Below are 115,343 nucleotides of genomic sequence, written 5' to 3' on the forward strand. Positions count from 1 at the left end.
CGCTGGTGTTCCAGAAAGTTTTATTCATGCCTTTACAGATGGTCGCGATGTTGACCCAAATTCAGGTAAAGATTTTATTAAATCGATTGAAGATTTCACTAAAAACTACAAAACTAAACTCTCTAGTATTATAGGAAGATATTATGCGATGGATCGTGACAAGCGTTGGGAACGCGTTGCTAAAGCCTATAATTTAATTGTTAATGCTAAAGCTGAAGTCAGCACTACAAACCCAGTTGAAGCCATTGAACAAAGTTATAATAGTAGCATCACAGACGAATTCATTGAACCTATAAAAATCGACTTAAAAGATTCTACCAATAACGGCCAAATTCAAAAAGGTGATGTCGTTATTTTTTTTAATTTTAGAACTGATCGCGGCCGACAATTAACGCAAGCACTAAGTCAAGAAGATTTTAAAGACGTTGGGATGTCTCATTTACCTTTGTATTTTGTGACCATGACACAATACGACGATACCTTTGAAAACATTAATGTGGTCTATAAAAAAGAACATCTAAAAGCAACTTTAGGTGAAGTCTTGGAGTATACTGGTAAATCTCAAATTCGCGCTGCTGAAACCGAAAAATATCCACATGTTACCTTTTTCTTTTCTGGCGGCCGCGAAACACCATTCAGAGATGAAAAACGCATTATGGTGAACTCACCAAAAGTAGCCACATATGATTTAAAACCTGAAATGAGCGCATTTGAATTACGGGATAAATTAGTGCCTGAAATTGAAAATGAAACAGCTGATTTTATGTGCATTAATTTTGCCAACCCAGATATGGTAGGCCACACAGGCGATTTTAATGCGGCTGTAAAAGCTTGCGAAACAGTTGATACTTGTTTACAAACATTGATTGATGCTGCAGAAAAAAACAACTATAGTGTAATTGTGATTGCCGATCACGGTAACAGCGAAACCATGAAAAATGAAGATGGTTCACCAAATACAGCTCATACAATTAATCCTGTGCCATTTATTTTGGTTGATAAAGACATAAAATCTGTTAAAGATGGTATTTTAGGTGATATTGCACCGACAATACTCGATTTAATGGGCATCAAACAACCAGATTTAATGACACAAAAATCCTTAATCTCATGAAAAATATCATCAAAATTTTACTCGTACTAATTGTTTCGGTAACTTCAACTGTAAACGAATTACAAGCCCAAAATTATGAAATCATGTTAGGCGAATTCAGTTTAGAAGAATTAAAAGCAACAAAAAATTCGACTTGGTTTCTAAAAGAATATAAAGCCTACAACCCAAATAATCGTATTTTAAATCAAATTACTTCACTCGAAAATCTAGAAGATTTAAACATTGAAATTTATTTAGGCACTTGGTGTCCAGATAGCCGACGTGAACTACCTAGATTAGTTAAAATTTTAGATTTAATCAATTTTGACAAAGATCAGTTAACAATGATTGGCGTTACAAGAAGTAAAAAAGTACCTGAAATTACTAAAGAAAAAGCCAAGCAACTAAATATCATAAATGTTCCAACCATCATAGTTTACAAAGATGGTAAAGAATTGAACCGTTTTGTTGAGTTTGCAGTAGAAACACTTGAAAAAGATTTGTTTAAAATTATGGCCGAACGTGACTACAAACACAGCTACGACTTTTAATAACTAACTATGATTTCACAAAAAAAGCCAATTATTGCCGTAGATTTTGACGGTACTATTGTAGAAAATAAATATCCTGGCATTGGTGAACCGATGCTGTTTGCATTTGAAACACTAAAAAAATTACAAGAAACAGGTCACATTTTAATATTATGGACCTACCGAAGCGGCAAAAGCCTTGAGGAAGCGGTCAACTTTTGTAAAGAAAATGGCATCGAGTTTTATGCTATTAACAGAAGTTATCCAGAAGAAGAATTTTCTGAAGAAATTAGTCGCAAAATACAAGCTGATATTTTTATTGATGATCGAAATATTGGCGGATTTTATGGTTGGGGAAATGTATATCGCGAATTAATCGGTGAAGATGATACATTTAAAAATAAACCAACAAAAAAGTCGAAAAAAGGACTGTTTAACAAACTTTTTAAATAACAATTAATGATTATCCCTAAATCTGAAGAAGAAATTGAGTTAATGCGTGAAAGTGCCCTTGTTGTTTCTAAAACATTAGGCATGATTGCCAAAGAAGTAAAACCAGGTGTTACCACGTTAGAACTTGACAAAAAAGCAGAAGAATTTATAAGAGATCATGGTGCAATCCCTGGATTTTTGGGTTTATATGATTTTCCAAATACACTTTGCATGAGTCCAAATGCCCAAGTTGTGCATGGTATTCCTAACAATAAAGCTTTAGAAGAAGGTGATATCATTTCTATAGATTGTGGCGCCATTAAAAATAATTTTTATGGAGACCATGCTTACACTTTTGAAGTTGGAGAGGTTAGCAAAGAAGTAAAACAACTTCTTGAGGTAACAAAAGCATCCTTATACAAAGGGATTGAGCAATTTAAACAAGGTAACCGTATTGGTGACGTCGGTTTTGCTATTCAAAAACATGCTGAAAAACATGGCTATGGTGTTGTTCGAGAACTCGTAGGTCATGGTATAGGTAAAACAATGCATGAAGATCCGGAAATGCCAAACTACGGCAAGCGTGGTCGTGGAAAACGTTTTGTTGAAGGTATGACGGTTGCCATAGAACCAATGATTAATTTAGGCACCAAACGTGTAAAACAACTCCCTGATGGTTGGACCATTTTAACAGCCGACATGAAACCAAGTGCCCACTTTGAACATGATGTGGCTTTAGTTAATGGAGAACCAAAATTATTATCAACTTTTGATTACATATATGAAGCTTTAGGGATTACTTCAAATGAAGAAAACCAATTTAAATTCTAATTTTCATATAATTAATAAAATATTTTTACTACTCCTTATAACACTTCACTATCAACATTTTAATTCATAATCTAAGGGCTGAATCGCTAGTTAACAAATGTTAACATTTATGTTTAATTTTTAACGCGGTCTTTTAAACAAAATAAGATTCTATTCTATATTTTTGGTTTTGTTAAACTTCATTATGGGAAATATAAAACAAAACTTCAGTATCAAGGATTTAGAATCTTTAAGTGGAATAAAAGCACACACCATCAGAATGTGGGAAAAACGTTATGGTGTACTGAAACCAAAACGAACTGACTCTAACATTAGAACTTATGATGTAAGTGGCCTACAAAAAATCTTAAACATCACATTTTTGAATGAAAACGGTTATAAAATTTCTCGGATTTCAAAAATGACAGATGATGAGATTAATAATTTAGTTAAAAACATTACCACTAGTAAAAGTAATATGAATCGTGCTTTAAAATCATTTAAAGTAGCGATGATGAATTTTGACCAAGCTTTATTCTTAAAAACTTACGATAATTTGCTTGAATCAAAAACTTTTGGAGAAATCTATAATGATGTTTTTATACCGTTGTTGCAAGAAATAGGATTTTTATGGCAGGCAGAGACGATTACTCCAGCGCATGAACAGTTTATTTCAACTTTAATTAAGCAAAAACTATTTATCAATATTGAGAAACTTCAATTTGAAGAACCTTCGAAAACCGATAAAGTTTTTGTTCTATTTTTACCTGAAGAAGAAATTCATGACATTGGACTATTTTACACCAATTATGAACTGCTTTTGCACGGTTATAAAGTTATATTTCTCGGTCAAAGTCTTCCGATGGATGATTTAACTTATTTATCTCAGCTTTTTGATAAAACTGTTTTTGTAAGTTATTTAACAGTGAAGCCAGAAAATATTGAAGATTATATAACTACTTTTAACAAAAAAGTTATTGCGGAAAGCAATGCCGAATACTGGTTGTTAGGAAGAAAATCAATTGAATTAATAGAAAGTAATTTCGAATTACCTCAACAAATTAAAAGTTTTAAAACCTTAAACGACCTAACATTAAATTTATAATATGAGTAAAAAAATTTCAATCATAGGTTCTGGTTTTTCATCGCTTTCAGCTGCTTGCTATTTAGCTAAAGCTGGATTTGAGGTAGAAATCTTCGAAAAAAATGATAACATTGGCGGTCGCGCAAGACAATTCAAAGCTGAAGGCTTTACCTTTGATATGGGTCCGTCTTGGTACTGGATGCCAGATGTGTTTGAACGCTTTTTCGCTGATTTTAATAAAAAACCTTCAGATTATTATTCACTTGACAAACTCGATCCAGGTTATCAGGTTGTGTTTGGAGAAGACGAGCATATCAAAATAGGTGATAATCTAGAAAAGATTTATAAAGTTTTTGACGAAGAGGAAAAGCATGGCGCTAGTAAATTAATGAAATTTATAAGTAATGCTCAAGAAAATTATGACATTGCCATTAAGGATTTAGTCTACAAGCCTGGTGTTTCAGCATTAGAATTAGTAACACCAAAAACTATAAAAAAACTTGGCGCCTTTTTTAGTACAGTAGATAAAGATGTTGAAAAAGCTTTTAAAAGTGATAAACTGAAACAAGTTTTAAAATTTCCTGTTTTGTTTCTAGGCGCGAAACCAAGTGAAACGCCTTCATTCTATAATTTTATGAATTATGCAGATTTTGGTTTAGGGACTTGGCATCCTAAAGGCGGTTTTTTTGAAGTAATCAAGGCAATGAAAAACCTAGCAGAATCACTTGGTGTAAAAGTTAATACTAGTTCTAATATTACTAAGATTGGCGTTAATGGTAACAGTGTTTCGCATTTAGAAGTTGATGGAGCACCAATTAATTGCGATATTGTTTTATCAGGTGCAGACTATCATCATACCGAAACATTATTAGAGCAAAAACACAGACAGTATTCTGAAGAATATTGGGATAAAAAAGTATTTGCGCCTTCCTCTTTATTATTTTATATTGGTTTTGATAAAAAAATTAAAAATGTAGAACATCACAATCTATATTTTGATGTAGATTTTAATCAACATGCCCATAGCATTTACACAAAACCTAAGTGGCCTAAAGAACCATTATTCTATGCCAATTTTACGTCTAAAACCGACCCAAACACAGCCCCAGATGGTTGTGAAAACGGTTTCTTCTTGGTCCCAATCGCACCTGGCTTAGAAGATACGGAAAGTTTAAGAAAGCAATACTTTGATATTGTCATGTCAAGGTTTGAAAAGTTAACCAAACAAAATGTTAGAGACCATATCATCTTCAAAAGAACATATTGTGTAGATGATTTTAAAGAAGACTATAATTCTTACAAAGGTAATGCTTATGGTATGGCAAACACTTTATTACAAACAGCCTTCTTAAGACCAAAACTAAAAAGCAAAAAAGTAAATAATCTTTATTTTACTGGGCAATTAACTGTTCCTGGACCAGGCGTACCACCAGCATTAATCTCAGGTAAGTTGGTTGCACAACTTATTGAAAAAAATTTATAAGCTATGAAATCAATTTTTGACAATGTTGCCAGAGATTGTAGTAAGATTGTTACCAAATCTTACAGCACCTCATTTTCTTCAGCAACAAAACTACTAGCACCATCAATTAGGCAAGATATTTATAACATATATGGCTTTGTTAGATTTGCAGATGAGATAGTTGACACTTTCCATGATTACGACAAGCAGAAATTATTTGATAAATTTAAGGCTGAAATGTATGAAGCGATTGAATACAAAATAAGTTTAAACCCAATTCTAAATGCATTTCAAGAGACTGTTCATAAATATAATATTCCGGCTGAACTTTATGAAGCATTTATGGATAGCATGGAAAAAGATTTATTTAAAAGTGAATATTTAACCAAAGAAGAGTACGAAGCCTACATTTATGGCTCTGCTGATGTTGTTGGATTAATGTGTTTAAAAGTCTTTGTGAAAGGTAATCAAGATGAATATGAAGCTTTAAAGCATGATGCAATGAAATTAGGATCTGCTTTTCAAAAAGTCAACTTTTTAAGAGATTTAAAGGCTGACTGCGAAGAGCTTGAGCGTTCTTATTTTCCAAATGCTAACCTAAATTGCTTAGATGAAGCCACAAAAAACGATATTATTAACGAGATTGAAGCTGATTTTAAAGCTGGTTTACGCGGAATTATTAAGTTGCCTGTTGAAGCAAAATTAGGTGTATACACTGCGTACATATATTATTTAAAACTCCTTCAGAAGTTAAAAAATACACCTTCATTAGAAATCAAAAAGAAAAGAATCCGAGTACCAGATTATCAAAAAGCAAGCCTGCTTGCCCAATCTTATTTATCTTGTAGACTAAATTTAATATAATGAATATAGTATTATGGCTAATTATCTTTTTAGCTACCTTCAGCGCGATGGAATTTATGGCGTGGTTTACCCACAAATATGTCATGCACGGATTTTTATGGTCATTACATAAAGACCATCACAAAAAAGATCATAATTCTTGGTGGGAGCGCAACGATTTGTTTTTTGTATTTTACGCCGCTGTGAGTATGTATTTTTTTATGAGTGATATCAGTTTTGGCATTGCTATTGGCGCAGGAATTGCAGCTTATGGTTTAGCCTATTTTTTAGTGCACGATATATTTATTCATCAACGTTTTAAGTTATTCAGAAAAGCTGATGGTTGGTATGCAAAAGCAATAAGACGCGCTCATAAAATGCATCATAAACACTTAGGTAAAGAACATGGTGAATGTTTTGGGATGCTTTTACCGCCTATAAAATATTTTAAGAAATACTTATCTTAATGGCAAAACAAGCTATTGTAGTTGGTGCTGGAATTGCTGGTTTAGCGTCTGCATTGCGTCTAAGGCATCAAAACTATGAAGTTACTATTATAGAACAAAATAATTACACTGGCGGAAAGTTGCATGCCATTAATCGGGGTGATTATCGGTTTGACTTAGGACCATCTTTATTTACGCTTCCTTATTTGGTAGATGAATTATTTGAGTTATTTAATAAAAAACCAAACAGTTACTTCAACTATCATCGCAAAAAAAATATTTGTAATTACTTTTGGGAAGATGGCCAAAGTTTTTCGGCAAGTGCAAACTTAGATGAATTTATTTCAGATGCTAGCCAAACATTCAACGAACCTATTGAAAACATAAAAACATATCTTAACAAAACTGAAAAAAAGTATCAATTAACTTCTAATCTATTTTTAGAAAAATCACTTCATAGATTTAAAACCTATTTATCTCTAGATACGCTAAGAGCCATTAAAGATATCGGGGTTTTAGACTTAAACACAAGTCTAAATAATGTAAATGAGAAAGGATTTGAAAACCCAAAACTAACCCAGTTATTTAATCGTTATGCCACCTATAATGGGTCGTCACCTTATAAAACACCTGGTATAATGAGTATGATTCCTTATTTAGAAATGTATCAAGGCACATTTCTTCCAGAAAACGGCATGCATGATATTTCGCAAAGTTTAACTAAACTAGCCAGAGACGTTGGAATTAAAATTCAGCTTAACACAAAAGTTAACTCTATTAAAACATTTAAAAATAAAGCTAGGGCTGTAGTCACTGATTCATCTGAAATTGAAGCTGACATTGTAGTCTGTAACATGGATGTTTTTACAGCTTATCAATCGTTTTTAAAAGATTTAAAACCACCAGAAAAAACATTACATCAAGAACGCTCAAGTTCGGCATTAATTTTTTACTGGGGAATTACTAAAGCATTTCCTGAATTAGATTTACATAATATTTTATTTTCAGAAAACTACAAAACCGAGTTTGATCATATTTTTAATAAAAAATACTTTTATAAAGACCCAACTGTTTACATTAATATCACATCAAAAGAAGTTAAAACAGATGCGCCTAAAGGACATGAAAACTGGTTTGTAATGGTTAATGCCCCAACTAATGAAAATCAAAACTGGAAAGAACAGACCACATACATCAGAGAAAAAATAATTAATAAAATTAACCGTATCTTAAATACAAGGGTTGAAAATTACATTGCTACTGAGCATGTGTTAACACCGGTTGAAATTGAAAAAGAGACTTCATCTTTTAAAGGTTCGCTTTACGGTACTTCAAGCAATAATAAATTTGCAGCTTTTTTAAGACATCCTAACTTTTCATCACAACTAAACAACTTGTACTTTTGTGGTGGAAGCGTTCATCCTGGTGGAGGAATTCCGCTGTGCTTACTTTCAGGTAAAATAGTTTCAGACCTTATTGATCATGACCATAGCAAATAAACATCACACGATAGCCATTAGTTTACTTTGGTTATTTCATATCTCTGGAATTATTGGTATTTCATTAGGTTACGAGTCATGGTTTATGCCAAAAACAAGCATTAACTTATTAGTGGTGCTTGGTATCGTGATTTTAGCTTATAACTTACTAAGTAAAAAAAGTTTAGCCTTATTTATTCTCATATCAATACTAGGCTTTTTTGCCGAAGTCTTAGGCGTTAATTATGGATGGTTTTTTGGCAATTATAAATATGGCGAAAATTTAGGCGTTAAGCTATTAGGCGTACCTCTGTTGATAGGGATAAACTGGGGAATTTTAAGTTTAGTTACAGCTAAATTAGCAACGGAAATTTCACCTAAATTATCGCTATTTTTTCAAGCTTTTATTGGTGCAGCGTTAATGCTTATCTTAGACTTTTTTATGGAAGCTTCAGCACCAAAATTTGATTTTTGGAGATTCGAGAATTCTATGGTCCCACTAAGTAATTACATCGCATGGTTTGCTTTTGCTTATATCTTCAACCTAATACTTCTGTACTTTAAAATACTCGGAAACTTTAAAATCGCCTTACATATTTATATCGCACAACTCATCTTTTTCATCTACTTCTATGTCTACTTTTAAATATATCATAGTCGGCGCAGGAGCAGCAGGATTACATCTCACTTTAGCAATGTTGAGAAAAAACTTATTAGATGATGATAAACTATTAATCATCGAACCGAGTTTAAAAAAAGAAAATGATAAAACTTGGTGCTTTTGGGAAGAAGAACAAGGAAACTGGAATAAAATACTCACAAAATCATGGAATAAAGGAAACGTAACCGCTAAAAATGAAGCAATTGATTTTAACTTAAATCAGTATCGCTATAAAATGTTAAATTCACTTGATTTTTATGAATTTGCCAAATCTAAAATTGAGCTTGAACCAAACATACATTGGCTAAAAGATGAAGTTGAAAAACTAGACGAGTTGGCAGACGGCCAAGTTGAAGTCACTACAAAAACATCTACATTTCGCTCTCAATTGGTATTTGATAGTCGAATAACGCGTGATTTTTTTAAGCCAAACAAATATTATAACATCAATCAACATTTCAAAGGCTGGTTTATAGAGACAGATCAACCGTTTTTTAATCCTGATCGCTTCACGATGATGGATTTTAGCGTTAAAGACGGTCAATCTACAAGTTTTACTTATGTTTTACCCATTTCAACTACAAAAGCATTAATTGAATTTACTTATTTTACGCCACATCGTGTAAGTGATCATATTTATGACCAATTTTTAAATAATTATCTTAAACTAAAAAAAATACCAAAACATAAAATCCTAAGTGTTGAACAAGGCAACATACCAATGACTAATTTTCCATTTGACCAATATTCAACAACTTCAATCATTAAAATTGGTACAGCTGGTGGTTGGGTGAAGGCTTCAACTGGATATGCTTTTAAAAATTGCGAACGTCAAGCTGAACACATCGTAAGGCAACTTTTAAATGGACAAAAGCTAACGACAAATTTTCCCACTAAATACAATCACTATGATAAGTTATTTTTAGATGTTTTAAGCAATCAAAATAGCTTTGGAGAAACGCTTTTCTATAAAATGTATAAGCACAACAAAATTGAGACAATTTTTAGATTCCTTGACGAAAAATCAACCTTTATTGAAGATTTATCTATAGTATCTAATTTAACTTCAACACCGTTTATTAAAGCATTTGGCAAGCATATTTTATCGGGATTTAAGGTGAGGTAACTTCCTTTACATTAAGCACCTTAAACCGCGCAAATAACTCTTCATTATACCACTTGATTTGACGCGTCTTTTTTATCACTTTTACATGCGCTTTGCTTTGATAAGCAAATTTATTTAATCCCTCAAGTGATTTCCACAGACTAAAAGTAGCCATTTCAAAAAAAGGCACTTCACCGTATCCTTTAGTATATATCAAGTCACTTGCGTCTTCTAAAGGTTTTTGTGAACTCGGTACTGCTTTCCAGAATTTAAAAAGTTTTGATAGCTTTATACTAGCGCGTGTAATCACAGCGATTTTAGAAGCTGATGGTATATTTGAAACTTCAGAAGATTTAAAGCGAAACGGATTTTTATTATTCCATGAACCTCTTGATTGTATAGGCTGCATTTCTATAATTGTATGCTTTTGGGAATGTTGGCAATAACGTTTATAAATCTGAGACTCTTCAAAAAAGTTTTTAGCAGCTTTTTCAGATTCCCATGTTTGTAATATGGCATAAGTTGTCCAGTCAGGAAAGGGATTAAAATTAGATTTTCCACTTCCAAATAATTTATAGAAATCTTGCCCTTGAACTTTAGAGAGTGGTTTGTGCGCAAATTGCATCATAAAAAAAGCCCATAATTTAGATTGAAAAGAATTAAACTTAAACTCGGTTAAAGTCACAAATTGTTGCATTATTCTTTAATTAATCGATTTAGGGTATTATGAACACTCTCTGAATTCCAATCTGCGGCACCAACTTTATACATTATAACATCAGCTTGTTTACTTATAACATAAGTTGTTGGCAGACTTGAACTACGCAACTTTTCAGGTGGCACTGATAAGCTATAATAAACAGGTAAATTATAATTATTATTGTTTAAAAAGCTTTTAACTTTTGCTTTATCATCAGAAGTAACAAAATAAAAATCAACGCTTCCTTTATATCTATTATACAAGTCTTGTAGACTTTGCATTTCGGCAATACATGGACCGCACCAAGTTGCCCAGTAGTTTAAAAAAACCACCTTGCCCCTAGAATTTGAAAAATTAATTTGCTTGCTATCTCTTTGTAACGACCAATCATAACTTGTTATTTCCAGTTGTTCATCCTGACTTAATTCAGATGGGCTAAATGCAATGAGTTTATTAAGCGCCACTTGAATTGGCAATCGTGTTTGAGGAATTATTAATAAAATAAGTATAATCACAAAAAGAACATTGCTCCATTGACGCTTTAGCCATGATTGTTTTTTTGGGTTTTCTGGTGAATTCATTAGGCTAAAATAAAACAAAAAACCACCTCAAAAGGTGGTTTTTCAGTTAAAAATAAGCTAACTAATTAAGACTTATTTTGCTTTTTAATCATATTTAAAGCAGAGCCTAGTCTAAACCAATTAATCTGGGTTTCGTTATAGGTATGGTTTGTTTTAATGGTATCTTTTGATCCATCTTTATGAACCAACTCTATTGTTAATGGTTTATCTTCTGCAAACTGATCAAGATCTAAAAAGTTAAATGTATCATCCTCTTGAATTAAATCGTAATCGTTTTCATTTGCAAAAGTTAAGCCTAACATACCTTGTTTTTTAAGGTTAGTTTCATGAATACGAGCAAAAGACTTAACAATAACCACGCGAACACCTAAATGTCTTGGCTCCATCGCAGCGTGTTCTCTAGAAGAGCCTTCACCGTAATTATGATCACCAACAACAACAGTAGGAATACCTTCAGCTTTATACTGGCGCTGTGTTTTAGGCACAGCATCATATTTTCCTGTTATCTGGCTTTTTACAAAGTTTGTTTTCATATTGAATGCATTTACAGCACCAATCAAACAGTTATCAGAGATATTATCTAAATGGCCTCTATATTTTAACCAAGGTCCAGCCATAGAAATGTGGTCTGTAGTACATTTACCATGAGCTTTAATTAATAATTTTGCGCCTGTAATGTTTTTTCCATCCCAAGGTTCAAAAGGTGTTAAAAGTTGAATTCTACTAGACTCTGGATCTACTTTAACCTCAACACTACTTCCGTCTTCTTTAGGAGCTAAATAACCGTTATCCTCAACATCAAAGCCAAGTTCTGGTAACTCAATACCTTTTGGTGGGTCTAGTTTAACCTCTTCTCCATCTTCATTAACTAAAGTATCATTCATTGGGTCAAAGTCTAAACGACCTGAAATAGCTATAGCCGCGACCATTTCTGGTGAACCAACAAATGCATGTGTATTAGGATTACCATCTGCACGTTTTGAGAAGTTTCGGTTAAACGAGTGAACGATGGTATTTTTCTCGTCACCTTTCATGTCGCTTCTATCCCATTGGCCAATACATGGCCCACAAGCATTCGTAAAAATAGTTGCACCCAAATCTTCAAAAACTTGTAACAAACCGTCACGATCTGCTGTAAATCGTATTTGTTCAGAGCCAGGATTAATTCCGAAATCAGACTTTGGTTTTAGTTTTTTATCAACAGCTTGCTTAGCGATTGACGCTGCTCTTGTTAAATCTTCGTAGGAAGAATTAGTACAAGAACCTATTAAACCCCAATCTACTTTTATTGGCCAATCATTCTCTTTTGCCTTTTTACCAAGTTCTCCGACTGGTGTTGCCAAATCTGGTGTAAAAGGACCATTTAAGTGAGGTCTTAGAGTACTGAGGTCAATTTCAATCACTTGATCGAAATATTGCTCAGGATTTGCATAAACTTCATCATCACCTGTTAAATGTTCTCTTATTTTGTTAGCTTCATCTGCAATTTCATTTCGATCTGTCGCTCTTAAAAAGCGCTCCATAGAATCATCATAGCCAAATGTTGAAGTGGTAGCACCTATTTCAGCTCCCATGTTACAAATAGTGCCTTTTCCTGTACATGATAAATTTTTAGCACCTTCACCAAAATATTCAACGATACAGCCAGTACCACCTTTTACAGTAAGTATTTCAGCTACTTTTAATATAACATCTTTTGCTGCTGTCCAGCCTTGTGGTTGACCTGTTAACTTAACGCCTATTAATTTAGGAAACTTTAATTCCCATGGCATACCAGCCATTACATCAACAGCATCGGCACCACCAACACCAATAGCTACCATACCTAAGCCACCAGCGTTAACGGTATGAGAGTCGGTACCAATCATCATACCTCCTGGAAATGCATAGTTTTCAAGAACAACTTGGTGAATAATTCCTGCGCCTGGCTTCCAAAATCCGATACCATATTTCGTAGAAACAGATTCTAAGAAATCGAATACTTCTTTACTAGTATCATTAGCGCGAGCTAAGTCTTTGTTAGCACCTTGCTTAGCCTGTATTAAGTGGTCACAGTGAACTGTTGTTGGTACTGCTACTTTATCTTTACCAGCTTGCATAAATTGAAGCAAAGCCATTTGAGCTGTTGCATCTTGACATGCAATACGGTCTGGAGAAAACTCTACATAATCTTTTCCTCTTTTAAAGTTTTTGTTTGGTTCTCCATCCCATAAATGAGAATATAAAATTTTCTCTGCAAGCGTCAATGGCTTTCCTACTGTTTCACGCGCTTTGTCTACACGATCTGCCATTTGACTATAAACTTGCTTTATCATATCAATATCAAAAGCCATAAATATAGTTTTAAGTTATTGTACAAAAATAAGAAAAGTCCTATAACTTTAAAAATCAATAAAGAAAAGGAATATAAGTCGCATATTATTTAATAAAAGACTAGTTTTAATACTTTTTTTTACGAAAAAAACTATTTCTAGAAGAAAAAATTCAATTTCTCATAAAATTACAATACGAATTAAATGAAATTATAAGGGTTGTCTCTCAATTTATAATCAGTTTAGATAAGCTGAAAATATTAGACTAATTCTTTCAGAATTTTATTGATATCAACACCTTCAGCAACAGCCTTGTAATTTCTAACAACACGATGCCTTAAAATGCTTTCGGTAACCGCTTGAATATCTTCAATATCAGGTGAATATTTTCCTTTAGTTGCGGCGTGTGTTTTCGCTGCTAAAATTAAGTTTTGTGAAGCACGAGGTCCAGCGCCCCATTCAATATATTTTTTAACAATCTCAGCAGCACTAGTCTCTAAGGGTCTTGTTTTAGAAACAAGTTTAACAGCATATTCAATAACATTATCGGCTACGGGCATACTTCTAATCACTTGTTGAACTGCCGAGATTTCTTCTGAATTAAATATAGATTTAAGTTGCGGTATAAAATTATTAGTCGTTGATTTAACAACGTCAACTTCTTCTTGAAAACTTGGATAAGACAAGTTTATAGCAAACATAAAGCGGTCTAATTGAGCTTCTGGTAGAGGATAAGTCCCTTCTTGTTCTATTGGATTTTGGGTTGCTAAGACAAAATAAGGTTTTGGAAGTTTGTAGGTATGTCCAGCAACAGTAACCGATTTTTCTTGCATAGCTTCTAATAGAGCTGACTGGGTCTTCGGTGGTGTTCTATTAATTTCATCAGCCAGAACAATGTTAGCAAAAACTGGACCTCTAAGGAATTTAAATTGCCGACTTTCATCTAAAATTTCAGCGCCTAAAATATCACTAGGCATTAAATCTGGCGTAAACTGTACACGCTTAAAATCTAAGCCTAAGCATGTTGCTATGGTGTTAACCATAAGTGTTTTACCTAAACCTGGAACACCTATTAACAAAGCATGGCCGCCAGAAAAAACTGAGATTAATATTTCAGATACAACGGCATCTTGACCTATAATTACACCTCCAATTTCTGTTTTTAGCTGATTGTACTTTTCTACAAAATTATCAATGACTTTAGTTTCAGACATAGTTTAGTTATTTAGCCAATCTTCAGCAAAATCGCATGATTTATAAGCGCCATTTAACTTAATATAAGTTTCTGCTGCTTTTTCTTTCTTCCATTGATCTATAGCCTTAGTTTGTTTTTGGCGAAGTGCGAGTTCCCTAATCTTGGTATAATCTTTAGCAAAATCGGCTACATGTTCTTCAGTCTTGTTAGTTACAGTGATAATTTTGAAAAATACTTCACTAGTTCTAGGTTTTGAATCAGTTAAAACACGTGAAACTTCACCTTCTTTGAGGTTGACGACTTGATCGTAAATACTTGGGTCTATTTTAGACAATTCAAACTTTGTATCGCCTGTTGCGCTGTTTATAAGTTGACCACCACTTTCTCTGGTTTCTTTTTCATCTGAGGCTTCACGTGCTGCAGCGGCAAAACTAACTTCACCGTCAATAATTTTTTGTCTTATACTTTTTATTTCTTCTTTAGCCTTTTCTACAGCTTCTTTTGTGACCTCTGGGTATAATAAAATATGACGCACGTCGACTTGTTGGCCTCGAATTTTATCGACTGTTAAAATATGATAGCCAAATTCTGTTTTAAATGGTCTACTTACTTCTCCTTCGCGCAAACTAAATGCTGCTTCTTTAAATTCTTTAACGTATGGATCTTCACGAGATAAGGTAATTTTACCACCTTTACGGCGAGAGCCTAGGTCTTCAGAATATAAAATTGCTTTAGTGGCAAAACTTGCACCGTTAAGGACTTCGTCTCTGTAAGCATTAAGTTTATCTATAACTGCTTGCTCTTCTTCTTCTCCTACTTTAGGTTCTATAACTATTTGAGCAATTTCTACTTCATTACCAATTAATGGTCTTTCGTCTTCAGGGATACTTTCAAAGAAAGTTCTGGTTTCTTCAGGTGTAATTTCAACACCATCTACAATAGAACCTTGCATTTCGTCAGCGAGCATTTTCTCACGATTAATTCGCTGTAACTCGGCTCGCATCTCTTCTTCAGTATCATAATTATAAAAATCTAAAAGCTTTTGCATGCTGCCAGTTCTTTGAACCAATGCGCCCATTTGTTGCTCGGTATAGGCAGAGACTCTACCTATGTTAAATGGTAAACTATCTTGAATGGCATGATGTGCTAATAATTTATTTTCCATTAAACGCTCAGCCAAGTCACAATAATCTATGTTTTCTTCATAACCTTGAGATTTAGCATCTTGAAAGAGTTTTTTAATATCGCTTTCTAAGATTAAAAAATCACCAACAACACCAGCAACACCATCTATTTTCATGCGGTCGATAGCATTAGATTTTACTGAATCTATTTTTTCTTTTTGGTTGACTTTATTTAATAAGTTATCACTTTCATCAACAGTTACTTGAGAAAATATAAATGGTGAAATTAATAGAAGTGAACTTAAATAAAGCGTTTTAAAATTATTCATATATTTTGAATTCGTTATTTTGTATCGCATCATTTTTTAATTCTTGTTGAATTTGTTGTGAGACCTGAAGCTTTTTTTTATTGAGTAAAATTTGACGTATGGTCGGTTTTATATAGCTCAATGGTGCTTGGTCATTTCTTGATAATTTGTTTTTAAGATAAATAAGCACAAACGTATCTTTTATATTTTTTTCTACAAAACCTTTTCTATTAAATAATTCTAAATCAAAGTTTTCAATGTAAGGTTTTAATTCTTTTTCAATATCAATGCTTCTTACCCAAGTAGAATCATTTAAATATAAACTTTTAAATTCTAATGATTGGTTAGCAAGCTGCCTCTTATCAGATTCATCAAAACGAATAAATGCTTTTTTTATTGTTTTAAATCCTTGAATATCTTGTTTTAAGACGATGTATCGTATTTGAAGAAGTGACTCATTAAGCTTAAAATTCAACTTGTTCTGCTCATAGTAATTGGCAATTTCTATACTATCTATTTGTGCTTTAGCTTGTTTTTCTACAACGGCATTTAAATAAGCTTTCTTAAGTAATTCATCACGATAATCTTTGGCTAGACTATCAAAATAAGATTGTTGGGTTTTAGGTAAGTTTAATTTTGCGCGATCTATGAGGATTTTATCGGTAGCCCATTTTTCGATAAAAGATTGGGCAAAAATAGCACTGTCGTTTTTTGTGATTTGACTTGGTAATGCTGCGACTAGGTCACTTTTATAAAGTTGATGTGTATTTACACTCGCCAAAACTTCAGATTCTTCCTGAACGCTAAATAGTTGACAAGAACCTAAGCTTAAAATTATTAGGCCAAAAATTAATTTATTTATCTTCAAGACTTTCCTCAATTTTATTTAATGTGCTAGTATTTATGCTTATTTTGTAATGATTTCTTAGTTCGCTTAACCACTGTTCTTCTTTAAGCTTTTGCAGTTGGCTGATTACTTTCCCTCGAACTTCTTTAAAAGGTAACTGTCTAGAGGGCGATTTACTCAAGATATCTATAAATAAATAGGTGTTGTTATGCTTTTTAATTTTTGTTACACCATTTCTATTGAGAAAAACTTTCGGTAATTTAGTAGATTCTTTCGTAAATGTATCAGTTTCTATCAAAACATTGTCTTGCTTTGTTTTGAATATTGAATCTTTAGATTGATTTTTAAAATTGATGTAAGCATTTCTTACATCTTTTAAAACGGACTTATTGGTGGCAGAAAATAATTTAGCTTGTATTGAAGCTTTCGAAAAAAATTCTTTTTTGTGAGATTCGTAATAGGCCTTTTGTGATACAGAATCTTTGCTAATGGGCTTCCAAATTTTTTGCTCCATAACTTCAAATAACAAAATTCCTTCTTTAAAGGTCTTTATAGATTTAGCAAATTCTGGATTAATATTTACCAAGTTGTTTCGGTGAAATTTAATTAGTTTGTCATAAAGATAATCTTCCTTTGAAGCGGTAATTACTTCAATTGGCGAACTTTGATTTGTGTAGGTGCGTTGATTGAGTTCTAAATATTTAAAATAATCTTTATAGGAGTAACTTTTATCTTGAATTTTTAAAAATTCAGATTTTAGCAATTTTTTATTTGAGACACTATCAACTCTAAATTTATTATTTTCAATTAAGCCTGAAATTTCATCTGAAACATGCATGAAGTGGTTTCTTGAAAACTTAGGCTTGTAACGTTGTTTTAAATTCGCTGCTATTTTTTTATTAATTAATTTTGCACGAGAAGATGTTTTTACTTGCCGTCTTACGTCTTCTTTTTGCGCTTCATAAGGTTCTAAAGGCTTTTGATCTAAAAACTTAATAATGTGCCAACCAAATTTTGTCTTTATCGGTTTTGATATGTCACCAACTTTTGTTAAAGCAAAAGCGGTGTTTTCAAAATTATCATCATTTAAGCCGCCTACAGCAAAATAAGGCAACTCACCTCCTATTTTAGCCGTATTTTTATCTGCTGAATATTGCTTGGCTAAATCTGCAAAATCTTCAGTTTTAGTGAGTTTATAAATTTCATTAATACGTTGTTCTGCATTAAAAGTCGAGTCATTTGGCTTAGGTGTTACCATAATATGTGCCACTTTAATTTTACCTCTTGACTCACGTTCACCAGTTTTTTGAATAATATGATAACCAAATCGTGTTTTCACTGGTTCAGAAACCTCATTTACCTTTAATTGATAAGTAGCAGACTCAAAAGGATAAACCATTTTAAAGGCGTTAAACCATCCCATATCACCACCGTTTTGTTGTGCCGAAGGATCTGCTGAATATTTTTTTGCTAAACTTGAAAAATCAGCACCTTTTTTAACTTCATCTGCAATCGATAGTGCTTTATTATAAGCTTTTAATGTATCTTTAGCTTGTTTACCTTCAATTTTTATTAAAATATGTCTAGCTCTAACTTCAGTCTTTATTCGATTAAAAGTTTCTTTGAGCATTGCTTCAGTCACATCACCATTTGCAATATAATTATCGGCTAATTGCTTATAATATCGCTTATACTCTTTTAAAAAACTTTGGCTTGTATCAATACCTAAGTCTTCTGCAGCGCTTAGTTTAAGTTGATAATCAATGTACAAATCAAGATAGTGATTAACGCCTCTTTGACCTTCATCTACAACAATGTCAAGGTTTTTCTTGTAATTTTCTACAAAATCTGCTGCAGTAAACGCCTTACCTTCAATAGTAAACAAAACATCATCAGCCTGATAGCTTTGCGCAAACCCTAATTGTGTTACAAGTAAAAAAACAATTAATCTAATAGCAAATTTCATTTTCATTTTTTTTTAAACTGAACAAAAATAGTAATTTAAAAACCTCAGACAATGTTTAAATAATGATAAAAAAGTATAATTTATAAATCCTAAATTACAGGCTTCTTACTTTTGAATATGAAATATATTGAAGAAATTACAATAAATAGAACTTTAGATAAGGTTATAGAAGTATTTAAAGATGAAGGCCAACTGAAACACTGGCAAAGAGGACTTTTAAAATCACGCTCAATTCATGGTGAAGCTGGTGAGGTTGGTAGTGTAAGAAAATTAAAAATCGACTTAGACCTCAGCACCATTACTATGCGAGAAGAAATAATCCACAAGAACCTACCGCATGAATGGTTTGCTGAATATCGAAGTGCTGGGCTAATTAGCATTCAAAAAAATTATTTCTCAGAAGTTGAAGGTTCTACGGTATGGAGATCTGATAGCAAATTTAAATTTTCTGGATACATGAAAATGATTAGTAAGCTTTTACCCTCGATTTTTAAAGAACGTTCTAAAATAGTCATGAAAGATTTTAAGGACTACATAGAAAACGGTAATTCTGCATCGCTTAAATAAGGCTTTGTTAAAGTAATAAAATATAGCGTAATTTGCAGTAAATTTAAAAATGATGAAAAAATTATTTACCATTATGATTTGTCTTGTAAGTTTCTCAGCGCTACAAGCACAAACAAAAGTCGGCACAATTAATAATGAGTATATTTTATCTCAGATGCCAGAAATAAAACAAGTTGAAAAAGATTTAACCGCTTATGGTGAAGAATTAGATGCTAGCATTAAGCAGAAATATGACGACTATCGTGAAATGTTAGAAAAATATAACAATGAGCGAGAATCTTTAACCAAAATTATTCGGCTTGCACGAGAGAAAAAAATACGCACCGCTGAAGCCGACTTACAAAAACTACAAGAGAACTCAAGTAAGCTACTTCAAATCAAACAAGATGAATTGCTAAGACCGCTATATCAAAAAATAGCAGTTGCATTAGAAGCCATTGTTAAAGAAGAAGGTTTTACACAAGTTTTTAATGAAAACCAAAGTTTAATTTACATTAGCCCTGAATACGACTTAACCATCAAGGTCATGAAAAGAATTGGACTTGAAATTAGTGAAGAAGACCAACAAGCAATAGGAAACTAAAATTAATAGTTTTAAACTATAAAAAAGCCATCAAAATTTAATTTTGATGGCTTTTTAAGTTTAAGAATACATTTATTTATCTGCTATAATTTGGTGCTTCCTTAGTAATTGAAACACTATGCGGATGACTTTCCATTACACCAGAACTTGTAATTTGTACAAACTGAGCACTGTCTTTAAGAGTTTGAATATCTTTAGCACCACAATATCCCATACCAGCTCTCAAACCTCCGATAAATTGCACCATGCTTTCAACCAATTCACCTTTATAAGGCACACGACCTACAATACCTTCAGGTACTAATTTCTTGATATCAGCTTCGACATCTTGGAAATATCGATCTTTCGAGCCTTTGTCCATTGCCTCTATTGAACCCATTCCACGGTAGGATTTAAACTTCCTACCTTCATAAATAATGGTTTCTCCAGGAGACTCTTTAGTTCCTGCCAACAATGAACCTAACATGACACAATCAGCACCACCAGCAATAGCTTTAGGAATATCACCTGTATAACGAATACCACCATCAGCGATAACAGGTATGCCTGTACCTTTAATAGCTTCTGAAACTTCCATTACAGCTGAAAGCTGCGGAGAACCAACACCAGCAACAATTCTAGTTGTACAAATTGAACCAGGACCAACGCCTACTTTCACTGCATCAGCACCAGCATCAACTAAATATTTTGCAGCATCTGCGGTAGCTATATTTCCTACTACAACGTCTAGTTCTGAGAATTTGCTTTTTATACGTTTTAAAACTTCAACAACACCTTTTGTATGTCCATGAGCTGTATCAATAACAACCGCATCCACTCCAGCATTAACCAACGCAGAAGCTCTTTCAACTATATCATTAGTAACACCCAAAGCAGCAGCAACACGTAATCTACCAAAGGCATCTTTATTAGCAGATGGCTTTTGAGTTAATTTTGTTATATCTCTAAACGTGATTAATCCAACTAATTCATTATCATCATCAACCACCGGAAGTTTTTCTATTTTATGTTCTTGTAAAACCACTTCAGCTTCTTTTAGTGAAGTTCCTTCACTAACCGTTACTAAATTGTCCGTGGTCATCACTTCCTTTATTGGCCTGTCGTTTTTTTGTTCGAAACGCAAATCACGATTTGTAACAATTCCTATTAATTTTTTAGAATCATCAACTATAGGAATACCACCAATGCTGTGTTCTCTCATGCTATCATTAGCATCTTTAACAGTAGCTGTTAATGGCAAGGTAACTGGGTCGATAATCATACCACTTTCAGCACGCTTTACACGTCTAACTTTAAGCGCTTGAGCTTCAATTGTCATGTTTTTATGTAAGACGCCAATTCCACCTTCTCTTGCAATTGCAATAGCCATTCTAGACTCTGTAACTGTATCCATAGCGGCTGAGACTATGGGAACATTGAGGCTTATATTTTTGGTGAATTTACTTTGAATACTCACTGTTCTTGGTAGAACATCTGAATAGGCAGGAACTAATAGAACATCGTCGTAAGTAAGTCCAAGTCCTTTTACTTTTGAATTAGTCATTGCAATTAGATTTAATTGCATGCAAATATAGACTTTTTATTTTGGGCTGAGTTAGAGCTGATTATAATTTAATGATAAATTAAAAGCCGTTTCAATTGAAACGGCTTTTGTGCTATTAAGCGAAATAATAATTACATATTTCGTCTGTATTGGCCACCAACTTCAAATAAAGCCTCTGTAATTTGACCTAAAGAGCAATATTTGGTTGCTTCCATTAATTCTTCAAATATGTTACGATTATTAATAGCTGCATCTTGGATTTTAGCTAAACTTTCAGCCGCTTTATCTTCATAAGCTTCATGCAATTTGTTTAAGGTATTAATTTGAAATTCTTTTTCATCTTCTGTTGCACGAATGACTTCCCTTGGTTTTACAGTTGGTGAACCTTTAGAACTTAAAAACGTATTTACGCCAATAATCGGAAATTCTCCTGTGTGTTTCAAGGTTTCGTAGTGTAAACTTTCTTCTTGAATTTTACTGCGTTGGTACATAGTTTCCATAGCACCTAAAACGCCGCCACGTTCGGTTAAACGATCAAATTCAGTTAACACGGCTTCTTCAACCAAGTCGGTTAATTCTTCAATAATAAACGCACCTTGAATTGGATTTTCATTCTTCGCTAAACCTAATTCTTTATTGATAATTAACTGAATGGCCATAGCACGTCTTACGGATTCTTCCGTAGGTGTGGTAATAGCTTCATCGTAAGCATTGGTATGTAACGAATTACAATTATCGTAAATAGCATACAAAGCTTGAAGCGTAGTTCGAATATCATTAAAATCGATTTCTTGCGCATGTAAGGAACGCCCTGAAGTTTGAATATGATATTTAAGCATTTGCGCACGTGGGTTTGCACCATATTTGTCACGCATGGCTTTTGCCCAAATTCGTCTTGCAACTCGACCAATCACCGCGTATTCCGGATCAATTCCGTTAGAGAAAAAGAAACTTAAGTTAGGACCAAATTTGTTGATGTCCATTCCACGACTTAAATAATATTCTACGTAAGTAAAGCCATTAGAAAGTGTTAAAGCTAACTGCGTAATTGGATTCGCGCCAGCTTCCGCAATGTGATATCCTGAAATAGATACTGAATAGAAATTTCTAACTTTATTTTCAATAAAATATTCTTGCACATCGCCCATTAATCGCAAAGCGAATTCAGTTGAAAAAATACAGGTATTTTGGGCTTGGTCTTCTTTTAAAATATCAGCTTGAACGGTTCCACGAACTACCGCTATGGTTTCTGCTTTTATTTTTTGATAAACTTCAGTTGGTAAAACTTGGTCACCTGTAACACCTAACAACATCAACCCTAAACCATTGTTTCCTTCGGGTAAATCGCCATTGTATTTAGGTCGTTCTAAGCCATTTTCTTTATAAATCTGTTTGATTTTTGCTTCTACTTCTTTTTCCAGTCCGTTTTCAGTAATATATTTTTCACATTGCTGATCAATCGCTGCATTCATAAAAAAACCAAGTAACATTGGTGCTGGTCCGTTGATGGTCATACTTACTGAAGTCATGTGGTGCGCCAAATCAAAACCAGAATATAATTTTTTAGCATCATCTAAACAACAAATAGAAACACCTGCATTACCTATTTTTCCGTAAATATCAGGTCGGTGATCAGGATCATTTCCGTATAAAGTAACTGAATCAAAGGCAGTAGATAAACGTTTTGCAGGTAAACCTTGACTTACATAATGAAATCTTCGGTTGGTACGTTCGGGTCCACCTTCTCCCGCAAACATACGAGTTGGGTCTTCGCCAGTTCGTTTAAATGGGTACAAACCTGCAGTGTAAGGAAATTCTCCAGGCACATTTTCTTGCAACAACCATTTTAATAAATCGCCCCAAGCTTGATACTTTGGTAAGGCAATTTTAGGAATTTGTTGGTGTGAAAGCGATTCGGTATGCGTTTCAATCTTAATTTCCTTATCGCGCACTTTAAAACTATAAATCGGATCTTTATAACGTTTAACTGTGGTATCCCAAGCTAAGATTTTCTCCCAATTATAAGGATCTAAATCCATTTTTACGCGATCGAATTCTTTTTTGAGTAAACCGACTAATTGCTCATTTTCAGCAGAAGTACTGTTTTGTAAGGATTCTTCATCTATTCCATTTTGATCTAAACTTAGACTTGTTCCTGTAGAAGTTTCAAGGGTTTTAAAGATGCCATATAACTTTTGAGCAACTTCAACTTGAGCTTTGGCTTTATGATCGTAAGCGCGGTTATTTTCAGAAATTTCAGACAAATAGCGTGTTCTCGCAGGTGGAATCACAAAAATCTTTTCAGACATTTCATCTGTAATTTCATAGGTACTATTTAAACCCGCTGAAGTTTTTTCTGCCACCAAATCCATAATTTGCTTATAAAGCACATTCATTCCTGGATCGTTAAATTGAGAGGCAATGGTTCCGTAAACAGGTAGAGAGTCGAGTTTAGCATCCCATAATTGATGGTTGCGTTGGTATTGTTTTTTCACATCGCGAAGCGCATCTTTTGCACCACGCTTATCAAACTTATTAATCGCCACCAAATTGGCAAAGTCGAGCATGTCAATTTTTTCTAATTGTGTGGCTGCTCCAAATTCGGGTGTCATTACATATAATGAAACATCAGAATGGTCTAAGATTTCTGTATCACTTTGGCCAATTCCTGAAGTTTCTAAAATAATTAAATCGTAATTGGCCGCTTTTAAAACTTCAACGGCTTCTTGTACATATTTGGAGAGTGCTAAATTAGATTGTCTTGTCGCTAAGGAACGCATGTAAACTCGCGACGAATTAATAGCATTCATACGGATACGGTCGCCCAGTAAAGCTCCACCTGTTTTTCGTTTTGATGGATCTACTGAAATTATTCCTATTTGTTTATCCTCAAAATCAACTAAAAAACGACGCACCAATTCGTCTACTAAAGAAGATTTTCCTGAGCCACCTGTTCCTGTAATTCCTAGTACTGGAACTTCATTATTACTCGATTTTTGTATCGGTTCAAAAACACCTTTAAACTCATCGTGTCTATTTTCAGCTAAAGAAATTAAGCGCGCAATGGTGTTTACATTTTTATTTTTAAGGTTTTCGGCTGTTTTTTCTGCTTCAACTAATTTTGGTGTAGGAAAATCGGATCTTTCAACCAAATCGTTAATCATACCTTGTAATCCCATCTCACGACCATCGTCAGGCGAGTAAATTCTAGTGATGCCATAATTCATTAAATCTTCAATTTCTTCCGTAAGGATAACACCACCACCGCCGCCAAAAATCTTGATGTGGCTAGCTCCTTTTTCTTGAAGTAAATCGTACATATATTTAAAATACTCATTATGACCACCTTGGTAAGAAGTCATCGCAATGGCGTTAACATCTTCTTGAATGGCTGTGTTGACGACTTCTTCTACGCTTCTATCGTGTCCTAAATGAATGACTTCTACTCCTGTAGATTGTATAATTCTTCGCATGACATTGATGGCGGCATCATGGCCATCAAATAAAGATGCTGCGGTTACAATACGAATTTGATGCTTTGGGAGATATGGTTTTTGTTGTTCCATTATAACTTTGAAGTATTATTAATTTTTGTGCCGTAAATTTAAGAAAACTGAATTTAATCTTTCGAAAATTAACGACCGATTAAGGATTTTTTCATTTAAGCATGCTTATCAAAAATTATCTACATTTGTAGACTAAACTTATGTTATGAAAAAAATTCAATTATTTATTTGTTTAACCTTGTGTACGTTTACAACTTTTGCACAATTTGACCGGTTAAAAGATGTTATTTCAGGAGATGAATCGCTTAATTTCACAGAGCAACAAGCTGTTGAAGCCATTAAAAAGACACTCGAAAACGGTGTTAGAAAAGAAGTTAAAAAACTTACTGTCGAAAACGGATTTTTGAATAACGAACTGGTAAAAATTGGCTTTCCTGAAAACATAAAAAATGTTGAACGAAAATTACGCGCTGTTGGTTTAGACAATTTAGTTGATAAAGCCGTTGTATCACTCAACCGCACCGCTGAAGAAGCTACTAAGAAGGCTATTCCGATTTTCACCGATGCTATTACAAACATAAAAGTTGAAGATGGTATAAATATCATTAAAGGCAATGATAATGCTGCAACTAGCTATTTAAAGCAAAACACCTATCAACAACTTTATAACGAAATGTCTCCTATAGTTAGTGAGAAATTTAATCAAGTTAAAGCTGATGTAATTTGGTCTCAATTAACGAGTAAATATAACCGCCTACCGTTTACGAAAGATATCAATCCTGATTTAATAGATTATGTTACTACAGAAGCACTTAAAGGTGTCTTTAAAGCTATTGCAAAAGAAGAACTAGACATTAGAAATGAGCTTAACGCAAGAACTTCAGATATTTTAAGGACAGTATTTGGCGGCTAATTAGTTAAACCGTTTATAAAATTAATTGTTTTTAAATTAAATTCTTGAGGCTGTTCAACATTAACAACATGTCCACATTTTTTTACAACAATAAGTTGAGCCATTTGATGATGTTGAACTAACTTTTCAATTGATGGTAAAAACAAATGGTCTTGTTCTCCCATGATATATAGTGAAGGAATATGAATGTCTTTTTGACGAAACAATCGAAGTAGTGGTTTAATTTCAGAAGTTAATTTAAACCACTTAATAAATTCTTTTTGATAGAGTTTTTTAGCCTCTCTAACGAATAAATTTCTACTAGCTTTATGGTTTTTACGCGGCATAATAACGAAGGCAAATAATTTATAAAGCATCATATAAGGCACGACTGACTTAAAAATTACGCCCATTCGCATTAAAAAACGAGATCTCACATTCATTTTCATTACCGCACCACCCATAATCATACTTTGAACACGTTTAGGATGTTTTTCAGCTAGATTACGAATTAAAATGGTCCCTAAGGAAATACCAACAAAATGTGAACTTTTAATCTGACAATGGTTTAAAACCTCAACAATATCTTGTGTAATAACATCAAAGGTATAATCGGTTTTAAGACTATCTTTTAGGCTTGGCTTAGAACGACCGTGACCGCGCAAGTCTAATAATAGTATATTAAAGTGAGATTTAAAAATTCTTAATTGTTTAAACCATATTGAAGAACTACCGCCAGCACCATGGACAAAAGTAACCCATTGTTTAGAAGATTTGTGGCGATAAATGGTATGATGTAACACTAAGTAAAATTTTCAGTAAATATAGACCAAAAGTAAATTTACTAATCATATTTAAAAGAAATTTATAGTTTACAATGCCTTCCTTAACTTTAATAAATAGTCAAAAGCCGCTATCAGTCGGCTACCATACCAACTAAAATATTCGCCGTCTACAATTTTTATTTGCTCAGATTTTACAGGAATTTCTGAAAAATGCTGTTCTTTAAATGGAAATGGTTCAGATGAAAGTAACACATAATCTAGCTGAGGCATATCAGATAAATCAACTTCAGGATATCGAGAAAAATCACGATAAACATTATTCATCTTACATAGCTGAAGCATATAATTTATAAAATTTGAATGTCCTACAACCATCCAAGGTTCACGCCATATAAAATAAGCCACATCTACTGAAGACAAATGGCTAGCTTCTGTTTTAAAATCATTAAACTTTGACTGAAGTAGCTCTAAAAAAGCATTAGCTTTAGTTGGAATTTTAAAAATAAGGCTTAAGTCTTCAACTAAAACAATTAAATCTTCTATTGTAGAAATATCCGATACGTAAACCCTATAGTTTTGCTCAAGTTCGCTTACAATCTCAGGTGTGTTCTCTTCTTTATTTGCTAAAATAAAATCAGGCTGTAATTGTTCAATTTTATGGTGCTTAACAGACTTTGTTCCGCCAATAATTTGCGCTTGATGACGAATATGCTTAGGGTGAACACAAAACTTTGTTACACCAACCAATTTATCCTCCAGACCTAATTCAACTAAAAGTTCTGTTAGGCTAGGAACAAGACATACAATTGTTTGAGGTGTTTTGCTAATTGATAAAGACCGATTAAGTTGATCTGATAATTTCATTTTATAAAATTAAAAAAGCCTGATTGAAAAATCAATCAGACTTTAAATAAGTTACGAAAATTTATGATTAGAAATTTATTTTACTTGATCTACAACAGCTTTAAAAGCTTCTGGATTATTAACAGCTAAATCGGCTAAAACTTTACGGTTTAGTTCGATATTATGCTTTTTAACTTTTCCCATAAATTGAGAGTATGACATACCGTGAATTCTTGCAGCGGCATTAATTCTCACAATCCAAAGTGATCTAAAATTTCTTTTCTTTTGTTTGCGGTCTCTATAAGCATATAACATTGCTTTTTCGACTGCATTTTTAGCAACTGTCCAAACGTTTTTACGTCTTCCGTAATAACCTTTAGCTTGCTTCATGATTTTTTTTCGTCTTGCTCTAGACGCTACTGAGTTTGTTGATCTTGGCATAATTTAATGTTTTTTTGTAGTAGGCAGATTTAAAATCGTTTTGAGGCCGTACTCCATGGATTAATTAATAATTAATAAACCTATAAAAACAATTACTTTAATCGTAATTGTGTTTTTATACTGTCTACATCAGATTTGTGCACTAAAGCACTGTGCGTTAATTTTAATTTACGCTTTTTAGACTTTTTAGTCAAAATGTGACTTTTGAATGCATGCTTACGTTTTATTTTACCTGTTCCAGTAAGTTTGAAACGTTTTTTTGCACTCGACTTCGTTTTCATTTTAGGCATTGTATCCTGTTTTATATAAATTTAATCGTAACTTACTTTTTCTTTGCAGAAGGTGCTAGCATCATAATCATTCGCTTTCCTTCTAGCTTTGGCATTTGTTCTACTTTAGCAATTTCTTCTAAATCAGTTGCTAAACGTAATAATAAAATTTCGCCTTTATCTTTAAACACAATCGAGCGTCCTTTAAAGAAAACGTAAGCTTTTAACTTAGCGCCATCTTTTATAAACTTCTCGGCGTTTTTCTTTTTAAATTCATAATCATGATCATCGGTATTAGGACCAAACCTAATTTCTTTAACCACAACTTTTGATGCCTTTTGTTTTAAAGCCTTTTCACGCTTTTTTTGTTCGTACAAAAACTTTTTGTAGTCCATCACCTTACAAACAGGCGGATCAGCTTTCGGAGAAATTTCAACTAAATCAACGCCTAATTCTTCAGCTTTAGCTAGTGCGGTTTTGAGATCATAAATATCTACGTCTACGTTATCACCAACTAACCTAACTTTAGGTGCTTTGATATGATTATTAATTCTGTGAGGATTTTCTGTTTTTCTCCTCGGTGAACCTTTTGATTTTTTTCTTCTTAATGCTATGGCTTAAAATTTTTTAATGTTAAACTTCAAATGTTTTTAAATCTCTATTAATTTCAGTGTTGATAATTTGTGCAAATTCTTCAACTGTCATCTGCCCTAAATCCTCACCACCGTGTTTTCTTACAGCAATTTTATCAACTTCAATTTCTTTTTCGCCGATAATGATCATATATGGTATTTTATCCATTTCAGCATCACGGATTTTTTTACCCATGGTTTCACTTCTATGATCAACTGCGGCGCGAATTTCGTTATTTTTAAGTAAACTTAAAACTTTTTTAGAATAATTTTCATATTTCTCACTGATTGATAGTACAATAGCTTGTTTTGGCATTAACCAAAGTGGGAAATTACCTGCGGTATGTTCTAACAAAATAGCGATAAAACGTTCCATACTACCAAATGGCGCTCTATGAATCATCACAGGTCGGTGCATCTCGTTATCACTTCCTTTATATTCTAGCTCAAAACGCTCTGGTAAATTATAGTCAACTTGAATTGTACCAAGCTGCCATTGTCTTCCTAAAGCATCTTTAACCATAAAGTCAAGTTTTGGCCCATAAAATGCGGCTTCACCTGTTTCTACAACGTAGTTTAAGCCTTTTTCTTTGGCTGCGTTTAAGATGGCATTTTCAGCTTTTTGCCAGTTTTCTTCACTACCGATATATTTTTCTTGATTTTCTGGATCACGTAATGAAACTTGAGCTGTAAAGTTTTCAAACCCTAAAGATCCAAAAACATATAAAACTAAATCAATCACTTTTTTAAACTCAGCATCTAATTGGTCTGGTGTACAAAAAATATGTGCATCATCTTGTGTAAAACCACGAACACGTGTTAAACCATGCAATTCTCCACTTTGCTCATAACGGTAAACAGTCCCAAATTCTGCAAAACGTTTTGGTAAATCTCTGTAACTCCAAGATTCTGCATTATATATTTCGCAGTGATGCGGGCAATTCATCGGTTTTAAGAGATACTCTTCACCTTCATTTGGCGTCTTGATGGGCTGAAAACTATCTTCACCATATTTAGCGTAATGTCCAGAGGTTACATATAATTCTTTTTGCCCGATGTGCGGAGAAACCACAGCTTCATAGCCAGCTTCTTCCTGGGCTTTTTTCATGAAATTTTCTAAACGTTCCCGTAATGCAGCGCCTTTTGGCAACCATAAAGGTAATCCTTGACCTACTTTTTGCGAAAAAGTAAATAAGCCTAATTCTTTTCCAAGTTTTCTATGGTCGCGCTTTTTAGCTTCCTCTAGAAGTTTTAAATATTCTTTTAATTCTTTTTGCTTTGGAAATGAAATACCATAAATACGCGTTAATTGCTCATTATTTTCATCGCCTCGCCAGTAGGCACCAGCGACGCTCATTAATTTCACCGCTTTTATAAATCCGGTGTTAGGTATGTGACCGCCACGACATAAATCTGTAAACGAGTCATGATCGCAAAAGGTAATATCGCCATCGTTTAAATTTTGAATAAGTTCTACTTTAAACTTATTGTCTTCATTTTTATAAAACTCTAAAGCTTCATCTTTTGAGACTTCTCTCATCTTAAAATCATGCTTGCCTCGGGCAATTTCAAGCATGCGTTTTTCTATCTTCGGAAAATCGTTTTCTGAAATTTTATGATCGCCTAAATCAACATCATAATAAAATCCGTTTTCTATTGAAGGTCCTATGGTTAGCTTTACGCCCGGATATAGCTCTTGAATAGCTTGTGCCATCACATGTGATGTTGAATGCCAAAAAGCCTGTTTACCTTCATCATTTTTAAACGTGAATAATACTAAACTACCATCGGTGGTTAGCGGCGTTGTGGTCTCTACAGTTTCGTTATTAAACTTTGCTGATATAACTTGCCTTGCTAAACCTTCGCTGATGCTTTGCGCTACTTGAAAAGGCGTTGTTCCTTTTTCAAATGACTTCACGCTAGCATCTGGTAATGTAATATTAATCATGAATATAAATTTTTGGCAAAGATACTGAGTAAAATCTTGTTGACAAGTTTTTTAATAAGTGGTTTACTTTAAGTCTTAATTAGTTAATTTGTTTGGCTTGTTCAGGGCGATTAAAAACGGGATGACTTGTCGAAATAAACTTTAGGTTTCTAATATTTGCCTTACCAATTGGCGCACCATAAATACCTTTTTCTGAAGACCAATTATAAAACTTCCACTGGCTCGCAAACGGCACTTTATCTAAGCTAAAATAACTATTGTACACAATAGCATGTGGTGTTTCTTCCGCTTTTTGAATATTTTTATTGTGGGTGACTATATAGGCGGCTGCTTTTAACAAGTGTGTTTTGGGGTTTGCGTAAATCACATACCAATCATCTGGGGCATCACCTGTTTGGGGCTCAAAACTGAGTTTAGCCGAATTATAAGTTTTATCCTGAAGGCTTTTTACACCTAAATTTTGCCACTGCGTTCCTTCATCATCAAGTTTAAATGGCATAGCAAAAAAATAAGACCAAGTTAACACATCAAATCGTGCCGATGTATAATTAGTTGAAGATGGAAATTGATAAAACTGACCTTGATCATAATAGACTGAAACACCTTCTGAAGTTTCTAAAACTACTTTTGAAGAATTTGTAGTCATACTAATTTTAGCATCAAGGTGCTTTTCCTGACCCCATTGAAGTTTTAGATTAAACTGAATAGCTTCATGATTTTTGAAGGCGTCAACATTATGGCTGTGCTGAATGTTATTCACCAACTGTTGAACTTTAGATGCTGGTTTTGGCTCAGTAGCTTCTACATTTTCTGATGCTTTCTGAGGTTCTTTTTTTGATGTGCTGTTACAAGCTAGGCAGACTACAATTAATAACCCAAAGAGTTGAATATTTTTCACGCTCGATATTTTTAATACTGTTTCTTTTTAGTAAAAATAAAAAAGCTGTTTAACAATGACTTGCCAAACAGCTTTTTTTCAATTTTAAAGGCGATAATTACTTAATAGTCTCAAAACTTCGGTTCACGAAATTGGTTAAATCTTCTCCTTTTAATAAGCCTTGAGCAAGTTTGGCTAAATCTAAAGCTTGTTTGATTTTAGACTGCTTATCTTCATCTTTTTCGATACCTAAAATTTCTGAAGCCAACGGATGATTGGCATTAACAACCAAGTTATGCATTTCTGGCATGTTGCCCATACCAAACATGCCGCCGCCACCGGTTTGCTGCATTTCTTTCATACGTCGCATAAATTCTGGTTGCGTAATCATAACTGGCGCCGAATTTGAATCTAAAGCTTCAACCTGAACGGTATATTTTTCTTTTGGTGCAACAGCTTCATAACTTTCTTTGAGTTTTTCTTTTTCTTCATCTGAAAGTTTAGAAACTTGCTCATCTTCCTTTTTAATTAAATTATCTACATGGTCGCTATCAACACGCACAAAACTGACTTTTTGTTCTTTTGAACTTTCAATTTTTTGAATTAAGTGTGATACAATTGGTGAATCGAGCAATAAAACTTCATAACCTTTATCCTGCGCAGCTTTGATGTTACTGTGTTGTTCTTCTTTATTTGAAGCATATAGAATAACTAACTTATCATCTTTATCTGTTTGATTGTCTTTGATTTTAGCCTCTAACTCTTCGTAAGTGTAAAATTTATTATCAACAGATGGATATAAGGCAAATTTTTGTGCTTTGTCATAAAATTTGTCCTCGGTCAGCATTCCATATTCAATTACGACTTTAATATCGTTCCATTTCTTTTCAAAATCTTCACGATCATTATTGAAAAGCGATTTTAATTTATCGGCGACTTTACGCGTGATGTAACTAGATATTTTCTTAACAGCACCATCGGCTTGTAAGTAAGAACGTGAAACATTTAATGGGATATCTGGCGAATCGATCACACCGCGCAACATGGTTAAAAATTCAGGAACTATGCCTTCTACATTGTCAGTTACAAAGACTTGATTTTGGTAAAGTTGAATTTTATCTTTTTGCACCGACATATCGTTAGTTAACTTAGGGAAATACAATATTCCAGTTAAGTTAAATGGATAATCAACATTAAGGTGGATATGAAATAACGGCTCTTCGAACTGCATTGGATAGAGTTCGCGGTAGAAATTTTTATAATCCTCTTCTTCTAAATCGGTTGGTTGCTTTGTCCAAGCTGGGTCAGGATTATTGATAATGTCATCTACTGTAACCGTTTTAGGTTTTTCGTCTTCTCCCGACGCTTCGGGAGCATCTTCAGCTTTTGGAAGCTCTTTTTCTTTGGTGCCAAATTTAATAGGCACTGGCATAAATTTATTGTATTTTGTAAGTAGCTCACGTATTTTAGATTCTTCTAAAAATTCTTCTTCATCTTCATTTATATGTAAAACAATTTCGGTACCGCGATCTTTCCTATTGTGTTCTTCAAGGCTAAACTCGGTTGTCCCTTCGCAAGTCCAATGAGCTGCAGGTTCATCTTTCCATGATTTGGTAAAGATTTCAACTTTTTTAGCCACCATAAACGCTGAATAGAAACCTAAACCAAAATGTCCGATAATACCGGTTTCTTTAGCTTCAGAATCTTTATATTTTTCAAGGAATTCTTCAGCGCCAGAGAAAGCCACTTCATTAATGTACTTTTTCACTTCATCTTGTGTCATCCCAACACCTTGGTCAATAATATGTAGTGTTTTATTGTCTTTATTGACTTTAACTTCAATTTGCGGGTTGCCAATTTCGATCTTAGCCTCGCCAATTCTGGCTAAATGCTTTAGTTTTAATGTGGCATCAGTTGCGTTTGAAATTAATTCACGTAAGAAGATTTCGTGATCGCTGTATAAAAATTTCTTAATCAGTGGAAAAATATTTTCGACTGAAACGTTAATATTACCTTTTGACATAATTGTTAATTTTAAATCAACTATGGCAAAGTAAATACCAAGATAGAATATATGACAACTTGACACCAGAAAGTGACAATCAGATTTAACAAAAGATTTTGTTTAAAGTTAACGTAAAAAAATTAAACACGTTTTATCTTTGTAAAAAGCTAAAATTATGGCCACAAAGACATCATCTAAGACAAAAAAGAAATTATCTAAACACGATTTACTAAGTTTTTATATGGATCATGTTATAGAGCATGAAACGCATCCTAAGTCGGTTTATAAGTTTGCTAAGAATAATAATTTTAAAGAGCAAGATTTTTATCAATTTTACGGAAGCATTAAAGCATTACGTCAGGACATCTGGACGCAATTTTATTTAAATGCTTCACAACTCCTCGATAATAATGAAGAAGTTGATGCATACAGCAGCCGTGAAAAAATGCTTACTTTCTTTTACACTTTATTTGAAATTTTTACGGCCAATAGGAGCTACATTTTATATGTTTTAGAAGAACATAATGATCAATTAAAAAATTTAGAGCAACTCAAAGAATTAAGAAAACACATTAAAGGTTTTGCTTCTGAACTAATTGAAGATGATAATGATGAAAAGCAAAATAAAATACTTCAGAAAAATACTAAGTTATATTCTGAAGGTGCTTGGATTCAATTTTTATTCTTATTGAAATTCTGGAAGGATGACAACTCTGCTAATTTTGAAAAAACAGATGTTGCTATAGAAAAATCTGTTAATACCATATTTGATGTATTTGATAATACACCGCTTGACAAGGTATTTGATTTTGGTAAATTTATATATAAAGAAGTTGTAAAATCTTAGATGAAAACATTAGACAAAATACCAACAAGTAAGTTAAGTAGAACTTCAAAGCTAGTTTCTACCGGTGCAAAAATTGGTAAAAACTACCTTAAATATTACAGCAAAAAGACATTCAATCCTGCAACTACACGTGAAGAACTTGATCAAAGTAATGCAAGTGATATTTACGACAGTTTAAAAAGCTTAAAAGGTAGTGCGCTTAAGGTAGCACAAATGCTATCAATGGAAAAAAGCCTACTGCCAGACGCTTATGTTGAAAAATTTAGCTTGTCACAATTTAGCGTTCCGCCACTATCAGCACCATTAGTTAGAAAAACATTTAAAAAATATTTGGACCAATATCCCGAAGAAATTTTTGATGAATTCACCAAAGATTCGGTTAATGCAGCCAGTATTGGGCAAGTTCACAAAGCAACTAAAGATGGTCGTGAATTAGCTGTTAAAATACAGTATCCTGGTGTGGCTGACAGTATAGGTTCAGATTTAGCAATGGTAAAACCTATTGCCATGCGGATGTTTAACATTAAAGGGAAGGATTCTGATAAATATTTCAAAGAAATTGAAGATAAACTTCTTGAAGAAACTGACTATATTTTAGAAGTTGAACAAAGTCAACGAATTTCTGAAGCTTGCAATGCTATTCCTCATCTTAAATTTCCACAATACTATCCGGAGCTTTCAAGTGAGCGCATCATCACAATGGATTGGATGCACGGACAACATTTAAGTGAATTTACAAAAACTGATTTTACACAAGAACAAGGTAACAAAATTGGCCAAGCCTTGTGGAACTTCTACATGTTTCAAATTCATCACCTTAAAGAAGTTCACGCAGATCCTCATCCTGGAAACTTTTTAATCAATAAAGACTATGATTTAATTGCTATAGATTTTGGTTGTATAAAAGTAATTCCAAACCAGTTTTACACACCGTATTTTGAACTTGCTGTTCCTGAAAATATTAATGATCCTGAATTTTTTAAAACTAAATTAAGAGAACTCGAAATATTACGCGATGATGATCAACCAAATGAAGTCGCTTACTTCTCAAAATTATTTCATGAAATGTTGAGTTTATTTACAAAACCATTCCATAGTGAAGAATTTGATTTTGGTGATGATGATTTTTGGCAACAAGTTTCAAATTTAAGCGAAAAATATTCTAGTGACAAAGAATTGAGAAAAATGAATGGTAATCGTGGTAGTAAACATTTCTTATACATCAATAGAACGTTCTTCGGTCTTTATAATTTACTAAATGACTTAAAAGCCAAAGTCTCTATAAATGATTACAAAAAATACATATAAAAGTTTTATTGGTTAGGTTGGTTGGGAAAACGCCCTTAAATTTATCGCAATTTGGGCGTTTTCTTTTTGTTTTATTAATAATAAAAAGTTTTCATTTTACGTATATTGCAATAAAAAAGCGATACAAATGTATAATTCAACGATAAAAGGACTCGGTAAATACTTACCTGAACAAGTTGTTACTAATGAGGATTTATCTAAAATCATGGACACTAGTGATGAATGGATTCAGGAAAGAACAGGAATTAAAGAGCGACGCCACATCAAGAAAAACGCAGGTGACTCTACTGCAACAATGGGCGCCAAAGCAGCTAAAATTGCAATAGAACGTGCTGGAATTGATAAAAGTGACATTGATTTAATTATTTTTGCCACCTTAAGCCCGGATTATTATTTTCCAGGTTGTGGTGTTCAAGTACAAGATATTTTAGAAATAGAAACCTGTCCTGCCTTAGATATTAGAAACCAATGCAGTGGATTTATTTACGGGATTTCGGTGGCTGACCAGTTTATTAAAACAGGCATGTATAAAAATATTTTATTGATTGGAAGTGAAAATCATAGTGGTGGTTTAGATTTTACAACACGAGGAAGAAATGTTTCGGTAATATTTGGAGATGGTGCTGGTGCTGCAATAATTAGCAGAAGTGAAAGTAAAGGTAAAATTTTATCGACACACTTACATTCAGAAGGTAAGTTTGCTAAAGAACTTTCCCTGATTGGTCCATCAACCGAATATTGGGTTCCACAAATTATTAAAGAAAACCCTCAAGAAAACATTCCTTATTATCCCTACATGAATGGTCAATTGGTTTTTAAAAACGCGGTAGTTCGATTTGCTGAAGTTATAAACGAAGGACTTCAAGCGAATAACTTAAAAGCTTCAGATATCGATATGTTTATTCCACATCAAGCTAATTTAAGAATTTCTCAATTTATTCAGAAAAAATTCAAATTGAATGATGACCAGGTTTACAATAATATTCAGAAATATGGCAATACCACTGCCGCTTCTATACCTATTGCTTTAACTGAAGCATGGGAAAATGGAAAAATTAATTCTGGAGATTTAGTTGTTTTAGCAGCTTTTGGAAGCGGCTTTACTTGGGGAAGTGCTTTAATTCGTTGGGTTTAAAATAAAAAAAGGGATGATAAAAACCATCCCTTTAATCAAAAACAACAAAAACAAAACATTATTGGGGATCTTGAACAATAGGCTCTCTAATTGATTCAAGTACTTCAACAACCTCATTAATTATTTCTGTGTCAGTTACACCATTTAAGGCAGCTGCTTGACCTACATAGCCAACAAATTTATCATAGTCTGCATTATCAGCTTTAGCGCCCATTCTAGGATTTTGTTCTGGATCATGTGCTGCTACCATGTTTAAACCGTTGTAAGTATTCGTATCTCCACCACCTGTATTGGCTGAGAAAAAATCGGTTAGATTATCGCTTAAAACTGCAACGTTTGTATTATTACCAGCAGATACTTCAGCTAAAATAGGCGCAAAATAAGTTCCTAAATTACCTTCTTCTTCAGCTATGACATCAGATACAATTAAAACAATAGTAGAATCAACAACTGAGCGATAACTTAGTCTTCCTTGCTCTATCATTTTATTAGGATCATTTGGATCGGTTACCATGGTAGTTCCTCCTAGTTTATCGTAAAGCGTTTGCTCTGTTACGGTATTGTTAGCATCGTCGTCATCGCTACAAGCAGTAAACATGCCTGCAACAGCTAGTAAGGTTAATAAACTTTTTTTGTAGTTAGCCATAATCAAAATATTTAGGATTAATATTAATTAAAAATTCGTTGGACGCCTTTAGAAAAGTGATAAGCAAAGCTATCTTGATTGACAGGGCAAACTTTTTTCTGTGCAAGACTATCAGGTAATTTATATAGTTTAGGATTGAGTTTAGTGTTTACGTCTATGTGGGAAGCTACATCTTGCGATTCTAAATACCGATTATCATGAAAAAAAACTAGAACGCCTGTTTCTTTATTAATTCTCCAAGACTTAACTGCTGAAAGAGATTTTAATTGCGATTTTATTTGATTTTCTTCATTTCTGTCTAATGAAGTCTCAAAATCTATTCGACTAATTTGAAGTGTAGGATTATCTATTGATTCTGGAGTAACGTTTAAGATATGAATTATCAGAACAAAAACCATAATAAAAAGGCTAGCAAAAAGCCCAATCAGAGTGCGCTTTAATAACTTTCGTATATTCATAAGTTGTGATTTTTTTCTTAACTAATTATATATACGAGTATAATTGCTAGGCGGTTTATTTTTTTTTATAATAAACCTATAAAGAAATAAAAAAAGGAGTTAAAATAATATTTAACTCCTTGATATTTAGATATATTAAATTTATGAAGGCTAATTCAAATAAATTAATAAACTTATTTATTAAACGCAAGAAACATTCCTTTGTTACAAGTATTAACAGAGTTTAACATCGGCTAAAACAATTCTTAAATAAATTTGACAGAATGGAAACAAAACACACAACATTAATTATCGGCGCTACAACTAATCCCAATCGATATGCTTATTTAGCATTAGAAAGTTTAGTAAAGCGTAATTACCCTGTTGTTGGTGTAGGCTTAAAAGAAGCAGAAATTAACGGCGTAAAAATTCATAAAGACAAAAAAGTATTTTCAGATATTGATACCGTTACACTCTATTTAAGTGCTAAAAATCAAATTGGTTTTTACGATTATTTACTTCAACTTAACCCAAGACGAGTCATTTTTAATCCTGGCACGCAAAATCCTGAACTAGAAAATTTACTAGCTAAAAATGATATTAAAGTAGTGCACGCTTGTACCTTAGTCATGCTTAAAACTGGCCAATACAAGTCCTAAAAAACTCAACAGTCCATTAACGATTAGTACAAAAAAACCGAGTTCAAAACTGAAATAATAGCTTAAAAACAAACTAATCATGTAAGTTAAAATAGGTGATAAAATAGCAATATATGGTATATATAAATCTCTTGCTTTCATTCGAGTAAACAATCCGAAGCTATATAAGCCAAGTAATGGACCATAAGTGTAACCTGCAAATTCAAATAGTGAATTAATGATGCTTGTATCAGTGATAGCATATTTATAAATCATCATTATACCAATTAAAATGACAGCAACCAAAACATGAACACGCTTTCGTATTACAACTTGCTGTTTCATTGTAAAACGCTTCTGAATTTGTAATAAATCTACACTTATTGAAGTGGTTAATGATGTTAATGCAGAATCTGCACTTGAATAAGCCGCTGCAATTAAACCAACTACAAAAAATAAAGCTAGCGCAAAACCAAGTTCTCCTGAGGTAGCAATCTCAGGAAAAAGTTCATCACCAACCGCTGTAATTCCATTAATTTTCGCGTAACTAAATAGTAATAAACCTAAAAAGAGAAATAAAAAATTAACAATAGTGAGAACTATTGTAAACCAAAATACATTTTTTTGAGCATCCTTTAAATTCCGACAAGTTAAATTCTTTTGCATCATATCTTGATCTAAACCTGTCATGACAATAGCAATAAACACGCCCGAAACAAACTGTTTAATAAAATAATTACTGCTATAGATATCATCAAAATAAAATATTTTGAAATTTGGCTGTGCATCTAAATAAGCTAAGATATTTGTATGGTCAAGGTCAAGTGAGTCACCTAGCATTACAATAGCTAAAACTAAAGCTAATAACATAAAAAAAGTTTGCAAGGTATCTGTCCAAACTATTGTTTTAATTCCACTTTTGAAAGTGTACAACCAAATTAAAATAATAGTCAAACTAACCGTTATATAATAAGGTACACCAAGTGCATCAAAAACAATAAGTTGCAAAACATTTGCTACTAAAAATAATCTAAAACTCGCGCCGACTAAGCGTGATAGTACGAAAAAACTAGCGCCAGTAACGTAGGCATTCCTTCCAAAACGCTGTTCTAAATAAGTATAAATTGAGGTTAGATTTAGCTTATAATACAATGGTAACAAAACCAAACTTATAACGGCATAACCAATCGTGTAACCTAAAACGACTTGAAAATAACCAAAACCAGAATTTTCTACTGTACCAGGAATAGAAATAAAAGTAATACCACTTAAAGACGCGCCAATCATTCCAAAAGCAACCAAATACCAAGGCGACTGCCGATTAGCTACAAAAAAATCAGAATTAGAGTTTACCAATGACGTGCGACTTGTCAAATAAGAAATAACCACTAAAACACCAAAATAAACGGCAATAATAGCCAAAACAAAACTAGGTTGCATAAGCTGAGTTTAGTTGGCTAAATTAAGAAATATCTAAGATTAAAAAATTAACTTTACCAATTGAAGCAAAATTAAAAAGTAAAGATGGAGTTTTCTTCTAAATTATTACAAAATGCCGTCGATGAAGTCAGTTTTTTACCTGGGATTGGTAAACGTACTGCATTACGACTTGTACTACATTTACTTAATCAAGACCAAGAGGTCACGACCGATTTAGCTAAAGCCCTAATCGATGTAAAAACCAAAATCAAACGTTGTAAAAACTGCTCAAATATTTCAGACCAAGACATTTGCGAAATCTGTTCTAACCCTAAACGAGACCAATCTATTATTTGTGTTGTTGAAGATATTAGAGATGTTATGGCCATTGAAAATACGGAGCAATACCGCGGAGTATATCACATCTTAAATGGTAAAATTAATCCGATTGAAGGTATTGGACCTAACGATTTAAACATTTCTCCTTTGGTTGAAAAAGTACAACAAGGTAAAGTCAACGAACTTATTTTTGCCTTAAGCAGTACAATGGAAGGCGACACGACTAACTTTTACATTTATAAACAAATTGAAGAAAATAAAATTAAAACTTCTACAATAGCAAGAGGAATTTCGGTTGGTGATGAGCTCGAGTTTGCAGATGAAGTAACCCTTGGAAGAAGTATAACTAACCGTATTCCGTTTGAAAATTCTCTTAAAAATTAACTGTGAAGCTAAGTATAGTCATATTAAACTATAAAGTTCCCTATTATCTTTTACTATGCCTTGATAGTGTTTATGAAGCTATAAAAGAGATCAAAGCTGAAGTTATTGTAATAGATAATAACTCACAAGACCATAGCTTAACTTTAGCAAAGCAACATTTCCCAGAAACCATATGTATTGCTAATTCTAAAAATTTAGGTTTTTCAAAAGCTTACAATCAAGCGGTAAAAAATACCAAAGGAAAATATTTATGCATCCTTAACCCAGATACAGTTGTAACTGAAAATTGTTTTAAAGAGTTAATTCACTTCAAAGAAAACACTCCAAATATTGGTGCTATTGGTACCCGACTAATTGACGGAAAGGGAAAATTTCTTCCAGAATCTAAACGTCAAGTCCCAACACCAATAGTAGCTTTAAGTAAGCTTCTAGGTTTAAAGTCAAATTATTATGATACTTCTTTTAAACCTAACCAAAACGGTGTAACCTCAATTTTAGTTGGCGCATTTATGTTCTTAGAAAAAGAACATTATCAAGCTATTAAGGGTTTTGACGAACGTTATTTTATGTACGGTGAGGATATTGATTTTAGCTATCAATTACTTCAAAAAGGACTCAAGAATTATTACTACGGAAAATTAAGCTCAATTCATTTTAAGGGCGAAAGCACTCAGAAAAACAAAACTTATTACAAACGCTTTTATGGGGCTATGCTATTGTTTTATAAGAAATATTATTCTAATCCGGTTATAAATTTAAGTTTAATATTAGCGCTAAAACTGTTAATTAGCATAGCACCAAGGCAACCGAAAGCTCAAAAATTAAGCTCAAAAAAACAAAAAGCACTCATCATAACTAAGCAAGTTTCAGAATTTAATTCACTTAAAAAAAGTTTTGAAAATATTACATTTAGTGACACAATCGCCATAAATAAAGACTTATTAACTGAGTATAAAACAATTATATTTGATGCAAGTGCACTAAGCTATCAATCAATTATAGAAAAAATATTATCTTGGCAAGACTATAATTTAAATTATAGAATCAAGCCAAAACAAGGTGAATTTTGTGTGGGAAGTGACTCTAATGAGTCTCAAGGCGAGGTTTTACATTTAGATTTGTAACAAAATTTAAACCATAAATGGCGTTTTTTTAGTAAATTCGCAATTTTATATTCAAAAAATAGAATTACATTAAAAATATGGCAAAGATAGAACTCAAACTTCCTAAAATGGGTGAAAGCGTTGCAGAAGCAACCATCACTAACTGGTTGAAAGAAATTGGCGATAGCATTGAAGCTGATGAAGCCGTTTTAGAAATTGCAACTGATAAAGTTGACTCTGAAGTACCTAGTGAAGTTGATGGTGTATTAGTTGAAAAACGCTTTGAAGTTGATGATGTTGTTGAAGTTGGACAAACGATTGCAATTATAGATGTTGAAGGTGAAGGTGACAACGACATAAGCGAAGAAACTTCAAATGAAACTGAAATAAGCTCAGAAAATTCTGAAGCTGCTGAACTTGAAAATGAAATGTCTCAAGTTAAATCTTCAGTTAGCAATTCTTCAACTAGTTTTTCTGATGCATCTCGTTTTTATTCTCCTTTAGTAAAAAACATTGCTAAAGAAGAAAGCATTTCTCTAGAAGAACTTGAACAAATTGAAGGTTCAGGCTTAGAAGGTCGCGTCACTAAAGAAGATATGCTAGCTTATGTAAAAAACAAAGATCAAGCACCTCAGAAAACCAAACAAACGACCACAAAAACTACAGCTTCAAAAACATTACCTAAAGCTGAAACACCTGTTAACATTAACGCTGAGGATGAGGTTATTGAGATGTCACGAATGGGCAAATTAATTGCTAGTCACATGGTAGCCAGTAAGCAAACTTCGGCACACGTTCAGTCTTTTATTGAAGTTGATGTGACCAATATTTGGAATTGGAGAAATAAACATAAACAAGCATTTCAAGAACGTGAAGGTGAAAAACTAACCTTTACTCCTATTTTTATGGAAGCAGTTGCTAAAGCAATTAAAGACTTCCCAATGATTAACATTTCTGTACATGGGGATCAGATTGTTAAGAAAAAGCATATCAATTTAGGAATGGCTGCAGCTTTGCCAAATGGTGATTTAATTGTACCCGTAATTAAGGATGCAGATCAATTGAACTTATTAGGCATGGCTAAACAAGTTAATGATCTAGCAAACCGAGCGAGAATTGGCAAACTAAAACCAGATGAAACACAAGGGGGAACCTATACAGTTACTAATGTTGGAACATTTGGAAGCGTTTTAGGTACACCTATTATTAATCAACCACAGGTTGGAATTTTAGCCTTAGGCGCTATCAGAAAAGTTCCTGCTGTTATTGAAACACCAGAAGGTGATTTTATTGGTATTAGACACAAAATGTTTTTATCACACAGTTATGATCATAGAGTTGTTAATGGTGCGTTAGGCGGACAATTTGTACAAAGAGTTGCTCAGTATTTAGAATCTTTTGATACTAATAGAACCGTTTAAAACCAAACAATAATAAATTAAAAAACCCAAGCTGAATTATTCAACTTGGGTTTTTTAATACGCTAATTGTTAGATGCGCTGATGTTTAATCTACTTCAGGAGAAAAAGTCTCATCTAAATAATCAGGTGTCCCATTGCCATTACTGTCAGGGAAACTAGGTTCTCCTGTTTGTTCATCAATAATAATTTCATTTATAGTTAAAACACCATCATTATCATCGTCGTTATCGAGATAATTAGGTGCGGTATCTCCATCGGTATCATCATTATTTAAGCGTCTATCATTGTTTACATCTTCCATCCAACTAGGAATACCGTCACGATCATGATCTGATTCATTAGAACGGTAAAGTTGAAATGAAAAAATTATCGGATTATAGGCTCCTATACCAGAAGTAATTGGCGGTGATGCGAAATAGCCTAAACCTGACGGAATAAAAACAGCTCCAATACCAAAATCATCATTAAAAGTAATAGTTCCATCTAAGTTTTCATCTAAGCCAGTAGAGCCTCTAAATTCAGGTAAGACTTCATAAAACCCTCTAACGACTTGTGTTAAATCAAACCAAACTGCATTTGGAGAAACATCAAAAACTTCACCTTCAAGTGTAAATCCTTCATAAGTAACTAGAGTTGAATCTGCAAATTTTGGCTGGCGTTCTGATGGTGCACCTTCACGAAATTTTAGATAATAGAGTTCGTACTCAATATCATTATTGACAACTGTTTTAGAGTCTAGCAAATCAGAATCTAGTATCGGTGTTTCGTTAATATTTTCACCGGCTATAGTATCAAATACAATTCGTTGGTAATTATCATTACTAGGGTTTGTTTCAAATCTATAAAAATGGGTGGCTAAAAAATCTTCAATTTGAGTGGCATTTTCATCGCGAACTTCGGCTTCATCACGAAGTTCGAGTGTGTTTCCTCCATCGTCATCATCATCACAGCTGATACCAAAAAACAGAACACTTAATAATAATAAAAAACTAATTCTTTTCATTAACTTTACTTTTGAGTGCAAGATACAATTTTCTTGTATTTTTGTTCAAATTGAACTCTAAATCGTCATTAATATTATGCGCATTGATAAATATTTATGGTCTATCAGATACTTCAAAACAAGAAGCATTGCAACAAAGGCTTGCAGAAAAGGTCATGTTCGTATTAATAACGATGTTGTTAAACCTTCAAGAGAGGTATATCCTTCAGATCATATTCAAGTTCGTAAAAATCAAATTAATTATCAAATAGAGGTTATTGACTTACCTAAATCACGTGTTGGTGCTAAACTTGTTAGCATTTATTGTGTAGATAAAACCCCTAAGGAAGATTTAAATAAACTAGAATTGCTGAAACATACGCAAGACTACTATAGAAAGAAAGGCACGGGAAGACCAACCAAAAAAGACCGGCGTGAAATTGATGATTGGTTAGACCCTGAAAAAGAAGACAAGTATGAAAACTAATACCAAAATGATTTTAAATCATCAGGACATCGTAAGTAAAATTAAAAGAATTGCTTATCAGGTGATTGAAAGACACTATGAAGTTAATGAATTGTTGATTGCGGGAATAGAATCTAAAGGATATCATTTAGCTAAACTTTTATCCGAAATCATCAAAGAGGCTCAGCCAACTAAACAAATTAACCTTATTCAAATAAATATTAACAAAAAACAACCTATCAATAGTGTGTCTATAAATTCAGATTTAGATCAATTAGAACTTAAAGACGTAATTGTTGTTGATGATGTTTTAAATTCAGGAAAAACCTTAATTTACGCTGTCAATCATTTTTTAAAATATGATATTAATAGTATAAGCACAGCAGTTTTAGTAGATCGGAATCACAAAAAATATCCAATAAAAGCCGATTTCAAAGGCCTATCACTATCTACGTCGATGAATAATCACGTAGAGGTGAATTTAAGTCAAAAAGAAAATTATTTTACGACATTAAGTTAATGATTTCATTAGATATATCATTAGGCGTTTTAGCATCAACTTTTACCTTATGTTTTGCTTTAGCATAAATATGATGTCTTTCAAATAAATGTTTTCTTATAAAATCTTCTAAATCATTTTTAGTGGCTAGATGAGATATTATTGGACGGTCTGCAGACTCTACAATTAATCTATCAACAAGTAGTCCTAGAGTAGCTTCTAAATAAACGCTTAAAATTTCGTTAGGCTCAAAACAAATACTAGAATTATTATAATATAATGGTGTACCACCTCCTAGACTGAGGACAAATTCTTTATTTGACTTTAAAAAATTTGATAAAACTTCATGTTCTAATTTTCTAAAATAAATTTCACCTTTAGCTTCAAAAATTTGCTTTACAGAACTAGATTCATGAATTGTTATAAGCTGGTCTAAATCAAAAAAAGGAATTTTTATTTTCTCTGAAACAAGTTTACCAATAGTAGTTTTACCAACTCCCATATAACCGCAAATTACAATCCTCTTCATACAATCAACTTTTTTGAAAATTACTACAAATTTAAAGGAAATAGCCTTGATAAAATAAATTAAGATATTATATTTGCACCCGCATTAAAAAAGTTCATTTTTTTCAGATCTGGTAGCTCAGTTGGTAGAGCATCTCCCTTTTAAGGAGAGGGTCCTGGGTTCGAGCCCCAGCCAGATCACTAAAATAAAATAAAGATCTGGTAGCTCAGTTGGTAGAGCATCTCCCTTTTAAGGAGAGGGTCCTGGGTTCGAGCCCCAGCCAGATCACTTCTATTTACGCCCAGGTGCTGGAACTGGTAGACAGGCATGGTTGAGGGCCATGTGTCCTTTAGGGCGTGCGGGTTCGACTCCCGCTCTGGGCACTTTTACTCAAGCCTAGATGAAAAAAATATTTAAGCATATCCTAAATACTGTACCTAGGCCTTTATTAATCAAAATAAGTAAAATTATAAAACCATTAATACCATTATTTTATTATGGTAATAAATATGAAGATCCTATTGATGGAAAAACTTTTAGGAGCTTTTTACCATACGGTTATAACAAAATAAGAGACAATGTCTTGTCCCCTTCAACATTATCACTAGAAAGGCACCGGCTTCTATGGCTATACCTTAAAAATGAAACTGATTTACTTACTAGAAAACAGTCACTCCTACATTTTGCACCAGAACAAGCGTTCTACAAAAAATTTAAAAAGCTGAACCATTTAGAATATGTCACTACAGACTTAGAGTCTCCACTTGCGGATGTTAAAGCAGATATATGCAATTTACCGTTTGACAATAATTCATTTGATTTTATATTGTGCAATCACGTACTTGAACACATTAATAATGATACTAAGGCAATGCAAGAACTCTTTAGAGTTTTAAAATCAGGTGGTACTGCAATACTTCAAATACCGATAGATGAAAAAAAAGTAAAAACTTACTCTGATGATACTATAACAGATAAAAAAAGGAGAGATGAGATCTTTGGGCAATATGACCACGTTAGAATATACGGTCAGGATTATTATGATAAACTAAAAAGCATTGGATTTGAAGTAGAAGCTGTTAGATACGCAAAAAAATTAGGCCAAAATCAAATCGATCGATTTAGAATTAATAAAAACGAAGCAATTCCAGTTTGCAAAAAACCTATTTAAGTTTAGAGCTTTACTTCAATCAAACCTGAATAATTAATAATATAATCATCTTGAGAGGTTATCGGCAAATCATAGTCAACTGAATTAGCTAGACCAACGCCAGCATAGAAGGTTCTAGCTTTAAATTTTAGAGCATGATTTCTTATTTTATTCACTAAATCTTCATCATAGATGACAGGGTTATTAGGGTAAGTAACAGCTCTTACAATAATAAAAAATAATTTAGACGATTTAATAGCTACAAATTGCGGGTTTTTACCGAGCTTACTGTTTACACCAAGAAATTCATAACCCTGTTTTTCAAGATCTTTACCTACAGTATTCATCGCAAGGTTATGAAGTTGTTGTTTACTAAGAATTGACATAAGAAAAAACCCGAGCTATAACTCGGGTCTATAAAAATTTAAATGTGTTATTAACCTCCGAAATCGTCAAATCGAATATTCTCATCTGGAATTCCAAAATCTTCTCCCATTTTTTGAACCGCTTGATTCATTAATGGTGGCCCACAGAAGTATAATTCTATTTCTTCAGGCTCTTCGTGGTGATTTAAATAATTATCAATCACACATTGGTGAATAAAGCCTACAAATCCATCACCTTCTTCATCGTTAATATCTTTCTTTTCTTTCCAATTGTCTTCTTCCATTGGCTCAGATAAAGCCATATAAAATTTGAAGTTTGGGAAATCTTTCTCTAATGCTTTGAAGTGATCGATATAAAAAAGCTCACGTTTAGAACGCCCGCCGTACCAATAAGTGACCTTTCGGCCAGTTTTAAGAGTTCTAAATAAGTGATATAAGTGAGAACGCATAGGTGCCATTCCTGCACCACCACCAACGTATAGCATTTCAGATTCGCTTTCGTTGATAAAAAATTCTCCATAAGGGCCAGAAATAACACACTTATCTCCTTCTTTAAGATTGAAAATGTAGGATGAAGCTACACCAGGATTAACGTCCATCCATGCATTCTTACTACGATCCCACGGTGGCGTTGCAATACGAACATTCAACATGATTCTACGACCTTCAGCAGGATATGAAGCCATAGAATAAGCTCTCTCAACAACTTCATCATTTTTCATAACTAGAGGCCAAAGACCGAAATTATCCCACTCTTTCTTAAATTTATCAGGCTGACCTGGATGCTCTTCTGGATGAGCCTCAATATCAATATCTTTAAAATCAACTTTACATTTAGGAACTTCAATCTGTATGTATCCACCAGCTTTGTAATCCATATCTTCTGGGATTTCTACAACAAATTCCTTAATGAATGAAGCTACATTATAATTTGAAACCACAGTTGCATCCCATTTCTTAATTCCAAAAATCTCTTCAGGGATTTCAATTTTCATATCTTCTTTCACCTTCACTTGACAACCTAAACGCCAGCCTTCAGCTATTTCTTTTCTTGTAAAGTGTGGTTCTTCAGTAGGCAAAATTGCTCCGCCACCTTCTTTAACAATACATTTACACTGAATACAAGTTCCACCTCCACCACAAGCTGATGGTAAAAATAATTTATTATCACCTAAAGTAGACAATAAAGTCGAACCAGAACCAGTTTCAATATCTTTTTCATCATTAACATTAATATTGACTGGTCCAGATGGTGATAATTTAGCTTTAGCAGAAAGTAAAATAACAACTAAAAGCAATATTAAGGTTAAAAATACAACAACACTCGTGATTATTACTGTCATAATTATTTCTTATTTATTTTCAATATTTGTATTAATTGATGCCGTAGATTTATCTGGCGTTGAAGGTTTATCAACACTAGATTCACTTACTTGATTTGATTCTTGTTTAGCACCTTCTAATTTTATACCCATAAAACTCATAAAGCCTATAGCCATAAGACCAGTAATTATAAAAGTAATACCCAAACCTTTTAAAGGTGCAGGTACGTTAGAATAGGCAATTTTTTCTCTAATAGCAGCTATAGCAAGAATAGCTAAAAACCAACCTATACCACTTCCAGCGCCATATGTTACCGCTTCAGAAATACCATTAAAAGCTTTTTGCTGCATAAATAAAGAACCTCCAAGTATAGCACAGTTTACAGCTATTAATGGTAGAAAAATACCTAATGAACCATACAAAGCAGGTGCAAACTTTTCAACAATCATTTCTACCAGCTGAACCATTGAAGCAATTACAGCGATAAACATGATATAACTAAGAAAACTTAAATCAACATCAGCAAATTCTGGTCCTAACCATGTTAGTGCACCAGCCTGCAGCAAGTAGTTGTCGATTAAGTAATTCACAGGAACGGTAATTAGTAATACAAAAATTACGGCTGCGCCAAGTCCAACTGCGGTTTTCACAGTTTTAGAAACCGCTAAATAAGAACACATACCTAAAAAGTAGGCAAAAACCATGTTCTCAATAAAAATACTTTTTACAAATAAATTGATTAAATCCATCTTACTAATTTTCTTCTATTAATTTACGGTTTCTTGATCTTTGGACCCAAATAACAATACCAACTACTATTAATGCCATTGGTGATAGTAAAAAGAAGCCATTATTTTCATAGCCTAAAGCATATAATCCTGTTGAGTCTGCCATGGTAAGACCTTTATGACCCAAAACTTCATATCCTAAAAGCTTTCCTGAACCAAATAATTCTCTAAAAAAGGCAACTACGATTAAAATTAAACCATAACCAGCAGCATTACCTATGCCGTCAAGGAATGACTTGTAGACACCATTACCAAGCGCAAAAGCCTCTAAACGACCCATTATTATACAATTGGTAATAATCAATCCAATAAAAATTGATAGCTGCTTACTAACATCATAAGCGAAAGCCTTAAGAATTTGGTCAACTAGGATAACCATTGTTGCAACAACTACAAGCTGAACAATTATTCTAATTCTACTAGGTATTGAATTTCTTAAAATAGATATAATAACATTACTGAATGCCATTACAAATACAACCGCCAAAGACATCACTATAGCTGGCTTTAGCTGAACTGTAATTGCTAGAGCCGAACATATACCTAAAACTTGTACAGTAATAGGATTATTATCGTTTAACGGGTCTGATAAAATTTTTCGATTTGCTTTTGACAAAAAATGCTCTTTTTCCTCAGAACTAGAGAGAAACATGATCATTTCTTTCTTTTTATCAGTTTTACTGATTTCTTTGGGCTCTTTTCCTTCCATAATTATCGAATTGCAACTTTACCAGATTTTTTTATTTTTTCGAAATATGCCTTATAATTTTTCAGACGTTCTTCCATCATTTTACTGACACCATCTCCAGTGATTGTAGCCCCTGATATCGCATCTACAGCATTATCAGATTTATTGTCGCCACCACTATAACCTTTTTTAACTTCAACACCGACAACTTGACCTGAATCATTATATATTTTCTCATTAACAAATCGTTCTTGAAACCAATCTGTCGTGATTTCTGCACCAAGACCAGCTGTTTCACCTTTATGATCAAACACAACACCTTTAATCGTGTTTACATCATCTTCTAAAGCAACGTATCCCCATATAGCGTCCCAAAGACCGCTACCTCTTAAAGGAACAACATAATAAGTTTTACCTTGATAATTTGCTACATAAAGTGGAAATGTCTGTTCAGACTCATCTAAAGTAAGTTGCTTTGCTAAACTAATCTTAAACGCATCCTCTTCTTTCGGTTTACCGGAATTACTTAATGCTAATTCTTCAGTAACATAATTTTCGTAAACTTTAGAGGCAACTGCTCTAGTTAATTCAACTTTTTCCCCTTCTACGATAATTGAGTCACCTGTAAAAGTTGATAATATATTTTGCATTTTTTCTTGACGAACATTTTCGGCCTGCATCGGCTGTAAACTCGTTGCCGTAAAAGATAATGCAACTGCAACTACGATTACCATAGCAATTGCAAAAATAAATGTATAGGCATTACTATTCTTATCCATTTCTTAAGCTGTTTTAACGGTTTGTGGTTTTAAACGCTTTTTACGTTTGTTGACATTTGCTTGCACAACATAATAATCAATTGTTGGTGCAAATACGTTCATGAGTAAAATCGCTAGCATAATACCTTCTGGATATGCTGGATTAAATACACGAATCATAATTCCGAATAATCCTATTAAAAAACCGTAAATAATTTTACCACGCATAGTTTGTGCGGCACTTACAGGATCTGTAGCCATAAAAACAATTCCGAAAGCAAGTCCTCCAACTACTAAGTGATTATACCATGGAAAATTCATCAATCCATTACCTGTAAAGACTGAATTCCCAAGCGTATTGAATATTAACCCCATAACAGCCGCTCCGATAAATCCACTTAAAATGATTCGCCAACTTCCTACCTTAGTTAAAATAAGTAATAAAGCGCCTGCTAAAATACAAAGCGTTGAAGTTTCTGATATTGACCCTGGGATAACACCTGTAAACATATCAGCAGTTTGGTAAGCGACATCCTTGTTAGCAGCGAGTGTTCCTAAAATTGTTTCACCAGTAATACCATCCATTGTTGAAGCTTCACTTACCCAAACTTTATTGCCTGACATATATGTAGGATAAGCAAAGAATGCAAAAGCTCTTGCTGTTAATGCTGGGTTTAATATATTCATTCCAGTTCCTCCAAAAGCTTCTTTACCAATAAGCACGGCAAAAATTACAGAAAGTGCTACCATCCATAATGGTATATCAACAGGCATAATCATAGGAATTAACAAACCTGTCACTAAATAACCTTCATTTACTTCGTGTCCTCGCATAATTGCAAAAGCAAATTCTAAGGCTAGACCAACACCGTAAGACACAATAATCATTGGGACTATCTTCCAAGCGCCGTGTATAAACGCATCAATAAAACTAGGCGATTCACCTAATTGAGTAAAATGTTGGTAACCTGTATTCCACATCCCGAAAATTAATGCAGGTATTAAAGCCAAAACAACAGTAATCATTGTTCGTTTTAAATCGACCGCATCTCTTACATGAGCTCCTTTCTTGGTTGTGTGATTTGGCACAAATAAAAAAGTATCAAGCGCATTAACTGCAGGCGCATATTTTTCATACTTTTCACCAGGCTGAAATGGAGCTTTTACTTCATCTAATTTTTTTCTAATCCAATTCATAGCATTTTTTTTAACCTACTTCAGTTATCATTAAATCTAAACCGTTTCTTATAATTTCTTGAGCTTCAATTTTTGAAGTATTCACATAATCAACTAATGCAAAATCTTCTGGTATAACTTCATAAATTCCTAGATTTTCCATTTTCTCAATATCACCAATCATACAAGCCTTAAGTAATTCCATAGGATAAATATCTAAAGGCATTACCTCTTCCATTTCACCTGTAACAACTAAGGCTCTTTCTTCTCCGTTTAAATTTGTGTTTACACTATATTTTTTATTAGGAAACAACCAAGACAATGAAGTTTTAGACATTGAATGAACATGATTATCTTTAAATGGCAACCATCCAAACATTCTGTAATTATCGCCTTCAGGAATAATACTTAACTCATTATCATAAAAGTTAATAAAATTGTCTGGTTCAACTTTTTCACCCGTTAAAACATCACCAGAAATAAATCGTGAATTTTCTTCAACTTCACCAACAAATGATTGAATCTCAGCGCCAATTAAAGTTTTATAATATTTTCGATTTTTAGCAGATTCACCTGTTACTGCAACTGTACGTTCTGCATTATATTTACCAGTTGAAAACAACTCACCTATAATTGCAACATCTTCAGCTCCGACTGTCCAAACGCGTTCACCTTGATTAATTGGTTCTGTTTCATGAATTAAAGTCCCAACGTTTCCTGCTGGATGCGGTCCTGAAATATTAATTATTTCAGCATTTTCAAGTTTTTTCAAGTAAGAGTTTGAGTTAGCTTCAACGCCTAAGTAAACTTTACCTTCAGTAAGTCTCGTTAAGACATTGATACCGGTTTGAAAATGCGCTTGCTTATCTTTTAAGATAAATTCTAAATCACCAACGATTGGCGCTGTATTAAAAGCAGAAACATAAATTGCTTTTGGCGAATCTTCTGCGTTTGCCAAAATATCATACGGTCTTTGCTTTAGAAAAACACCTAACCCAGACGAAAAAACTTTAGATTTTACCTCTTTTTCAGAAGCGCTTAAAGGATCTAAGCTTCCAAAATCTTTATAAGAAATTTCTTGGTCAGCTTCGATTCTAATCTCTAAAATTTTCCGTTTAGCTCCTCTAACTATTTCCTTAACTATACCACTTACAGGAGACACAAAACGTGTTTGGTCTGAATATTTAGAATAAAATAATTCATCTCCTGCTAATACTTTAGCACCTTCTTTTACAGTTGTCTTAGGAACAATCGAATAAAAGTTTGGTGGTTTAATAGCATAATTTTTAGAAACCGGTGCTTCTTCGAGAATTTTCTCTGCCTCACCCTTAAAAGAGAGCTTTAATCCTCTCTTAACTTTAACGTTTTTAGACATGTGCAACGTGTAGTTTAAATTTGGATGGCAAATATAACAATCAAAGTATCAAATTCCTGATAAACAAAAGTTATACTTATATTATTTATATTGATTCTAAATAATTGCTTTATAAGTTTTATATATTTGTTTAAAAAAAATTGTGAAACACCTATTATATCTTGTCTTTGTACTAGCTTTTTATGCACCAACACTTGGTCAAACTTACGAAGTTGTACCTCCAAAAAACATAAAGACTATTATTTTTAAATCAGCTGCAGGTGAATTTAGTGGCACGCCAATAATCAGATTAGGTCAACGGCTTCAATTAGAGTTTGACGACTTAAATGCAAGTGAAACTGATTATTATTACGAAATAAAGCATTATAATTACGACTGGACGCCTTCAACTTTAGCTCAAAACGAATACTTAACAGGTTTTGATGATGTTCGGATTTTTAATTTTCAAAATTCCTTAAGTACTTTTCAGCCCTACACCAATTATAAACTCGACATACCCAACCAAAATACACGTGCTATCACAAAAACAGGTAATTACATGTTAATTATTAAAGATGTTAATGATAGTGTTATTTTTTCTCGAAAATTTATTGTGTATTCTTCAGATGTTGATGTAAAAACTACTATTCGCGAAGACAGAAGGCTAGACAAAACAGAGTCTCACCAAGTGGTTAACTTTGAAATTGGTCGAAAAGGCTACATTTTTAGAAATCCTAATGAAACTGTTAATGTTGCAGTTATTCAAAACAATGACATTTCAACTGGTATCTTCAACCTAAAACCGCAATACACGACTGGAAATACACTGATTTACAGGTACAATGAAAAATCATCTTTTAAGGGTGGAAATGAGTTTCTAAATTTCGATACAAAAGATGTTCGCGCTGGAACTTCTCAAATAAGATCAATAGAGTTAAGTGATATTTATGAATCGTTTTTATTCACAGACTTTGATCGTTCAAATAGCGTCTACACCTTCAATCCAGATATTAATGGTAATTTTAAAATTAATACTATTCAAGGCAATGATATAAGTCGTGAAGCTGATTATACACGGGTGCACTTTAAACTTCAAACGCCTCAAAATTTAAAAGACGGAGAAGTTCATATTTATGGTCAATTTAATAATTATATGTTGACAGACGACACGATGATGACATACAATTCTAGAACGAATTTATATGAAGGCAGTCTTGAGCTCAAACAAGGTTTTTACAATTATAAATATGTTTACTTCACAAATGAAGGTGAATTCATCAACAATATTGCAAGTGGAAATTTTGCTCAAACTGAAAATTTATACACTGTTATTGTTTACTACAGACCGATTGGCGGAAGATTTGACGAGGTAATTGGTATGTCAAACATTATTAGCAGAAATATCAAAAACTAATTTTTAAAACAATTAACAACTATTAATAAAACCTTATTTTTATATACTTTTAAATACCTATAATTTAATTATCTTTATCAAAAATAATAACATATAAAAAAAGATAAAATTATGGGAAAAGGATTTTTTCAAGTTCCACCAGCTGTCAACGAACCTATTAAATCGTATGCGCCTGGAACTCCAGAAAGAGCGTCGGTTTTAGAAACCTATAAAAAGTTATATAATTCTAAGGTTGAAATTCCTCTATACATTGGTGGAAAAGAAATTAAAACAGGACACACAAAAAGCATAAGACCACCGCATGACCACCAAAAAGAAGTCGGTACTTATCATACGGCCGAAAAACAACATGTTGAAGATGCTATTTCGACAGCATTAGAAGCTAGAAAGAAATGGGCAAAATTACCATGGGAACAACGTGCTGCTGTGTTTTTAAAAGCAGCAGATTTAATCGCAGGTCCATATCGCGATAAAATGAATGCGTCAACTATGATTGGCCAATCAAAAAACATATTCCAAGCTGAAATAGATTCGGCTTGTGAAATCGTAGACTTTTTACGATTTAATGTTGAGTATATGTCTCAAATTTATGAAGAGCAACCAGAATCTGATGCTCAAGCCTGGAATCGTGTTGAACATAGGCCTTTAGAAGGTTTTGTTTATGCTATAACGCCTTTCAATTTTACTGCCATCGCTGGTAACCTACCTTCAAGTGCGGCTTTAATGGGTAATGTTGCCGTCTGGAAACCTTCAGATTCACAAATGTATTCAGCCCAAGTAATTATGGAAGTTTTTAAAGAAGCTGGACTACCTGACGGTGTTATCAATATGATTATTGGTGATCCTGAAATGATTACGGATACTGTTTTAGCATCTCCAGACTTTGCTGGTGTACATTTTACAGGAAGTACAAATGTATTTAAAGGAATTTGGGCAAAAATTGGGCAAAATATTCATAACTATAAAACCTACCCTAGAATTGTAGGTGAAACTGGTGGTAAAGATTTTATTGTTGCTCACAATTCAGCAAGCCCAAAAGTTGTCTCAACAGCTTTAGCAAGAGGTGCCTTCGAATTTCAAGGACAAAAATGTAGTGCCGCATCAAGAAGTTACATCCCAAAAAGTATTTGGCCAGAGGTTAAAGATCTATTGGTAGAAGATATTAAATCATTCAAAATAGGATCTCCTGAAAATATGGAGAATTTTATTAATGCTGTTATTCACGAAGCTTCTTTTGATAAACTTGCTAAGTACATCGATCAAGCTAAAGAAGATAAAGATGCCGAAATAATTGCAGGTGGTAATTATGACAAATCTAAAGGTTGGTTTGTAGAACCTACCGTTATTGTAACTACAGACCCGAAATACACGACTATGGTAACTGAATTATTTGGTCCTGTACTCACAATTTATGTTTATGATGATGACAAGTATGAAGAAACCCTTCATTTAGTTGATGAAACTAGCCAATATGGTTTAACAGGTTCAATTATTTCAACTGATCGTTACGCAGCATCTCAAGCGACTGATATTTTAGAAAATTCTGCAGGTAATTTTTACATTAATGATAAGTGTACTGGCGCTGTAGTTGGAAGACAGCCATTTGGTGGCGCTAGAAATAGCGGTACTAATGATAAAGCTGGATCTAAATTGAATTTATTACGTTGGACTTCTCCACGTTTAATTAAAGAAACATTTGTACCTGCAACAGATTACAGATATCCATTTATGGGATAATAGTTGAAGTTAAAATGTTTAATATTTAAAGAGAGAGTTCTTAATTGAACTCTCTTTTTATTTATACTTCATAGGTAAGTAGACCACTTTTTTGGTATCAAAAAATTCACCTTCAAAAAAATCAGAAAGCGGAAATAATTGAACTGTTTTGTAAGGCTCTAACTCTTCAGTTAAATCACCACCTTTTAAATATAAAATTCCATTTTTTAATTCATGATGACTGTGTTTTGCTATCTTGCCTTTAACCCAACGAACAAAACTTGGCATAACAGCAACTGCTCTGCTAATAATAAAATCAAATTCGCCATTTAATTGCTCAACACGATTATTTACAGTTTTAACATTGGTGAGTTTTAAGGCCTCAACAACTTCATCAACAACTTTAATTTTCTTACCAATACTATCTACTAAAGTAAATTGAACTTCTGGAAATAAAATAGCTAATGGAATCCCTGGAAAGCCACCACCTGTACCAACATCAAGAATGTTGGCTCCTGACTTAAAAGCTTGAACCTTAGCAATACCTAAGCTATGAAGAACGTGCCTTGTGTATATTTCGTCAATGTCTTTTCTAGAAACCACATTTATTTTTTGATTCCAATCTTTATAGACTTCACTTATTTGCGAAAATTGTTTACGTTGTGTTTCAGTTAAATCAGGAAAATAAGATTCTATAAGTTGTAATGACATCAATAATTTTTTGGCAAAAATAACTATATCATCTTGATTAAAATGAAATCTAGATGAATAAACTTAAGTTGCAGTAGCGATTGTAATGAAAATCCTGCAGTGCAAAACAGTTTTTGGTAACTTGCTGCTAAAGTTTGATAACTTGAAAACCTTTAGCAGTTTAGTTAGCAACTGTTTTACACGAAGCATTGTAGTGAAAAGCGCGGTTATAATTGCTTTCTGTGTAGCAATTATAAACTGCCTAAATTAACAGCTGTGTAAGGTAACATGAAAATTTAATTAATATATTTGTAACCTAAGAATTGTTATAATGAATACATCTACAGTTAAATTTTCAAGAAAAGATCCTCAAAAATTTTTTCGTACACTCAACAAACGCGTTAACACTTACTTTAAAGAAAATAACATTAAAAAAACAGGCAACTGGAAGCTACATGTTAAGACAATTGTAATGTTTTCTATGTTTTTAGCTCCTTATTTTTTGATTTTATTTTTAGATATTTCTGGCTGGTGGAAACTACTTTTTACGGTATTGATGGGCGCTGGAATGGCTGGAGTTGGCATGAATGTTATGCACGATGGTAATCATGGCACTTATTCAAGCAAATCTTGGGTTAACAAATTAATGGGAAGTAGCATTTATATTTTGGCTGGCAATGTTTACAACTGGCAAATACAACATAATGTGCTTCACCATACCTATACCAATATTCATGGCCACGATGAAGATTTAGATGCTGGCAGAATTATTCGATTTTCTGAACATACGAAATGGAGACGTTTTCATAAGTTTCAGCATATTTACTCAGTAGCATTATATGGATTACTGACTTTTAATTGGGCTTTAACTACCGATTTTAAACAAACTAGAGATTATCTAAAACGACAACTGTCTTACAAAAAAATGCCTAGCCCAACAAAACAATGGAGTACTTTGGCTATTACAAAATTAATCTATGTAACTATTTGGTTAGTTATTCCTATGTTAATTGGTATTACTTGGTGGAAAGTACTTTTAGGCTTTTTCGTGATGCACTACACTGCTGGATTGATTTTAAGTATTATATTTCAACTGGCTCACGTGGTTGAAGAAAATGAAATGCCGCTGCCTAATGAAAAAGGCGAAATGAAAAATACTTGGGCAATACACCAACTTTTCACAACAACTAATTTTGCTACGAATAATAAATTAGTCAATTGGTTCACTGGCGGTTTAAATCATCAGGTAGAACATCATATATTCCCGAATATCAGTCATATTCATTACACTAAAATTTCAGAAATCGTAAAAGAAACCGCACAAGAGTTTAACTTACCTTACAATGAGTATGAAACAACTCGAGCGGCTATTATTTCACATTTTAGATACTTAAAAAAATTAGGTTCGCAGCCTGAACTTAATTTAGCATCCTAAATTTTCATAAACATGAATGGACTATCTGACAAGATTAACAAACTTGAAACATCAGCAACTTTGGCTATGGCTGCCAAAACAAGAGAATTAAAAGCTGAAGGCAAGTCAATTATTGGTTTAAGTTTAGGCGAGCCAGATTTTAATACGCCAGATTTCATAAAAGATGCTGCCATTAATGCGATCAATGAAAATTACAATTCATATACACCTGTTGATGGGTATCTAGAATTAAAAACAGCTATTCAACAAAAATTCAGGCGTGATAATAATTTAGACTACAATACGTCTCAAATTGTTGTTTCTACTGGTGCTAAACAGTCGTTATATAACCTCGCAGCAACTATTTTAAATCCTGGTGATGAAGTGATTTTACCTTGCCCATATTGGGTAAGTTACAGTGATATTGTTAAATTAAATGAAGGCGTTCCTGTTGAAGTAAAAACTGATATTAAACAAGATTTTAAGATAACACCTGAGCAACTTGAATCTGCGATAACGCCAAAAACCAAGATGCTTTGGTATTCATCACCATGCAACCCAAGTGGCAGTGTATATACAAAAGAAGAACTGGAAAGTTTAGCAAAAGTTTTAAGAAGACATCCACACATCATTGTTATTAGTGATGAAATTTATGAACATATCAATTTCAGTGGCGCTCATACTTCTATGGCAAGCATTGAAGGTATGCAAAACAGGACAGTTACTGTAAATGGCGTTTCTAAAGCTTTTGCAATGACTGGCTGGAGAATTGGCTATATTGGTGCACCCGAATATATTGCTAAAGCTTGCACCAAACTACAAGGACAAGTTACAAGTGGTGCAAATTGTATTGCTCAGCGTGCTGTAATCACAGCACTTGAGGCCGATAAATCTGCTATTCAATATATGATTGATAAGTTTAAATCAAGACGACAATTGATTCTTGATTTATTAAATAATATCAAAGGCTTTACATGTAATGAACCTCAAGGTGCCTTTTATGTGTTCCCAAATGTAAGCGCCTATTTTGGTCAAACCATTAAAGGTAAAACCATCTCTAATGCTACCGGTTTTTCGATGTTGTTATTAGAAGAAGCTCATGTTGCAACCGTAACTGGTGAAGCTTTTGGTAACCCAAACTGTATTAGAATTTCTTATGCAGCAAGCGAAAAAGACATTAAAGAAGCACTTAAACGCATTAGAACACTTCTTGAAGAAAAGTAAATTAATTATCTTTTACTATAAATAAAAAACCTGCTAGAATTTAGCAGGTTTTTTATTTGTATATTGGATAAATATGAATTATTTCAAAACGGCTTGCACTTTATCAGCAGCTTCTTTGAACAATACAGCACTTTCAACTGCTAAACCAGAATTATCAATCAATTCTTTAGCTTCTTCAGCATTTGTTCCTTGAAGTCTAACAATGATAGGAACTTTGATTTGATCTCCCATATTTTTGTAAGCTTCAACAACACCTTGTGCAACGCGATCACAACGTACAATTCCGCCGAAAATATTAATCAAAATAGCTTCAACTTTTTCGTCTTTTAAAATTAATCTAAAAGCTTCTTCAACACGTTTTGCATCGGCTGTACCACCAACATCTAAGAAGTTTGCAGGCTCACCACCAGCAAATTTAATTAAGTCCATTGTTGCCATTGCTAAGCCGGCACCATTAACCATACAGCCCACATTTCCATCAAGATTTACATAACTAAGACCAGCTTCTTTAGCTTCAACCTCAGTTGGGTCTTCTTCACGGATATCACGCATGTCTTGGTAATCTTTATGTCTAAATAAAGCTGAGTCATCTATAGTTACCTTAGAATCTACAGCTAAAATATTATCATCACTTGTTTTTAAAACAGGATTAATCTCAAACAATGAAGAATCTGACTTTTCATAAGCTTTATAAAGCGACATTACAAACTTGACCATCTCTTTAAAAGCCTTTCCAGATAAACCTAAATTGAAAGCTACGCGACGAGCTTGAAAAGGTAAAATACCTGTTGCAGGGTCTATTTCTTCCGTAAAAATTAAATCTGGTGTTTCTTCAGCAACAGTTTCTATATCCATACCACCTTCTGGTGAGTACATCAACATGTTACGACTTGTTGAGCGATTAAGTAAAACCGACATGTAATATTCTTCTGGTTCATTATCACCTGGATAGTAAACATCTTCGCATATTAAAACCTGGTGTACACGTTTACCTTCTTTAGAAGTCTGAGGTGTTACCAAATCCATGCCTATTATTTCTTTTGCTATTTCTTCAACTTCTTTCAGGTTTTTAGCCAATTTAACGCCACCACCTTTTCCGCGTCCACCAGCATGAACTTGTGCTTTAATCACATGCCAACCCGTTCCAGTTTCTTCGGTTAGTTTTTTAGCAGCTTCAACCGCTTCTTCTGGTGTTGTAGCAACAATTCCTCGTTGTACATTTACACCAAAACTGCTTAATATTTCTTTGCCTTGATATTCGTGTAAATTCATAATCAGGTTTTAAAAGATATAATTTTGGTTTACAAAAGTAACAATTTATGAGCTTGTTACAACATAAATTATGGCGAATTATAAAGCATCTTTTGCTTAAATAATTTGATTAATAAAAACTTAGAAAATCAATTAGGTTAGGCTTAAATTAATTGGTAATTTTGCATCCCGTAAAGACATAATTTCAACACTATGGCCGAAACAAAATATATTTTTGTAACTGGTGGTGTTTCTTCGTCTCTCGGGAAAGGAATAATCGCTGCATCACTTGCTAAACTTCTACAATCTAGAGGTTATACTTGTACAATTCAAAAACTTGATCCTTACATTAATGTAGATCCAGGTACACTTAATCCCTATGAACATGGCGAATGTTTTGTAACCGAAGATGGTGCAGAAACCGATCTTGACTTAGGCCATTATGAGCGTTTTTTAAATGTAAATACTTCTCAAGCTAATAATGTTACCACCGGAAAAATATATCAAAGTGTAATCGAAAAAGAACGCCGTGGTGAATTTCTAGGGAAAACTGTTCAGGTAGTGCCACACATTACTAATGAAATTAAAAATCGGATCAAGATTTTAGGCCAAGACCATCAATATGATATTGTGATTACTGAAATTGGTGGAACTGTTGGCGATATAGAGTCTTTGCCATACATTGAAGCGGTTCGTCAATTAAAATGGGAACTAGGCGATTATAATGCATTGGTGATTCACCTTACATTAATCCCTTATTTATCTGCAGCTGGTGAGTTAAAAACTAAGCCCACACAACACAGTGTTAAAACTTTGATGGAAAGCGGCATTTCTCCTGAGATTTTGGTGTGTAGAACAGAACACCACATTACAGAAGAAATTAGACGAAAGCTAGCTTTATTTTGTAATGTGAAACAAGAAGCGGTTATAGAATCTATTGACGCAGATACGATTTACGATGTCCCTAATTTGATGATGGCTGAAGGACTTGATCAAATTACACTTCAAAAACTCGATTTACCGCTCAAACAAGATGCCGATTTAAAGCAATGGAATGGTTTTTTAAATAAACTCAAACAGGCTAAAACAGAACTTAATATTGGTTTAGTTGGTAAGTATGTCGAGTTGCAAGATTCATATAAATCAATTTTAGAAAGTTTTATTCATGCTGGAGCTTACAATGATGTAAGCGTTAATGTAGTGAGTATTCATTCTGAATTTATTGAAGATGAATTAGAGACCATCAAATCTTTAGACGGTATTTTAGTGGCACCTGGATTTGGCGAACGTGGTATTGAAGGTAAAATTGAAGCCGTAAAATACGCAAGGGAACATCATATCCCGTTTTTTGGGATTTGCCTCGGTTTACAAATGGCGGTAATTGAGTACAGCAGAAATGTATTAGGCTTAAAAGACGCTAACTCTACCGAAATGAATCCAAACACGAAACATCCAGTCATCGCGATCATGGATGACCAAAAAGCGGTTGAAGATTATGGCGGAACAATGCGTTTAGGCGCTTGGGATTGTAATTTAAAGCCAAAATCTAAATTAGCTGAAATTTACGGTAAAACCTCAATTAGCGAACGTCACAGACACAGGTACGAAGTCAATAACTTTTATGTTAAATCACTTGAAGAGCAAGGCTTAATATGCAGTGGCAAGAACACTAAAACTGGACTAATTGAAACAATAGAGCTTAAAAATCACCCGTTTTTTTTAGGAGTTCAATTTCACCCTGAATACAAAAGTACCGTCTCAAATCCGCATCCAATATTTTTAGCCTTTATAAAAGCGGCCAAAGAATTTAACGCACAAAAACAATAGATTACTTACATATTATAAGTAGTTTTTAAGGATAAGTCGTCTAAAATGCTGACTTTTGCATTTCTTATAATTAAGCATAATTAACGAATGGAAGAACAAGGAAAATTTGACAAAAATTCAGTTATAGGATTTTTATTGATAGGTGCCATACTTTTAGCGTGGATGTATTTTAGACCAGCTGAAGAGCCTCAACCTAATAATAACACTACTAACCAAGTTGAAGTTGATAGCAGTGCAACTTCAAAACAATCGCTTGAAGATGCTTCAACTGTAGCAGAAACTAGTACAAATCAACAAGTTTTAAGTGACTCGCTTCAAATGTTAGTCAATCAGCAAAAATTTGGTACTTTTGCTTATTCAGCCATGCAGGTAAGTCAATTAAAAACCGATTTTACTGTTCTTGAAAACGATGTCCTTCATTTAAAAATTTCAAACAAAGGTGCTCAAGTGATCGAAGCCAAACTTAAAAAATTTGACACTTATGACGGTAAACCTGTTTATTTAGTTAAAGACGGAAACTCTAATTTCAATATTAATTTCACTACCAAAGACAATCGCAATTTAAACACCAAAGATTTAAGTTTTGTTCCAGAGCTGATTACTAACGATGATTCTAGCACCTTAAATATGCGTGCTAAAGTTTCTGAAAATGAGTTTTTAGAATTTAGCTACACCGTCAAACCAAACGATTATATGCTTGATTTCAACATAGAATCTCAAGGTTTAAATAATGTCATTTCTAGTGAAAAAGCGGATTTAGCTTGGGATTTAAAAGCTTTTAGAAGATCTAAAAGTATTTCTTACGAAAACAGATATACTGAAACTTTATATCAATATGAAGGTGACGTTGTTAGCTATACAGGCCAAGGCGATGAAGCTATTGAAGATGAACTCGATATTAAATGGTTTGCGTTTAAACAGCATTTTTTCACGACTATACTTCTTAAAGATGAGGCTTTTGATAAAGGTAAATTTACCTCAAGAAATTTAGTACAAGACGAACAAGTTGATACACTTTACACCAAAGCCTTTAAAGCCGAACTACCAATTCAACTAGCTAATAATGAGTTTAATGAAAATATGGACTTATATTTTGGTCCAGCTGATTATCAGCTTTTAAAAACATATGATCAAAATCTCGATGAAATTATCCCAACAGGTTGGGGCATTTTTGGTTGGATTAACCAATACATTTTTATACCGTTTTTTGGATTTTTAAGCTCTTTCTTAGGGAACTATGGTTTAGCTATTATTGTAATGACAATCACAGTTAGAATCGTGTTGTCTCCTATTACTTATAAATCTTATTTATCTCAGGCTAAGATGAAAGTTTTACGACCAGAGATTAATGAGATTAATGAAAAGTATAAAGATAACGCCATGAAAAAGCAGCAGGAAACCATGAAGCTATATGGCAAAACTGGTGTAAGCCCATTAGCAGGCTGTATACCTGCGTTGCTGCAAATTCCTGTGTTTTACGCGTTATTTCAGTTTTTCCCAAGTGCATTTGATTTACGCCAACAACCATTTTTATGGGCCGATGATTTATCGAGTTACGATGTAATATTTCAGTGGGATGCTTATGTTCCACTTGTGTCTTGGATCTACGGCAATCATGTGAGTTTGTTTCCAATTTTAGCGTCAATAGCCATATTTATTTATATGACAATGACAACTGGCCAAAACATGCAACAAGCACAACAACCAGGTATGCCAAATATGAAGTTTATCATGTATTTATCACCGCTAGTCATGCTTATTTTCTTCAACAACTATGCGAGTGGTTTATCTCTATATTACTTTATCTCGAATTTAATTACCATCGGAATTATGCTTGTTATTAAACATGTAATTATTGATGAGAATAAAATTTTGGCTAAGATTGAAGAGAAAAAGAAAAAGCCAAAGAAGAAAAATAAATTCACACGGAAGTTTCAGGAAATCATGGAACAAGCGGAAGAACAACAACAAAAAAAGAAAAATAAGTAACCTAAACTTATGAATCGAGTTTTTAGAATCTGTCTCATTAATTTGAGACAGATTTTTTCATTATAAGCTGCATCCTTCACAAAATTATGGCTTAATAAAATAATTAGCTCAACATCTTAACAAGCTAAACCTCAATAATTATAGTGAAAGATCAAGAGTGAACCTGACCTCATTTATGTGTATAGGCAATTAAAATTTCTTAAGCTCAATTTATTAAACCAATTTGAAAGACTTAATAAAGTTAAACTATAAATTTAGTGATTTATCAACAACTTGTATTCAGCTTAATAGAAATCTAGAAAAACAAAAAAGGATGCTGTAAAAGCATCCTTTTTTAAAATATTTAAAACTTATGACTATTGCTGTGGTAACAATACCTGATCAATAGCATGAATAACGCCATTGCCAGCCTGCACATCAACAGCAATAATGTTTGAAACTCGACCATTTGGGTCGGTTACTGTTGTATTAGGTGCATCTATTGTTAGGTCAGCTCCTAAAGTTGAAACTGTACCACTAGATAAAGTAGAAGAGGTTACATTTGCGCCAGTAATAACGTGTGAATTTAAGGTTGCTTCTAAGGTTGCAGTTGGCACATCAGCAAGCGAATTTAATTCTAACTCAGCTAATAAATCAACAAATGCATCATTTGTTGGGGCAAATACCGTGAAAGGCGCCGGAGATTCAGTTGACTGTAATGTGCTTACATATGTAAAACTATTTTCACGTGTTAATGCGTCAACTAAAATGCTGAAATTAGGATCAGCTAAGGCAAAAGTAGTTACATCTGGAATTGTAATGACTCCGTCTACAACATGTACAACGCCATTATAAGCTTCTAAATCTGGTGTTGTGACATTAGATATACCATTCAAACTAACACCATTATCTGTATTAATGTAGAGACTTAAGTTATTTTCATCTCCAGTATTAGTTTCTACTGCTAAAGTATTTGCGTAAGAGTTTGATAAATCACTAGATAAAACTGTTCCTGAAACAGTGTGATTTAATAATACGTTAGACAATTGTTCTACTGTTAAACCTGATATATCAACATTTCCAAAGGCCGCATCAGTTGGGGCAAAAACAGTAAGTTCATTATTGTTTACTGCAACATCTAAACCAGTATCGATTAATGCTTGCTCTAATATTGTGTGGTTTGGACTCGCTTCAATAATTTCAAAAGTAGACTCGACAGCAACATCTGGTAAAATAACACGATCAATGGCATGAATTACACCATTACTTGTTTGAACATCAGTCACTACGATTTCAATTGTACGCCCATTTTGATCTACAATCTGAACGTTTTCAGCATCTATAGTTATATCATCACCTAAAGTTTCTACACTACCAGATTCTAATTCATTTGAAGTCACATTAAGACCCCCAACTACATGAGAATTTAAAGTTGAAGTTAAGGTAGGACCACCTATATCATCTAAAGATGTAGCACCTAATTCGTCTAATAAATCTGAAAAAGCTTGGTTTGTAGGTGCAAAGACTGTAAATGGCGCTGGTGCATCAGATGATGAAAGTGTACCAACAAAGTCTGGTTGATCGCTTCTTGTCAAAGCAGCCTCAAGAGTATCAAAAGTTGGGTCTATTGTAGCAAATGTTACAACATCTGGTATAGGAATTACAGCGTCGACAACATGAACAATACCATTACTAGCACCTAAATCTGCAGAAGTAACTGATGATGCACCATTTAGTTCTACTCCAGAATCTGTGTTAATATACACATCAATATTATTAGCATTTCCAGAAGCAGATTCAGTAGCGAGAGTAGTAAAATAACCATTTTCCAAAGTATTAGACGCTGCTAAACCATCAATTACATGATTAAGAAGAATATTAGTAAGTTGTTCGTTACTTAATTGGTCTAATAGTACGCCCGAAAAAGCATCATCGGTAGGTGCAAATACGGTGTAAGTTCCTTGGTTTAATGCTTCATCTAAACCTGTATCAATTAAAGCTTGTTCTAAAATGGTATGATCTGGACTCGAAGCTATAATTTCAAAAGTTGTTTGAACATTAGTAATAGGTTCGCCAGAATCATCATCATCACATGATGTAAAAACTAAAGTCAATAAGACTAAAGTGAGTGTTTTGAGTTGAAATTTCATAGTTTTTGATTTTTGTTTCTGTAAATGTACTTGTACTATGACTGACATACTGTTTAATTATAGTTAATAGATATTAAACGTTTGTTAATGCATTAATTTATAGTAGTCTTTAATTAAAAGCTTAAGCATTATTATTAATTTTGTATTTTAATAAAATTTAGATGAAAAAAAGGGTTGTTGTTGGGCTTAGTGGTGGTGTAGATTCTAGTGTTGCAGCCTATTTGTGTCAAAAAGCGGGCTATGAAGTTATCGGCTTATTTATGAAAAATTGGCATGATGATTCAGTAACCATATCTGATGAATGCCCATGGTTAGAAGACAGTAACGATGCTATGTTAGTTGCCGACAAATTAGGTATTCCATTTCAAACAGTCGATTTAAGCAAAGCTTATAAAGCAAAAATTGTAGACTACATGTTTAAGGAATACAAGTCTGGTAGAACTCCCAATCCTGATGTACTTTGCAATCGTGAAATTAAATTTGATGACTTTCTTAAAGTAGCTGAATCACTTGGAGCAGATTATGTTGCCACAGGTCATTACTGTCGAAAAGAAAGCTTTACAGAAAACGGCACAACAAGATACAAACTCCTGGCTGGAAAAGATAAAAACAAGGATCAATCCTATTTTCTATGCCAAATATCTCAAAATCAATTATCCAAAGCTCTATTCCCAATAGGTGATTTGCAAAAATCTGAAGTTAGAAAAATTGCTGCGGAATTAGATTTGGTCACTGCCGAAAAAAAAGACTCTCAAGGTTTGTGCTTCATCGGTAAAGTGAAGTTACCAGAATTTCTTCAACAAAAATTAAAACCAAAACGAGGTGATATTATTGAAGTAGATTCAGATCATTCTGTATACGAAAAGAAAAAAATCATAAATTATGAAAAGGCAATTTCTTTACCAGTTGAAGTTTTAGCAGAATATTCAAAACCATACCATTACAATTCAACTACAGGAAAAATTGTAGGGAAACATGATGGTGCCCATTTTTTCACAAAAGGACAAAGAAAAGGCTTGGCTGTTGGCGGCACTAAAGAACCGCTTTTTGTAATAGAGACAGACGTTAACAACAACATTATTTATACAGGGCAAAGTAAAGATCATCCTGGTTTGAACAGAAATTGCCTTAAAGTTAAGACTGAAGATGTTCACTGGGTCAGAACTGATTTAAAAATAAAACCAGGCGAATCACTTAACGTAAAAGCGCGAATTAGGTATCGTCAACCACTTGAAGAAGCTCAACTAATTTGTTATAACAATGGGCTTTTTGTAGTTTTTAAAAACAAGCAATCTGCTATTACCGAAGGACAATTTGTCGCTTGGTATCATGATGATGAGCTTTTAGGTTCTGGCGTAATTTCTTAAAACAAAACACATGTTTCAAAACAACCGAATAACACAACTCTTCAATATTAAATTTCCTATAATTCAAGCTGGAATGATTTGGGCTAGCGGCTGGAAACTTGCAAGCAGTGTGAGTGAAGCTGGTGGCTTAGGTATTATTGGCGCTGGCTCTATGTATCCTCATATTTTAGAAGAGCATATTAAAAAATGTAAAGCAGCAACCTCAAAACCATTTGGGGTTAATGTGCCTATGCTCTACCCTGATTTAGATAAAATTATCGACATTATTATAAAAGAAGAAGTCAAAATTGTATTTACATCAGCTGGAAACCCTAAAACATGGACATCGCATTTACAGTCACATGGCATTAAAGTCGTTCACGTTGTAAGTAGTGTAAAGTTTGGATTGAAAGCTGAAGCAGCTGGCGTTGATGCAATTGTCGCCGAAGGTTTTGAAGCTGGCGGTCATAATGGCCGTGACGAAACAACAACACTTGCTTTACTACCCATGATTACAAAATCTGTTAACATTCCTGTCATAGCTGCAGGCGGAATTGCCAACGGCCAAGCTATGTTGGCTTGTATGGTTTTAGGTGCTGATGCTGTTCAAGTCGGAACACGTTTTGTTGCTAGTGAAGAAGCTTCATCACATATCAATTTTAAAAATGAGATCATTAAAGCTAAAGAAGGTGATACAAAACTCACTCTGAAGGAATTAGCGCCTGTAAGATTACTAAAAAATAAATTTTATAATGATGTGCAGGAATTATACCAACAGTCACCTACAAAAGAGCAACTTATTGAATTACTTGGACGTGCGAGAGCAAAAAAAGGAATGTTTGAAGGGGATTTAGATGAAGGTGAGCTTGAAATAGGTCAAATATCAGGTTTAATAGATCAAATTTTACCTGCACAGCAAATCCTTAAAAACATGTTAGATGAATTTGAAGAAGCCAAGAACAATGTTAAAAGCTTATAAATATTACTATCTAGCTAACTGAATAACTTCTAAAGTCAAATCACTTTGATATTCAATTAAATACACTGCAGTATTATAATTCACATTTTCAAAAGCATCATATTCATACTGAAATTTATTTTGAAAATACTCTGTAAACCCATCTAATGCAACTGATTCATTAAAACTATCTAAAGAAGCTAACCTTAAGATAGTATCTAACATCACGTCAAAACCACGCAAAAAATATTTTGATCGATAAGATTCATTAAAGGCTTTTAAATTATAATTACGCACATCAAAACTTGTTGAAGCAAATAAATAATCTAGCCTTGCTAAATAAAAATTAGAAATTTCGTCAGCTAAAACAGTGTTTGAAGGCATCATTAATTTTACCCTGTAACCTTCTTTTCGCAAAGCTTCAAGATAACTTACAGTAGCTTCAGCAACGCCTAAATCTTTAGTATCAAGTACAAACCAATTAATTTGATCTTCTGAAATAACTTGTTTTAATTCTTCAAATTGAAGATAATTTTCGGCCATTTCAACATGAGTTGCTTCAGGAAAACTGTAAGAAAATTTTTGTTTGAATCCTTGATTTAAGCTATCGCTTAAGAATGAAAGTTTTATGCTATCATTAATATGTTGATTGATGTAAGTTATAATTAATTCTTCCTTAAAGCGGTCAAGTGGTACAGAATTAAAGACATGTTTAGCATTAACTGGCGAATTGGTAATCGGTAAAATTAAGGGAACACTGTCTTGGCGAAGCTCGTTACCCATAATTTCGATATTATTTGATAAAACAGGCCCGACAACAGCGTCAAAACTCGAAAAATTATTTTGTTCTAAAATTTCATTTAGGGTATCTTGGCTCATAGCCGTATCAAATGCCTCTAAATTCACAAAAATTCCAAGTTTTTTAGCAGAATCTACAGCAGCTCTTGCGCCTTCAAATAGGTCTAGCGAAATACGTGTAATTCGCTCTTCAAGAAGTACTTTCGGTTTTTTAATACTATCATAAGCAAATTTGTGCAAATTAAAAGGTAAAGCTAATGCTATACGCTGTGGATTAGTATTTTTAATATGCTCAACTAAATTAATGCGCTTATCAATAGCTGAATTCTTTTTTGGAATTTTCAACACAAAGTCTGATGAAAAGTTACCATATTCATAGGCTGGATTGAGTTGTTTAAGCACTTCTTCTGAAAGCTGAAATTGCTCTTTTAGCAAATTTATATCGTCTTTAGATTGAACTTTTACGTAACTTAAATCATCTGGAGCTTGGCGAACAGATTTTTGCTCAATTTCACGTTTAATGACGACATAATCACCAGGTTGAAGTATGTCTTTATTTGGATTGAGTTGTTCAAGCTTTTCTACCGTAATCCCGTAGGTCTTTGCGATACCATATTTAGTCTCTTTTGGTTGTACAAGATGCTTTAAGCTAGAAAAAGTTGAATTTTTTATCGATTGATTTTCAGAATTTTTTGGTTGTTTTAAGACCGGAATTTGCAAAACATCATTCACATCGAGTTCTCGGTCTTTTAAAAAAGAATTATATCTAATTATGGTTTCTACTTCAACTTGAAACTGTTTAGCAATACTGTAAAGTGTTTCTTTTGGTGAAACATCATAGGATTTAAACTTTTTAACTTGCTCAGACGACTTCAATAAAGGAATCACTAAGGTTTTGCCTTGCAAATTAGTATAACGTGATACATCCGGGTTATAATTTAAGATATCAGTAGTTTCTACTTCAAATTTCTGAGCAATTTTTGCTAAATCTTCTTCAGATTCAACACTATAAGTGGTAAAGTTTTGAGCACTCAAAACATGAGTTAACACGAAAAACAATACAGCTAATATAATTTTCTTCATAATTATTCCCATTCAATCGTTGCTGGCGGCTTAGAACTAATATCATACACTACTCTATTAACGCCTTTTACCTTATTTATTATTGTATTTGAAACATATTGTAAGAATTTGTAAGGTAAATCTACCCAATCGGCTGTCATACCATCGGTAGACTCAACCGCTCTCAAAGCAACAACTTTTTCATAGGTGCGCTCATCACCCATCACACCAACCGACTCGACTGGTAACAAAATAGCGCCAGCTTGCCAAACTTTATCATATAGTTTCCACTCTCTTAAAGCTTGAATGAAAACATGATCAACCTCCTGGACCAATTTAACCTTTTCTGCAGTAATATCACCTAAAATTCTTATCGCTAAACCAGGTCCAGGAAATGGATGGCGGCCAAGTAATTTGGCATCAATATTCATTTCGGCTCCTACACGTCTTACTTCGTCTTTAAAAAGCATGCGAAGAGGCTCAACGACTTTTAGCTTCATAAAATCTGGCAAGCCGCCAACGTTGTGATGAGATTTAATAGTTGCTGAAGGACCATTAACAGAAATCGATTCGATGACATCAGGGTAAATTGTACCTTGAGCTAAATAAACAACATCTTTAATCTGCCCAGCTTCATCATCAAAAATATCGATAAAAGCATTACCTATAATTTTGCGTTTTTGTTCAGGATCTGAAATACCTTCTAATTTATCTAAAAAATAAGTTGAAGCATCAACACCTTTAACGTTTAAGCCCATATGTTTGTATTGATCTAAAACAGAAGTAAACTCATCTTTTCGCAATAAACCATTATTAACAAAAATGCAATATAATTGCTTACCAATTGCCTTATGAAGTAAGGTTGCGGCCACTGTAGAATCAACGCCGCCACTTAAACCTAAAACAACCTTATCATTGCCAATTTTTTCTTTTAAGTCGGCTACCGTCATGTCTACAAAAGCTGAAGGCGTCCAAGTTTGTGGAACACCAGCAATTTTAACTAAAAAGTTTTCGAGGAGTTTTTTGCCATCAGTAGAATGATAAACTTCAGGATGAAATTGGATTCCGTAAGTTAATTCGTCTTGAAACTTGTATGCTGCAAACTTAACATCAGCTGTACTGGCAATGCACTTGGCTTGTTCAGGCAATTCTTTAATACTATCACTATGCGACATCCAAACTTGAGACTGTTCAGTAATGCCTTCAAATAAATCTGAAGTTGGATCAACGTAGCTCAAATTTGCACGACCAAATTCACGCGTGTTTGAGCTGGCAACTAATCCACCAAAGTTATGTGCCATAAACTGAGCACCAAAACAGACACCTAAAACTGGAAATTTTGATTTTATTTTTGATAAATCAGGTTTGGGCGCTTCAGGGTTTCTTACCGAAAATGGACTTCCTGATAAAATTACTGCTTTAAAATCAGCTAAATTTTCAGGGATTTTATGAAATGGAAATATCTCGCAGTAAATATTTAATTCTCGAACACGTCTTGCTATTAGCTGTGTGTACTGCGAACCGAAATCTAAGATGAGGACATTTTTTTGCATGAACAAAAGTAAAAATTTGCGTTAAAACAAAACAGTCTCTTATGCATTTTTATACATTTAAATTAAAAATGCTTGATATACTTAGAAAAGAAGCTATAGACGAAGTAAAATTTGGCTACCTAAAAAAGAAATATCCCACAAAACATACTTATTTAGCTACAATAAGAGCAAATAAGCCTGTTGTTAGAACGGTTATTTTAAGAGATTGCATAGATGAAATAGATCCTCTTTTTTATACTGATGCAAGAAGTTTTAAAGTTGAAGATTTAAAACACAATGAAAACGCTTCTGCTTTATTTTACAACCCCAAAAAATTAATTCAAATCAGGTTAGACGGTCAGTTAAGGCTTTTAAAAGATGATGATTTAATTAAGAAACATCGCGAAAAAGCTTTAAGTATTTCAAAGAAAGATTACACAAGTTGTTTTTCACCTGGAGAGGAAATAAGCAATCCCGATGCATTGGAGTATCTCAAAAGTGATTTTTTTCAGGGAATTTATCTACAAGTTGAAAAAATTGAATATCTAAAATTAAAGCGCCCTAATCACATTAGATGTGAGTTTAATAAAAAAGATAATGCTTGGTCAAACCGATTTTTAGCCCCATAAAAAAAGACTGCCAAATGACAGTCTTTTAATAATCAGGATGAAGTTAATTTATTTACATAGCGTTAGAACCTATATCGCCTTGCGCTACAATTGTTGCTAAGTCATTTGCACTTAAATGAACATTTACGTAACCATCAACTGATAATACATCTTCATAACCAAACATTGTATTGTCATCTAGCATTGCTACGTTTGAGCGACTCATTCCTGTCGTTCCATCAACTGGCATAAAAGTGTAAAGAATTCCACCACCTTCAGCTGCACTATTCATATGGATATGTGCTGGATGCATGCCACCATCAGGTGTACCATCTAACATAATGGTTGCTTGTGCTTCACCATTAACGCGTTCTTCAAATAATACTGAACCGCTGATTCCAGGTACGTCTTTTTCTCCTAAAGGATATGATATAGATTCGCCGGTTAATTCATTTTGGCCAATATCACCTTGTGCAACGATTGTCGCTAAGTCATCAGTACTTAAATGAACATTTACGTAACCATCAACTGATAATACATCTTCATAACCAAACATTGTATTGTCATCTAGCATTGCTACATTTGAACGGCTCATTCCTGTCGTTCCATCAACTGGCATAAAAGTGTAAAGAATTCCGCCACCTTCAGCTGCTGTATTCATGTGAATATGTGCTGGATGCATGCCGCCATCAGGTGTACCATCTAACATAATAGTTGCTTGCGCTTCGCCATTAACGCGTTCTTCGAATAAAACTGAACCGCTAATGCCTGCGACATCTTTTTCTCCTAGCATGTAAGACTTAGATTCACCAGTTAATTCATTTTGACCGATATCGCCTTGTGCAACGATTGTCGCTAATTCATCAGCACTTAAATGAACATTTACGTAACCATCAACTGATAATACATCTTCATAACCAAACATTGTATTGTCATCTAGCATTGCTACGTTTGAACGGCTCATTCCTGTCGTTCCATCAACTGGCATAAAAGTGTAAAGAATTCCGCCACCTTCAGCTGCTGTATTCATGTGAATATGTGCTGGATGCATGCCGCCATCTGGCGTACCATCTAACATAATAGTTGCTTGTGCTTCACCATTAACGCGTTCTTCAAATAAAACTGAACCGCTAATTCCAGGTACGTCTCTTTCTCCCAGCATGTAAGACTTAGATTCACCAGTTAATTCATTTTGGCCAATATCACCTTGTGCAACGATTGTCGCTAGTTCATCAGCACTTAAATGAACATTTACGTAACCATCAACTGATAATACATCTTCATAACCGAACATTGTATTGTCATCTAGCATTGCAACGTTTGAGCGACTCATTCCTGTCGTTCCATCAACTGGCATAAAAGTGTATAGAATTCCGCCACCTTCAGCTGCTGTATTCATATGAATATGTGCTGGATGCATACCACCATCTGGCGTTCCATCTAACATAATGGTTGCTTGTGCTTCACCATTAACGCGTTCTTCAAATAAAACTGAACCGCTAATGCCTGCGACATCTTTTTCGCCTAACATGTATGATTTAGATTCACCAGTTAATTCATTTTGACCGATGTCGCCTTGTGCTACAACAGTTTCTAGTTCATCAGCACTTAGATGAATGTTAATATAGCCATCATACTCAAGCAAACTTTGGTAACTAATTGGGTCACCATCATTAGTTTGTGTTACAATAGTTTCACTGATCCCTGTAGCACCGTTTACATCGTTTAAAGAAACAGCGATGGCACCACCTTCAGCTGCAGTGTTCATGTGAATGTGAGATGGATGCATGCCATCTTGAGGTGTTCCAGTAACATCAAGTCTTACTAAAACGCTACCATCTGTTTGTTCTGAAAAAACAGCTGTTCCAGAAACACCTGAAGCTGAACGCTCAAATAAGTCGTAAGTTTTAGATTCACCAGTTGGATTTACTGGTGCCATGTTGTTGTCATCATCGTCACAGCTTATAAAAAAACTTGTTGCGATGAACAAAATTGTAAGTGATTTTAAAAATTTCATAGTATTATTTTTGATTCGCTTTTATTTACGGACCAAAACAAACTATGGTTCACTCAAAATCGTTTAAAGTTTAAAACTTAACAGTATTTAACACAAAATGAAAAAATTTAAGGAATATTAAGATACTTATGTGTTTGTAAAGAAATCTTCCATTTTGGGTATTTCATCACGTATTCAACAATCATTGGCATCATTTTTTCGCGGACACTCCATTCTGGTTGAAGATAAAGTTGGCAAGATGAATTTTTAATTAATTCGGCTTGTTGTTCAGCAAATTTAAGATCATGCTTATTATATATAATCACTTTAAGTTCGTTAGCCACTTCATAAATCTCTGGTTTGGGAAGTTTGATTTTCTTAGGAGATAAACAAATCCAATCCCAGTAGCCTGTTAATTGGTAAGCCCCAGAAGTTTCAATATGAACTTTAAGACCTAAAGATTTAAGCTGAGTAGTTAAAGGATTCATATTCCATGTAAGAGGCTCACCACCAGTAATCACGATTGTATCACTGTACAATTTAGCGGAATTAACTATTTCTGAAATAGCCGTTGGCGGATGCGTATTGGGATTCCAACTTTCTTTAACATCGCACCAATGGCAGCCAACATCGCAACCACCAATTCTAATGAAATAGGCAGCTGTTCCTGTATGATGGCCTTCACCTTGAATGGTATAAAACTGCTCCATCAAAGGCAGCATTTCACCTTTATTGACTAATTCTTTTGTTTCTTTTTCGAGCATATCGCAAAGATAATTATATTTTTGGCATAAGTTTTTGAATTAAAAAATATCCGAAATTTAAATCATACTAATCATGACTCATTTCAAATTTATTACAGCACTTTTTTTAGTAAGTTTTCTCATTATTTCTTGCAACTCTGACCAAGCCTATCTCATAGCAGAAAACAAAGTAGGTAAGATTACGAATTCAACAAAAATTAATGAATTAGAACAGTTGTTCCCAAATGATTCTATTGTCAAACCAAATTACAAAAATAGGTTTGAAGCGAATGGAAATGACGTATACATTTATGAAAATGGTGACTTAAGCTTAAAAATACAACCTAGAATTTATGGCGATAGCACAAGTACGATTCGGGAAATTCAAATTTTAAACCCAAAGTACAAAACTGCTAATGGCTTAAATGTGAATGGTGATTTTAAAACTATATATGAAAATTACAGCATTAAAACGATTCAAAATAGCTTTAAGAATGTTATTGTAGATATTAAAGAGTTTGGGCTGTATGTGATTATAGATAAAGCTGAATTACCAAGTAATCTTCGATATGATCGAACTTCAACAATAACTGAAACTCAAATACCAAATCAGGCCAAATTCAAATATGTTTGGTTTGCTTTTGATGCACCTCAAGAAGTTGCAAGCGATAAAGAATAAAGCTAAAAAATGCCACAAAAAATAATAAAAAAATTCGTCCCTAGAATTATTGGGTTTAAGTTAAACACACAATTCAAATTAAACAAAGACAAGGCTTTAAACAAAGCATACCAATTGTTTTCTACACCTCGAAATAGCGATATAAAACCACATCAAAATCAATTTTTAGAAGCAGCAAAAGCTAAAAAACACAGCATTAACTCATATCAAATTCAGACCTATCACTGGCCTGGAAAAGGTGAGACTGTTTTACTTGTTCACGGCTGGGATAGCAATACTTCAAGATGGAAAAGCTTAGTTAAAGAATTAACATCAAGCAATTTTAATATTATTGCCTTTGATGCACCAGCCCACGGCAACTCAACGGGAACTTTATTAAATGTACCTTTATATGCTGAAGTTTTAGAAGAACTTATTTCTATACACAAACCAAATCACTTAATCGGTCATAGTATTGGTGCAATGACACTTATTTTTAATCAATTCAAGTTTAATAATTCAAAAGATATAAAAAAGCTAGTTTTACTTGGTGCACCATCTGAAATGAAACTGATAATGAGAGATTATCAAAAAATACTTCAGCTTAGTCCAAAATTCATGTCAGAACTCAACACCTATTTTAAACAAAAATTTGGCTACTATTTTGAAGCGTTTTCTATAGCTGAATTTGCAAAATCGGTTCATGTGCCTAGCCTTATTATTCATGACCAATATGATAAGATAGCACCTGTAGAAGCTGCTAAATCTATTCATAAAAACTTAAAAAATAGTCAGCTTATCATTACTGAAGGTGCAGGGCATTCTCTTAAAAATAATGATATTGATAAAAATATACTTAAATTTATTCAGTCTTAAAAACTATGAATCAACCCATTAGAATAAATAAATTTTTAAGCCAAGCTGGTTATTGCTCAAGACGTGAAGCCGATGCTCTAATCAAAGAAGGTCGTGTTACCATTAACAAAGTAGTGCCTGAAATGGGACAAAAGGTAAATCCTGATGATCAAGTATATGTTGATAACAAATTAGTTGAAGTAAAATCAAAAGAAAAGATTTACTTAGCGTTTAATAAACCCAAAGGCGTAGTTTGCACAACCAATTCTAAAGTTGAAAAAAACAATATTGTTGATTATATTAATTACCCTGAGCGCATTTATCCAGTAGGAAGACTTGATAAAATGAGTGAAGGCTTAATTTTAATGACTAATGATGGTGAGATTGTGAACCAAATTTTAAGAGCAAGACATCACCACGAAAAAGAATACATCGTTAAAGTAGTTAAACCTATTACAAATCAATTTATTGATAAATTAAGTCATGGTGTACCAATTCTTGATACAGTTACGCGCGAATGTAAAGTCGAAAAAATAGATACTTACACCTTCAAAATTATTTTAACGCAAGGATTAAATAGGCAAATTAGACGCATGTGTGAAGCCTTAGATTACCGAGTTACAAAATTAAAACGCACACGAATTAAACATATTAAGTTAGATGTAGAAGTGGGCCAATATAGACACCTAACTTCAACTGAAATAAAAGGCTTACAACATCAATAAATTATATTATCATGAAAAATATAACTCCATTTCATCTTGCCATTCCTGTAAGAGATCTTAAAGTCAGCCGTGATTTTTATTCAAGGATTCTTCAATTAAAAGAAGGTCGAAGTGACTCTCATTGGGTAGATTATGATTTTTTTGGACATCAATTTGTTATTCATGAAAGTAAGAATTTTAGTCAAACTGAAGTTGTAAGTCAAGTTGATGGCCACGATGTGCCTGTACCGCATTTTGGTATCGTTTTAGAATGGGAGCAATTTTGGGAATTTGCCGAGCATCTTAAAAAACAATCAATTCGTTTTATTATTGAACCTTATATAAGGTTTAAAAATCAGCCAGGCGAGCAAGCGACCATGTTTTTTAAAGATCCAAGTGGTAATGCGCTCGAATTTAAGAGCTTTAAAAATATGAATCAACTCTTTGCCAAATGAAAACACTTTCACCAAAATTAGTTAGACAGCTTTTTATATTAATGATTATTATTTCGCTTGGATTCTTGATATTCATGGAAATATTGCCTTATTTATCAGGTGTTTTAGGCGCCATAACTTTTTATGTTTTACTCAGAGGTTTCATGCGAAAGATGAAAGCTAAAGGCTGGAATGAAAACTTATCTGTAAGCATACTTCTCACTGGATCGTTTATACTCATACTTTTACCTATTGCAGGTATTGTATTAATGCTGTCTTCAAAAATCTCAAAAGCAGTTAAAAACTCAGAAGTAGTCGTAAACGCTGTGAATTCTCAAATTGCAGAAGTTGAACATTTAACGGGCTACAAGTTAGCATCGAGCATAGATACAGGCGCAGTTACAAATTGGATTTCGAATAATTTACAAGGATTTGCAGGTAGCACATTTGAAATATTTATTGCTATTAGCATTATGTACTTTTTATTATACTACATGCTTTTAAATCAGAAAAAACTCTCTTCTTCTTTAGAAACATACATTCCTATCGGCGTTGAAAATTTAAAAATTATTGCCAAAGAATCAGGTAAAAAAGTAAAGGCTAATGCAATAGGTATTCCGCTGGTAGCATTAATACAAGGTATAATTTCACTAATTGGTTATTGGATTTTCGGTGTTCCAGATCCCTTATTTTGGTTTGTTATAACAGCCATTGGTTCTATGATCCCATTTATCGGGACAGCAATCGGCTTTTTACCGGTAACACTGTTAATGATTTATCAAGGCGATAATTTTGCAGCCATAGGTGTTTTATTATACGGTTTTATTGTTGTTGGGTCTTCAGATAACATTGTGCGCTTACTGATTTTGAAAAAAATGGCTAATGAACATCCACTTATCACTTTAATTGGTGTTATTATAGGCGTTCCTTTATTTGGTTTTATTGGCCTGATTTTTGGTCCACTGCTAATATCTTTATTCTTACTTATCGTAGTGATTTATAAAAAAGAATACGGTGAAATTGAAAATGAACATCAAGAAAAAAGCCTTGACAATGAACTGGAAAAAAAACAAATACAGGAATAAAAAGAAAATTGATGAAGCTTACGTAAAAGCTGAATCTAAAAAAGTTTCAGACAAAGACATTGATGAAACGCTTAGCCGTCAACAACAATTATTAAATAAGTTGAAGCATAAAAAATGGGATCACATAAAAACTGAAGTCTACCAACTCATAGAAATGCTTAAAGCTTTTAAAGATAAAACATACACAAAAACACCTTGGAAAAGCATTTCAGCCATAACATTTACACTCCTATATATTATCAACCCGTTAGACTTAGCTCCAGATTTTATACCGTTTATAGGTTATTTAGATGACATAAGTATTTTAACTTTCTGCCTTAAATTAGTAAAAAGTGATATTAATGATTTTAAAAACTGGAAAGAACACCAAGAAGCTATTAATTGATATTTAAAGACCTTTTCTTAATCTGTGCTGTTCACGCGCAAGAAGTGTATTTTTTAATAACATTGCAATTGTCATAGGCCCAACACCACCAGGAACAGGTGTAATATGTGATGCTTTTTTACTCACGTTTTCATAATCTACGTCACCAGTAATTACGTAGCCCTTTTTAGCAGAATCATCAGGAACACGTGTAATTCCAACATCAATAATAACTGCATCATCTTTTACCATTTCAGCTTTTAAAAAGTTTGGTATACCTAAAGCAGAAATTACAATATCTGCTTGGCTAGTAATCTGAGTAATATTTTTGGTATGGCTGTGTGTTAAAGTAACAGTCGAATTTCCTGGCCAGCCTTTACGACCCATCAAAATGCTCATTGGACGCCCTACAATGTGGCTACGACCAATAACAACGGTATGCTTACCGTTAGTTTGAACGTTATAACGTTCAAGTAGTTCTAAAATCCCAAATGGTGTTGCCGGTATAAATGAAGTCATATCAAGCGCCATTTTACCAAAATTAGCTGGATGGAAACCATCAACATCTTTATTAGGGTCAATACGCATGATTACTTTTTGAGTATCAATCTGTTTTGGTAATGGTAATTGAACTATAAAACCATCAATATCCTCATCTTCATTTAATCGGTCGATCTTGTCAAGTAATTCTAATTCAGAAATTGTTCCAGAAAGCTTAACTAAAGTCGATTTAAAACCAACACGTTCACATGACCTCACTTTACTACCAACATAGGTTAGACTAGCGCCATCGTTACCTACGATTACTGCGGCCAAATGAGGGACTTTCTCATTTTTCGCCTTCATCTTATCAACTTCAGCAGTAATTTCGTTTTTGATATCGTTACTTACTTTCTTGCCGTCTAGAATTGTCATGTTACCTGTGTTATTAACTTGTTATTTATTGCTTCATATTTTGCATCATTTGCATCATCTTTTTTCCGCCGCCGCCTTGCATCATTTTCATCATTTTACTCATTTGGCTAAATTGTTTAAGCAATTGGTTAACCTCTTGAACTGAAGTACCAGAACCTTTACCAATTCTACGTTTACGACTTGAATTAATGATATTAGGGTTTGCGCGCTCTTTAGGTGTCATGGAGTGAATAATGGCTTCAATATGTTTAAAGGCATCATCATCAATATCCATATTTTTCATCATTTTCCCAGCACCAGGAATCATTCCCATCAAGTCTTTCATGCTACCCATTTTCTTGACTTGCTGTATTTGACTTAGGAAATCATCAAAACCAAATTTATTTTTAGCGATTTTCTTCTGGAGCTTTCTCGCTTCTTCTTCATCATATTGCTCTTGAGCACGTTCTACTAAAGAGACAACATCACCCATTCCTAAGATTCTGTCTGCCATACGCGATGGATAAAAAACATCTACCGCATCCATCTTTTCACCTGTACCAATAAACTTTATGGGTTTATTGACGACCGATTTAATAGAAATGGCGGCACCGCCACGCGTATCACCATCTAATTTGGTTAAAATAACACCGTCAAAATCTAAAACATCATTAAAGGCTTTTGCTGTATTTACAGCATCCTGACCTGTCATGGCATCAACCACAAATAAAGTTTCATTAGGCTGAATAGTTTTATGGATGTCTGAAATTTCATTCATCATTTGCTCATCGATAGCTAAACGACCTGCGGTATCAAGAATAACTACATTATGGCCGTTTTGTTTAGCGTGTGCAATGGCACCTTGAGCAATTTTAACGGGATCTTTTTCTTCTTTATTAGAGAAAACTTCAACATTTATTTGTTCTCCAACAACATGCAATTGATCTATAGCAGCTGGTCTATAAACATCACATGCTACCAATAAAGGTTTACGTGTTTTTTTTGTTTTTAGAAAATTGGCAAGCTTACCTGAAAATGTTGTCTTACCAGAACCTTGCAAACCTGACATTAAAATAACCGATGGTGAACCTGATAAATCAACGCCTTCAGCATCGCCACCCATCAAATCAGTTAACTCGTCTTTAACGATTTTAACCATTAATTGATTAGGCTTTAATGATTTTAAAACGTTTTGACCAATAGCTTTTTCTTTTACAGTATTTGTAAAATTCTTTGCAATTTTAAAGTTAACATCAGCATCAACTAAAGCTCTTCTAACTTCTTTTAAAGTTTCGGCTACATTTACTTCGGTAATTTGACCGTGACCTTTAAGTACATGAAAGGCTTTATCTAACTTATCACTTAAACTATCAAACATATTCTTAATCAGTTTTATGCAAAAGTAAGGATTTGAATCCTATTATTGAAGTTTTTACAAATTAAAAAACCACCTAAAAAGGTGGTTTTAAATTATTTATTGTGACATTTACAGTTTGTAATTATGTTCGTTTCTATCACTTTCATTGTAACGCTTAATCGCTGTTTCTACAAGTTCTTTAGCTTCAACTTCATTACCCCAATTACCTATTGTAACTTCTTTATCTTCCAAATCTTTATAGGTTCTAAAAAAATGTTCAATTTCTTCAACTAATTGCGGATTCACATCACCAAAATTTTGAATGGCTGTTCCCATTGGATCATCAACAGGTACACAGATAATTTTTTCATCAGGGCCTTTTTCATCAGACATATGCAAAACACCAACAGGTCTAACTTCAGCAACACAACCAGGTATAACTGGATGCGTAAATAACACGAGAACATCTAATGGGTCATTGTCTAATGCTAAAGTCTCAGGTACAAAACCGTAATCTGCTGGATATACCATAGACGTATGTAACATACGGTCAAATCTAATTTTTTTTGTATCAAAATCGTACTCGTATTTGTTACGACTACCTCTTGGAATTTCTATAAAAGCATCAAATGTCATTGTTGTATTTATTAGGTTAAAAAATCGGGTCACAAAACTAATAAAACTTTGCTTATTAGAGGTTTAATTCTTAGAAATAAAATCCAAATGATCCGGTTACACCAAAATTTCGAGCATCTGGTAATGTTTTATAATTACCTCTAAAATGAAAATCTAATCGAAATACTCTAAAAATATTACCAACACCTAAACTGTAAGACCAATAAGGTTCTTGATCTGGTGCAAAAAGTTCTGGATTTGTGAACGAAGCGTTTAAGGCTTGGTTTGAATCTGATATTGAACCATACACAGCTCTTGCGCTTACAATTTCTCTCAAATCTAAGTCTCTTAGTAATGGAATTCTAGAAAACAAGCGACCATTAAAATTATGCTCAACATGAACACTAGCGTAAGTATCGGTAACAAAATCGTAAAAATCTAATAATGGAAATGTGCCTAGAATGGAAAATAAGGTTTGATTACCAGGAACAACATTAAGCAAACCTAAAGAAACATCGCCAAAGGTTTTACCCGCCTCGAATGTTGAAGTAAACTTTCCAAATCCACCAACTTGTATTGGCTGCCTGTAGTAGAGTTGAAGTTTATAATAGTTAAAATCGCTATCTAAAACTCCTGTAAACCCTTTTGAATAATTTAAAAATATTTCTGGGTAATCATCGTCATTCAAAATATATCGCTCTACACCATAACCAGAAGTTTTACGACCTGGCATGTATTTAAGAATGACTGAAGCTTCCATTTGTCTAGTTTCTTCTTCAATAAGCGTTTGCGCTTCATTTTCGAAATAAGCGATACTAAACTGGTCTGAAGCCGATTTTAAGGTCCTGTAGGTAGAACCTAGCCTGACCTCAAAATTTTTGAATGGCTCAAATGTAAAGGCTAAACTCGATAGATTAATATTGGTTAAACTAGCATTAGAGCCAACTGTTAAAACAGAAGAACTGGCTAAACTTCGACCTAAAACATCTGATGTATTGGTTAAACTTGCACCTAATTGTTCTACATCTCGCCTATTTCCGGCTTCAACAACTAATCGTGATTTTTGATCTAATAAGTATTTTCCGGAAATACCATATTTAAATTTATCATCTCTAAAACCATAGGCTAAAAACCCTTGTAAACGGTATTTATCATTTTGTCCTGAGTAGGTTCTTCCGCCAACTCGCAATCTTAAACCTTCAACATCATTATAACCAAAAGTTGAAAAAACAGGCCCAAAATCCCAACCATCTTGCTCCCAATAATTAGTAGCTAAAATTGTACCTATACTATAAATTCGCTTAAAAGCATCAACTGTTTTTAAGGTGTCTAACATTGAGTAAACTTGCTGTTCATTTTTGTTGAGTTCTTCTAAGCGCTTTTCTTTCCAAAACTCAGAATCTCTAAAATAAACACTATCATTAATAATTTCTCTTTCATCACGATAGAATTTATTCGGTTTGGGTTTATTGAATTCGTAATCATCAAATAAAGTAGTTCGCTTACCATAAACGCCTCTTGACTCTTCTTTTTTCTGAAAAGTAAAATCGGTCATAAAATGGTCTCGAGTAATTAAAAAAATCGAATCATTTAAGACTTCAAATTCTTGTTCAATAAAGACTTCTTTAACCCAATTGATGTTAGAACCTTTATTCATGGTCATTTCAATTTCTTTGATTGCCCAAGTGGTATCATTCACCCAGAAGTCACCTTTAAAAGTAAGTTCGCCTTTACGTCTAGGATAATACACAATATTATAGCAATACTTATCGCCAATGTAAGTTGAATCAGCCAATACGTAGTTGTAGGTATCAATACCTGTTCTTGATAACGGGCTTACAAAGCTTTTATCGAAAAATTTGAGATAGTTGTCATAAACATTGTAGTCTGAATAAATATCTTTGATATATTGAATTAAAGTTTGGTTATCACTAAATCCAGAATTTTTGTTCCCCAAAAGAATTTCACGTTCGGTATTTTTAACATTATTACCATAAACTTTTGAAACAGCTTCATTAAGAAATATTGGCAAATAAGTTTTACCAGTAACTTGATTAGTATCGACTTGGTTAAAAATAAATTCCATACCGTTAAATACACGAGAATTAATTAAAGAGCTATCAATCGTGTTTAAGTCGAATTCTAACTTCTCATATTTATCATATTGATAGTATTTAAACTTATTAACACCATTTTGCCGTTTATTTTCCCAAATTTTTCGAAGAATGTCTATAGCTGGATTATTTTTTTTTGAAGTTTTACCACTATAAATCATCACTTCATCTAAAGCTTCAGCATCAGATTTTAAGGTAATTTCTAAATTATAACTCACAGGCTGAGCCAACTCTAAAACTTCAGCTTTAAAACCCATAAATGAAATTTTAATTGCCGAATAATTTTCTTCAGATTCTAGGTAAAACTTACCATCTTCATTAGTGATTGTTCCTTCAGAAGAGTTTTCAAAAATTACGTTTGCATAGGGAATTGGTTCGCCATTTTCATCATATACCTTTCCGCTTACTTTCGTTTGGGCGTAAAAACTGATGCTAATAAAGAGAAGAAGTAAGGCTAGTAGGTTTTTCATATAATTAAAGAAGCTTCATTTTTAAATAAATAAATGAAGCTTCAAATTTATGAGAATTTTGTTAGTATTAGATGTATAAAACTTTTTTAACAGCCTTAATAACATCTTCATGATTAGGCAACCATTCTTTCAGTAAAACTGGAGAATATGGCGCTGGTGTATCAGCTGTATTTATTTTAACAATTGGAGCATCTAAATAATCAAACGCATCATTTTGCACTTTGTAGGTGATTTCTGTTGAGACATTTCCGAATGGCCATGCTTCCTCAAGAACAACCAGGCGATTCGTCTTTTTAACTGATTTTATAATCGATTCGTAATCGAGCGGTCTAACCGTTCTTAAATCTATAATTTCACAAGAAATACCATCTTTTTCTAGCTCATCAGCTGCTTTATAAGCTTCTTTAATAATTTTCCCGAACGAAACAATAGTAACGTCTTCACCTTGTCGCTTGACATCAGCAACACCTAGAGGAATTGTATATTCATCTTCAGGAACTTCTCCTTTATCACCATACATTTGTTCGCTTTCCATAAAAATAACTGGGTCATCATCACGGATAGCAGACTTCAATAAGCCTTTAGCATCATAAGGGTTAGAAGGAATTACTACTTTTAAACCAGGCGTGTTTGCATACCAATTTTCGAATGCTTGAGAATGTGTTGCACCTAATTGCCCAGCAGACGCCGTAGGACCACGAAATACGATAGGAATATTAAATTGACCACCTGACATTTGACGCATTTTAGCGGCATTGTTTATAATTTGGTCGATACCAACAAGTGAAAAATTGAAAGTCATAAATTCAATTATAGGTCTATTTCCATTCATTGCCGATCCTATGCCAATACCTGAAAAGCCAAGCTCAGAAATAGGTGTATCAATAATCCGATCAGGACCAAACTCATCAAGCATTCCTTTAGAAGCTTTATAAGCGCCATTATATTCTGCAACCTCTTCACCCATCAAATAAATAGACTCATCGGCTCTCATTTCCTCGCTCATAGCTTCAGCAATGGCTTCTCTAAATTGAATTGTTTTCATTTTATATTAACTGTTTGTCTTTTGATTTCTTTAAAGCACAAAAATACTAATTCAATTCACTTTACACCACTAGATTTTTAGAAAAATTTATTATGCATGCATAGGAAATTTAGACTAAAAAATTTATATTCGCAATATAAAACGTATAAACCCTATTTAAATGAAAATATTAGTTTGTATAAGTCATGTTCCTGATACAACTTCAAAAATTAATTTCACGGAGAATGACACTAAATTTGATACAAATGGCGTCCAATTTGTGATTAATCCAAATGATGAGTTTGGCTTAACGCGCGCCATGTGGTTTAAAGAAAAACAAGGTGCTACGGTTGATGTTGTCACTGTCGGTGATAAATCAACCGAACCTACAATCCGCAAAGCATTAGCGATTGGCGCAGACTCTGCAATTCGAGTAGATGCAGAGCCACTTGATGGCTTTCAAGTTGCAAAAGAATTAGCTAAAGTTGCCCAAGATGGTAGTTATGATTTAATAATTGCTGGCCGTGAATCTATTGATTACAATGGTGGAATGGTTCCTGGTATGTTAGCAAAATTAATAGGCGCTAATTTTATTAACACATGCGTGAGTCTTGAAGTTGAAGATGACAAAGCAACAGCTGTAAGAGAAATTGATGGCGGAAAAGAAACTTTAACTGCTAATTTGCCGCTTGTTATTGGAGGTCAAAAGGGCTTGGTTGAAGAGAGCGATTTAAAAATACCTAATATGAGAGGTATTATGATGGCCAGAAAAAAACCACTTAAGGTCGTTGAACCCGTTGCCGAAACGCCTTTAACCAAAGCTGAAAAATTTGAGAAACCAGCACCAAAGGGTGAAGTAAAACTAGTTGATGCTGATAATATTGATGAGCTCATCGACTTATTACATAACGAAGCTAAAGCAATTTAAATAAAAAATTATGTCTGTACTTGTATATACTGAATCCGAAAACGGAAAACTAAAAAAAGCTGCGCTTGAAGTAGCTTCTTACGCTAAGGCTGTTGCTGATGCCATTGGTGGAAATGTTACAGCTGTTAGTATTAATAGTGATAATAATGACGACTTGGCAAATTATGGCGTTCATAAAAGCTTAGAAGTTAGTGATGAAAAACTTCAAAAATTTAATGCAGACGCCTATGCTGAAGTTATTACTCAGGCGGCCAAAAAAGTTGATGCCAAAGTAGTTGTAATTAGTCAAAGTGCTAATGCTAAATATTTAGCACCTTTACTTTCAATAAATTTAAATGCTGCTTACGCCTCAAACGTTGTAGATGTTCCTAAAACCGACAACGAATTTACGGTAGAACGCACAGCTTTTACTAATAAAGCCTTCAACCATACAAGCCTATCTACTGATGTTAAAATCTTAGGTCTTTCAAATAACGCTTTTGGCTTGAAAGAAAGTAAAGCTGAAATGACTAAAGAAGACTTTTCAGCTGAATTAGGTGATGATCACTTTAAGATTAATGTAGAATCGGTTGATAAAAACACTGATAAAGTAAGCATCGCCGATGCTGAAGTTGTGGTCTCTGGCGGTCGTGGTTTAAAAGATCCTAAAAATTGGGGAATGATAGAAGATTTAGCCGACGTACTTGGTGCCGCAACAGCATGTTCTAAACCCGTAAGCGACATGGGTTGGCGACCACATTCTGAACACGTAGGCCAAACAGGAAAACCAGTGGCTTCTAACTTATACATTGCCATTGGTATTTCTGGAGCGATACAACATTTAGCAGGAATTAGCGCTTCTAAAACAAAGGTTGTTATTAATACTGATGATGAAGCACCGTTTTTTAAAGCAGCTGACTATGGTATAGTTGGTGATGCATTTGAAGTTGTCCCAAAGCTGATTGAAAAACTGAAAGATTTCAAAGCAAATAACGCATAATTTTTATAAATTGTGCCCCTTTAAAGGGCAATCTAAATAAAAGCCTTTTATTTAGATTGCCCTTTTTTAATTTAGTAAACACAACATATTTATGAGTTTGGTAAAACTTAATATCAAAGGTATTTCTTACAGTCAAACACAAACTGGAGCTTACGCCTTACTGTTGAGTGAAGAAGATGGCAAACGCCAGTTACCTATTGTAATCGGTGCTTTCGAAGCACAATCTATTGCTATTGCGCTCGAAAAAGACATCAAACCACCAAGACCATTAACTCACGATTTATTTAAAACCTTTGCATCACGATTTGATATTACCATCAATAAAATTATTATTCACAAATTAATTGACGGTATATTCTACTCAAGCCTGATTTGTGAAAAAGATGGTAATGAAGATGTTATTGACGCTAGAACAAGCGATGCTATTGCTTTAGCACTTCGTTTTCAAGCGCCAATTTTCACTTACCCTAACATCCTTGATAAAGCGGGTATTGAACTCAATCAAAAAGATAGTAATCAAGATCCACAAACAACATCTGGTGAACAAGTTAAGCAAAGTGAATATGCACATATGACCATCAACCAACTTAATGAACTTTTAGAAAAAGCTGTAAGTGACGAAAACTATGAAAGAGCAGCCCGACTAAGAGACGAAATTTCTAAACGAAGTTAACAGCTTATGAAAATTAAATTACTAAGCCTTTTATTGCTTTGCTGTAGCATTTTGAATGCCCAAGAACTTATTGGTATTTGGGGAAATAAATCACAAGAAAATCAACAAAAAATACAGCTAGACTTTGAGCAGTCTAAACTCTTAGTTCTTAAAAAAACAGATACACTGCTATATTCAGATATCACATTTAATCAAGATGAGTTGAAGGTGCTTCAACCTAATGAAGCATTTTCTGCAGAAGTTTTTAATGTTCAAGCTGAACCTAAATCACTTCAACTCTATCATGAAGATCTTAGCTTAAATTTCGTTCCAATTGAAATTTCTAATCTCAATATTTCTACTAAGAAACTTCAAAACGGAAATCAAAATACATTAACAGAAGACAAATTAGAGCAAAATGTCAAAACAATGGTACCACACCAAGGTTTTACAGTTAACGGACTATGGCGTGGGTTTTTAGGTATGCTTACTATTTTATTAATCGCTTTTTTATTTTCAAACAATCGAAAAGCCATTAATTGGAAAACAGTTGGTGTAGGCTTATCGGCACAGCTAATTTTAGCTGTAGGTGTACTAAAAGTCAAATTTGTTCAAGCTGCTTTCGATTTCGTGGGTAAGATATTTGTCAAGATATTGGAATTTACCGCGGCAGGAAGTGAATTTTTACTTGGTGGCTTAATGGATGTTGAAAGCTACGGTTACATTTTCTTATTTCAAGTGCTGCCTACTATCATTTTCTTTTCGGCCTTAACTTCTCTGCTATTTTATTTAGGTGTTATTCAAATCGTCGTTAAAGGGTTAGCAAAAGTTCTCACCAAACTATTGGGTATTTCTGGTGCCGAAAGTTTAAGTGTTGCTGGAAATATTTTTTTAGGACAAACCGAATCGCCTTTAATGATTAAAGCCTACCTAGAACGTATGACGCGTTCTGAAATACTATTAGTTATGATTGGTGGAATGGCCACTGTTGCTGGTGGTGTTTTAGCCGCTTATATTGGCTTTTTAGGTGGTGATGATGAAGTTGCTAGACTTGAATTTGCTAAACATTTGTTGGCTGCTTCAGTTATGGCTGCGCCAGGCGCAATTGTCATATCGAAAATACTTTACCCACAACAAGATAAAATTAACACAAAAGTTGAAGTATCGCTCGATAAAATTGGTTCGAATGTCTTAGATGCAATAGCAAATGGTACAACTGAAGGTCTAAAATTAGCAGCTAATGTTGGTGCCATGCTTTTGGTCTTTGTCGCTTTAATTGCGATGATTAATTACGGCTTAAATTTTATAGGCGATTTAACCACATTTAACCAAGTCATCGCTGAACATACACCCTATGATAATTTTTCTTTAGAAGCCGTTTTAGGAACTGTTTTTGCCCCATTGATGTGGCTTATTGGTGTAGCCAAAGACGATGTTATGCTGATGGGACAATTATTAGGAATCAAATTAGCGGCAAGTGAGTTTGTAGGATACATCCAGTTGGCTGAGCTAAAAGATGCCTCAAATATGTTAAGTCTCAATTATCAAAAATCGGTAATCATGGCCACTTACATGCTGTGTGGTTTTGCTAATTTTGCGTCTATCGGTATCCAAATTGGCGGCATTGGCTCATTAGCACCAGGACAACGTAAAACCTTATCTGAATTTGGGTTTAAAGCTTTAATTGGCGGCACCTTAGCTTCATTAATGTCAGCTACCATCGCAGGAATGATAATTGGATAGGATTTGTTAATTTTAAGTTAAATATATATATATATATATATTGTTTATTTCCAATAAATTAGTGGGGAATCTTAAAATTATTTACTTATGAAAAAATTATTTTTAAATGTTTTTACTCTAATTTTATTAATGTCATTTAGTCACATAAATGCTAGTGAAAATTATTACGATGATGGTAAATCTGAAGTTAAAATTGATTCACATTCTATTAAGGTTAACAAAAATGGTGAAATATCAGATTTCGTTAAAGCAAATTGTTCTGCAAACATAGGTAACGTTACTGTATTTATGAGTGTAAATTGTTTTTTATGTGGCCAAGAAAGAGCTGACAGAAAATGTGAAAGAAAATTAAACGAACTATTAGAAAATGCTCGTGTAGGAAGACCAGACTGTAACTGTAATTAAAAAATATATTTATGAAAACGATAACATTTATATTAGCACTTGGGGCTACTATGTTAGTTCCTAATACAAATAATTTAAACTCTGATGATTACAGGAAGGCTAGCTGTTCTGTAACCATCGGAAATGTTACTTTTACACATACCGTAGGTTGTTTTTTATGTGGTGAAGATAGAGCTGAAAGAAGGTGTCAAAGAAAATTAAATGAACTTGTTGCTCTTGTTACTGAAAACCCAGACTGCGAGTGCCTATAAGATTAATTAATAAAATACCTGCAACTTATGTTGCAGGTTAATTTTTTTTAAATAATGAGAACCTTAAACTTAATATTTGCGTTTTTTATTTTTGGACTATTAAACAGTCAAACTGTTCAAGTTAATTATACATTAACAACCAACAAAAACAATCACCACTTATCAAAACGCGGTGATTATCAATTAACGGCAAACAAAGAAAAAAGCCTTTTTGAGCCCTTAACAAATGACCCTAGAGATTTGTATAAAAAAGACCCAGATAATATCGAAACTATTTGGGTTAAGGATAATTTATACCACGTTAATCTTAGCCAAGGCGTCACTGATTTTAGTTTTAGAGACATATACTACACAGACAATAACTATCTTTTTTATAATAAAATTTTGTTTAACGAAATTGCATTTATAAAAGAAGACTTAGGTTTATTTGAGTGGCAAATTATTGGTGATACTAAAACAATACTAGGCTATGAATGTAAAAAAGCGGTATCTCAATTTAGAGGACGACTTTACGAAGCTTATTTTACAACAGAATTAAATTTTAAAAGTGGTCCATGGAAGTTTCACGGATTGCCAGGCTTAATATTAAGCGTTAGGTCTGTTGATAATTATTTCAGCATAACTGCCACTTCTATTAAGATTAAAGAGAATACTGTAAACATTGACAATCCTTTTAAAAACAAAGATTATCTAAATATTAATCAGTATAAGAAAAATCTTAAAGCCAAATATTTAAAAATGCTACGAGCATTTAAAAGCAAACAACCAACCGACCCTGAAGGTGGTGGAAGCATTGAAGTTGAATTTAATGACGAAATTGAAGACTTAGGCCTTGAAACAATTAAATTTAGTTACTAGCATTTCAATTGTATTATTTTGTTACTTTTCTGGTCAAGCTCAGCTGATAAAAGGTAAGCTAATAACTTCTAAAGGACAAACTGTAAATTCAGGCTATGTAACTTTCAAAAACAAAACGCAAGACTCAAAGGTTTTAGAATACACTTTAATCAATAAGGCTTCATTTGCGTACCGCTTAAAAAAAAGCTATCAAGATTTAGTTATTCAAATCTACACCGACAGTTACCAAACTCACACAGAAATCTTAAATCTTTCTAAGTCTAAGGAAGCGTATAATCTAGTTATTCAGCTCACAGAAAAATCAATTGAGAATTTAGATGAAGTAATCATAAAGGGTTCTAATAAATTTAGTGTTAAAAAAGATACTGTCAGCTTTAATGTTTCGGCTTATAAAAGCACTGAAGACCGAAAGGTTGAGGATATTTTAAAAAAATTACCAGGAATAAGTGTAGATTCAGAATCAGGTAAAATTAGTTATCGAGGAAGGTCTATTGAAACTGTCATGCTTGATGGCGACAATTTATTTGATAAAAATTATACAATAGGAACTAAGAATATCAATGCTAAAATGATTGATAAAATTGAAGCGATTGAAAATTATAATGAAAATGAAATTTTAGGAAGTTTAACACGTTCTGAAAATGTTGCTTTAAACCTTAAATTAAAAAAAGGAAAAATAGATTTGTCAGGAAGTATTGAAGGTGCTTTAGGCACATTTAATACGAGTAAAGTAGCTAGTGGAGTAAGTGGTACAAGTCTAGGTGTGGCCAAAAATTATAAGTACTTTTCAACTTTAACTTTTAACAATATTGGTATTGACAACATGCCAAGAAACCTCAACGGAAATAAAAAAGCAAAAACCATTGTAGCTGAACGGTTTTCTAAAGCAAATTTAAACTCCGACTACACTAACATTAATGAACAATTATTTAGCAGTTTAAACTCTATTTTTAAGTTAAATGATTATCTTGACTTAAAAGCTAAGGTTTATTATCTAAAAGACCAATTAAGTTCAAAGCAAAACATTACAACTAATTATAATATTAACGGAGATTCATTTACAACAACAGATCAAACTAACTTTCAAAAGAAACCAGACTTAATACATACAGCGTTTAATTTAAAGTATCTAAAATCTCAAAAGTCAATTTTAGAATTTGATTTTGATTTTACAGGGAGTAAAACAAACAACTCTATTAATATCATTCAGAATAATAATCTAAATTTTGATACTAACCTGAATACTAATTATAATTACTTATCACCAAAATTAACTTACACAAAAAAAATATCAAAAACTAAGGCATTGCTTATCTCAGGCAATTACAGCTATAGTGATGCGCCTCAAACCATTAGTTTTGATCCGCTTATTAGTTTTAATGATAAACGTATTGCATCTCAGTTTAGCGAATTTAGTCAACAAAATCTCAACTTAAAAGGTCAATTAATTGCTAAATTTAACAATAATAACAACTATAATATTTCAGTTGGTTATGATTCTAGTATGCCTGAATACAAATCATTTCAAACCAATAAAAACAATATACAAACAGGTTTTAATAACTCAAACTACAAAAAACAATCAACTTTTATTAGTAGTCGTTTTAAATTCAATTTTAAGTCTTTAAAAGTGAGTCCTGAACTGAAGCTAAGCCACATCAAACAAAATTTAATTAATGAAACACAGCAAATCGAATTAAATTCTAATGATTTAAGTATACAACCTAAAATTAGTTTTCGCTATAATTTCAAAAACTCATTTATAAACCTTAGATCTGCCTATGTTGAAAAAGCAATATTAGACGACTATCTTTTTTCGAATCAAGTTTTAGTTGATCAAAGAACCGCCATCAATAACTTGCCTTCAACTGAGTTACAAAAAACCAAATCTATAAACTTTATTTATTTTAAAAACGATTTATATAATAGCTTAGACTTAGGCATCTTTGGTAATTATCAAGTCACTAAAGGACGTTTTTTTACTAATTCTTCCATCTCTAAAAATTTTATTCAAACCACCTATTTTTATTCGCCTCAAATCAATACAACATTAAATCTCGGGTTTAATTTTTCAAAATATATTGATGCTTTAGCAACAACAATTAAACTCAATTCATCTTATAATCTCACAGAATTTAACAACATCGTCAACGATTCTGATTTCAGATCAAACAAATCAATTTTTTTTGAGCAAAGTTTATTTTTTAAAACAGCATTTTTAGGTCGTCTTAATTTTGAAAATCAAACCACATGGCAAAAATCAATTACTAAAAGCGAGAATAGCATGCGGTTTAATAATGATAGATTCGAAAATAATCTTAAACTCATTTATAAACCTTTTAATGATTGGTTACTTATAAGTTCTTTTGAAGTATTTGTACCTGAAATTGATGATTCTAGTCAAAATTTTAATTTTTTTGATATTAATTTAAATTACAGGCCTGATAAAAACTGGTCTTTCTCACTGATGTTAAGAAACTTAACAAATCAAGACAGCTTTAAACAAATATCTACAACAGATATTTCAACCAATGTGGTTACTAATAACCTATTGCCAAGACATTTTCTTTTACGTTTCACTTGGGATTTTTAGAAATTCAGTAATTATTTATTACTTTTAAACCAACAAAAATCTCATGCAACAATACCACGATTTAATACAACATGTGCTTGAAAATGGCGTCGATAAAGGCGATCGAACTGGCACTGGCACACGTAGTGTTTTTGGTTATCAAATGCGATTCAACTTAGCTGAAGGATTTCCCTTGGTAACCACTAAAAAAATTCATGTCAAATCGGTAATTCACGAATTATTATGGTTTTTAAAAGGTGACACTAATACCAAATATCTTCAAGAAAACGGTGTTCGCATTTGGAATGAATGGGCTAATGACCGAGGCGATTTAGGACCTGTTTACGGTCACCAATGGCGCAACTGGAACAGCGAAGAGATCGATCAAATTAAAGAGCTCATCAAAACCTTAAAAACCAATCCTAATAGCCGTCGGATGTTAGTTTCTGCTTGGAACCCAAGTGTTTTACCAGACACTAGCCAATCCTTTGCAGATAATGTCGCTCAAGGAAAGGCTGCGCTTCCACCTTGCCATGCCTTTTTCCAGTTTTATGTAGCTAATAATAAACTGTCTTGTCAGTTATACCAACGCAGTGCCGATATATTTTTAGGCGTACCCTTCAACATTGCATCGTATGCATTATTAACCATGATGATTGCTCAGGTATGTGGTTTTGAGTATGGCGATTTCATTCATACTTTCGGCGATGCTCATATCTATAATAATCATTTTGAGCAAGTTAAACTTCAGTTGAGCCGAGATATTAAAGCTTTGCCAACCATGGAATTAAATCCTGAAGTTACTTCAATTTTTGATTTTACTTATGAAGATTTCAAATTGAACAATTACAATCCACACCCATTAATTAAAGGTAAAGTTTCTGTATAATGATCAAATTAATTTCCATAGCCGCTATAGCCGATAATAATGCTATTGGCAAAAATAACGACTTAGTTTGGCATCTTCCAGACGATTTTAAACGCTTTAAAGCTTTAACTTCTGGACATTATATCATTTTAGGGCGTAAGACCTTTGAGTCGTTCCCTAAGCCTTTGCCTCATCGAACTCATGTGATTATTACACGTCAAAACGATTATAAAGCAGAAAATCATTTAGTAGTCAACAGCTTAAATGAAGCCATTGCTGCCATTCCAAAAAATGAAGAAAAAGCCTTTATCATTGGTGGTGGCGAAATTTATAAACAGGCGATGAGCCGAGTTGATGAACTTGAAATTACGCATGTAAATACTACAGTTGAAGGCGATGCCTTTTTTCCCGAAATTGATTTGAAATTATGGAAAGTAGCTAATGAAGAGTTTCACCCAAAAGATGAACGCCATCAATTTAGTTTCACTTATAAAACTTACTTGCGCCGCTAATTATGCGCGAATTACTGCTAAAAATAACCCAAAAACATCAGCTTAAACTTAAAGAAATTAAGCTGTTAACTGGTGGCGATATTAATCAAGTGTTTAAATTAACTTGTCATGAGGGCTTGTTTGTTTTAAAATTAAATCAAGCTTTAAAATTCCCGAAAATGCTTCAACTAGAAGCTAAGGCTTTAAGCGATATAGCAATATCAAATAGCTTTAAAATTCCTAACTGTGTGGCTGTTGGTGAGTACCACCAATTTCAATATTTAATTATAGATTATATTTCAAACGCGCAACCAACAAATCAAGCTTGGTATCAATTTGGAGAACAACTAGCACAACTTCATCAAAAATCACAATCAAAATTTGGCTATAACTATGATAATTACATCGGTGAATTAACACAGTACAATTCGGCTGAAAATACGGCTTTAGATTTTTACATTAATCAGCGTATAAAACCTCAACTTGAACTAGCGCAGCAGAACAAGTTTCAACTCAAGAATACAGCTTTATTTTTAGACCGAGTTAAACACCTTGTCCCTGAGCACCAACCAAGCTTTATTCACGGTGATTTGTGGTCTGGAAACTACCTTTATCATAAATCTGAAGGTTTTTATTTAATAGACCCAGCCGTATCCTTCAGTCTACCTGAATTTGATTTGGCAATGATGCAATTATTTGGCGGATTTCCTTCATCAGTTTTTGAGGCCTACCGAAATTCTGTTGATGCATCAAAACTTCAACTGAAGCACTTAGACCTGTTCCAATTATACTATTTATTGGTGCATTTAAATCTATTTGGTCAAAGTTATTTTTCAGCCTGTCAAAACATCATCAACAAATACACCTAAAGCTATTAAAAATTGCAGTATATCGCTAAACTAATTACATTTGCGATATAAAACAGTGGTTAATTCCACAAAAACATAACCTATGAATGCATATGTATTTCCAGGACAAGGCGCCCAATTTTCAGGAATGGGACTCGATTTATATGAAGCCTCACCAAAAGCTCAAGAATTATTTGAAAAAGCTAATAAACTATTAGGATTTGCTATTACAGATATTATGTTTGAAGGCTCGGCTGAAGACCTTAAACAAACCAAAGTAACCCAACCCGCTATATTTTTACACTCGGTTATTTTAAGCCAGGTCTTAGGAGAAGAATTTAAGCCAGACCTAGTGGCTGGCCACTCCTTAGGCGAATTTTCAGCTTTAGTAGCCAATGGCACTTTAGCCTTTGAAGATGGACTTAAATTAGTGCATAAGCGTGCTTTAGCCATGCAAAAGGCTTGCGAAAATCAATCGTCTACCATGGCTGCTGTTTTAGGATTAGAAGACCAAATCGTTGAAGACGTGTGCCAAAGCATAGATGGTGTTGTTGTACCAGCTAATTACAATTGTCCAGGGCAACTGGTTATTTCAGGCGCTACCGAAGCGGTTAAAAAAGCCTGTGAAACCTTAAAAGAAAAAGGTGCTAAACGTGCCATGATTCTTCCGGTTGGTGGCGCTTTTCATTCGCCTCTCATGGAGCCAGCACGTGAAGAATTGGCTCAAGCAATTAGCGAAACCCACTTTAACCAACCTAACTGCCCGATTTATCAAAACGTAAGCACGACGGCCGTCACAGATCCTGAAGCTATTAAGCAAAACTTAATCGCTCAATTAACGGCACCAGTAAAATGGACGCAAACTATGCAGCAAATGCTAGCTGATGGCATGACCTCTTACACCGAAGTTGGACCAGGCAAAGTCTTGCAAGGCTTACTAAAAAAAGTAGATCGCCGATTCCCAACTAACAGCGCAAGTTTACCTGAAAAAGAATAATTTTTTGGGTGTTCCGCCCGATTAAAACGGGCGTCGGGCTTTTATTTCAAGTCCGCAAACTTCGCCTTAAAAAGCAAATAAACCGCCAAATCGCTTCTAAAGTCGCGTTTGGCGGTTTGCTTTTTATAAGCCAAGTTTTTACGGGCTTTACATGGCAATCCCTAACACATAGCAAGATTAAACCTTAGCAAATCAGTTTGTTGCACTTCTATGTTATAAAACCTTTTTACTACTAAAAATCATTTTAATTAATTCTAATAGCCTTTAATTAATCAAGTTTTAGAGGTATAGTTGCCGCCTTGATAAACAATTCGTCGTGGAATAGGTGTTTCAATACCTTGTTCATCAAGGGCAGTTTTTACAGCTTCTAATTGTTCCCAATAGGTTGGCCAATAATACTCAGATTTTACCCAACTTCTTGCTGTTACTCTAATTTCAGATTCTCCAAGTTCTTCAAGCCATACATCAGGTTCAGGTTGTTTTTCAATTAATGGATGCTTTTTCATCGCTTCTAAAATAATAGGTCTAATAGCTTCAGTTTTAATTTCAAAAGCAAATTTTAGGTCTAAGTCAACACGCCTTAAATTGTTCATTGACCGATTATCAACATCACTATTTGCAAGATTACCATTTGGCATAGTAATAATTCTACCATCAAAAGTTCTGATACGCGTGTATAGAATATCAATTTTAATAACATAGCCTAGATTAGACTTAACCTTTATCAAATCACCTACCTTAAAAGGTTTAAAAACTAATATTAATACACCGCCAGCAAAATTAGATAAGCTACCTTGCAAAGCTAGGCCGATCGCGATACCTGCCGCTCCAAAAATTGCCAAAAAAGAAGTTGCTTTGATACCCAAAATAGAACCTACAATAACAAATAGAAGACCCCAAAGTATAAATGCAGATAGACTTTCTATGAAGGTTCTTAAAGATAGTTCTATTTGAGATTTAACCAGTATTCGCTTAAGTAAACGCCTGATAATTTTTATAATAAAAACACCTATAATAAAGGTAAGTAGTGCGTAAATTACAAGCGGTCCTATATCTTTAAAAAAGGATAACATAGTATTTTTAAAATCCAACCAAATTTCATAGTCCATAATTATAATATTAAATCAGTTTAAACTAATAGCTTTTAAAATAGCAGCCTTAAGGGCTGCATTATCATTAGCTACAATTCTATATTGCATGGGACTACCCTTAAGTTGAAAGCTTAAAGCTTGACCAGGACGCGTACTAAAAAACATATGCCCACTAAAATCGTACTTCCAACCCATACCATAATACCATGGTAATTTTACTATACTAAAACGACCAGGATTTATATTTTTAACGTCAAAAGTTTTCTTAAACAAGCCCTGACCAAATGCTACTTTTAAATAATGTTGACTAACAGAAATTTTAAGTTGGTAAAAATTTATGAGTATTAAAACCATTATAACAATAGAAACAGTAAGGCCCAATTTAGCCGATTCACTTGTTGTTGCGATAAATAAGGCTAAAATCAAAAAAAACAAAATGATAGAAAACGGCACAACTAACCACCAGACAATTTGTTTTTCTTGATAAATGTATTGCATCTTTAACTCATTAATACTCCAACAACTCTTCTAGTTTAGCTTTTACTTTAGCGGTGCTAGGAATCATGGTTTCTTCTAAGGTAGAATTTAATGGAATAGCAGGCATGTTTTCAGAACCAATAGTCATCACAGGTGCATCGAGACTTGTAAAACAATTTTCTTGAATTTTACCAGCCAAGGCTCTAGCAAAGGTATTATTTGAAGGTTCCTCGGTTACAACTAAACACTTCTTACACTTTTGAACCGATTTCATAATGGTTTCTTCATCTAGTGGATGCAATGTCCTTAAGTCTACTACTTCAATTTGATCTTGAAGTCCTAATTCAGCTGACGCATTCATGGCCCAATGCACACCCATTCCATAAGTAATTACACTAATCGTTTCTTTTTGGTCTTGCGCCCAAATTTCTTGTAATACATTGGCTTTACCAAAGGGTAAAACATAGTCTTTAGAGGGCTCAACACTGGTAGCGCCTTTTGTGCCTGGCACTTTACTCCAATACAAACCTTTATGTTCAAAAATCACCACTGGATTAGGATCATGATAAGCTGATTTTAGTAAACCTTTTAAATCGGCACCGTTGCTTGGATAAGCAATTTTTAATCCGCGAATGTTGGTAACTACACTTTCCACCGAAGATGAGTGGTAAGGACCGCCACTGCCATAAGCGCCAATTGGAACTCGTAAAATCATAGAAACCGGCCATTTTCCATTCGAGAGGTAACAACTGCGACTAACCTCTGTAAATAACTGGTTAAGCCCTGGCCAGATATAATCGGCAAATTGTACCTCAACAATTGGTTTTAAGCCAACAGCCGACATACCTACGGTAGATCCTACAATAAAGGCTTCTTGTATAGGCGTGTTAAATACCCGATGATCACCAAATTTCTGTGCTAAAGTAGCTGCTTCACGAAACACACCACCTAATCGACCACCAACATCTTGACCATACAACAAACATTCGGGATGCTCTTTCATTAATTCTTCAATAGCAAATAAAGCGCAATCGACCATCACGACTTTTTCAGTATTCTGTGGTGTACGAACGCCAGCTTCAGCTGTAACGGGTGTTTCTTCAAAATCGTGCGTAAACAAGTCATCTGGAGTTGGATCATCATCAGTTAAAGCTTGTTTGTAATGTGAGGCGACAAGTTGGGTAGCTTCAGTTTCGATCGCTTCAATTTCAGATTGAGTTAAGCCTTCTTCTAATAATAACTGCTTGAACTTTGGATAAGGATCGCGTAACTTAGATACTTCTAAATCATCTCTGTAAAATTCCATTCTTACACCAGATGTATGGTGATTAAGCAATGGGCACTTGGCATGAACCAAAAAAGGACGTCGCTCCTCGCGAACAGTTTTTAATACCGCTTTAAATGTGGTGTAAGATTCTTTAAAATCAGTTCCGTCAATACTTACTGCTTCGAGGCCATTAAATCCTTTAGCATATTCGAAGGCATTTTGGGCTCGTGTTTCATCGGCATTTGCCGAAATATCCCAGCCATTATCTTGAACCACATATATAATTGGCAATTGTTTTAAAGCTGCCATTTGTAAAGCTTCGGCAATTTCACCTTCGGTTACCGAGGCGTCACCTAATGAGCAAACTACCACAGCATTATCTGTCTGTTGCTCCAGTTGTTCTTTATACCAAAATCCCATAGCTGCGCCAGTTGCTGGAATAGCTTGCATACCGGTTGCTGAACTTTGATGCGGTATCTTGGTTTTATCTGAATCTCGTAAACTTGGGTGAGAATAATAGGTACGGCCACCAGAAAAAGGATCGTCTTTTTTAGCAAGTAGCTGCAACATAAGATCTTTGGGTTGCATACCAATAGCTAAAATCATGGCATCGTCGCGGTAATAAGGATAAGCAAAATCTTGTGGCTCAAGCTGCATTCCCACTGCAGTTTGAATCACCTCATGACCACGAGAAGTGGCATGGACATATTTGGAAACAACCTTAAAATTTTCTTCGTATAATTCGGTCATAGCTTTTGCTGTAACCAAGTTTCTGAAGCCTTTTATATATATATCTTTATTCATTTTTGTAGTATTTATTGTAGATTTTCAATGACATGGAAACTCATGCTTCAATTAATAAGTTATTGACGGTGTTTCCTCAAAATAATCAGCTATACGTCTTAAAAAGCTGCCTGCTAAAAAGCCATCAACAATACGGTGATCAAAAGATAATGATAAATACATCATAGGCCTAATTTCAATTGTATCGCCGTCTTCGTTTTCAATCACTTCGGCCCGCTTTTTAATAATCCCGGTAGCAAGAATAGCTGCTTCGGGTTGATTAATAATTGGCGTTCCCATAAGACTTCCAAACGTTCCTACATTAGAAATCGTAAAGGTACTGCCTTTAGTCTCTTCGCTAGTTAATTGACCATCGCGTGCTTTGGTAGCCAAGGTGTTAACTTCAGCTGCAAGTGTTTCTAAGGATTTGGTGCTGGCTGCTTTAATCACGGGTACAATTAAATTTCCGCTAGGTAAGGCTGTAGCCATGCCAATGTTAATATGGTCTTTTACAATAATTTCTTTCCCGTCTAAAGAAGAATTGATCATAGGGAAATCTTGGATTGCTCGGGTGACAGCCTGAATAAATAAAGGCGTAAAACTTAATTTCTGTCCTGTTTTAGATTGAAATTTCGATTTATGGTCTTGACGCCACTTGACCATATTAGACATATCAGCTTCTACATAAGCTGTTACATGTGGAGAGGTGTGTTTAGAAAACACCATGTGGTCGGCAATCATTTGTCGCATTCGATCCATTTCAACGCGTTCACCTTGACCTTTATCAAAACTCAAGTCAGGAACTTTAAAACCGCTTTGTTCAAGTACAGCTTGTGCAAACTGAAACGGACGACCATTTTCAATATAATTAAAAATATCTGATTTTTTTAAACGACCATTTTGTCCAGAAGCAGGAATACGAGCTAATTCTTCATAGCTTATGTGATAATCCTTTGCAATTTGTTCAACTAAAGGTGAATAAAATTGATTACCACGTGATGATGCTTTAAAAGTTTGAGAAACTTGTGGCTGTGTTTTTATTTGTTTTGATTGTTCAGGAGGACGAGAAGTCGGCTGAGGTGAAGCGTCATTTTGTGGTTTTGCATGAGACGTCTTCTCCTGTTTTGGTACATCAGCTTCAGCTATTTGCTCTACACTTGCAATTGTCTCTCCTACCTCAACCACACTATCTTTAACAGCATGTATTGCTACTAAACGCCCTGTAAATGGCGCTGGCACTTCATTATCTACCTTATCGGTACCAACTTCAACAATCACGTCTCCTTCTTGAAAGGTATCACCCTCGGCGACTAACCAATTTAAGATGGTACCTTCAGTGATGCTTTCTCCCATTTTCGGGAGCTTAAATTCTTCTTGAGCCATATGTCTATAGAATTCTCTGTAATTCGCTTTCACAACAAAAATAGCACATTAACCGCTAACATTAAGGGCTTTTTAATACAGATTTGACATTATAAACAAGCATAATTAGACAGCATTTAGTGTTATGATATCAAAACAGCTTAATTATTGCTAAACTTGCAATAAAAATAGCTTTTAACAAACCTTATGATGTTGTATTTTTAGCACTTAATTTAAATCAGATTAAAATGAAATGTATTAAACTATTTATCTTTCTATTAGCCTTCCCAATGTTTGCACAACAAGGTGGCATGTGGATTCCTTCTTTACTTGAGGGAATGAATGAAACTGAAATGCAAGCCTTGGGCATGAAAATGACTGCTGAAGATATTTACAGTGTGAATCAATCAAGCCTTAAAGATGCAATTGTCCACTTTAATGGTGGTTGTACAGCTGAAGTAATTTCAAACCAAGGATTAATTTTAACAAATCACCATTGTGGTTATGGTCAAATTCAATCGCATTCAACCGTAGAGCATGATTATCTAACTGATGGTTTTTGGGCCACTTCTCAAAAGGAAGAATTGAAAAATCCTGGTCTTTCAGTCACGTTTATAAAAGAAATTACCGATGTGACTAGCAAAGTTTTAAACGGAATTGAAACTGCTAAAACTGAAGTAGAACGGCAAAAAATCATTGAAAAAAACATCACTCAATTAGTAGAGAATTCACCTAAAAAATCTTGGCAAACTAACCGTATAAAAGCATTTTACAATGGCAATCAATACATGTTGTTTCGCGTTGAAACCTTTAAAGACGTTAGATTAGTAGGTGCACCGCCATCCAGTATTGGTAAATTTGGCTCTGATACTGATAACTGGATGTGGCCTAGACATACTGGTGACTTTTCACTTTTTAGAATTTACGCCGATAAAAACAATAGGCCTGCCGAATATGCCGAAAGCAATATTCCTTATCAACCTAAACATCATTTACCTATAAGCCTTGATGGCGTTGAACAAGATGATTTTACCTTGGTGTTTGGATTTCCAGGTCGAACAAGTGAATACCTACCATCAATTGCCGTAGAACAGTTAGTCAATGTTATAAACCCAGCTAGAATAAAACTTCGTGAAGCTGCCTTGAAAGAGCAAGATGTATTTATGCGAAACAGTCAAGACATTAAAATAAAGTATGCCTCAAAATATGCTGGTATCGCTAATTATTATAAAAAATGGATTGGCGAAAACCAAGGCTTAAAGAAAAGTAAGGCTATAGCTATTAAAAAAGAACAAGAACAAGCATTTTTAAAACGTGTAAAAGCAGCAAACCTTGACGACACTTATGGACAACTGCTTAGTGATTTTGATTCAGTCTACGAAGACTTTATAGATTACAACTTAGCTTATAATTATTTCTCTGAAACATTTTTAAGAAATGTAGAATTGTTAAGAACTGGATTTCAACTTTATCAGCTTGAACAAGTTCTAGATTCTAGAGGTGAACAAGCGTTCAAAGATCGAAAACAAAATTTACTCACCAACTTTGAATCTAGCTTTAAAAACTATAGTGCTCAAGTGGACCAAAAGGTCTTTAAAAAAGTAATTAGTATTTACGCTGAAGGTACACCGCCACAATTTTTACCAGATAATTTCATTTCAGCTGATAAAACAGAGCTCACAACAAATCTATATAATAAATCAGCCTTGACCTCTTTTGAGAGTTTGAAACAACTTCTTATGCAATCAAATCCTCAAGAAGTGATAAAAGCTCTTAATCAAGATGAAGCTTACCAACTAGTTAAAGAATTAGCACAAGCTTTTTATACAAGAGTTTTACCAGAATACCTATCAAAACAACGCGAAATTCAAGGATTACAAAAACAATACATGAAAGCACTTTTAGAGCTTTCCCCAAAAGAAGATCGACTATTTCCTGATGCGAACAGTACTCTACGAGTAACGTACGGAAAAGTAAAGGGCTATAGTCCTAAAGATGCTATTTATTACGAACCTGTAAGTTATTTAGAAGGTGTTATCGAAAAATATGTTCCTGGTGATTATGAGTTTGATGTACCTCAAAAGTTAATTGAATTATATCAAACTAAAGACTATGGTGACTATGGACAAAACGGAAAAATGCCTGTTAATTTTATAGGAACCAATCATACGACAGGCGGAAATTCTGGAAGTCCTGTGATAGATGCTAAAGGTAATTTAATTGGACTTAATTTTGATCGGGTTTGGGAAGGAACAATGAGTGATATCTATTATGATCCTAGTATCTCCAGAAATATTATGGTAGACGCACGCTACATTCTATTCATTATTGACAAGTATGCTGGCGCACAGCACTTGATAGAGGAAATGACTTTGGTTCATCCCAAAAAATAAAAAACCCATTTTTATTCTTAACAAGAAACCCGATGCCAATCAAATCGGGTTTCTTATTTATTGCTTTTTCATTTCTTGTAAAGTTTGATAAAAATCTTCCTGCTTTGGACGATTTTCAGGAATTTCTCTAAGCGGTTCAACTTCTTTTAGAGTTTTGTGACAGTCTGAGGGCAATTGTTGATACAGTTTGGTTCCAGCACTTTTCCAAGCAATCATCTCATCAGAAACCAGCTTTATAACTTTTGCAGGATTACCTACCACCAAACTTCGATTTGGAATCACAGTTTCGGCTTTAACAAATGCCATAGCACCTACGATTGATTCCTCGCCAATTTCAGCATCATCCATAATTACCGAGTTCATACCGATCAAACAGTTCTCTCCAAGGTTAGCGCCATGAATTACAGCACCATGACCCACATGTGCACCTGTTTTAAGCCTAATACTTTTGCCAGGAAACATATGGATGGTGCAATTCTCTTGTACATTTACACCATCTTCAAGAATTATTTCGCCCCAATCACCACGAATAGCCGCACTCGGACCTATGTAGCAGTCTTTACCAATAATAACATTACCGGTTACTGAGGCTTGAGGGTGAACAAAACTTGACGGGTGAATGACAGGCGTAAAACCCTTAAACTGATAAATAGCCATAAGTAGATTACTTAAAACGTTTTAATTTCTCTTTAGTAAACTCACTCAAAACTAAACGACCACTAATTTTAGCACGCTCTTGTAAAAGTTCGTCCCAGTCTTCTGTCCCACGCCAAAACATTTGTTTCATCTCCTTTACTGCTTCAGGATTATAAGCACAAAGATTCTTAGCAAAATCTTGAACTGCTTCATCTAATGCTTCAGTTGAATCGAAAACTTGAGTAAACAAGCCTTTTTGGAGTGCCCAATCTGATGAGTAGAAAGTATTAGCATCTATGGCTATTTGTGACATTCCACTAACACCAAGTTTACGCTCTACGGCTGGTCCAACTACAAAAGGACCAATACCAAGATTGAGCTCGCTTAATTTAATTGAAGCATATTTTGTAGCCATACAATAGTCCATAGAGGACGCTAATCCTACACCTCCGCCGACTGTTTTTCCTTGAACGCGCCCAATAATAAATTTTGGGCATTTGCGCATGGCGTTAATCACATTAGCAAAGCCACTAAAAAAAGCTTCGCCTTCTGTTTCGTTTTGAATAGATATAAGTTCTTTAAAGCTGGCACCAGCACAAAAGGTTCGCTGACCACCAGATTTTAGGACAATCACTAAAACCTCATCATTTTGCCCAACTTCTGTAATGGTATTAGCCAGTTTTGCTAAAATATCACTTGGTAATGAATTGTGAGCTGGATGAAAAAATTCTATGGTAGCAATTTGCTCTTCTATTGTACTAGTTACATAGGCTTGAGTCATAATTTATATTTTAGATTAAGTTAAACTGTTCGAAGTGATGATTGAAATGTTTGCGATTTAAAAGTTTCCACTCAAAATAGGTAAGTTCACCAAATACAGCATTTTTAGTCGTTAATTTAGGTTGCGTCTTGAAAAACTGTTCAAAAGCCTCATAAGCTTCAAAAAACGCTTGTTTAGCAGTGGCAAAACTTTCATGCTGAAGTGGCTCAAGTTGGTTTTCTTTCATGAGCGGCATTTTGTAATTTTTAGGCATTTTTTTATACGTATACAAGCTTTCTTTTACACGTTCTAAATGTTCTTCTGGCGTGATCACTTCAAAATCTGAAATTTCTGTTGTGGCCATTCTTAAACCAGACTCTAAATGTTCTAACATATGCTGTGGTGTCATCATGCCCCAGTTCGGTGTTGTGTCTTCTTGAAGTTTTGCTAGGCTTGATTGCAGGAAGTCTTCAGTAATTTCTTTAAATACTGTTTGCTTTTTTTGAACCATCGTTAAAATCGTAGCAATGGCAACTAATCGATCTTCTTCTTCGGTGGCTTCGACATCAAATACCTCCACATACCATTTAACAATACCACTTGGTAATTCTTCTCCTTTTTGGTCGCGGTCAACTTTTTCCTTACAGGTTAAGCGAACATTAATGGTATCATTGTGGTAAAGCGGTCTTAAAAACCTGATTTCTTCTAAACCATAATTAGCGGCTACAGGACCTTTATTCGGATAAACAAATAAGCCTGCTGCTGCTGAAATTATAAAATAGCCATGGGCTGTGCGTTGTTCAAAAATGCTACCTTCCAAAGAAGTGATGTCGGTATGTGCATAAAAATGGTCCCAAGTTAAATTACCAAAATTTATAATATCGGTATCCGTCAAAGTTCGGTTGTGCGTTTTTAGCGACATGCCCGGCTGAATGTCTTCCCAGTGGTAAGCAAACGGATGCTTTTCAGCTGCTTTATACTTGGCTTTAGGTTGATAAATACCTGTAATTTCAGTTAAAGTTGTTGGACTTCCTTGAATCGCACAACGTTGCATATAATGCTTTATGCCGCGTTTACCACCCATTTCTTCGCCACCACCTGCACGACCTGGGCCACCATGAACGAGATTTGGTATAGGCGAACCATGTCCCGTACTTTGTTTAGCCGATTCACGATTAATTGCTAAAATACGGCCGTGGTGTGACGCTGCTTTAATGGTATATTCACGAGCAATATCATCGTCATTTGTGAAGATTGAACTCACTAAAGATCCTTTTCCTTTTTTAGATAACTGAATCGCTTCATCTAATGACTTATAGGGCATTAATGTACTTACAGGCCCAAATGCTTCAGTGGTATGAGCGGCTTCATTAATAAAAGGTTGATCTTCACGCATCAAAATTGGTTTGATAAAAGCTCCTGCATTGAAGTCGGCATTAATAGTTTCTGCTGGGTTGAAGTCTCCATAAACAATTTCAGCAGTTTTAGAAATCGTTTCAACAGCCGATTTAACCGATTCTACTTGCTTCTTATCTATTAAGCAACCCATTTTTACTTCTTTTAAACGCGGGTCGCCCAAGGTAACTTTATCAAGCGCTTTGCCTAAAGCAATTTGAACATCTTCTATACGATTTTCGGGAACAATAATTCGTCTGATAGCTGTACACTTCTGCCCGCATTTCACCGTCATTTCATTGCGCACTTCACGAATAAACAAATCGAATTCTGGTGTACCAGGCACGGCATCTTCGCCTAAAATTGATGCATTTAAAGAATCTGCTTCCATCGTAAAAGGAACAGATTCTTCAATTAATCGCGGGTGATTTTTCAATAGTCGACCTGTTGAAGCAGAACCAGTAAAAGTGACGATATCTTGAGATTCTACACTTTCTAAAATGCTTTTTTCTGTTCCTGAAATCAGTTGTAAAGCGCCTTCGGGCAAAATCCCTGAGGCGATGATTTCTTTCACCACGGCTTCGGTTAAATAGGCCGATTGTGGCGCAGGTAAAACGACAGCAGGAACGCCTGCCATCCAGTTGACGGCGCATTTTTCAAGCATTCCCCAAACTGGGAAGTTAAATGCATTGATATGTACCGCCACGCCTTCTTTTGGCACTAAAATATGATGCGCCATAAATCGACCGCCTCGAGATAAATCGATGGGGTCGCCTTCCACATCAAAAGGTTGATTCGGGAATAATTTTCTTAAAGACGCATTAGCAAATAAATTACCAAAGCCACCATCGATATCAAACCAAGAGTCGAGCTTAGTTGCTCCCGTTCGGTAGCTTAATTCGTAAAATGCTTTTTTCTTTTTCTGAAGGTAAAAGGCTAAAGACTTCAACATATTGCCCCGCTCTTGGAAGGTCATTTTTCGCAAGATTTCGCCTTTTTCTCGACCATAGGCTAAGACTTCAGGAATGTTGAAACCATCCACATTAATAGATGTGAACTGTTCGCCGGTGATGGAATCATAAATCGGTTGGCCTTCGCCTTTACCACTTGTCCATTGACCTTGTATATAACTTTGAGTAATTTTCATGAGTTTTGTTTTTAGGAAACATTTTCTATAATTGCTGCATAGCCTTGACCTACACCAACGCACATGGTCACTAAGGCATATTTCTTTTGCTGAAGTTGAAGCTCTAAAGCAGCTGAATAAGCTATCCTGGCTCCTGTCACACCTAGTGGATGTCCAATAGCAATAGCACCGCCATTGGGATTAATACGAGGATCATTATCATCTAGACCCCAAGAACGAATACAAGCTAAAGATTGTGCAGCAAAGGCTTCGTTCAGTTCAATAACGTCCATATCGTCCATTGTTAAACCTGCTTTTTTCAAGGCTTTGTTGGAGGCTTCAACTGGACCAATTCCCATAACCCGAGGTTCTACACCAACAACTGCAGAACTAATAATTTTTGCCATAGGTTTAAGTTGGTACCGTTCTACAGCATCTTCAGAAGCGATAATTGTAGCAGCTGCGCCGTCATTCAATCCTGAAGAGTTTCCAGCAGTAACGCTTCCATCTTTGCGGAAAGCTGGACGCAGTTTACCGAGAATTTCTAGTTTTGTTTGTGGTTTTATAAACTCATCTTGTGAAAAAATAAGGTCGTCTTGCTTACGTCTTGGTATGGCAACAGGTACAATTTCTTTGGCCAATCGGCCATTTTCTTGAGCATTAGAAGCTTTTAGTTGAGAATTGTAAGCAAATTGATCTTGATCTTCGCGTGAGATGTTATGAATATCCACCAAATTTTCAGCTGTGACGCCCATGCCATCGGTGCCGTACATCTCGTGCATTTTAGGGTTAACAAAGCGCCATCCAAAACTGGTATCGTACATTTTTGCATCGTTACCATACGCTGAAGATGGTTTTGCAATAGCATAAGGACCACGTGTCATATGCTCTACACCTCCAGCAATAAATAAATCGCCATCGCCAGCTTTTATGGCTCTATTGGCATGTATAATCGCTGAAAGTCCGCTACTACACAACCGATTAACAGTTTCACCAGGCACCGAATGCGGTAAGCCCGCTAATAAAGCACACATTCGAGCGACATTTCGATTATCTTCGCCGGCTTGATTAGCACAGCCAAGAATAACATCATCGAAGGCATCACGTGGAATATTAGGATTTCGCTCTAAAATTTCTTTAATCGTCAAAGCGCCTAAATCGTCTGTGCGAACGGTTGAAAGTGTGCCTTTATAATTTCCGATAGGAGTTCTTACTCCGTCTATAATATATGCGTTCATAAGTTATTTTAATTTACCATGATTTAGAGGTGCGGTAAACCACACCTTTAAATAATGCGACAAGTTCTTGTTCTTTTTTTATGTGGACGGTTTGAAATCCAAGTTTGTTTTTAGTAACTTCAACGCTAGTTTCTGCGGTAATGTAATCGCCTTCCTCTAAAGCTTCTATATGATTAATTGAGGTTTCTATTGACACAGCAAACTTTCCGTAAGTGTTGGCAGCAAAACCAAAAGCTGTATCTGCTAAGGCATAGGTAATTGCACCATGGGCTTTTTGCATGGAGTTAAGCAAATTTTTCCTGATGCGTAATCCTAGCTTACAATAACCAAGTTTAACTTCTATAATTTCAATTCCTAACCAAGTGCTGAAGGCATCTTGAGATAGCATTTTATGCGGGATATCTTCGGCTTTAAGTGTGCTACGTGATGAATCTTGCATCGATTTATAGTTGAAATTGTTTCGATTGAGCTTGAAGTTGACGCAGCATTGGTGAACATCTATAACGGTCTTCTTTATACATGTTGTAGAGCGCATCCATTTGTTCAACACACCAATTAATTCCTTTTTCATTGGCCCAAGCAAGTAAACCTTTAGGGTAATTGACCCCTTTTGTCATGGCTAGGTCTATGTCCTTGGCTGTGGCTATATTTAAAAACAGAGCATCAGCTGCTTCATTGATCAACATCACTAATACACGATTAAATATGGCTTCACCAAGCTTTTCGTCTTTTAAAGGTTCAACACTTGTGGCTCCTTCTGTATAATCGTAAAAACCTCTTCCTGATTTTTTACCTAGGTAACCCGCTTCGGCATGACGTTTTTGAGTAAAAGATGGTTTATAACGCGGGTCAAAATAAAAAGCCTTAAAAACAGTTTCTGTGACAGTATAGTTAACATCATTCCCGATAAAATCCATCAACTGAAACGGTCCCATTTTAAATTTCCCAAAATGCTTTAAAGCCCAATCGATTGTTGCGAAACCTTGGGTATTTTGCGGTAAACCACCATAAGACTCTTCGTAAATTCGTAATGATTCACCATAAAATGGACGTGCGACTCTATTGACAATAAAACCTGGTGTATCTTTGGCTTTTACAGGTACTTTTTTCCAATCTAGCATTAATTGGTACACTAGCTCAAATACTTCAGGGTTGGTTTGAACTGCAGGAATTACTTCAACTAATGGCATTAACGGTGCTGGATTAAAAAAATGTAAACCTAAACAGCGCTCAGGTTTTTTGAGGCAAGATGCTATTGAAGCTATAGATAATGACGATGTATTTGAAGCTAAAATACATTTCTCACTGACCAAGTTTTCTAATTGTGTAAATACCTCTTTCTTTACATTTATGTTTTCAATTATAGCCTCTACAACTAGATCTGCTGAAGCCATATCATCAATTGAAGTTGTGTATGTAATCAGCGATGTTATACTAGATTTTTTTTCTTCAGAAATTCTTTTTTTTTCGACTAAACGCGTTAATATTTTTTCTAGTTTTTCTTTGCTTTTTGATAGTGCTTCAGTTTGTTTATCAAAAATATAAACGGTTGAATTTGCAGTAGCTGCGATTTGAGCAATTCCGCTGCCCATGGTTCCTGCTCCAATTATTCCAATTGTCCTCATAACTATTTACCTTTAAATTTAGGAGTTCTTTTTTCCATAAATGCCGTTACACCTTCATTATAATCTTGAGTTTGAGCAGAAGCAATTTGATATTCTGACTCGACTGCTAATTGTTCTTCTAAGCTATTACTAAAACTTTTATTTAATGCCTTTTTAGTCAGTGCTAGGGCTTTAGTAGGCATACTTGCTAATTTTTGGGCTAATTGATCAACTTCATTTTCGAAACTATCAGCCGAAAAGTAGGTGTATATCATACCCATGCGTTCAGCTTCAATAGCACTAACCTTATCACCTAGTAACGCTAATGCTGATGCACGTTGAAATCCAACCAGTCGTGGTAAAAAATAAGTGCCACCGCTATCTGGAATCAAGCCGATTTTTGAAAAAGCTTGAATGAAACTTGCCGTTTCTGAAGCAACTACAACATCACATGCTAAAGCTATATTAGCACCTGCGCCGGCTGCGACACCGTTAACTGCAGCAATTACAGGGATTTCTATATTTCTGATTCGTGTTATTATTGGGTTATAATGATCTTCTAAAATAGATTTAAAACCAGGATTTAATTCTGGATGAGTTACTTCTGCCAGATCTTGTCCTGCACAAAAAGCTTTACCTTCTCCGGTCAAGACTATAGCTCGTGTGTGTTCATTTCTGATACAATCATCAAGTTGCTTTTGAAGCTCAAATGCCATTTCTTTGTTAAAACTATTAAACTTTTCAGGGCGATTAAGCTTTAGGTAGGTTATACCTTCTTTTTTTATATTGATTACAGTGTCTGACATTTTAAAAATGATTGAGATTTAAGGTTGAAATATACAAAAAATGACATCCAATTGATGCCATGATAATGATTGTTATGTTAAACACTTAAAATAGTCAAATGGTTCTTGACAATCGTCGCATTTAAACATAGCTTTGCAAGCTGTAGATGCAAACTGACTAATTAAAGTGGTGTTTTTAGATCCACATTGCGGACATTTAACCACTTTTTTTTGACCTAAAAGAGCCGCTTTATCTGCTGATGCATCCATAGGTGGAGCAATGCCATATTCTTTTAAAGCCTGTTTAGCTTCATCTGTCATCCAGTCGGTTGTCCAAGCAGGTGATAATATTAATTTCACCTGAGGCTGATAGCCTTGATCAGATAAAGCTTTTTTTACATCATCGCCTATAACATCCATAGCTGGACAACCACTGTAAGTTGGTGTAATTTCAACTTTAACATGATTATTATCTTCAAGTTTTGCAGACCTAACAACTCCCATATCTACAATAGATAATACTGGAATTTCAGGATCTGAAACACCTTTCAAAATCGGTAATAATTCTTGATCTATTTGTTTAAGATTAGACATTCTATTACCATTTCATATTAGGGTAAGTTCGCTGCATGTATTGAAGGTCAGATAAGATAAAACCCATGTGTTCTGTATGAATGCCTTTTTTACCTCCTTTTTGAAAGAAATCTAAATCAGGAATCTTTAAGGTAGCTTCGTTTAATACTTCAGCGACTTGATTAAAATAATCGTTTTTTAAACCACTAACATCTATACCGTGATTAGAATTGATTGCAGCCACATCATCATTAGTTGTCATGAATAATTCATTGGTATAAGGCCATAAATTGCTCACTGCTAATTGTATTTTTTCGTGACTTACCTCTGTGCCGTCACCCAAGCGTTTAACCCAATCTCTAGAAAACTGTCTATGATAAGCAACTTCTTTAATGCTCTTTTTAGCAATGGCTTGTAAATTTACGTTTTGCGATTCTTGTAGTTGTTCTAAGAATCTAAAATGAAATTCATCAAAAAAGTATTGTCTAGTGATTACATGTGCAAAATCTGTATTTGGCTGTTCAACAAGTAAAACATTTAGATATTCTCTTTCTTTTCTTAGAAAGGCTACATCGTCTTCGGTAATATCTTCTTTAGACAATTCGGCGATATATTGATAATAACTACGCGTTTGCCCTAATAAATCGAGTGCGATATTAGTCATTGCTATATCGGTTTCTAGGGTTGGTCCGTGACCGCACAATTCAGAAATTCGTTGTCCTAAAATCAGTGCATTATCGGCGATGCCGTAGATATATTTGATTAAGTTTTGGTTTGTCATTGCTTTGTATTTAACATTCAGCTACATGTGTTCAACATCATCAGGTAAATCATAGAATGTAGGATGCCTATAAGCTTTGTCAGCTGCAGGCTCAAACATTTCGCCATTGTGTTCTGGATTAGAAGCCTTGATATTTTTAGACTCGACCACCCAAATACTCACGCCTTCACTTCTTCTTGTATACACATCACGTGCATTTTTTAGAGCCATGTCTGCATCTGCTGCATGTAAACTTCCAAAATGTCGGTGCTCTAAACCGTTTTTACTTCTTACAAAGACTTCCCAAAGTGGCCAATTTTTTTTCATTTGAATTAGTTTTTAATTCTTAAACAAGTATTATATAGCTTGTTGTATTTCTTTTTCAGAATTTTTTTCAGCGTAAGCAACTGCTGCATCTCTTACCCATTCACCATTATCCCATGCATTTTTTCTTGCTGAAATTCGTTCTTTATTACACATACCATGGCCTTTAACAACTTGCCAAAATTCATCCCAATTAATTTCCCCAAATTCATAATGACCTGTATCATTATTAAATTTCAAATCTTCATCAGGAATTGTTAAGCCCAAAATGTCTGCTTGAGGT

The 115,343-nt window shown here is 33.9% G+C and carries 108 protein-coding genes and 3 tRNA genes (2 of these 111 cut by a window edge); 55 read left to right on the top strand and 56 right to left on the bottom strand.

Going from position 1 to position 115,343, the window contains the following annotated elements; genetic code table 11:
- The 11 genes from gpmI to BUB82_RS03515 form a co-directional block, all read left to right on the top strand.
- Nucleotides 1-1,114, top strand: partial view of a 2,3-bisphosphoglycerate-independent phosphoglycerate mutase gene (gene gpmI, locus BUB82_RS03465; RefSeq protein ID WP_073192019.1) — the 3' portion only. 410 nt of this gene lie to the left of the window's left edge; 1,114 of the gene's 1,524 nt are visible here — the last part of the coding sequence; its start codon lies beyond the left edge, outside the window; it ends in the stop codon at nucleotides 1,112-1,114.
- Complete coding sequence (locus tag BUB82_RS03470) at nucleotides 1,111-1,644, top strand: TlpA family protein disulfide reductase (RefSeq protein ID WP_073192021.1); 534 nt, start codon at nucleotides 1,111-1,113, stop codon at nucleotides 1,642-1,644. Before gpmI ends, BUB82_RS03470 begins: the two co-directional genes overlap by 4 nt.
- Nucleotides 1,645-1,653: 9 nt before the next feature.
- Nucleotides 1,654-2,076 (top strand): BT0820 family HAD-type phosphatase, encoded by a 423-nt coding sequence (locus tag BUB82_RS03475; protein ID WP_073192022.1) that lies wholly within the window; start codon nucleotides 1,654-1,656, stop codon nucleotides 2,074-2,076.
- Nucleotides 2,077-2,082: 6 nt separating this feature from the next.
- Entirely contained in the window at nucleotides 2,083-2,886 is an 804-nt protein-coding gene (map, locus tag BUB82_RS03480) for a type I methionyl aminopeptidase (protein WP_073192024.1), read from the top strand.
- A 184-nt stretch (nucleotides 2,887-3,070) separates the two neighbouring features.
- Nucleotides 3,071-3,970, top strand: a complete 900-nt coding sequence (locus tag BUB82_RS03485; protein WP_073192026.1) for a MerR family transcriptional regulator — start codon at nucleotides 3,071-3,073, stop codon at nucleotides 3,968-3,970.
- A 1-nt stretch (nucleotide 3,971) separates the two neighbouring features.
- The gene (locus BUB82_RS03490) at nucleotides 3,972-5,432 is read left to right on the top strand and encodes a phytoene desaturase family protein (protein ID WP_073192028.1); all 1,461 of its coding nucleotides are present in this window, start codon (nucleotides 3,972-3,974) and stop codon (nucleotides 5,430-5,432) included.
- 3 nt (nucleotides 5,433-5,435) lie between these two features.
- Entirely contained in the window at nucleotides 5,436-6,275 is an 840-nt protein-coding gene (locus BUB82_RS03495; RefSeq protein ID WP_073192030.1) for a phytoene/squalene synthase family protein, read from the top strand.
- Nucleotides 6,275-6,721 carry a sterol desaturase family protein gene (locus tag BUB82_RS03500; protein WP_073192032.1) on the top strand — a complete coding sequence of 149 codons (447 nt, stop codon included), beginning with the start codon at nucleotides 6,275-6,277 and terminating at the stop codon, nucleotides 6,719-6,721. Before BUB82_RS03495 ends, BUB82_RS03500 begins: the two co-directional genes overlap by 1 nt.
- The gene (crtD, locus tag BUB82_RS03505; protein WP_073192034.1) at nucleotides 6,721-8,199 is read left to right on the top strand and encodes a 1-hydroxycarotenoid 3,4-desaturase CrtD; all 1,479 of its coding nucleotides are present in this window, start codon (nucleotides 6,721-6,723) and stop codon (nucleotides 8,197-8,199) included. The genes BUB82_RS03500 and crtD overlap by 1 nt, the downstream gene beginning before the upstream one ends.
- Nucleotides 8,183-8,824, top strand: a complete 642-nt coding sequence (locus BUB82_RS03510) for a carotenoid biosynthesis protein (RefSeq protein ID WP_073192036.1) — start codon at nucleotides 8,183-8,185, stop codon at nucleotides 8,822-8,824. The genes crtD and BUB82_RS03510 overlap by 17 nt, the downstream gene beginning before the upstream one ends.
- Nucleotides 8,811-9,965, top strand: coding sequence for a lycopene cyclase family protein (locus tag BUB82_RS03515; RefSeq protein WP_073192037.1), 1,155 nt, complete (start codon nucleotides 8,811-8,813; stop codon nucleotides 9,963-9,965). The genes BUB82_RS03510 and BUB82_RS03515 overlap by 14 nt, the downstream gene beginning before the upstream one ends.
- On the opposite strand, the gene BUB82_RS03520 is transcribed toward BUB82_RS03515, so the two are convergent.
- The 7 genes from BUB82_RS03520 to BUB82_RS03550 form a co-directional block, all read right to left on the bottom strand.
- Nucleotides 9,952-10,641, bottom strand: a complete 690-nt coding sequence (locus BUB82_RS03520) for a DUF3291 domain-containing protein (RefSeq protein WP_200796290.1) — start codon at nucleotides 10,639-10,641, stop codon at nucleotides 9,952-9,954. The genes BUB82_RS03515 and BUB82_RS03520 overlap by 14 nt on opposite strands.
- Nucleotides 10,641-11,225, bottom strand: a complete 585-nt coding sequence (locus tag BUB82_RS03525; protein ID WP_073192041.1) for a TlpA family protein disulfide reductase — start codon at nucleotides 11,223-11,225, stop codon at nucleotides 10,641-10,643. Before BUB82_RS03525 ends, BUB82_RS03520 begins: the two co-directional genes overlap by 1 nt.
- A gap of 65 nt (nucleotides 11,226-11,290) precedes the next feature.
- Nucleotides 11,291-13,558 carry an aconitate hydratase gene (locus BUB82_RS03530; RefSeq protein ID WP_073192043.1) on the bottom strand — a complete coding sequence of 756 codons (2,268 nt, stop codon included), beginning with the start codon at nucleotides 13,556-13,558 and terminating at the stop codon, nucleotides 11,291-11,293.
- Nucleotides 13,559-13,797: 239 nt separating this feature from the next.
- Nucleotides 13,798-14,751, bottom strand: coding sequence for an AAA family ATPase (locus tag BUB82_RS03535; protein WP_073192045.1), 954 nt, complete (start codon nucleotides 14,749-14,751; stop codon nucleotides 13,798-13,800).
- Between the two features lie 3 nt (nucleotides 14,752-14,754).
- Nucleotides 14,755-16,185, bottom strand: a complete 1,431-nt coding sequence (locus BUB82_RS03540; RefSeq protein WP_234949755.1) for a peptidylprolyl isomerase — start codon at nucleotides 16,183-16,185, stop codon at nucleotides 14,755-14,757.
- Nucleotides 16,178-17,032 (bottom strand): hypothetical protein, encoded by an 855-nt coding sequence (locus BUB82_RS03545; protein ID WP_083574461.1) that lies wholly within the window; start codon nucleotides 17,030-17,032, stop codon nucleotides 16,178-16,180. Before BUB82_RS03545 ends, BUB82_RS03540 begins: the two co-directional genes overlap by 8 nt.
- Complete coding sequence (locus BUB82_RS03550; RefSeq protein WP_159432021.1) at nucleotides 17,019-18,977, bottom strand: peptidylprolyl isomerase; 1,959 nt, start codon at nucleotides 18,975-18,977, stop codon at nucleotides 17,019-17,021. The genes BUB82_RS03545 and BUB82_RS03550 overlap by 14 nt, the downstream gene beginning before the upstream one ends.
- 117 nt (nucleotides 18,978-19,094) lie before the next feature.
- On the opposite strand from BUB82_RS03550, the gene BUB82_RS03555 reads away from it, so the two are divergent.
- Nucleotides 19,095-19,544 (top strand): SRPBCC family protein, encoded by a 450-nt coding sequence (locus BUB82_RS03555; protein ID WP_073192048.1) that lies wholly within the window; start codon nucleotides 19,095-19,097, stop codon nucleotides 19,542-19,544.
- 52 nt (nucleotides 19,545-19,596) lie between these two features.
- The gene (locus BUB82_RS03560; RefSeq protein WP_073192049.1) at nucleotides 19,597-20,127 is read left to right on the top strand and encodes an OmpH/Skp family outer membrane protein; all 531 of its coding nucleotides are present in this window, start codon (nucleotides 19,597-19,599) and stop codon (nucleotides 20,125-20,127) included.
- 76 nt (nucleotides 20,128-20,203) lie between these two features.
- On the opposite strand, the gene guaB is transcribed toward BUB82_RS03560, so the two are convergent.
- On the bottom strand, nucleotides 20,204-21,670 hold the full coding sequence (gene guaB / locus BUB82_RS03565; protein ID WP_234949756.1) for an IMP dehydrogenase: 1,467 nt from the start codon (nucleotides 21,668-21,670) through the stop codon (nucleotides 20,204-20,206).
- A gap of 131 nt (nucleotides 21,671-21,801) precedes the next feature.
- Nucleotides 21,802-25,236, bottom strand: coding sequence for a methylmalonyl-CoA mutase family protein (locus tag BUB82_RS03570; protein WP_073192052.1), 3,435 nt, complete (start codon nucleotides 25,234-25,236; stop codon nucleotides 21,802-21,804).
- A 145-nt stretch (nucleotides 25,237-25,381) separates the two neighbouring features.
- Here BUB82_RS03570 and BUB82_RS03575 point away from each other — a divergent pair, with 145 nt between their 5' ends.
- Nucleotides 25,382-26,089 carry a DUF4197 domain-containing protein gene (locus tag BUB82_RS03575; protein WP_073192054.1) on the top strand — a complete coding sequence of 236 codons (708 nt, stop codon included), beginning with the start codon at nucleotides 25,382-25,384 and terminating at the stop codon, nucleotides 26,087-26,089.
- Here the strand turns inward: BUB82_RS03575 and BUB82_RS03580 are convergent.
- The 8 genes from BUB82_RS03580 to htpG form a co-directional block, all read right to left on the bottom strand.
- Nucleotides 26,086-26,871: an alpha/beta fold hydrolase gene (locus tag BUB82_RS03580; RefSeq protein ID WP_073192056.1), complete on the bottom strand. Its 786-nt coding sequence runs from the start codon at nucleotides 26,869-26,871 to the stop codon at nucleotides 26,086-26,088. The two genes, BUB82_RS03575 and BUB82_RS03580, sit on opposite strands and share 4 nt — an antisense overlap.
- A 69-nt stretch (nucleotides 26,872-26,940) precedes the next feature.
- The gene (locus BUB82_RS03585) at nucleotides 26,941-27,717 is read right to left on the bottom strand and encodes a helical backbone metal receptor (RefSeq protein WP_073192058.1); all 777 of its coding nucleotides are present in this window, start codon (nucleotides 27,715-27,717) and stop codon (nucleotides 26,941-26,943) included.
- A 75-nt stretch (nucleotides 27,718-27,792) separates the two neighbouring features.
- Nucleotides 27,793-28,137, bottom strand: coding sequence for a 50S ribosomal protein L20 (gene rplT, locus BUB82_RS03590; RefSeq protein ID WP_073192059.1), 345 nt, complete (start codon nucleotides 28,135-28,137; stop codon nucleotides 27,793-27,795).
- A 92-nt stretch (nucleotides 28,138-28,229) separates the two neighbouring features.
- Nucleotides 28,230-28,427, bottom strand: coding sequence for a 50S ribosomal protein L35 (rpmI, locus tag BUB82_RS03595; RefSeq protein WP_073192061.1), 198 nt, complete (start codon nucleotides 28,425-28,427; stop codon nucleotides 28,230-28,232).
- A 32-nt stretch (nucleotides 28,428-28,459) separates the two neighbouring features.
- On the bottom strand, nucleotides 28,460-29,020 hold the full coding sequence (gene infC / locus BUB82_RS03600) for a translation initiation factor IF-3 (RefSeq protein ID WP_073192063.1): 561 nt from the start codon (nucleotides 29,018-29,020) through the stop codon (nucleotides 28,460-28,462).
- A gap of 19 nt (nucleotides 29,021-29,039) precedes the next feature.
- Nucleotides 29,040-30,986 (bottom strand): threonine--tRNA ligase, encoded by a 1,947-nt coding sequence (gene thrS / locus BUB82_RS03605; protein ID WP_073192065.1) that lies wholly within the window; start codon nucleotides 30,984-30,986, stop codon nucleotides 29,040-29,042.
- A 79-nt stretch (nucleotides 30,987-31,065) separates the two neighbouring features.
- Nucleotides 31,066-31,884, bottom strand: coding sequence for a DUF6503 family protein (locus BUB82_RS03610; RefSeq protein ID WP_073192066.1), 819 nt, complete (start codon nucleotides 31,882-31,884; stop codon nucleotides 31,066-31,068).
- Between the two features lie 97 nt (nucleotides 31,885-31,981).
- Nucleotides 31,982-33,886, bottom strand: coding sequence for a molecular chaperone HtpG (gene htpG / locus BUB82_RS03615; RefSeq protein WP_073192068.1), 1,905 nt, complete (start codon nucleotides 33,884-33,886; stop codon nucleotides 31,982-31,984).
- A gap of 157 nt (nucleotides 33,887-34,043) precedes the next feature.
- Here htpG and BUB82_RS03620 point away from each other — a divergent pair, with 157 nt between their 5' ends.
- The 3 genes from BUB82_RS03620 (at nucleotide 34,044) to BUB82_RS03630 (ending at nucleotide 37,158) form a co-directional block, all read left to right on the top strand.
- Nucleotides 34,044-34,715 carry a TetR family transcriptional regulator C-terminal domain-containing protein gene (locus BUB82_RS03620; protein WP_073192070.1) on the top strand — a complete coding sequence of 224 codons (672 nt, stop codon included), beginning with the start codon at nucleotides 34,044-34,046 and terminating at the stop codon, nucleotides 34,713-34,715.
- Entirely contained in the window at nucleotides 34,716-36,023 is a 1,308-nt protein-coding gene (locus BUB82_RS03625; RefSeq protein WP_073192072.1) for an ABC1 kinase family protein, read from the top strand.
- A 127-nt stretch (nucleotides 36,024-36,150) separates the two neighbouring features.
- Nucleotides 36,151-37,158, top strand: coding sequence for a 3-oxoacyl-ACP synthase III family protein (locus tag BUB82_RS03630; RefSeq protein ID WP_073192073.1), 1,008 nt, complete (start codon nucleotides 36,151-36,153; stop codon nucleotides 37,156-37,158).
- 58 nt (nucleotides 37,159-37,216) lie between these two features.
- Here BUB82_RS03630 and BUB82_RS03635 read toward each other — a convergent pair whose 3' ends face one another.
- Together BUB82_RS03635 and BUB82_RS03640 are read right to left on the bottom strand one after the other, a co-directional pair.
- The gene (locus BUB82_RS03635; RefSeq protein WP_073192076.1) at nucleotides 37,217-37,804 is read right to left on the bottom strand and encodes a globin family protein; all 588 of its coding nucleotides are present in this window, start codon (nucleotides 37,802-37,804) and stop codon (nucleotides 37,217-37,219) included.
- A 23-nt stretch (nucleotides 37,805-37,827) separates the two neighbouring features.
- The gene (locus BUB82_RS03640) at nucleotides 37,828-38,262 is read right to left on the bottom strand and encodes a hypothetical protein (protein ID WP_143185638.1); all 435 of its coding nucleotides are present in this window, start codon (nucleotides 38,260-38,262) and stop codon (nucleotides 37,828-37,830) included.
- A 263-nt stretch (nucleotides 38,263-38,525) separates the two neighbouring features.
- Between BUB82_RS03640 and BUB82_RS03645 the strand changes: the two genes are divergently transcribed.
- Nucleotides 38,526-38,900 (top strand): CoA-binding protein, encoded by a 375-nt coding sequence (locus BUB82_RS03645; RefSeq protein WP_073192080.1) that lies wholly within the window; start codon nucleotides 38,526-38,528, stop codon nucleotides 38,898-38,900.
- Here BUB82_RS03645 and BUB82_RS03650 read toward each other — a convergent pair.
- Nucleotides 38,865-40,319: a sodium:solute symporter gene (locus BUB82_RS03650; protein ID WP_073192082.1), complete on the bottom strand. Its 1,455-nt coding sequence runs from the start codon at nucleotides 40,317-40,319 to the stop codon at nucleotides 38,865-38,867. The two genes, BUB82_RS03645 and BUB82_RS03650, sit on opposite strands and share 36 nt — an antisense overlap.
- 84 nt (nucleotides 40,320-40,403) lie before the next feature.
- Between BUB82_RS03650 and recR the strand changes: the two genes are divergently transcribed.
- The 3 genes from recR (at nucleotide 40,404) to BUB82_RS03665 (ending at nucleotide 43,545) form a co-directional block, all read left to right on the top strand.
- A complete protein-coding gene (gene recR, locus BUB82_RS03655; RefSeq protein ID WP_073192084.1) occupies nucleotides 40,404-41,021 on the top strand; it encodes a recombination mediator RecR in 618 nt (205 codons plus the stop codon).
- A gap of 2 nt (nucleotides 41,022-41,023) precedes the next feature.
- Nucleotides 41,024-42,145, top strand: coding sequence for a glycosyltransferase family 2 protein (locus BUB82_RS03660; RefSeq protein WP_073192086.1), 1,122 nt, complete (start codon nucleotides 41,024-41,026; stop codon nucleotides 42,143-42,145).
- Nucleotides 42,146-42,222: 77 nt separating this feature from the next.
- Nucleotides 42,223-43,545, top strand: a complete 1,323-nt coding sequence (locus tag BUB82_RS03665) for a dihydrolipoamide acetyltransferase family protein (RefSeq protein ID WP_073192087.1) — start codon at nucleotides 42,223-42,225, stop codon at nucleotides 43,543-43,545.
- Nucleotides 43,546-43,630: 85 nt separating this feature from the next.
- Here the strand turns inward: BUB82_RS03665 and BUB82_RS03670 are convergent, their stop codons facing one another.
- Nucleotides 43,631-44,548 carry an FKBP-type peptidyl-prolyl cis-trans isomerase gene (locus BUB82_RS03670; protein ID WP_073192089.1) on the bottom strand — a complete coding sequence of 306 codons (918 nt, stop codon included), beginning with the start codon at nucleotides 44,546-44,548 and terminating at the stop codon, nucleotides 43,631-43,633.
- Between the two features lie 76 nt (nucleotides 44,549-44,624).
- Here BUB82_RS03670 and BUB82_RS03675 point away from each other — a divergent pair, with 76 nt between their 5' ends.
- Together BUB82_RS03675 and BUB82_RS03680 are read left to right on the top strand one after the other, a co-directional pair.
- Nucleotides 44,625-45,014 (top strand): RNA-binding S4 domain-containing protein, encoded by a 390-nt coding sequence (locus tag BUB82_RS03675; RefSeq protein ID WP_073192091.1) that lies wholly within the window; start codon nucleotides 44,625-44,627, stop codon nucleotides 45,012-45,014.
- On the top strand, nucleotides 45,004-45,513 hold the full coding sequence (locus BUB82_RS03680) for a phosphoribosyltransferase family protein (protein ID WP_073192092.1): 510 nt from the start codon (nucleotides 45,004-45,006) through the stop codon (nucleotides 45,511-45,513). The genes BUB82_RS03675 and BUB82_RS03680 overlap by 11 nt, the downstream gene beginning before the upstream one ends.
- On the opposite strand, the gene BUB82_RS03685 is transcribed toward BUB82_RS03680, so the two are convergent.
- A complete protein-coding gene (locus tag BUB82_RS03685; protein ID WP_073192094.1) occupies nucleotides 45,497-46,021 on the bottom strand; it encodes a shikimate kinase in 525 nt (174 codons plus the stop codon). The two genes, BUB82_RS03680 and BUB82_RS03685, sit on opposite strands and share 17 nt — an antisense overlap.
- Nucleotides 46,022-46,127: 106 nt before the next feature.
- On the opposite strand from BUB82_RS03685, the gene BUB82_RS03690 reads away from it, so the two are divergent.
- The 4 genes from BUB82_RS03690 to BUB82_RS03705 all read left to right on the top strand — a co-directional run bounded on the left by BUB82_RS03690 (nucleotide 46,128) and on the right by BUB82_RS03705 (nucleotide 47,171).
- Nucleotides 46,128-46,200 (top strand) — tRNA-Lys (locus tag BUB82_RS03690).
- 15 nt (nucleotides 46,201-46,215) lie between these two features.
- Nucleotides 46,216-46,288, top strand: a tRNA-Lys gene (locus BUB82_RS03695).
- Nucleotides 46,289-46,299: 11 nt separating this feature from the next.
- Nucleotides 46,300-46,383: transfer RNA gene (locus tag BUB82_RS03700), tRNA-Leu, on the top strand.
- Nucleotides 46,384-46,400: 17 nt separating this feature from the next.
- Nucleotides 46,401-47,171, top strand: coding sequence for a class I SAM-dependent methyltransferase (locus BUB82_RS03705; protein WP_073192095.1), 771 nt, complete (start codon nucleotides 46,401-46,403; stop codon nucleotides 47,169-47,171).
- A gap of 2 nt (nucleotides 47,172-47,173) precedes the next feature.
- On the opposite strand, the gene BUB82_RS03710 is transcribed toward BUB82_RS03705, so the two are convergent.
- The 7 genes from BUB82_RS03710 to BUB82_RS03740 are packed head-to-tail and all read right to left on the bottom strand — an operon-like array spanning nucleotide 47,174 to nucleotide 53,644.
- Nucleotides 47,174-47,536 carry a Na(+)-translocating NADH-quinone reductase subunit F gene (locus tag BUB82_RS03710; RefSeq protein ID WP_073192097.1) on the bottom strand — a complete coding sequence of 121 codons (363 nt, stop codon included), beginning with the start codon at nucleotides 47,534-47,536 and terminating at the stop codon, nucleotides 47,174-47,176.
- 50 nt (nucleotides 47,537-47,586) lie between these two features.
- On the bottom strand, nucleotides 47,587-48,879 hold the full coding sequence (gene nqrF / locus BUB82_RS03715) for an NADH:ubiquinone reductase (Na(+)-transporting) subunit F (RefSeq protein ID WP_073192099.1): 1,293 nt from the start codon (nucleotides 48,877-48,879) through the stop codon (nucleotides 47,587-47,589).
- 9 nt (nucleotides 48,880-48,888) lie between these two features.
- The gene (gene nqrE, locus BUB82_RS03720; protein WP_083574462.1) at nucleotides 48,889-49,608 is read right to left on the bottom strand and encodes an NADH:ubiquinone reductase (Na(+)-transporting) subunit E; all 720 of its coding nucleotides are present in this window, start codon (nucleotides 49,606-49,608) and stop codon (nucleotides 48,889-48,891) included.
- Nucleotides 49,609-49,612: 4 nt separating this feature from the next.
- Nucleotides 49,613-50,356, bottom strand: a complete 744-nt coding sequence (locus BUB82_RS03725) for an NADH:ubiquinone reductase (Na(+)-transporting) subunit D (protein WP_073192101.1) — start codon at nucleotides 50,354-50,356, stop codon at nucleotides 49,613-49,615.
- Nucleotides 50,357-50,358: 2 nt separating this feature from the next.
- Nucleotides 50,359-51,114: an NADH:ubiquinone reductase (Na(+)-transporting) subunit C gene (nqrC, locus tag BUB82_RS03730; protein ID WP_073192103.1), complete on the bottom strand. Its 756-nt coding sequence runs from the start codon at nucleotides 51,112-51,114 to the stop codon at nucleotides 50,359-50,361.
- 3 nt (nucleotides 51,115-51,117) lie between these two features.
- On the bottom strand, nucleotides 51,118-52,290 hold the full coding sequence (locus tag BUB82_RS03735; RefSeq protein WP_073192105.1) for an NADH:ubiquinone reductase (Na(+)-transporting) subunit B: 1,173 nt from the start codon (nucleotides 52,288-52,290) through the stop codon (nucleotides 51,118-51,120).
- Nucleotides 52,291-52,300: 10 nt separating this feature from the next.
- Nucleotides 52,301-53,644 carry a Na(+)-translocating NADH-quinone reductase subunit A gene (locus BUB82_RS03740; RefSeq protein ID WP_073192107.1) on the bottom strand — a complete coding sequence of 448 codons (1,344 nt, stop codon included), beginning with the start codon at nucleotides 53,642-53,644 and terminating at the stop codon, nucleotides 52,301-52,303.
- 142 nt (nucleotides 53,645-53,786) lie between these two features.
- Here BUB82_RS03740 and BUB82_RS03745 point away from each other — a divergent pair, with 142 nt between their 5' ends.
- On the top strand, nucleotides 53,787-55,037 hold the full coding sequence (locus tag BUB82_RS03745) for a type IX secretion system plug protein (protein ID WP_083574463.1): 1,251 nt from the start codon (nucleotides 53,787-53,789) through the stop codon (nucleotides 55,035-55,037).
- A gap of 111 nt (nucleotides 55,038-55,148) precedes the next feature.
- Nucleotides 55,149-56,774 (top strand): L-glutamate gamma-semialdehyde dehydrogenase, encoded by a 1,626-nt coding sequence (gene pruA, locus BUB82_RS03750; RefSeq protein ID WP_073192110.1) that lies wholly within the window; start codon nucleotides 55,149-55,151, stop codon nucleotides 56,772-56,774.
- A 57-nt stretch (nucleotides 56,775-56,831) separates the two neighbouring features.
- Here pruA and rsmG read toward each other — a convergent pair whose 3' ends face one another.
- Nucleotides 56,832-57,464, bottom strand: a complete 633-nt coding sequence (gene rsmG / locus BUB82_RS03755) for a 16S rRNA (guanine(527)-N(7))-methyltransferase RsmG (protein ID WP_073192112.1) — start codon at nucleotides 57,462-57,464, stop codon at nucleotides 56,832-56,834.
- A gap of 310 nt (nucleotides 57,465-57,774) precedes the next feature.
- On the opposite strand from rsmG, the gene BUB82_RS03760 reads away from it, so the two are divergent.
- Together BUB82_RS03760 and BUB82_RS03765 are read left to right on the top strand one after the other, a co-directional pair.
- On the top strand, nucleotides 57,775-58,878 hold the full coding sequence (locus BUB82_RS03760) for a fatty acid desaturase family protein (protein WP_073192114.1): 1,104 nt from the start codon (nucleotides 57,775-57,777) through the stop codon (nucleotides 58,876-58,878).
- A 12-nt stretch (nucleotides 58,879-58,890) separates the two neighbouring features.
- Complete coding sequence (locus BUB82_RS03765; protein WP_073192116.1) at nucleotides 58,891-60,081, top strand: pyridoxal phosphate-dependent aminotransferase; 1,191 nt, start codon at nucleotides 58,891-58,893, stop codon at nucleotides 60,079-60,081.
- 78 nt (nucleotides 60,082-60,159) lie between these two features.
- Here BUB82_RS03765 and sucC read toward each other — a convergent pair whose 3' ends face one another.
- Entirely contained in the window at nucleotides 60,160-61,353 is a 1,194-nt protein-coding gene (gene sucC, locus BUB82_RS03770) for an ADP-forming succinate--CoA ligase subunit beta (RefSeq protein ID WP_073192118.1), read from the bottom strand.
- A 192-nt stretch (nucleotides 61,354-61,545) separates the two neighbouring features.
- Between sucC and BUB82_RS03775 the strand changes: the two genes are divergently transcribed.
- The gene (locus BUB82_RS03775; protein ID WP_073192120.1) at nucleotides 61,546-63,159 is read left to right on the top strand and encodes a CTP synthase; all 1,614 of its coding nucleotides are present in this window, start codon (nucleotides 61,546-61,548) and stop codon (nucleotides 63,157-63,159) included.
- Nucleotides 63,160-63,246: 87 nt separating this feature from the next.
- Nucleotides 63,247-65,148 (top strand): membrane protein insertase YidC, encoded by a 1,902-nt coding sequence (yidC, locus tag BUB82_RS03780; RefSeq protein ID WP_073192121.1) that lies wholly within the window; start codon nucleotides 63,247-63,249, stop codon nucleotides 65,146-65,148.
- A gap of 356 nt (nucleotides 65,149-65,504) precedes the next feature.
- Here the strand turns inward: yidC and BUB82_RS03785 are convergent, their stop codons facing one another.
- The gene (locus BUB82_RS03785; RefSeq protein ID WP_073192123.1) at nucleotides 65,505-67,277 is read right to left on the bottom strand and encodes a fasciclin domain-containing protein; all 1,773 of its coding nucleotides are present in this window, start codon (nucleotides 67,275-67,277) and stop codon (nucleotides 65,505-65,507) included.
- A 161-nt stretch (nucleotides 67,278-67,438) separates the two neighbouring features.
- Between BUB82_RS03785 and mnmA the strand changes: the two genes are divergently transcribed.
- Both mnmA and BUB82_RS03795 read left to right on the top strand, forming a co-directional pair.
- Nucleotides 67,439-68,644 carry a tRNA 2-thiouridine(34) synthase MnmA gene (gene mnmA / locus BUB82_RS03790; protein WP_073192125.1) on the top strand — a complete coding sequence of 402 codons (1,206 nt, stop codon included), beginning with the start codon at nucleotides 67,439-67,441 and terminating at the stop codon, nucleotides 68,642-68,644.
- Nucleotides 68,645-68,654: 10 nt separating this feature from the next.
- Nucleotides 68,655-69,602, top strand: a complete 948-nt coding sequence (locus BUB82_RS03795; protein ID WP_073192127.1) for an NAD(P)H-dependent flavin oxidoreductase — start codon at nucleotides 68,655-68,657, stop codon at nucleotides 69,600-69,602.
- Nucleotides 69,603-69,608: 6 nt separating this feature from the next.
- Here the strand turns inward: BUB82_RS03795 and BUB82_RS03800 are convergent, their stop codons facing one another.
- Both BUB82_RS03800 and guaA read right to left on the bottom strand, forming a co-directional pair.
- A complete protein-coding gene (locus BUB82_RS03800; RefSeq protein ID WP_159432022.1) occupies nucleotides 69,609-71,462 on the bottom strand; it encodes a LysM peptidoglycan-binding domain-containing protein in 1,854 nt (617 codons plus the stop codon).
- Nucleotides 71,463-71,464: 2 nt separating this feature from the next.
- On the bottom strand, nucleotides 71,465-72,994 hold the full coding sequence (guaA, locus tag BUB82_RS03805) for a glutamine-hydrolyzing GMP synthase (RefSeq protein ID WP_073192131.1): 1,530 nt from the start codon (nucleotides 72,992-72,994) through the stop codon (nucleotides 71,465-71,467).
- 41 nt (nucleotides 72,995-73,035) lie between these two features.
- On the opposite strand from guaA, the gene BUB82_RS03810 reads away from it, so the two are divergent.
- Complete coding sequence (locus BUB82_RS03810) at nucleotides 73,036-73,602, top strand: pyridoxamine 5'-phosphate oxidase family protein (protein WP_083574464.1); 567 nt, start codon at nucleotides 73,036-73,038, stop codon at nucleotides 73,600-73,602.
- A gap of 52 nt (nucleotides 73,603-73,654) precedes the next feature.
- Here the strand turns inward: BUB82_RS03810 and BUB82_RS11870 are convergent, their stop codons facing one another.
- On the bottom strand, nucleotides 73,655-75,598 hold the full coding sequence (locus BUB82_RS11870) for a hypothetical protein (RefSeq protein WP_073192133.1): 1,944 nt from the start codon (nucleotides 75,596-75,598) through the stop codon (nucleotides 73,655-73,657).
- Nucleotides 75,599-75,705: 107 nt separating this feature from the next.
- Nucleotides 75,706-76,341, bottom strand: coding sequence for a 7-carboxy-7-deazaguanine synthase QueE (locus BUB82_RS03820; RefSeq protein ID WP_073192134.1), 636 nt, complete (start codon nucleotides 76,339-76,341; stop codon nucleotides 75,706-75,708).
- A 73-nt stretch (nucleotides 76,342-76,414) separates the two neighbouring features.
- Between BUB82_RS03820 and BUB82_RS03825 the strand changes: the two genes are divergently transcribed.
- From BUB82_RS03825 to BUB82_RS03850, 6 genes are read left to right on the top strand one after another with little or no spacing between them, the layout of a single operon-like run.
- Entirely contained in the window at nucleotides 76,415-76,999 is a 585-nt protein-coding gene (locus tag BUB82_RS03825) for a DUF1131 family protein (RefSeq protein ID WP_073192136.1), read from the top strand.
- Nucleotides 77,000-77,008: 9 nt separating this feature from the next.
- Nucleotides 77,009-77,854, top strand: a complete 846-nt coding sequence (locus BUB82_RS03830) for an alpha/beta fold hydrolase (protein ID WP_073192138.1) — start codon at nucleotides 77,009-77,011, stop codon at nucleotides 77,852-77,854.
- A gap of 5 nt (nucleotides 77,855-77,859) precedes the next feature.
- Nucleotides 77,860-78,558, top strand: a complete 699-nt coding sequence (locus BUB82_RS03835; RefSeq protein ID WP_073192139.1) for a pseudouridine synthase — start codon at nucleotides 77,860-77,862, stop codon at nucleotides 78,556-78,558.
- A gap of 11 nt (nucleotides 78,559-78,569) precedes the next feature.
- Entirely contained in the window at nucleotides 78,570-78,992 is a 423-nt protein-coding gene (locus BUB82_RS03840) for a VOC family protein (protein ID WP_073192141.1), read from the top strand.
- Nucleotides 78,989-80,056, top strand: a complete 1,068-nt coding sequence (locus tag BUB82_RS03845) for an AI-2E family transporter (protein WP_073192143.1) — start codon at nucleotides 78,989-78,991, stop codon at nucleotides 80,054-80,056. The genes BUB82_RS03840 and BUB82_RS03845 overlap by 4 nt, the downstream gene beginning before the upstream one ends.
- Nucleotides 80,025-80,441 carry a YkvA family protein gene (locus tag BUB82_RS03850; protein ID WP_073192145.1) on the top strand — a complete coding sequence of 139 codons (417 nt, stop codon included), beginning with the start codon at nucleotides 80,025-80,027 and terminating at the stop codon, nucleotides 80,439-80,441. Before BUB82_RS03845 ends, BUB82_RS03850 begins: the two co-directional genes overlap by 32 nt.
- A 3-nt stretch (nucleotides 80,442-80,444) precedes the next feature.
- Here the strand turns inward: BUB82_RS03850 and BUB82_RS03855 are convergent, their stop codons facing one another.
- The 5 genes from BUB82_RS03855 to BUB82_RS03875 form a co-directional block, all read right to left on the bottom strand.
- A complete protein-coding gene (locus tag BUB82_RS03855; RefSeq protein WP_073192147.1) occupies nucleotides 80,445-81,335 on the bottom strand; it encodes a bifunctional 5,10-methylenetetrahydrofolate dehydrogenase/5,10-methenyltetrahydrofolate cyclohydrolase in 891 nt (296 codons plus the stop codon).
- Between the two features lie 25 nt (nucleotides 81,336-81,360).
- Nucleotides 81,361-82,692, bottom strand: coding sequence for a signal recognition particle protein (gene ffh, locus BUB82_RS03860; RefSeq protein WP_073192148.1), 1,332 nt, complete (start codon nucleotides 82,690-82,692; stop codon nucleotides 81,361-81,363).
- A 108-nt stretch (nucleotides 82,693-82,800) separates the two neighbouring features.
- Nucleotides 82,801-83,307, bottom strand: coding sequence for an inorganic diphosphatase (locus BUB82_RS03865; protein WP_073192150.1), 507 nt, complete (start codon nucleotides 83,305-83,307; stop codon nucleotides 82,801-82,803).
- A 70-nt stretch (nucleotides 83,308-83,377) separates the two neighbouring features.
- The gene (locus BUB82_RS03870; RefSeq protein WP_073192152.1) at nucleotides 83,378-85,870 is read right to left on the bottom strand and encodes a DUF5686 and carboxypeptidase-like regulatory domain-containing protein; all 2,493 of its coding nucleotides are present in this window, start codon (nucleotides 85,868-85,870) and stop codon (nucleotides 83,378-83,380) included.
- 67 nt (nucleotides 85,871-85,937) lie between these two features.
- Nucleotides 85,938-86,915, bottom strand: a complete 978-nt coding sequence (locus BUB82_RS03875; RefSeq protein WP_073192154.1) for a pyruvate dehydrogenase complex E1 component subunit beta — start codon at nucleotides 86,913-86,915, stop codon at nucleotides 85,938-85,940.
- Nucleotides 86,916-87,075: 160 nt separating this feature from the next.
- Here BUB82_RS03875 and BUB82_RS03880 point away from each other — a divergent pair, with 160 nt between their 5' ends.
- The 12 genes from BUB82_RS03880 (at nucleotide 87,076) to fabD (ending at nucleotide 98,486) form a co-directional block, all read left to right on the top strand.
- Complete coding sequence (locus BUB82_RS03880; RefSeq protein ID WP_073192156.1) at nucleotides 87,076-87,822, top strand: electron transfer flavoprotein subunit beta/FixA family protein; 747 nt, start codon at nucleotides 87,076-87,078, stop codon at nucleotides 87,820-87,822.
- 10 nt (nucleotides 87,823-87,832) lie between these two features.
- Entirely contained in the window at nucleotides 87,833-88,801 is a 969-nt protein-coding gene (locus BUB82_RS03885; RefSeq protein WP_073192157.1) for an electron transfer flavoprotein subunit alpha/FixB family protein, read from the top strand.
- A gap of 91 nt (nucleotides 88,802-88,892) precedes the next feature.
- Nucleotides 88,893-89,474 (top strand): bifunctional nuclease family protein, encoded by a 582-nt coding sequence (locus BUB82_RS03890; RefSeq protein ID WP_073192159.1) that lies wholly within the window; start codon nucleotides 88,893-88,895, stop codon nucleotides 89,472-89,474.
- 6 nt (nucleotides 89,475-89,480) lie between these two features.
- Nucleotides 89,481-91,196, top strand: a complete 1,716-nt coding sequence (locus BUB82_RS03895; RefSeq protein ID WP_143185639.1) for a NupC/NupG family nucleoside CNT transporter — start codon at nucleotides 89,481-89,483, stop codon at nucleotides 91,194-91,196.
- 87 nt (nucleotides 91,197-91,283) lie between these two features.
- Nucleotides 91,284-91,601, top strand: a complete 318-nt coding sequence (locus tag BUB82_RS03900) for a hypothetical protein (protein ID WP_073192161.1) — start codon at nucleotides 91,284-91,286, stop codon at nucleotides 91,599-91,601.
- Between the two features lie 11 nt (nucleotides 91,602-91,612).
- On the top strand, nucleotides 91,613-91,852 hold the full coding sequence (locus tag BUB82_RS03905; RefSeq protein ID WP_143185640.1) for a hypothetical protein: 240 nt from the start codon (nucleotides 91,613-91,615) through the stop codon (nucleotides 91,850-91,852).
- Between the two features lie 54 nt (nucleotides 91,853-91,906).
- Nucleotides 91,907-92,710, top strand: coding sequence for a GLPGLI family protein (locus tag BUB82_RS03910; RefSeq protein ID WP_073192164.1), 804 nt, complete (start codon nucleotides 91,907-91,909; stop codon nucleotides 92,708-92,710).
- Nucleotides 92,685-95,303, top strand: a complete 2,619-nt coding sequence (locus tag BUB82_RS03915; RefSeq protein ID WP_073192166.1) for a TonB-dependent receptor — start codon at nucleotides 92,685-92,687, stop codon at nucleotides 95,301-95,303. Before BUB82_RS03910 ends, BUB82_RS03915 begins: the two co-directional genes overlap by 26 nt.
- Before the next feature lie 43 nt (nucleotides 95,304-95,346).
- Nucleotides 95,347-96,171, top strand: coding sequence for a thymidylate synthase (locus BUB82_RS03920; protein ID WP_073192168.1), 825 nt, complete (start codon nucleotides 95,347-95,349; stop codon nucleotides 96,169-96,171).
- The gene (locus tag BUB82_RS03925; protein WP_073192170.1) at nucleotides 96,171-96,662 is read left to right on the top strand and encodes a dihydrofolate reductase; all 492 of its coding nucleotides are present in this window, start codon (nucleotides 96,171-96,173) and stop codon (nucleotides 96,660-96,662) included. The genes BUB82_RS03920 and BUB82_RS03925 overlap by 1 nt, the downstream gene beginning before the upstream one ends.
- 2 nt (nucleotides 96,663-96,664) lie before the next feature.
- Nucleotides 96,665-97,510, top strand: coding sequence for a fructosamine kinase family protein (locus BUB82_RS03930; protein WP_073192172.1), 846 nt, complete (start codon nucleotides 96,665-96,667; stop codon nucleotides 97,508-97,510).
- Between the two features lie 82 nt (nucleotides 97,511-97,592).
- Complete coding sequence (gene fabD / locus BUB82_RS03935) at nucleotides 97,593-98,486, top strand: ACP S-malonyltransferase (RefSeq protein WP_073192173.1); 894 nt, start codon at nucleotides 97,593-97,595, stop codon at nucleotides 98,484-98,486.
- A 272-nt stretch (nucleotides 98,487-98,758) separates the two neighbouring features.
- On the opposite strand, the gene BUB82_RS03940 is transcribed toward fabD, so the two are convergent.
- Genes BUB82_RS03940 through BUB82_RS03955 form a run of 4 tightly spaced genes read right to left on the bottom strand, consistent with a single transcriptional unit; the run spans nucleotide 98,759 to nucleotide 103,487 of the window.
- Nucleotides 98,759-99,595, bottom strand: a complete 837-nt coding sequence (locus BUB82_RS03940) for a mechanosensitive ion channel family protein (RefSeq protein ID WP_073192175.1) — start codon at nucleotides 99,593-99,595, stop codon at nucleotides 98,759-98,761.
- Nucleotides 99,596-99,610: 15 nt separating this feature from the next.
- On the bottom strand, nucleotides 99,611-100,075 hold the full coding sequence (locus tag BUB82_RS03945; protein WP_073192177.1) for a hypothetical protein: 465 nt from the start codon (nucleotides 100,073-100,075) through the stop codon (nucleotides 99,611-99,613).
- 10 nt (nucleotides 100,076-100,085) lie between these two features.
- Entirely contained in the window at nucleotides 100,086-102,125 is a 2,040-nt protein-coding gene (locus BUB82_RS03950; RefSeq protein ID WP_073192179.1) for an alpha-ketoacid dehydrogenase subunit alpha/beta, read from the bottom strand.
- A 51-nt stretch (nucleotides 102,126-102,176) separates the two neighbouring features.
- Nucleotides 102,177-103,487 carry a dihydrolipoamide acetyltransferase family protein gene (locus BUB82_RS03955; RefSeq protein ID WP_073192180.1) on the bottom strand — a complete coding sequence of 437 codons (1,311 nt, stop codon included), beginning with the start codon at nucleotides 103,485-103,487 and terminating at the stop codon, nucleotides 102,177-102,179.
- Between the two features lie 227 nt (nucleotides 103,488-103,714).
- Here BUB82_RS03955 and BUB82_RS03960 point away from each other — a divergent pair, with 227 nt between their 5' ends.
- Nucleotides 103,715-105,859 (top strand): S46 family peptidase, encoded by a 2,145-nt coding sequence (locus BUB82_RS03960; RefSeq protein ID WP_073192182.1) that lies wholly within the window; start codon nucleotides 103,715-103,717, stop codon nucleotides 105,857-105,859.
- A gap of 57 nt (nucleotides 105,860-105,916) precedes the next feature.
- On the opposite strand, the gene BUB82_RS03965 is transcribed toward BUB82_RS03960, so the two are convergent.
- The 11 genes from BUB82_RS03965 to paaA all read right to left on the bottom strand — a co-directional run.
- Nucleotides 105,917-106,516, bottom strand: a complete 600-nt coding sequence (locus BUB82_RS03965; protein WP_073192183.1) for an acyltransferase — start codon at nucleotides 106,514-106,516, stop codon at nucleotides 105,917-105,919.
- A 7-nt stretch (nucleotides 106,517-106,523) separates the two neighbouring features.
- Entirely contained in the window at nucleotides 106,524-107,276 is a 753-nt protein-coding gene (locus BUB82_RS03970) for an enoyl-CoA hydratase/isomerase family protein (protein ID WP_073192184.1), read from the bottom strand.
- Nucleotides 107,277-107,286: 10 nt separating this feature from the next.
- Nucleotides 107,287-109,797, bottom strand: a complete 2,511-nt coding sequence (gene paaZ, locus BUB82_RS03975; RefSeq protein WP_073192186.1) for a phenylacetic acid degradation bifunctional protein PaaZ — start codon at nucleotides 109,795-109,797, stop codon at nucleotides 107,287-107,289.
- Nucleotides 109,798-109,808: 11 nt separating this feature from the next.
- Nucleotides 109,809-111,014 (bottom strand): 3-oxoadipyl-CoA thiolase, encoded by a 1,206-nt coding sequence (gene pcaF / locus BUB82_RS03980; RefSeq protein ID WP_073192188.1) that lies wholly within the window; start codon nucleotides 111,012-111,014, stop codon nucleotides 109,809-109,811.
- Between the two features lie 13 nt (nucleotides 111,015-111,027).
- Nucleotides 111,028-111,453, bottom strand: a complete 426-nt coding sequence (locus tag BUB82_RS03985) for a PaaI family thioesterase (RefSeq protein WP_073192189.1) — start codon at nucleotides 111,451-111,453, stop codon at nucleotides 111,028-111,030.
- 4 nt (nucleotides 111,454-111,457) lie between these two features.
- The gene (locus tag BUB82_RS03990) at nucleotides 111,458-112,639 is read right to left on the bottom strand and encodes a 3-hydroxyacyl-CoA dehydrogenase NAD-binding domain-containing protein (RefSeq protein ID WP_073192191.1); all 1,182 of its coding nucleotides are present in this window, start codon (nucleotides 112,637-112,639) and stop codon (nucleotides 111,458-111,460) included.
- A 2-nt stretch (nucleotides 112,640-112,641) separates the two neighbouring features.
- The gene (locus BUB82_RS03995) at nucleotides 112,642-113,424 is read right to left on the bottom strand and encodes an enoyl-CoA hydratase-related protein (protein WP_073192193.1); all 783 of its coding nucleotides are present in this window, start codon (nucleotides 113,422-113,424) and stop codon (nucleotides 112,642-112,644) included.
- Nucleotides 113,425-113,496: 72 nt separating this feature from the next.
- Nucleotides 113,497-113,997, bottom strand: a complete 501-nt coding sequence (gene paaD / locus BUB82_RS04000) for a 1,2-phenylacetyl-CoA epoxidase subunit PaaD (protein ID WP_073192195.1) — start codon at nucleotides 113,995-113,997, stop codon at nucleotides 113,497-113,499.
- Nucleotides 113,998-114,001: 4 nt separating this feature from the next.
- Entirely contained in the window at nucleotides 114,002-114,757 is a 756-nt protein-coding gene (gene paaC, locus BUB82_RS04005) for a 1,2-phenylacetyl-CoA epoxidase subunit PaaC (protein ID WP_073192197.1), read from the bottom strand.
- 21 nt (nucleotides 114,758-114,778) lie between these two features.
- On the bottom strand, nucleotides 114,779-115,063 hold the full coding sequence (gene paaB / locus BUB82_RS04010) for a 1,2-phenylacetyl-CoA epoxidase subunit PaaB (RefSeq protein WP_073192199.1): 285 nt from the start codon (nucleotides 115,061-115,063) through the stop codon (nucleotides 114,779-114,781).
- 30 nt (nucleotides 115,064-115,093) lie between these two features.
- A protein-coding gene (paaA, locus tag BUB82_RS04015; protein ID WP_073192201.1) for a 1,2-phenylacetyl-CoA epoxidase subunit PaaA crosses the window boundary here: on the bottom strand, nucleotides 115,094-115,343 show its final stretch. The gene runs 707 nt beyond the window's last position; only the last 250 of its 957 coding nucleotides appear in the window; its start codon lies off the right edge, out of view — the gene reads right to left on this strand; the stop codon is at nucleotides 115,094-115,096.

It is taken from the genome of Psychroflexus salarius, assembly GCF_900129035.1.
Lineage (GTDB): Bacteria > Bacteroidota > Bacteroidia > Flavobacteriales > Flavobacteriaceae > Psychroflexus > Psychroflexus salarius.

Excerpts from the sequence above, each read along its gene's own strand:
- ffh (WP_073192148.1), bottom strand. The coding sequence starts at position 82,692 with ATGTTTGATAGTTTAAGTGATAAGTTAGATAAAGCCTTTCATGTACTT.
- pcaF (WP_073192188.1), bottom strand. The coding sequence starts at position 111,014 with ATGAACGCATATATTATAGACGGAGTAAGAACTCCTATCGGAAATTAT.
- BUB82_RS03570 (WP_073192052.1), bottom strand. The coding sequence starts at position 25,236 with ATGGAACAACAAAAACCATATCTCCCAAAGCATCAAATTCGTATTGTA.
- BUB82_RS03985 (WP_073192189.1), bottom strand. The coding sequence starts at position 111,453 with ATGCAAGATTCATCACGTAGCACACTTAAAGCCGAAGATATCCCGCAT.
- BUB82_RS03540 (WP_234949755.1), bottom strand. The coding sequence starts at position 16,185 with ATGAATAATTTTAAAACGCTTTATTTAAGTTCACTTCTATTAATTTCA.
- guaB (WP_234949756.1), bottom strand. The coding sequence starts at position 21,670 with ATGACTAATTCAAAAGTAAAAGGACTTGGACTTACTTACGACGATGTT.
- crtD (WP_073192034.1), top strand. The coding sequence starts at position 6,721 with ATGGCAAAACAAGCTATTGTAGTTGGTGCTGGAATTGCTGGTTTAGCG.
- BUB82_RS03850 (WP_073192145.1), top strand. The coding sequence starts at position 80,025 with ATGAACTGGAAAAAAAACAAATACAGGAATAAAAAGAAAATTGATGAA.
- mnmA (WP_073192125.1), top strand. The coding sequence starts at position 67,439 with ATGAAAAAAAGGGTTGTTGTTGGGCTTAGTGGTGGTGTAGATTCTAGT.
- BUB82_RS03995 (WP_073192193.1), bottom strand. The coding sequence starts at position 113,424 with ATGTCAGACACTGTAATCAATATAAAAAAAGAAGGTATAACCTACCTA.
- guaA (WP_073192131.1), bottom strand. The coding sequence starts at position 72,994 with ATGCAAAAAAATGTCCTCATCTTAGATTTCGGTTCGCAGTACACACAG.
- BUB82_RS03680 (WP_073192092.1), top strand. The coding sequence starts at position 45,004 with ATGAAAACTAATACCAAAATGATTTTAAATCATCAGGACATCGTAAGT.
- BUB82_RS03890 (WP_073192159.1), top strand. The coding sequence starts at position 88,893 with ATGAGTTTGGTAAAACTTAATATCAAAGGTATTTCTTACAGTCAAACA.
- map (WP_073192024.1), top strand. The coding sequence starts at position 2,083 with ATGATTATCCCTAAATCTGAAGAAGAAATTGAGTTAATGCGTGAAAGT.
- sucC (WP_073192118.1), bottom strand. The coding sequence starts at position 61,353 with ATGAATTTACACGAATATCAAGGCAAAGAAATATTAAGCAGTTTTGGT.
- thrS (WP_073192065.1), bottom strand. The coding sequence starts at position 30,986 with ATGATTAATATTACATTACCAGATGCTAGCGTGAAGTCATTTGAAAAA.
- BUB82_RS03665 (WP_073192087.1), top strand. The coding sequence starts at position 42,223 with ATGGCAAAGATAGAACTCAAACTTCCTAAAATGGGTGAAAGCGTTGCA.
- BUB82_RS03845 (WP_073192143.1), top strand. The coding sequence starts at position 78,989 with ATGAAAACACTTTCACCAAAATTAGTTAGACAGCTTTTTATATTAATG.
- BUB82_RS03710 (WP_073192097.1), bottom strand. The coding sequence starts at position 47,536 with ATGTCAATTCTTAGTAAACAACAACTTCATAACCTTGCGATGAATACT.
- BUB82_RS03960 (WP_073192182.1), top strand. The coding sequence starts at position 103,715 with ATGAAATGTATTAAACTATTTATCTTTCTATTAGCCTTCCCAATGTTT.
- BUB82_RS03670 (WP_073192089.1), bottom strand. The coding sequence starts at position 44,548 with ATGAAAAGAATTAGTTTTTTATTATTATTAAGTGTTCTGTTTTTTGGT.
- nqrE (WP_083574462.1), bottom strand. The coding sequence starts at position 49,608 with ATGGATTTAATCAATTTATTTGTAAAAAGTATTTTTATTGAGAACATG.
- BUB82_RS03885 (WP_073192157.1), top strand. The coding sequence starts at position 87,833 with ATGTCTGTACTTGTATATACTGAATCCGAAAACGGAAAACTAAAAAAA.
- htpG (WP_073192068.1), bottom strand. The coding sequence starts at position 33,886 with ATGTCAAAAGGTAATATTAACGTTTCAGTCGAAAATATTTTTCCACTG.
- BUB82_RS03910 (WP_073192164.1), top strand. The coding sequence starts at position 91,907 with ATGAGAACCTTAAACTTAATATTTGCGTTTTTTATTTTTGGACTATTA.
- BUB82_RS03830 (WP_073192138.1), top strand. The coding sequence starts at position 77,009 with ATGCCACAAAAAATAATAAAAAAATTCGTCCCTAGAATTATTGGGTTT.
- BUB82_RS03585 (WP_073192058.1), bottom strand. The coding sequence starts at position 27,717 with ATGAAATTATCAGATCAACTTAATCGGTCTTTATCAATTAGCAAAACA.
- rpmI (WP_073192061.1), bottom strand. The coding sequence starts at position 28,427 with ATGCCTAAAATGAAAACGAAGTCGAGTGCAAAAAAACGTTTCAAACTT.
- BUB82_RS03490 (WP_073192028.1), top strand. The coding sequence starts at position 3,972 with ATGAGTAAAAAAATTTCAATCATAGGTTCTGGTTTTTCATCGCTTTCA.
- paaD (WP_073192195.1), bottom strand. The coding sequence starts at position 113,997 with ATGTCTAATCTTAAACAAATAGATCAAGAATTATTACCGATTTTGAAA.
- BUB82_RS03525 (WP_073192041.1), bottom strand. The coding sequence starts at position 11,225 with ATGAATTCACCAGAAAACCCAAAAAAACAATCATGGCTAAAGCGTCAA.
- BUB82_RS03955 (WP_073192180.1), bottom strand. The coding sequence starts at position 103,487 with ATGGCTCAAGAAGAATTTAAGCTCCCGAAAATGGGAGAAAGCATCACT.
- BUB82_RS03630 (WP_073192073.1), top strand. The coding sequence starts at position 36,151 with ATGTATAATTCAACGATAAAAGGACTCGGTAAATACTTACCTGAACAA.
- BUB82_RS03640 (WP_143185638.1), bottom strand. The coding sequence starts at position 38,262 with ATGAATATACGAAAGTTATTAAAGCGCACTCTGATTGGGCTTTTTGCT.
- BUB82_RS03970 (WP_073192184.1), bottom strand. The coding sequence starts at position 107,276 with ATGACTCAAGCCTATGTAACTAGTACAATAGAAGAGCAAATTGCTACC.
- recR (WP_073192084.1), top strand. The coding sequence starts at position 40,404 with ATGGAGTTTTCTTCTAAATTATTACAAAATGCCGTCGATGAAGTCAGT.
- BUB82_RS03800 (WP_159432022.1), bottom strand. The coding sequence starts at position 71,462 with ATGAAGAAAATTATATTAGCTGTATTGTTTTTCGTGTTAACTCATGTT.
- BUB82_RS03950 (WP_073192179.1), bottom strand. The coding sequence starts at position 102,125 with ATGAATAAAGATATATATATAAAAGGCTTCAGAAACTTGGTTACAGCA.
- BUB82_RS03765 (WP_073192116.1), top strand. The coding sequence starts at position 58,891 with ATGAATGGACTATCTGACAAGATTAACAAACTTGAAACATCAGCAACT.
- BUB82_RS03475 (WP_073192022.1), top strand. The coding sequence starts at position 1,654 with ATGATTTCACAAAAAAAGCCAATTATTGCCGTAGATTTTGACGGTACT.
- BUB82_RS03555 (WP_073192048.1), top strand. The coding sequence starts at position 19,095 with ATGAAATATATTGAAGAAATTACAATAAATAGAACTTTAGATAAGGTT.
- BUB82_RS03775 (WP_073192120.1), top strand. The coding sequence starts at position 61,546 with ATGGCCGAAACAAAATATATTTTTGTAACTGGTGGTGTTTCTTCGTCT.
- BUB82_RS03705 (WP_073192095.1), top strand. The coding sequence starts at position 46,401 with ATGAAAAAAATATTTAAGCATATCCTAAATACTGTACCTAGGCCTTTA.
- rsmG (WP_073192112.1), bottom strand. The coding sequence starts at position 57,464 with ATGTCATTACAACTTATAGAATCTTATTTTCCTGATTTAACTGAAACA.
- paaZ (WP_073192186.1), bottom strand. The coding sequence starts at position 109,797 with ATGAAAATTACTCAAAGTTATATACAAGGTCAATGGACAAGTGGTAAA.
- BUB82_RS03880 (WP_073192156.1), top strand. The coding sequence starts at position 87,076 with ATGAAAATATTAGTTTGTATAAGTCATGTTCCTGATACAACTTCAAAA.
- BUB82_RS03835 (WP_073192139.1), top strand. The coding sequence starts at position 77,860 with ATGAATCAACCCATTAGAATAAATAAATTTTTAAGCCAAGCTGGTTAT.
- BUB82_RS03875 (WP_073192154.1), bottom strand. The coding sequence starts at position 86,915 with ATGAAAACAATTCAATTTAGAGAAGCCATTGCTGAAGCTATGAGCGAG.
- BUB82_RS03560 (WP_073192049.1), top strand. The coding sequence starts at position 19,597 with ATGAAAAAATTATTTACCATTATGATTTGTCTTGTAAGTTTCTCAGCG.
- BUB82_RS03535 (WP_073192045.1), bottom strand. The coding sequence starts at position 14,751 with ATGTCTGAAACTAAAGTCATTGATAATTTTGTAGAAAAGTACAATCAG.
- BUB82_RS03840 (WP_073192141.1), top strand. The coding sequence starts at position 78,570 with ATGAAAAATATAACTCCATTTCATCTTGCCATTCCTGTAAGAGATCTT.
- BUB82_RS03725 (WP_073192101.1), bottom strand. The coding sequence starts at position 50,356 with ATGGAAGGAAAAGAGCCCAAAGAAATCAGTAAAACTGATAAAAAGAAA.
- paaB (WP_073192199.1), bottom strand. The coding sequence starts at position 115,063 with ATGAAAAAAAATTGGCCACTTTGGGAAGTCTTTGTAAGAAGTAAAAAC.
- BUB82_RS03895 (WP_143185639.1), top strand. The coding sequence starts at position 89,481 with ATGAAAATTAAATTACTAAGCCTTTTATTGCTTTGCTGTAGCATTTTG.
- BUB82_RS03675 (WP_073192091.1), top strand. The coding sequence starts at position 44,625 with ATGCGCATTGATAAATATTTATGGTCTATCAGATACTTCAAAACAAGA.
- paaC (WP_073192197.1), bottom strand. The coding sequence starts at position 114,757 with ATGACAAACCAAAACTTAATCAAATATATCTACGGCATCGCCGATAAT.
- BUB82_RS03930 (WP_073192172.1), top strand. The coding sequence starts at position 96,665 with ATGCGCGAATTACTGCTAAAAATAACCCAAAAACATCAGCTTAAACTT.
- BUB82_RS03855 (WP_073192147.1), bottom strand. The coding sequence starts at position 81,335 with ATGACAATTCTAGACGGCAAGAAAGTAAGTAACGATATCAAAAACGAA.
- BUB82_RS03820 (WP_073192134.1), bottom strand. The coding sequence starts at position 76,341 with ATGCTCGAAAAAGAAACAAAAGAATTAGTCAATAAAGGTGAAATGCTG.
- BUB82_RS03990 (WP_073192191.1), bottom strand. The coding sequence starts at position 112,639 with ATGAGGACAATTGGAATAATTGGAGCAGGAACCATGGGCAGCGGAATT.
- BUB82_RS03925 (WP_073192170.1), top strand. The coding sequence starts at position 96,171 with ATGATCAAATTAATTTCCATAGCCGCTATAGCCGATAATAATGCTATT.
- BUB82_RS03865 (WP_073192150.1), bottom strand. The coding sequence starts at position 83,307 with ATGACATTTGATGCTTTTATAGAAATTCCAAGAGGTAGTCGTAACAAA.
- BUB82_RS03825 (WP_073192136.1), top strand. The coding sequence starts at position 76,415 with ATGACTCATTTCAAATTTATTACAGCACTTTTTTTAGTAAGTTTTCTC.
- rplT (WP_073192059.1), bottom strand. The coding sequence starts at position 28,137 with ATGCCAAGATCAACAAACTCAGTAGCGTCTAGAGCAAGACGAAAAAAA.
- BUB82_RS03795 (WP_073192127.1), top strand. The coding sequence starts at position 68,655 with ATGTTTCAAAACAACCGAATAACACAACTCTTCAATATTAAATTTCCT.
- BUB82_RS03735 (WP_073192105.1), bottom strand. The coding sequence starts at position 52,290 with ATGAATTGGATTAGAAAAAAATTAGATGAAGTAAAAGCTCCATTTCAG.
- BUB82_RS03510 (WP_073192036.1), top strand. The coding sequence starts at position 8,183 with ATGACCATAGCAAATAAACATCACACGATAGCCATTAGTTTACTTTGG.
- nqrF (WP_073192099.1), bottom strand. The coding sequence starts at position 48,879 with ATGACAGTAATAATCACGAGTGTTGTTGTATTTTTAACCTTAATATTG.
- pruA (WP_073192110.1), top strand. The coding sequence starts at position 55,149 with ATGGGAAAAGGATTTTTTCAAGTTCCACCAGCTGTCAACGAACCTATT.
- BUB82_RS03905 (WP_143185640.1), top strand. The coding sequence starts at position 91,613 with ATGAAAACGATAACATTTATATTAGCACTTGGGGCTACTATGTTAGTT.
- BUB82_RS03520 (WP_200796290.1), bottom strand. The coding sequence starts at position 10,641 with ATGCAACAATTTGTGACTTTAACCGAGTTTAAGTTTAATTCTTTTCAA.
- BUB82_RS03530 (WP_073192043.1), bottom strand. The coding sequence starts at position 13,558 with ATGGCTTTTGATATTGATATGATAAAGCAAGTTTATAGTCAAATGGCA.
- BUB82_RS11870 (WP_073192133.1), bottom strand. The coding sequence starts at position 75,598 with ATGAAATTTTTAAAATCACTTACAATTTTGTTCATCGCAACAAGTTTT.
- BUB82_RS03685 (WP_073192094.1), bottom strand. The coding sequence starts at position 46,021 with ATGAAGAGGATTGTAATTTGCGGTTATATGGGAGTTGGTAAAACTACT.
- BUB82_RS03920 (WP_073192168.1), top strand. The coding sequence starts at position 95,347 with ATGCAACAATACCACGATTTAATACAACATGTGCTTGAAAATGGCGTC.
- BUB82_RS03625 (WP_073192072.1), top strand. The coding sequence starts at position 34,716 with ATGAAAACATTAGACAAAATACCAACAAGTAAGTTAAGTAGAACTTCA.
- BUB82_RS03760 (WP_073192114.1), top strand. The coding sequence starts at position 57,775 with ATGAATACATCTACAGTTAAATTTTCAAGAAAAGATCCTCAAAAATTT.
- BUB82_RS03550 (WP_159432021.1), bottom strand. The coding sequence starts at position 18,977 with ATGAAATTTGCTATTAGATTAATTGTTTTTTTACTTGTAACACAATTA.
- BUB82_RS03810 (WP_083574464.1), top strand. The coding sequence starts at position 73,036 with ATGCATTTTTATACATTTAAATTAAAAATGCTTGATATACTTAGAAAA.
- BUB82_RS03740 (WP_073192107.1), bottom strand. The coding sequence starts at position 53,644 with ATGTCTAAAAACGTTAAAGTTAAGAGAGGATTAAAGCTCTCTTTTAAG.
- BUB82_RS03870 (WP_073192152.1), bottom strand. The coding sequence starts at position 85,870 with ATGAAAAACCTACTAGCCTTACTTCTTCTCTTTATTAGCATCAGTTTT.
- BUB82_RS03940 (WP_073192175.1), bottom strand. The coding sequence starts at position 99,595 with ATGGACTATGAAATTTGGTTGGATTTTAAAAATACTATGTTATCCTTT.
- BUB82_RS03620 (WP_073192070.1), top strand. The coding sequence starts at position 34,044 with ATGGCCACAAAGACATCATCTAAGACAAAAAAGAAATTATCTAAACAC.
- BUB82_RS03495 (WP_073192030.1), top strand. The coding sequence starts at position 5,436 with ATGAAATCAATTTTTGACAATGTTGCCAGAGATTGTAGTAAGATTGTT.
- BUB82_RS03635 (WP_073192076.1), bottom strand. The coding sequence starts at position 37,804 with ATGGCTAACTACAAAAAAAGTTTATTAACCTTACTAGCTGTTGCAGGC.
- BUB82_RS03500 (WP_073192032.1), top strand. The coding sequence starts at position 6,275 with ATGAATATAGTATTATGGCTAATTATCTTTTTAGCTACCTTCAGCGCG.
- BUB82_RS03785 (WP_073192123.1), bottom strand. The coding sequence starts at position 67,277 with ATGAAATTTCAACTCAAAACACTCACTTTAGTCTTATTGACTTTAGTT.
- BUB82_RS03485 (WP_073192026.1), top strand. The coding sequence starts at position 3,071 with ATGGGAAATATAAAACAAAACTTCAGTATCAAGGATTTAGAATCTTTA.
- BUB82_RS03945 (WP_073192177.1), bottom strand. The coding sequence starts at position 100,075 with ATGCAATACATTTATCAAGAAAAACAAATTGTCTGGTGGTTAGTTGTG.
- BUB82_RS03515 (WP_073192037.1), top strand. The coding sequence starts at position 8,811 with ATGTCTACTTTTAAATATATCATAGTCGGCGCAGGAGCAGCAGGATTA.
- BUB82_RS03900 (WP_073192161.1), top strand. The coding sequence starts at position 91,284 with ATGAAAAAATTATTTTTAAATGTTTTTACTCTAATTTTATTAATGTCA.
- nqrC (WP_073192103.1), bottom strand. The coding sequence starts at position 51,114 with ATGGATAAGAATAGTAATGCCTATACATTTATTTTTGCAATTGCTATG.
- BUB82_RS03965 (WP_073192183.1), bottom strand. The coding sequence starts at position 106,516 with ATGGCTATTTATCAGTTTAAGGGTTTTACGCCTGTCATTCACCCGTCA.
- yidC (WP_073192121.1), top strand. The coding sequence starts at position 63,247 with ATGGAAGAACAAGGAAAATTTGACAAAAATTCAGTTATAGGATTTTTA.
- BUB82_RS03650 (WP_073192082.1), bottom strand. The coding sequence starts at position 40,319 with ATGCAACCTAGTTTTGTTTTGGCTATTATTGCCGTTTATTTTGGTGTT.
- fabD (WP_073192173.1), top strand. The coding sequence starts at position 97,593 with ATGAATGCATATGTATTTCCAGGACAAGGCGCCCAATTTTCAGGAATG.
- BUB82_RS03575 (WP_073192054.1), top strand. The coding sequence starts at position 25,382 with ATGAAAAAAATTCAATTATTTATTTGTTTAACCTTGTGTACGTTTACA.
- BUB82_RS03470 (WP_073192021.1), top strand. The coding sequence starts at position 1,111 with ATGAAAAATATCATCAAAATTTTACTCGTACTAATTGTTTCGGTAACT.
- BUB82_RS03645 (WP_073192080.1), top strand. The coding sequence starts at position 38,526 with ATGGAAACAAAACACACAACATTAATTATCGGCGCTACAACTAATCCC.